This window comes from Nocardioides sp. B-3, assembly GCF_024703895.1.
Classification (GTDB): Bacteria; Actinomycetota; Actinomycetes; order Propionibacteriales; family Nocardioidaceae; genus Nocardioides.
Genome location: NZ_CP087968.1, coordinates 2,140,502 through 2,248,091 on the forward strand (window position 1 = coordinate 2,140,502; position 107,590 = coordinate 2,248,091).

Annotated in this window: 119 protein-coding genes, 4 tRNA genes and 26 pseudogenes (1 of these 149 only partly in view); 83 read left to right on the forward strand and 66 right to left on the reverse strand. The window is 70.6% G+C overall.

All coding sequences use genetic code 11. The features are described from left to right. Positions 1 to 338, forward strand: a pseudogene (locus tag LP418_RS33470) (NPCBM/NEW2 domain-containing protein); it begins 998 nt to the left of the window's first position. Next, positions 335 to 730, forward strand: a complete 396-nt coding sequence (locus LP418_RS14145; RefSeq protein WP_257956757.1) for a lipase family protein — start codon at positions 335 to 337, stop codon at positions 728 to 730. The pseudogene LP418_RS33470 and the gene LP418_RS14145 overlap by 4 nt, the downstream one beginning before the upstream one ends. 185 nt (positions 731 to 915) lie before the next feature. Here LP418_RS14145 and LP418_RS14150 read toward each other — a convergent pair. From LP418_RS14150 to LP418_RS14160, 3 genes and pseudogenes are all read right to left on the reverse strand, one after another. Then, positions 916 to 1,313 (reverse strand): annotated as a pseudogene (locus LP418_RS14150) (DoxX family protein). A gap of 4 nt (positions 1,314 to 1,317) precedes the next feature. After that, positions 1,318 to 2,724 carry an FAD-binding oxidoreductase gene (locus LP418_RS14155; RefSeq protein WP_257956759.1) on the reverse strand — a complete coding sequence of 469 codons (1,407 nt, stop codon included), beginning with the start codon at positions 2,722 to 2,724 and terminating at the stop codon, positions 1,318 to 1,320. 19 nt (positions 2,725 to 2,743) lie between these two features. Then, a complete protein-coding gene (locus LP418_RS14160) occupies positions 2,744 to 3,655 on the reverse strand; it encodes an AEC family transporter (protein WP_257956760.1) in 912 nt (303 codons plus the stop codon). 23 nt (positions 3,656 to 3,678) lie between these two features. Between LP418_RS14160 and LP418_RS14165 the strand changes: the two genes are divergently transcribed. From LP418_RS14165 to LP418_RS14180, 6 genes and pseudogenes are all read left to right on the forward strand, one after another. Then, complete coding sequence (locus tag LP418_RS14165) at positions 3,679 to 4,014, forward strand: hypothetical protein (protein ID WP_257956761.1); 336 nt, start codon at positions 3,679 to 3,681, stop codon at positions 4,012 to 4,014. Continuing rightward, a pseudogene (locus LP418_RS33475) lies at positions 4,011 to 4,088 on the forward strand (hypothetical protein); the annotation flags it as partial. The gene LP418_RS14165 and the pseudogene LP418_RS33475, both read left to right, overlap by 4 nt. A gap of 73 nt (positions 4,089 to 4,161) precedes the next feature. Next, positions 4,162 to 4,599: pseudogene (locus tag LP418_RS14170) on the forward strand (NAD(P)-dependent oxidoreductase); the annotation flags it as partial. Between the two features lie 234 nt (positions 4,600 to 4,833). Next, positions 4,834 to 5,316, forward strand: a pseudogene (locus LP418_RS29890) (enolase C-terminal domain-like protein); the annotation flags it as partial. 124 nt (positions 5,317 to 5,440) lie between these two features. After that, positions 5,441 to 5,797 (forward strand): enolase C-terminal domain-like protein, encoded by a 357-nt coding sequence (locus LP418_RS29895; protein WP_272496345.1) that lies wholly within the window; start codon positions 5,441 to 5,443, stop codon positions 5,795 to 5,797. Between the two features lie 32 nt (positions 5,798 to 5,829). After that, positions 5,830 to 6,480: pseudogene (locus LP418_RS14180) on the forward strand (FadR/GntR family transcriptional regulator); the annotation flags it as partial. A 4-nt stretch (positions 6,481 to 6,484) separates the two neighbouring features. Here LP418_RS14180 and LP418_RS14185 read toward each other — a convergent pair. After that, on the reverse strand, positions 6,485 to 7,225 hold the full coding sequence (locus LP418_RS14185; RefSeq protein ID WP_257956763.1) for a PaaX family transcriptional regulator C-terminal domain-containing protein: 741 nt from the start codon (positions 7,223 to 7,225) through the stop codon (positions 6,485 to 6,487). Between the two features lie 91 nt (positions 7,226 to 7,316). Here LP418_RS14185 and LP418_RS14190 point away from each other — a divergent pair, with 91 nt between their 5' ends. Then, positions 7,317 to 8,375: an SDR family oxidoreductase gene (locus LP418_RS14190; RefSeq protein WP_257956764.1), complete on the forward strand. Its 1,059-nt coding sequence runs from the start codon at positions 7,317 to 7,319 to the stop codon at positions 8,373 to 8,375. Continuing rightward, a complete protein-coding gene (locus LP418_RS14195; RefSeq protein ID WP_257956765.1) occupies positions 8,327 to 8,890 on the forward strand; it encodes an enoyl-CoA hydratase/isomerase family protein in 564 nt (187 codons plus the stop codon). Before LP418_RS14190 ends, LP418_RS14195 begins: the two co-directional genes overlap by 49 nt. Positions 8,891 to 8,905: 15 nt before the next feature. Here the strand turns inward: LP418_RS14195 and LP418_RS14200 are convergent, their stop codons facing one another. The 6 genes and pseudogenes from LP418_RS14200 to LP418_RS14225 form a co-directional block, all read right to left on the reverse strand. Then, entirely contained in the window at positions 8,906 to 9,766 is an 861-nt protein-coding gene (locus tag LP418_RS14200) for an enolase C-terminal domain-like protein (protein ID WP_257956766.1), read from the reverse strand. 12 nt (positions 9,767 to 9,778) lie between these two features. Beyond that, positions 9,779 to 11,644, reverse strand: a complete 1,866-nt coding sequence (locus tag LP418_RS33480) for a tripartite tricarboxylate transporter permease (RefSeq protein ID WP_257956767.1) — start codon at positions 11,642 to 11,644, stop codon at positions 9,779 to 9,781. After that, positions 11,538 to 11,897 (reverse strand): annotated as a pseudogene (locus tag LP418_RS14210) (tripartite tricarboxylate transporter permease); the annotation flags it as partial. The gene LP418_RS33480 and the pseudogene LP418_RS14210, both read right to left, overlap by 107 nt. Then, complete coding sequence (locus LP418_RS14215) at positions 11,807 to 12,091, reverse strand: tripartite tricarboxylate transporter permease (RefSeq protein WP_257956768.1); 285 nt, start codon at positions 12,089 to 12,091, stop codon at positions 11,807 to 11,809. The pseudogene LP418_RS14210 and the gene LP418_RS14215, both read right to left, overlap by 91 nt. An 18-nt stretch (positions 12,092 to 12,109) precedes the next feature. Beyond that, on the reverse strand, positions 12,110 to 12,664 hold the full coding sequence (locus tag LP418_RS14220; protein ID WP_257956769.1) for a tripartite tricarboxylate transporter TctB family protein: 555 nt from the start codon (positions 12,662 to 12,664) through the stop codon (positions 12,110 to 12,112). Positions 12,665 to 12,693: 29 nt separating this feature from the next. Continuing rightward, on the reverse strand, positions 12,694 to 13,281 hold the full coding sequence (locus tag LP418_RS14225; RefSeq protein ID WP_257956770.1) for a tripartite tricarboxylate transporter substrate-binding protein: 588 nt from the start codon (positions 13,279 to 13,281) through the stop codon (positions 12,694 to 12,696). 508 nt (positions 13,282 to 13,789) lie between these two features. Here LP418_RS14225 and LP418_RS14235 point away from each other — a divergent pair. Both LP418_RS14235 and LP418_RS14240 read left to right on the forward strand, forming a co-directional pair. Further along, positions 13,790 to 13,918: pseudogene (locus LP418_RS14235) on the forward strand (LysR family transcriptional regulator); the annotation flags it as partial. A 310-nt stretch (positions 13,919 to 14,228) separates the two neighbouring features. Beyond that, on the forward strand, positions 14,229 to 14,699 hold the full coding sequence (locus LP418_RS14240) for a LysR substrate-binding domain-containing protein (RefSeq protein WP_257957045.1): 471 nt from the start codon (positions 14,229 to 14,231) through the stop codon (positions 14,697 to 14,699). On the opposite strand, the gene LP418_RS33485 is transcribed toward LP418_RS14240, so the two are convergent. Then, positions 14,627 to 16,282, reverse strand: a complete 1,656-nt coding sequence (locus LP418_RS33485; protein ID WP_442940200.1) for a CDP-glycerol glycerophosphotransferase family protein — start codon at positions 16,280 to 16,282, stop codon at positions 14,627 to 14,629. The genes LP418_RS14240 and LP418_RS33485 overlap by 73 nt on opposite strands. Before the next feature lie 44 nt (positions 16,283 to 16,326). Then, on the reverse strand, positions 16,327 to 17,148 hold the full coding sequence (locus LP418_RS14255) for an NAD-dependent epimerase/dehydratase family protein (RefSeq protein ID WP_257956771.1): 822 nt from the start codon (positions 17,146 to 17,148) through the stop codon (positions 16,327 to 16,329). A gap of 72 nt (positions 17,149 to 17,220) precedes the next feature. On the opposite strand from LP418_RS14255, the gene LP418_RS14260 reads away from it, so the two are divergent. After that, the gene (locus LP418_RS14260) at positions 17,221 to 18,621 is read left to right on the forward strand and encodes an NAD(P)-binding protein (protein ID WP_257956772.1); all 1,401 of its coding nucleotides are present in this window, start codon (positions 17,221 to 17,223) and stop codon (positions 18,619 to 18,621) included. Here LP418_RS14260 and LP418_RS14265 read toward each other — a convergent pair. Both LP418_RS14265 and LP418_RS33490 read right to left on the reverse strand, forming a co-directional pair. Beyond that, positions 18,597 to 18,827 carry a hypothetical protein gene (locus LP418_RS14265; RefSeq protein ID WP_257956773.1) on the reverse strand — a complete coding sequence of 77 codons (231 nt, stop codon included), beginning with the start codon at positions 18,825 to 18,827 and terminating at the stop codon, positions 18,597 to 18,599. The genes LP418_RS14260 and LP418_RS14265 overlap by 25 nt on opposite strands. A 40-nt stretch (positions 18,828 to 18,867) precedes the next feature. Next, positions 18,868 to 19,206: pseudogene (locus LP418_RS33490) on the reverse strand (NYN domain-containing protein); the annotation flags it as partial. 208 nt (positions 19,207 to 19,414) lie between these two features. Here LP418_RS33490 and LP418_RS14270 point away from each other — a divergent pair. Continuing rightward, positions 19,415 to 19,720: a DUF1905 domain-containing protein gene (locus tag LP418_RS14270; protein ID WP_257956774.1), complete on the forward strand. Its 306-nt coding sequence runs from the start codon at positions 19,415 to 19,417 to the stop codon at positions 19,718 to 19,720. Here LP418_RS14270 and LP418_RS14275 read toward each other — a convergent pair. Then, positions 19,717 to 20,412, reverse strand: a complete 696-nt coding sequence (locus tag LP418_RS14275) for an NYN domain-containing protein (RefSeq protein WP_257956775.1) — start codon at positions 20,410 to 20,412, stop codon at positions 19,717 to 19,719. The two genes, LP418_RS14270 and LP418_RS14275, sit on opposite strands and share 4 nt — an antisense overlap. A gap of 152 nt (positions 20,413 to 20,564) precedes the next feature. Further along, positions 20,565 to 20,822 carry a hypothetical protein gene (locus LP418_RS33495; protein WP_442940202.1) on the reverse strand — a complete coding sequence of 86 codons (258 nt, stop codon included), beginning with the start codon at positions 20,820 to 20,822 and terminating at the stop codon, positions 20,565 to 20,567. Here LP418_RS33495 and LP418_RS33500 point away from each other — a divergent pair. Further along, positions 20,794 to 21,894, forward strand: coding sequence for a hypothetical protein (locus LP418_RS33500; protein ID WP_442940204.1), 1,101 nt, complete (start codon positions 20,794 to 20,796; stop codon positions 21,892 to 21,894). The two genes, LP418_RS33495 and LP418_RS33500, sit on opposite strands and share 29 nt — an antisense overlap. A 96-nt stretch (positions 21,895 to 21,990) precedes the next feature. Here the strand turns inward: LP418_RS33500 and LP418_RS14285 are convergent, their stop codons facing one another. After that, positions 21,991 to 22,749: a hypothetical protein gene (locus LP418_RS14285; protein ID WP_257956777.1), complete on the reverse strand. Its 759-nt coding sequence runs from the start codon at positions 22,747 to 22,749 to the stop codon at positions 21,991 to 21,993. Between the two features lie 16 nt (positions 22,750 to 22,765). Here LP418_RS14285 and LP418_RS14290 point away from each other — a divergent pair, with 16 nt between their 5' ends. The 3 genes from LP418_RS14290 (at position 22,766) to LP418_RS14300 (ending at position 25,312) form a co-directional block, all read left to right on the forward strand. Next, positions 22,766 to 22,996, forward strand: a complete 231-nt coding sequence (locus tag LP418_RS14290; protein WP_257956778.1) for a hypothetical protein — start codon at positions 22,766 to 22,768, stop codon at positions 22,994 to 22,996. Between the two features lie 152 nt (positions 22,997 to 23,148). Then, positions 23,149 to 23,757 carry an alpha/beta hydrolase gene (locus LP418_RS14295; RefSeq protein ID WP_257957047.1) on the forward strand — a complete coding sequence of 203 codons (609 nt, stop codon included), beginning with the start codon at positions 23,149 to 23,151 and terminating at the stop codon, positions 23,755 to 23,757. Between the two features lie 196 nt (positions 23,758 to 23,953). Next, complete coding sequence (locus tag LP418_RS14300) at positions 23,954 to 25,312, forward strand: hypothetical protein (protein ID WP_257956779.1); 1,359 nt, start codon at positions 23,954 to 23,956, stop codon at positions 25,310 to 25,312. A 164-nt stretch (positions 25,313 to 25,476) separates the two neighbouring features. Here LP418_RS14300 and LP418_RS14305 read toward each other — a convergent pair whose 3' ends face one another. After that, the gene (locus LP418_RS14305; protein WP_257956780.1) at positions 25,477 to 26,928 is read right to left on the reverse strand and encodes an FAD-binding oxidoreductase; all 1,452 of its coding nucleotides are present in this window, start codon (positions 26,926 to 26,928) and stop codon (positions 25,477 to 25,479) included. A gap of 103 nt (positions 26,929 to 27,031) precedes the next feature. On the opposite strand from LP418_RS14305, the gene kdgD reads away from it, so the two are divergent. Next, the gene (gene kdgD / locus LP418_RS14310) at positions 27,032 to 27,946 is read left to right on the forward strand and encodes a 5-dehydro-4-deoxyglucarate dehydratase (RefSeq protein ID WP_257956781.1); all 915 of its coding nucleotides are present in this window, start codon (positions 27,032 to 27,034) and stop codon (positions 27,944 to 27,946) included. 9 nt (positions 27,947 to 27,955) lie between these two features. Here kdgD and LP418_RS14315 read toward each other — a convergent pair whose 3' ends face one another. Further along, a complete protein-coding gene (locus LP418_RS14315; protein WP_257956782.1) occupies positions 27,956 to 28,414 on the reverse strand; it encodes a hypothetical protein in 459 nt (152 codons plus the stop codon). A gap of 50 nt (positions 28,415 to 28,464) precedes the next feature. Here LP418_RS14315 and LP418_RS14320 point away from each other — a divergent pair. From LP418_RS14320 to LP418_RS14350, 7 genes and pseudogenes are all read left to right on the forward strand, one after another. Continuing rightward, positions 28,465 to 29,784, forward strand: a pseudogene (locus tag LP418_RS14320) (aldehyde dehydrogenase family protein); the annotation flags it as partial. Between the two features lie 337 nt (positions 29,785 to 30,121). Beyond that, positions 30,122 to 30,334: pseudogene (gene gudD, locus LP418_RS14325) on the forward strand (glucarate dehydratase); the annotation flags it as partial. A 100-nt stretch (positions 30,335 to 30,434) separates the two neighbouring features. Continuing rightward, positions 30,435 to 30,698 carry an enolase C-terminal domain-like protein gene (locus tag LP418_RS14330; RefSeq protein WP_257956783.1) on the forward strand — a complete coding sequence of 88 codons (264 nt, stop codon included), beginning with the start codon at positions 30,435 to 30,437 and terminating at the stop codon, positions 30,696 to 30,698. A 253-nt stretch (positions 30,699 to 30,951) separates the two neighbouring features. Next, positions 30,952 to 31,422 carry a hypothetical protein gene (locus tag LP418_RS14335; protein WP_257956784.1) on the forward strand — a complete coding sequence of 157 codons (471 nt, stop codon included), beginning with the start codon at positions 30,952 to 30,954 and terminating at the stop codon, positions 31,420 to 31,422. A gap of 24 nt (positions 31,423 to 31,446) precedes the next feature. Then, positions 31,447 to 32,403 carry a hypothetical protein gene (locus LP418_RS14340; RefSeq protein WP_257956785.1) on the forward strand — a complete coding sequence of 319 codons (957 nt, stop codon included), beginning with the start codon at positions 31,447 to 31,449 and terminating at the stop codon, positions 32,401 to 32,403. Between the two features lie 52 nt (positions 32,404 to 32,455). Next, entirely contained in the window at positions 32,456 to 32,761 is a 306-nt protein-coding gene (locus LP418_RS14345; protein ID WP_257956786.1) for a hypothetical protein, read from the forward strand. Then, positions 32,719 to 33,138: a hypothetical protein gene (locus LP418_RS14350; protein WP_257956787.1), complete on the forward strand. Its 420-nt coding sequence runs from the start codon at positions 32,719 to 32,721 to the stop codon at positions 33,136 to 33,138. Before LP418_RS14345 ends, LP418_RS14350 begins: the two co-directional genes overlap by 43 nt. On the opposite strand, the gene LP418_RS14355 is transcribed toward LP418_RS14350, so the two are convergent. Then, a complete protein-coding gene (locus LP418_RS14355) occupies positions 33,139 to 34,128 on the reverse strand; it encodes an aminotransferase class I/II-fold pyridoxal phosphate-dependent enzyme (RefSeq protein WP_257956788.1) in 990 nt (329 codons plus the stop codon). On the opposite strand from LP418_RS14355, the gene LP418_RS14360 reads away from it, so the two are divergent. Next, entirely contained in the window at positions 34,116 to 34,304 is a 189-nt protein-coding gene (locus tag LP418_RS14360) for a hypothetical protein (protein WP_257956789.1), read from the forward strand. The genes LP418_RS14355 and LP418_RS14360 overlap by 13 nt on opposite strands. A 40-nt stretch (positions 34,305 to 34,344) precedes the next feature. On the opposite strand, the gene LP418_RS14365 is transcribed toward LP418_RS14360, so the two are convergent. Then, positions 34,345 to 35,442, reverse strand: a complete 1,098-nt coding sequence (locus LP418_RS14365) for an FAD-binding oxidoreductase (RefSeq protein ID WP_336275994.1) — start codon at positions 35,440 to 35,442, stop codon at positions 34,345 to 34,347. A gap of 468 nt (positions 35,443 to 35,910) precedes the next feature. On the opposite strand from LP418_RS14365, the gene pyrE reads away from it, so the two are divergent. After that, entirely contained in the window at positions 35,911 to 36,363 is a 453-nt protein-coding gene (pyrE, locus tag LP418_RS14370) for an orotate phosphoribosyltransferase (RefSeq protein WP_257956790.1), read from the forward strand. Positions 36,364 to 36,390: 27 nt separating this feature from the next. On the opposite strand, the gene LP418_RS14375 is transcribed toward pyrE, so the two are convergent. Further along, on the reverse strand, positions 36,391 to 36,564 hold the full coding sequence (locus LP418_RS14375) for a hypothetical protein (protein ID WP_257957334.1): 174 nt from the start codon (positions 36,562 to 36,564) through the stop codon (positions 36,391 to 36,393). Positions 36,565 to 36,646: 82 nt separating this feature from the next. Beyond that, positions 36,647 to 37,045, reverse strand: a pseudogene (locus LP418_RS14380) (DedA family protein); the annotation flags it as partial. Positions 37,046 to 37,172: 127 nt separating this feature from the next. On the opposite strand from LP418_RS14380, the gene LP418_RS14385 reads away from it, so the two are divergent. Continuing rightward, on the forward strand, positions 37,173 to 37,811 hold the full coding sequence (locus tag LP418_RS14385; protein WP_257957049.1) for a TrmH family RNA methyltransferase: 639 nt from the start codon (positions 37,173 to 37,175) through the stop codon (positions 37,809 to 37,811). Between the two features lie 7 nt (positions 37,812 to 37,818). On the opposite strand, the gene LP418_RS14390 is transcribed toward LP418_RS14385, so the two are convergent. The 4 genes from LP418_RS14390 to LP418_RS14405 all read right to left on the reverse strand — a co-directional run bounded on the left by LP418_RS14390 (position 37,819) and on the right by LP418_RS14405 (position 39,014). Then, complete coding sequence (locus LP418_RS14390; RefSeq protein ID WP_257956791.1) at positions 37,819 to 38,196, reverse strand: hypothetical protein; 378 nt, start codon at positions 38,194 to 38,196, stop codon at positions 37,819 to 37,821. Positions 38,197 to 38,306: 110 nt separating this feature from the next. Further along, positions 38,307 to 38,447: a sigma factor-like helix-turn-helix DNA-binding protein gene (locus tag LP418_RS14395; protein WP_257957050.1), complete on the reverse strand. Its 141-nt coding sequence runs from the start codon at positions 38,445 to 38,447 to the stop codon at positions 38,307 to 38,309. Beyond that, a complete protein-coding gene (locus LP418_RS14400; protein ID WP_257956792.1) occupies positions 38,444 to 38,794 on the reverse strand; it encodes a sigma-70 region 4 domain-containing protein in 351 nt (116 codons plus the stop codon). The genes LP418_RS14395 and LP418_RS14400 overlap by 4 nt, the downstream gene beginning before the upstream one ends. Beyond that, positions 38,766 to 39,014 carry a hypothetical protein gene (locus LP418_RS14405; RefSeq protein ID WP_257956793.1) on the reverse strand — a complete coding sequence of 83 codons (249 nt, stop codon included), beginning with the start codon at positions 39,012 to 39,014 and terminating at the stop codon, positions 38,766 to 38,768. Before LP418_RS14405 ends, LP418_RS14400 begins: the two co-directional genes overlap by 29 nt. 200 nt (positions 39,015 to 39,214) lie before the next feature. On the opposite strand from LP418_RS14405, the pseudogene fbaA reads away from it, so the two are divergent. Both fbaA and LP418_RS14415 read left to right on the forward strand, forming a co-directional pair. Beyond that, a pseudogene (fbaA, locus tag LP418_RS14410) lies at positions 39,215 to 40,251 on the forward strand (class II fructose-bisphosphate aldolase). Positions 40,252 to 40,586: 335 nt separating this feature from the next. Then, a complete protein-coding gene (locus LP418_RS14415; protein ID WP_257956794.1) occupies positions 40,587 to 41,033 on the forward strand; it encodes a choice-of-anchor L domain-containing protein in 447 nt (148 codons plus the stop codon). Between the two features lie 66 nt (positions 41,034 to 41,099). On the opposite strand, the gene LP418_RS14420 is transcribed toward LP418_RS14415, so the two are convergent. From LP418_RS14420 to LP418_RS14485, 15 genes and pseudogenes are all read right to left on the reverse strand, one after another. Continuing rightward, on the reverse strand, positions 41,100 to 41,744 hold the full coding sequence (locus tag LP418_RS14420; RefSeq protein ID WP_257956795.1) for a hypothetical protein: 645 nt from the start codon (positions 41,742 to 41,744) through the stop codon (positions 41,100 to 41,102). A 196-nt stretch (positions 41,745 to 41,940) separates the two neighbouring features. Beyond that, complete coding sequence (locus tag LP418_RS14425) at positions 41,941 to 42,960, reverse strand: pre-peptidase C-terminal domain-containing protein (protein WP_257956796.1); 1,020 nt, start codon at positions 42,958 to 42,960, stop codon at positions 41,941 to 41,943. Next, positions 42,917 to 43,279 carry a M14 family zinc carboxypeptidase gene (locus tag LP418_RS33505; protein ID WP_442940205.1) on the reverse strand — a complete coding sequence of 121 codons (363 nt, stop codon included), beginning with the start codon at positions 43,277 to 43,279 and terminating at the stop codon, positions 42,917 to 42,919. Before LP418_RS33505 ends, LP418_RS14425 begins: the two co-directional genes overlap by 44 nt. A 32-nt stretch (positions 43,280 to 43,311) precedes the next feature. After that, positions 43,312 to 43,956, reverse strand: a pseudogene (locus LP418_RS14430) (M14 family zinc carboxypeptidase); the annotation flags it as partial. 200 nt (positions 43,957 to 44,156) lie between these two features. Then, positions 44,157 to 44,627, reverse strand: a complete 471-nt coding sequence (locus tag LP418_RS14435; RefSeq protein WP_257956798.1) for a hypothetical protein — start codon at positions 44,625 to 44,627, stop codon at positions 44,157 to 44,159. Further along, a complete protein-coding gene (locus LP418_RS14440; protein WP_257956799.1) occupies positions 44,621 to 45,163 on the reverse strand; it encodes a hypothetical protein in 543 nt (180 codons plus the stop codon). The genes LP418_RS14435 and LP418_RS14440 overlap by 7 nt, the downstream gene beginning before the upstream one ends. After that, positions 45,160 to 45,867 (reverse strand): sodium:solute symporter family transporter, encoded by a 708-nt coding sequence (locus tag LP418_RS14445; RefSeq protein WP_257956800.1) that lies wholly within the window; start codon positions 45,865 to 45,867, stop codon positions 45,160 to 45,162. Before LP418_RS14445 ends, LP418_RS14440 begins: the two co-directional genes overlap by 4 nt. 17 nt (positions 45,868 to 45,884) lie before the next feature. Then, a complete protein-coding gene (locus tag LP418_RS14450; protein WP_257956801.1) occupies positions 45,885 to 46,091 on the reverse strand; it encodes a DUF3311 domain-containing protein in 207 nt (68 codons plus the stop codon). A gap of 124 nt (positions 46,092 to 46,215) precedes the next feature. Continuing rightward, complete coding sequence (locus LP418_RS14455) at positions 46,216 to 46,659, reverse strand: DUF3151 domain-containing protein (protein WP_257956802.1); 444 nt, start codon at positions 46,657 to 46,659, stop codon at positions 46,216 to 46,218. Further along, the gene (locus LP418_RS14460) at positions 46,656 to 46,973 is read right to left on the reverse strand and encodes a hypothetical protein (RefSeq protein WP_257956803.1); all 318 of its coding nucleotides are present in this window, start codon (positions 46,971 to 46,973) and stop codon (positions 46,656 to 46,658) included. The genes LP418_RS14455 and LP418_RS14460 overlap by 4 nt, the downstream gene beginning before the upstream one ends. 73 nt (positions 46,974 to 47,046) lie before the next feature. Beyond that, positions 47,047 to 48,027: a hypothetical protein gene (locus LP418_RS14465; RefSeq protein WP_257956804.1), complete on the reverse strand. Its 981-nt coding sequence runs from the start codon at positions 48,025 to 48,027 to the stop codon at positions 47,047 to 47,049. 76 nt (positions 48,028 to 48,103) lie between these two features. Continuing rightward, complete coding sequence (locus LP418_RS14470) at positions 48,104 to 48,430, reverse strand: hypothetical protein (protein ID WP_257956805.1); 327 nt, start codon at positions 48,428 to 48,430, stop codon at positions 48,104 to 48,106. Beyond that, on the reverse strand, positions 48,427 to 48,573 hold the full coding sequence (locus tag LP418_RS14475; RefSeq protein WP_257956806.1) for a hypothetical protein: 147 nt from the start codon (positions 48,571 to 48,573) through the stop codon (positions 48,427 to 48,429). Before LP418_RS14475 ends, LP418_RS14470 begins: the two co-directional genes overlap by 4 nt. Positions 48,574 to 48,640: 67 nt before the next feature. Further along, on the reverse strand, positions 48,641 to 49,861 hold the full coding sequence (locus LP418_RS14480) for a hypothetical protein (protein ID WP_336275995.1): 1,221 nt from the start codon (positions 49,859 to 49,861) through the stop codon (positions 48,641 to 48,643). Then, a pseudogene (locus LP418_RS14485) lies at positions 49,780 to 50,130 on the reverse strand (hypothetical protein); the annotation flags it as partial. The gene LP418_RS14480 and the pseudogene LP418_RS14485, both read right to left, overlap by 82 nt. Before the next feature lie 245 nt (positions 50,131 to 50,375). Between LP418_RS14485 and LP418_RS14490 the strand changes: the two are divergent. After that, a complete protein-coding gene (locus tag LP418_RS14490; RefSeq protein ID WP_257956808.1) occupies positions 50,376 to 51,116 on the forward strand; it encodes a hypothetical protein in 741 nt (246 codons plus the stop codon). 19 nt (positions 51,117 to 51,135) lie between these two features. Next, on the forward strand, positions 51,136 to 51,369 hold the full coding sequence (locus LP418_RS14495) for a hypothetical protein (protein ID WP_257956809.1): 234 nt from the start codon (positions 51,136 to 51,138) through the stop codon (positions 51,367 to 51,369). On the opposite strand, the gene LP418_RS14500 is transcribed toward LP418_RS14495, so the two are convergent. Beyond that, positions 51,366 to 52,388 (reverse strand): diacylglycerol/lipid kinase family protein, encoded by a 1,023-nt coding sequence (locus LP418_RS14500; protein ID WP_257956810.1) that lies wholly within the window; start codon positions 52,386 to 52,388, stop codon positions 51,366 to 51,368. The genes LP418_RS14495 and LP418_RS14500 overlap by 4 nt on opposite strands. A 67-nt stretch (positions 52,389 to 52,455) precedes the next feature. On the opposite strand from LP418_RS14500, the pseudogene LP418_RS14505 reads away from it, so the two are divergent. The 4 genes and pseudogenes from LP418_RS14505 (at position 52,456) to LP418_RS14520 (ending at position 56,805) form a co-directional block, all read left to right on the forward strand. Continuing rightward, a pseudogene (locus tag LP418_RS14505) lies at positions 52,456 to 53,741 on the forward strand (adenylosuccinate synthase). 43 nt (positions 53,742 to 53,784) lie between these two features. After that, positions 53,785 to 55,116 carry a phosphoribosylamine--glycine ligase gene (gene purD / locus LP418_RS14510; protein WP_257956811.1) on the forward strand — a complete coding sequence of 444 codons (1,332 nt, stop codon included), beginning with the start codon at positions 53,785 to 53,787 and terminating at the stop codon, positions 55,114 to 55,116. Further along, positions 55,113 to 56,531, forward strand: coding sequence for an adenylosuccinate lyase (purB, locus tag LP418_RS14515; RefSeq protein WP_257956812.1), 1,419 nt, complete (start codon positions 55,113 to 55,115; stop codon positions 56,529 to 56,531). Before purD ends, purB begins: the two co-directional genes overlap by 4 nt. A 4-nt stretch (positions 56,532 to 56,535) precedes the next feature. Further along, on the forward strand, positions 56,536 to 56,805 hold the full coding sequence (locus LP418_RS14520) for an acylphosphatase (protein ID WP_257956813.1): 270 nt from the start codon (positions 56,536 to 56,538) through the stop codon (positions 56,803 to 56,805). A 1-nt stretch (position 56,806) separates the two neighbouring features. On the opposite strand, the gene LP418_RS14525 is transcribed toward LP418_RS14520, so the two are convergent. Next, entirely contained in the window at positions 56,807 to 57,418 is a 612-nt protein-coding gene (locus LP418_RS14525) for an acetate uptake transporter (protein WP_257956814.1), read from the reverse strand. A gap of 271 nt (positions 57,419 to 57,689) precedes the next feature. On the opposite strand from LP418_RS14525, the gene LP418_RS14530 reads away from it, so the two are divergent. The 6 genes and pseudogenes from LP418_RS14530 (at position 57,690) to LP418_RS14555 (ending at position 61,267) form a co-directional block, all read left to right on the forward strand. Then, positions 57,690 to 58,286 carry an RNA polymerase sigma factor gene (locus LP418_RS14530; RefSeq protein WP_336275996.1) on the forward strand — a complete coding sequence of 199 codons (597 nt, stop codon included), beginning with the start codon at positions 57,690 to 57,692 and terminating at the stop codon, positions 58,284 to 58,286. Beyond that, positions 58,283 to 59,335 (forward strand): hypothetical protein, encoded by a 1,053-nt coding sequence (locus LP418_RS14535; RefSeq protein WP_257956816.1) that lies wholly within the window; start codon positions 58,283 to 58,285, stop codon positions 59,333 to 59,335. Before LP418_RS14530 ends, LP418_RS14535 begins: the two co-directional genes overlap by 4 nt. Before the next feature lie 99 nt (positions 59,336 to 59,434). After that, a pseudogene (locus tag LP418_RS14540) lies at positions 59,435 to 59,539 on the forward strand (antibiotic biosynthesis monooxygenase); the annotation flags it as partial. 35 nt (positions 59,540 to 59,574) lie between these two features. Continuing rightward, complete coding sequence (locus LP418_RS14545; RefSeq protein ID WP_257957335.1) at positions 59,575 to 59,958, forward strand: hypothetical protein; 384 nt, start codon at positions 59,575 to 59,577, stop codon at positions 59,956 to 59,958. Between the two features lie 10 nt (positions 59,959 to 59,968). Beyond that, positions 59,969 to 60,821, forward strand: a pseudogene (locus tag LP418_RS14550) (phosphoribosylaminoimidazolesuccinocarboxamide synthase); the annotation flags it as partial. An 8-nt stretch (positions 60,822 to 60,829) separates the two neighbouring features. Then, positions 60,830 to 61,267: an SRPBCC family protein gene (locus tag LP418_RS14555; protein ID WP_257957051.1), complete on the forward strand. Its 438-nt coding sequence runs from the start codon at positions 60,830 to 60,832 to the stop codon at positions 61,265 to 61,267. Between the two features lie 141 nt (positions 61,268 to 61,408). Here LP418_RS14555 and LP418_RS14560 read toward each other — a convergent pair whose 3' ends face one another. The 3 genes from LP418_RS14560 to LP418_RS14570 form a co-directional block, all read right to left on the reverse strand. Next, complete coding sequence (locus LP418_RS14560) at positions 61,409 to 61,831, reverse strand: hypothetical protein (RefSeq protein WP_257956817.1); 423 nt, start codon at positions 61,829 to 61,831, stop codon at positions 61,409 to 61,411. 68 nt (positions 61,832 to 61,899) lie between these two features. Further along, positions 61,900 to 62,451 (reverse strand): hypothetical protein, encoded by a 552-nt coding sequence (locus LP418_RS14565; RefSeq protein ID WP_257956818.1) that lies wholly within the window; start codon positions 62,449 to 62,451, stop codon positions 61,900 to 61,902. Positions 62,452 to 62,463: 12 nt separating this feature from the next. Then, positions 62,464 to 62,955, reverse strand: coding sequence for a hypothetical protein (locus LP418_RS14570; protein ID WP_257956819.1), 492 nt, complete (start codon positions 62,953 to 62,955; stop codon positions 62,464 to 62,466). A gap of 226 nt (positions 62,956 to 63,181) precedes the next feature. On the opposite strand from LP418_RS14570, the gene LP418_RS14575 reads away from it, so the two are divergent. The 6 genes and pseudogenes from LP418_RS14575 to LP418_RS33515 all read left to right on the forward strand — a co-directional run. Beyond that, a complete protein-coding gene (locus LP418_RS14575; protein ID WP_257956820.1) occupies positions 63,182 to 63,808 on the forward strand; it encodes a TetR/AcrR family transcriptional regulator in 627 nt (208 codons plus the stop codon). A gap of 10 nt (positions 63,809 to 63,818) precedes the next feature. Beyond that, positions 63,819 to 64,136 (forward strand): annotated as a pseudogene (locus tag LP418_RS14580) (AMP-binding protein); the annotation flags it as partial. A gap of 37 nt (positions 64,137 to 64,173) precedes the next feature. Next, the gene (locus tag LP418_RS33510) at positions 64,174 to 65,340 is read left to right on the forward strand and encodes an AMP-binding protein (protein WP_442940206.1); all 1,167 of its coding nucleotides are present in this window, start codon (positions 64,174 to 64,176) and stop codon (positions 65,338 to 65,340) included. Positions 65,341 to 65,631: 291 nt separating this feature from the next. After that, positions 65,632 to 65,874 carry a phosphoribosylformylglycinamidine synthase subunit PurS gene (purS, locus tag LP418_RS14595; protein ID WP_257956822.1) on the forward strand — a complete coding sequence of 81 codons (243 nt, stop codon included), beginning with the start codon at positions 65,632 to 65,634 and terminating at the stop codon, positions 65,872 to 65,874. After that, a pseudogene (gene purQ / locus LP418_RS14600) lies at positions 65,871 to 66,538 on the forward strand (phosphoribosylformylglycinamidine synthase subunit PurQ). Before purS ends, purQ begins: the two are co-directional and overlap by 4 nt. 77 nt (positions 66,539 to 66,615) lie before the next feature. Continuing rightward, positions 66,616 to 66,699 (forward strand): annotated as a pseudogene (locus tag LP418_RS33515) (DUF3817 domain-containing protein); the annotation flags it as partial. Positions 66,700 to 66,992: 293 nt separating this feature from the next. Here the strand turns inward: LP418_RS33515 and LP418_RS33520 are convergent. Both LP418_RS33520 and LP418_RS14610 read right to left on the reverse strand, forming a co-directional pair. Continuing rightward, positions 66,993 to 67,082 (reverse strand): hypothetical protein, encoded by a 90-nt coding sequence (locus LP418_RS33520; RefSeq protein WP_442940271.1) that lies wholly within the window; start codon positions 67,080 to 67,082, stop codon positions 66,993 to 66,995. 189 nt (positions 67,083 to 67,271) lie between these two features. Next, positions 67,272 to 68,393, reverse strand: a complete 1,122-nt coding sequence (locus LP418_RS14610; RefSeq protein ID WP_257956823.1) for a glycoside hydrolase domain-containing protein — start codon at positions 68,391 to 68,393, stop codon at positions 67,272 to 67,274. Between the two features lie 151 nt (positions 68,394 to 68,544). Between LP418_RS14610 and purL the strand changes: the two are divergent. Then, positions 68,545 to 70,826: pseudogene (gene purL, locus LP418_RS14615) on the forward strand (phosphoribosylformylglycinamidine synthase subunit PurL). 185 nt (positions 70,827 to 71,011) lie between these two features. Here the strand turns inward: purL and LP418_RS14620 are convergent. Together LP418_RS14620 and LP418_RS14625 are read right to left on the reverse strand one after the other, a co-directional pair. After that, positions 71,012 to 71,134 (reverse strand): hypothetical protein, encoded by a 123-nt coding sequence (locus LP418_RS14620; protein ID WP_257956824.1) that lies wholly within the window; start codon positions 71,132 to 71,134, stop codon positions 71,012 to 71,014. Beyond that, entirely contained in the window at positions 71,097 to 72,455 is a 1,359-nt protein-coding gene (locus LP418_RS14625; RefSeq protein WP_257956825.1) for a M28 family peptidase, read from the reverse strand. Before LP418_RS14625 ends, LP418_RS14620 begins: the two co-directional genes overlap by 38 nt. Before the next feature lie 352 nt (positions 72,456 to 72,807). Between LP418_RS14625 and LP418_RS14630 the strand changes: the two genes are divergently transcribed. Continuing rightward, positions 72,808 to 73,533 (forward strand): alpha/beta hydrolase family protein, encoded by a 726-nt coding sequence (locus LP418_RS14630; RefSeq protein ID WP_257956826.1) that lies wholly within the window; start codon positions 72,808 to 72,810, stop codon positions 73,531 to 73,533. Here the strand turns inward: LP418_RS14630 and LP418_RS14635 are convergent. Then, positions 73,514 to 74,221: a hypothetical protein gene (locus LP418_RS14635; protein ID WP_257956827.1), complete on the reverse strand. Its 708-nt coding sequence runs from the start codon at positions 74,219 to 74,221 to the stop codon at positions 73,514 to 73,516. The two genes, LP418_RS14630 and LP418_RS14635, sit on opposite strands and share 20 nt — an antisense overlap. Before the next feature lie 42 nt (positions 74,222 to 74,263). Here LP418_RS14635 and LP418_RS14640 point away from each other — a divergent pair, with 42 nt between their 5' ends. The 11 genes and pseudogenes from LP418_RS14640 to LP418_RS14690 all read left to right on the forward strand — a co-directional run bounded on the left by LP418_RS14640 (position 74,264) and on the right by LP418_RS14690 (position 84,399). Then, positions 74,264 to 74,623 (forward strand): sterol carrier family protein, encoded by a 360-nt coding sequence (locus LP418_RS14640; RefSeq protein WP_257956828.1) that lies wholly within the window; start codon positions 74,264 to 74,266, stop codon positions 74,621 to 74,623. Position 74,624: 1 nt separating this feature from the next. After that, positions 74,625 to 76,823, forward strand: a complete 2,199-nt coding sequence (locus LP418_RS14645; RefSeq protein ID WP_257956829.1) for a M20/M25/M40 family metallo-hydrolase — start codon at positions 74,625 to 74,627, stop codon at positions 76,821 to 76,823. Positions 76,824 to 76,839: 16 nt separating this feature from the next. Further along, a complete protein-coding gene (locus LP418_RS14650) occupies positions 76,840 to 77,196 on the forward strand; it encodes a hypothetical protein (RefSeq protein ID WP_257956830.1) in 357 nt (118 codons plus the stop codon). A gap of 71 nt (positions 77,197 to 77,267) precedes the next feature. Further along, entirely contained in the window at positions 77,268 to 78,410 is a 1,143-nt protein-coding gene (locus LP418_RS14655; RefSeq protein WP_257956831.1) for a PucR family transcriptional regulator, read from the forward strand. Positions 78,411 to 78,573: 163 nt separating this feature from the next. After that, on the forward strand, positions 78,574 to 79,302 hold the full coding sequence (locus LP418_RS14660; RefSeq protein WP_257956832.1) for a molybdopterin cofactor-binding domain-containing protein: 729 nt from the start codon (positions 78,574 to 78,576) through the stop codon (positions 79,300 to 79,302). Between the two features lie 16 nt (positions 79,303 to 79,318). Further along, complete coding sequence (locus LP418_RS14665) at positions 79,319 to 80,023, forward strand: molybdopterin cofactor-binding domain-containing protein (protein WP_257956833.1); 705 nt, start codon at positions 79,319 to 79,321, stop codon at positions 80,021 to 80,023. 119 nt (positions 80,024 to 80,142) lie between these two features. Further along, on the forward strand, positions 80,143 to 80,919 hold the full coding sequence (locus tag LP418_RS14670) for a molybdopterin cofactor-binding domain-containing protein (RefSeq protein ID WP_257956834.1): 777 nt from the start codon (positions 80,143 to 80,145) through the stop codon (positions 80,917 to 80,919). Further along, positions 80,912 to 81,406 (forward strand): (2Fe-2S)-binding protein, encoded by a 495-nt coding sequence (locus LP418_RS14675; protein ID WP_257956835.1) that lies wholly within the window; start codon positions 80,912 to 80,914, stop codon positions 81,404 to 81,406. Before LP418_RS14670 ends, LP418_RS14675 begins: the two co-directional genes overlap by 8 nt. Positions 81,407 to 81,522: 116 nt before the next feature. Next, positions 81,523 to 82,993 (forward strand): annotated as a pseudogene (purF, locus tag LP418_RS14680) (amidophosphoribosyltransferase). Between the two features lie 16 nt (positions 82,994 to 83,009). After that, positions 83,010 to 84,068 (forward strand): annotated as a pseudogene (purM, locus tag LP418_RS14685) (phosphoribosylformylglycinamidine cyclo-ligase). A gap of 145 nt (positions 84,069 to 84,213) precedes the next feature. Then, a complete protein-coding gene (locus LP418_RS14690) occupies positions 84,214 to 84,399 on the forward strand; it encodes a DUF3073 domain-containing protein (protein ID WP_257956836.1) in 186 nt (61 codons plus the stop codon). Positions 84,400 to 84,469: 70 nt separating this feature from the next. On the opposite strand, the gene LP418_RS14695 is transcribed toward LP418_RS14690, so the two are convergent. The 4 genes from LP418_RS14695 to LP418_RS14710 form a co-directional block, all read right to left on the reverse strand. Continuing rightward, a complete protein-coding gene (locus LP418_RS14695; RefSeq protein WP_336275998.1) occupies positions 84,470 to 84,910 on the reverse strand; it encodes a hypothetical protein in 441 nt (146 codons plus the stop codon). Next, the gene (locus LP418_RS30935; RefSeq protein WP_336275999.1) at positions 84,801 to 85,544 is read right to left on the reverse strand and encodes a Glu/Leu/Phe/Val dehydrogenase dimerization domain-containing protein; all 744 of its coding nucleotides are present in this window, start codon (positions 85,542 to 85,544) and stop codon (positions 84,801 to 84,803) included. Before LP418_RS30935 ends, LP418_RS14695 begins: the two co-directional genes overlap by 110 nt. Before the next feature lie 93 nt (positions 85,545 to 85,637). After that, a complete protein-coding gene (locus LP418_RS14705) occupies positions 85,638 to 86,060 on the reverse strand; it encodes a hypothetical protein (protein ID WP_257956838.1) in 423 nt (140 codons plus the stop codon). A 191-nt stretch (positions 86,061 to 86,251) separates the two neighbouring features. Continuing rightward, positions 86,252 to 86,956, reverse strand: a complete 705-nt coding sequence (locus LP418_RS14710) for a hypothetical protein (protein ID WP_257956839.1) — start codon at positions 86,954 to 86,956, stop codon at positions 86,252 to 86,254. A gap of 345 nt (positions 86,957 to 87,301) precedes the next feature. Here LP418_RS14710 and pstC point away from each other — a divergent pair, with 345 nt between their 5' ends. The 14 genes and pseudogenes from pstC to LP418_RS14780 all read left to right on the forward strand — a co-directional run bounded on the left by pstC (position 87,302) and on the right by LP418_RS14780 (position 97,796). Beyond that, positions 87,302 to 88,144 (forward strand): phosphate ABC transporter permease subunit PstC, encoded by an 843-nt coding sequence (gene pstC / locus LP418_RS14715; protein WP_257956840.1) that lies wholly within the window; start codon positions 87,302 to 87,304, stop codon positions 88,142 to 88,144. 165 nt (positions 88,145 to 88,309) lie between these two features. Further along, complete coding sequence (locus LP418_RS14720) at positions 88,310 to 89,107, forward strand: PstA family ABC transporter permease (RefSeq protein ID WP_257956841.1); 798 nt, start codon at positions 88,310 to 88,312, stop codon at positions 89,105 to 89,107. Then, positions 89,077 to 89,328, forward strand: coding sequence for a hypothetical protein (locus LP418_RS14725; RefSeq protein WP_257956842.1), 252 nt, complete (start codon positions 89,077 to 89,079; stop codon positions 89,326 to 89,328). Before LP418_RS14720 ends, LP418_RS14725 begins: the two co-directional genes overlap by 31 nt. 33 nt (positions 89,329 to 89,361) lie before the next feature. Then, positions 89,362 to 90,294 carry a substrate-binding domain-containing protein gene (locus LP418_RS14730; RefSeq protein ID WP_257956843.1) on the forward strand — a complete coding sequence of 311 codons (933 nt, stop codon included), beginning with the start codon at positions 89,362 to 89,364 and terminating at the stop codon, positions 90,292 to 90,294. Further along, positions 90,240 to 90,542, forward strand: a complete 303-nt coding sequence (locus LP418_RS14735) for a hypothetical protein (RefSeq protein WP_257956844.1) — start codon at positions 90,240 to 90,242, stop codon at positions 90,540 to 90,542. The genes LP418_RS14730 and LP418_RS14735 overlap by 55 nt, the downstream gene beginning before the upstream one ends. Next, complete coding sequence (locus tag LP418_RS14740) at positions 90,490 to 91,008, forward strand: hypothetical protein (RefSeq protein WP_257956845.1); 519 nt, start codon at positions 90,490 to 90,492, stop codon at positions 91,006 to 91,008. The genes LP418_RS14735 and LP418_RS14740 overlap by 53 nt, the downstream gene beginning before the upstream one ends. Positions 91,009 to 91,669: 661 nt before the next feature. Next, on the forward strand, positions 91,670 to 93,319 hold the full coding sequence (locus LP418_RS14745; RefSeq protein ID WP_257956846.1) for a hypothetical protein: 1,650 nt from the start codon (positions 91,670 to 91,672) through the stop codon (positions 93,317 to 93,319). Positions 93,320 to 93,329: 10 nt separating this feature from the next. Next, positions 93,330 to 93,605, forward strand: coding sequence for a hypothetical protein (locus tag LP418_RS14750; RefSeq protein ID WP_257956847.1), 276 nt, complete (start codon positions 93,330 to 93,332; stop codon positions 93,603 to 93,605). Then, complete coding sequence (locus LP418_RS14755; protein WP_257956848.1) at positions 93,602 to 93,793, forward strand: hypothetical protein; 192 nt, start codon at positions 93,602 to 93,604, stop codon at positions 93,791 to 93,793. Before LP418_RS14750 ends, LP418_RS14755 begins: the two co-directional genes overlap by 4 nt. Next, a complete protein-coding gene (locus tag LP418_RS14760) occupies positions 93,759 to 94,091 on the forward strand; it encodes a hypothetical protein (RefSeq protein ID WP_257956849.1) in 333 nt (110 codons plus the stop codon). The genes LP418_RS14755 and LP418_RS14760 overlap by 35 nt, the downstream gene beginning before the upstream one ends. A 498-nt stretch (positions 94,092 to 94,589) precedes the next feature. Further along, positions 94,590 to 95,099, forward strand: coding sequence for a hypothetical protein (locus LP418_RS14765; protein ID WP_257956850.1), 510 nt, complete (start codon positions 94,590 to 94,592; stop codon positions 95,097 to 95,099). Further along, positions 95,026 to 96,156 (forward strand): Ig-like domain repeat protein, encoded by a 1,131-nt coding sequence (locus LP418_RS14770; RefSeq protein ID WP_257956851.1) that lies wholly within the window; start codon positions 95,026 to 95,028, stop codon positions 96,154 to 96,156. The genes LP418_RS14765 and LP418_RS14770 overlap by 74 nt, the downstream gene beginning before the upstream one ends. Before the next feature lie 191 nt (positions 96,157 to 96,347). Beyond that, positions 96,348 to 97,047: pseudogene (locus tag LP418_RS14775) on the forward strand (phosphate ABC transporter ATP-binding protein). Then, positions 97,044 to 97,796, forward strand: coding sequence for a lytic transglycosylase domain-containing protein (locus LP418_RS14780; RefSeq protein ID WP_257956852.1), 753 nt, complete (start codon positions 97,044 to 97,046; stop codon positions 97,794 to 97,796). The pseudogene LP418_RS14775 and the gene LP418_RS14780 overlap by 4 nt, the downstream one beginning before the upstream one ends. A gap of 53 nt (positions 97,797 to 97,849) precedes the next feature. Here the strand turns inward: LP418_RS14780 and LP418_RS14785 are convergent, their stop codons facing one another. The 6 genes from LP418_RS14785 to LP418_RS14810 form a co-directional block, all read right to left on the reverse strand. Beyond that, a complete protein-coding gene (locus LP418_RS14785) occupies positions 97,850 to 99,076 on the reverse strand; it encodes a hypothetical protein (RefSeq protein WP_257956853.1) in 1,227 nt (408 codons plus the stop codon). A 163-nt stretch (positions 99,077 to 99,239) separates the two neighbouring features. Beyond that, positions 99,240 to 99,313 (reverse strand) — tRNA-Phe (locus LP418_RS14790). A gap of 69 nt (positions 99,314 to 99,382) precedes the next feature. Further along, positions 99,383 to 99,721: a sensor histidine kinase gene (locus LP418_RS14795; protein ID WP_336276000.1), complete on the reverse strand. Its 339-nt coding sequence runs from the start codon at positions 99,719 to 99,721 to the stop codon at positions 99,383 to 99,385. Next, positions 99,610 to 100,368, reverse strand: coding sequence for a sensor histidine kinase (locus LP418_RS14800; protein WP_257956855.1), 759 nt, complete (start codon positions 100,366 to 100,368; stop codon positions 99,610 to 99,612). Before LP418_RS14800 ends, LP418_RS14795 begins: the two co-directional genes overlap by 112 nt. Positions 100,369 to 100,715: 347 nt before the next feature. Next, the gene (locus LP418_RS14805) at positions 100,716 to 101,882 is read right to left on the reverse strand and encodes a cytochrome P450 (RefSeq protein WP_257956856.1); all 1,167 of its coding nucleotides are present in this window, start codon (positions 101,880 to 101,882) and stop codon (positions 100,716 to 100,718) included. A gap of 158 nt (positions 101,883 to 102,040) precedes the next feature. Then, positions 102,041 to 102,442 (reverse strand): response regulator, encoded by a 402-nt coding sequence (locus LP418_RS14810; RefSeq protein ID WP_257952643.1) that lies wholly within the window; start codon positions 102,440 to 102,442, stop codon positions 102,041 to 102,043. Positions 102,443 to 102,580: 138 nt separating this feature from the next. Between LP418_RS14810 and LP418_RS14815 the strand changes: the two genes are divergently transcribed. The 3 genes from LP418_RS14815 (at position 102,581) to LP418_RS14825 (ending at position 103,246) form a co-directional block, all read left to right on the forward strand. Next, positions 102,581 to 102,653: transfer RNA gene (locus LP418_RS14815), tRNA-Glu, on the forward strand. Between the two features lie 94 nt (positions 102,654 to 102,747). Next, positions 102,748 to 102,824 (forward strand) — tRNA-Asp (locus tag LP418_RS14820). Between the two features lie 68 nt (positions 102,825 to 102,892). Next, positions 102,893 to 103,246 carry a metallopeptidase family protein gene (locus tag LP418_RS14825; protein ID WP_257952644.1) on the forward strand — a complete coding sequence of 118 codons (354 nt, stop codon included), beginning with the start codon at positions 102,893 to 102,895 and terminating at the stop codon, positions 103,244 to 103,246. 2 nt (positions 103,247 to 103,248) lie between these two features. Here the strand turns inward: LP418_RS14825 and LP418_RS14830 are convergent, their stop codons facing one another. From LP418_RS14830 to LP418_RS14835, 3 genes and pseudogenes are all read right to left on the reverse strand, one after another. Further along, entirely contained in the window at positions 103,249 to 103,566 is a 318-nt protein-coding gene (locus LP418_RS14830; protein ID WP_257952645.1) for a fluoride efflux transporter FluC, read from the reverse strand. A 142-nt stretch (positions 103,567 to 103,708) separates the two neighbouring features. Beyond that, positions 103,709 to 103,975, reverse strand: a pseudogene (locus LP418_RS33525) (CrcB family protein); the annotation flags it as partial. Next, the gene (locus tag LP418_RS14835; protein ID WP_257952646.1) at positions 103,972 to 104,463 is read right to left on the reverse strand and encodes a hypothetical protein; all 492 of its coding nucleotides are present in this window, start codon (positions 104,461 to 104,463) and stop codon (positions 103,972 to 103,974) included. The gene LP418_RS14835 and the pseudogene LP418_RS33525, both read right to left, overlap by 4 nt. Positions 104,464 to 104,473: 10 nt before the next feature. On the opposite strand from LP418_RS14835, the gene LP418_RS14840 reads away from it, so the two are divergent. The 3 genes from LP418_RS14840 (at position 104,474) to LP418_RS14850 (ending at position 106,621) form a co-directional block, all read left to right on the forward strand. Further along, positions 104,474 to 104,881, forward strand: a complete 408-nt coding sequence (locus LP418_RS14840) for a hypothetical protein (RefSeq protein ID WP_257952647.1) — start codon at positions 104,474 to 104,476, stop codon at positions 104,879 to 104,881. Positions 104,882 to 105,146: 265 nt separating this feature from the next. Next, complete coding sequence (locus tag LP418_RS14845) at positions 105,147 to 105,392, forward strand: FAD-dependent oxidoreductase (protein WP_257952648.1); 246 nt, start codon at positions 105,147 to 105,149, stop codon at positions 105,390 to 105,392. A gap of 293 nt (positions 105,393 to 105,685) precedes the next feature. Then, positions 105,686 to 106,621 carry an NAD(P)/FAD-dependent oxidoreductase gene (locus LP418_RS14850; protein ID WP_257952649.1) on the forward strand — a complete coding sequence of 312 codons (936 nt, stop codon included), beginning with the start codon at positions 105,686 to 105,688 and terminating at the stop codon, positions 106,619 to 106,621. Here LP418_RS14850 and LP418_RS14855 read toward each other — a convergent pair. Continuing rightward, the gene (locus LP418_RS14855) at positions 106,578 to 107,273 is read right to left on the reverse strand and encodes a PaaI family thioesterase (RefSeq protein ID WP_257952650.1); all 696 of its coding nucleotides are present in this window, start codon (positions 107,271 to 107,273) and stop codon (positions 106,578 to 106,580) included. The genes LP418_RS14850 and LP418_RS14855 overlap by 44 nt on opposite strands. 59 nt (positions 107,274 to 107,332) lie before the next feature. Here LP418_RS14855 and LP418_RS14860 point away from each other — a divergent pair. Further along, positions 107,333 to 107,406, forward strand: a tRNA-Lys gene (locus LP418_RS14860). The last annotated feature ends 184 nt before the right edge of the window (positions 107,407 to 107,590 follow it).

Below are 107,590 nucleotides of genomic sequence, written 5' to 3' on the forward strand. Positions count from 1 at the left end.
GTCGCGAGGTCCGGGGTCGTGCGGTCCTCGACTCGGTCCGGGCAGCCCTCGCCGTACCCAACACCGGGCTCACGACCTCGACGCCGATCGCCATCACGGGCTACTCGCAAGGTGGCGGCGCCGCGGCCTCGGCCGCCGAGATCGCCTCGTCGTACGCACCCGAGCTGACGATCGCCGGTGTCGCCACCGGCGGCGTGCCCGGAGACCTGCTGGCCACCGCCGACAAGCTCGACGGAACCCTGACGGTCGGCTTCATGGGTTACGCCGTGGCCGGCGTGGGCGAGGGCTCCTACGGCATCGACATCAACTCGTTCCTCAACGCCAAGGGCCGCGCGTGATCGCGGAACTGAAGGAGGAGTGCGTGATCGAGACCGTGCTGACGCACGGCTTCATCCAGTCGTCCACCCTCACCCTCGACGGGCGCTCGGTGCCGACGATGCTGCGCGACCCGGAGTGGAACCAGATGATCAGCGACCAGCTCATCGGCAACGGCCGCAAACCCTCGGTCCCGACGCTGGTCTTCCACTCGGGCACCGACGACGTCGTCCCGTACGGCGCGGGGCTGGGCACCGCCCAGCGCTGGTGTGCGCAGGGGGCCAACGTCACCTTCCGCACGGGCTTCCTGCTCGGCCACATCGGAGGGGCGTTCGAGTACTACCCGAACGCGCTGAAGTTCCTCGAGGACCGGCTCGCCGGCGTGCCAGTGACGTCGAACTGCTCGACGATCTGAGTCAGGTCGACGGTGGTGTGAAAGTTCGGTGACACGTGTGGGAGTCCCCGGAAATCCGGGGACTTCTGCACGTGTCAGGTGTTGCAACACCCCCGAGAGCTACCGAACAGTCAGGGGTCTCCGGCGCGACGGACCCCCTGACTGTTCAGGTAGCGCCGCGGGAGGGCGGCGCAGGGACAGGTCGGTCAGTCGCGCGGCGTACGGCGCAGCCAACCCCCGCCGAAGAGCGCCCACAGCACCGGGACGGGCTGGAAGAACAACCGGACCAGTCGCGCTCGGTCGGTGTCCGGGCCGAAGGCGTCCGTGCCCTCGACGTACTGCGCGATGTTGCCGGGGAAGATGGCGACGAAGAAGGCGGCGAGCAGGGCGCCGACGAGTCGCTGCTTCCTCGGCAGCGCAACGAACGCGGCGCCGAGCCCGATCTCGACGGCGCCCGAGGCGAGCACGGTGAAGTCGTCGGGCAGCGGGAACCAGTCGGGCACTGGGCCCGGAACTCGTCGCGCGCTGTGGTCAGGTGCAGCACGCCGGCGCCGACCATCGCGGAGCCGAGCAGGACACGGGCGAGGTGCTGGGCAACCTTCATCGGATCACTGTAGGGGCAGGACCTTGCCCGGGTTCATCAGTCCGGCGGGGTCGAGGGCGGCCTTGACCGCGCGCATCAGGTCGACCTCGACCTCGCTCTTGTACGCCGATGCGGCGGCCGCCTTCCCGGAGCCGAGACCGTGCTCAGCGCTGATCGAGCCGCCGAGTGCGGCAGTGGCGTCGTGGACGATCCGGGACAACGACTCGGTGCGCGCGACGAAGTCGTCGCCCGGAAGTGAGACCGGACGACTCAGGTTGTAGTGCAGGTTTCCGTCGCCGACGTGGCCGTAGATGATCGGCCGGATCCCCGGCAGGGCAGCCTCGAGCACCGGGGCGAGCTGGTCCACCGGGGAGGACAGTGACGTGATCGGCACCGACACGTCGTGCTTGATCGTCGGCCCGAGCGACTCCTGCGCCTCGGACACGCGTTCGCGCAACGCCCACAGTCCGGTGCGCTGTGCCGGCGAGCCGGCGACCGCGGCGTCGAGCACGAGGCCCAGCTCGATCGCCGCGCCGAGGGCCCGCTCGAGGTCGACGTCGACGGAGGAGCCCGCCGGGCCGGCAAGCTCGATCAGCCCGAACCACGACGCGTCGGACGAGAGCGGGTCCTGCAGTCCGGCGTCCACCACCAGCTCCAGCGCCGGTCGCGAGACCAGCTCCCGGGTGGTGAGCCGCTCTGCGGCGTACTCACGCAGCAACGGCAGCAGCGAGGCGGCCGCGGCGACCGAGGGGAGCGCGACCCACGCCGTCGCGCGGGCCGGGGTGGCCGGGTGCAGCGTGAGGACGGCCGCGGTGACGACGCCGAGCGTGCCCTCCGCGCCGATGAAGAGCTGCGTCAGGTCGTAGCCGGTGTTGTCCTTGCGCAGGGACCGCAGCCCGTCCCACACGCGCCCGTCCGGCAGCACGACCTCGAGGCCGAGCACCTGCGCGCGCATCATCCCGTAGCGCAGCACCGCCGTGCCGCCGGCGTTGGTCGCGATGTTGCCGCCCACCGTGCAGCTGCCCTCGGACCCCAGTGACAGAGGGAAGAGCCGGTCGACGGAGGCCGCGGCGGCCTGCACGTCCGCCAGCACGACGCCTGCCTCGACGGTGATGGTCCCGCCGGGTGCGTCGACGGCACGGATCCGTCGCAGCCGGCCGAGCGACAGCACGATCTGCGAACCGTCACCCGACGGGATCGCCCCGCCGCACATGCCGGTGTTGCCGCCCTGCGGCACGATCGCGACGCCGGCGTCGTGCGCGAGCCGCACGACCGCCGAGACCTCGGCGGTCGACGACGGACGCACCACCGCGAGCGGCGTCCCGCGGTAGGCGCCACGCCAGTCCGCGGCGTACGCCTCAACGTCGGCTGCCTCCGTCAGGACATGTTCGGAGCCGATCGCGTCGCGCAGGTCTGTCAGCAGGTCGGGCACAGGTCTCTCCTTGGAGCGGTCAGCCGAGCAGGACGGCGATGAGCAGCGCGACGGGCAGCGAGCAGAGCGTCGTCACGAGGATGGTCTCGCGGGCAACATCTTCCCCGGTCCGGTAGCGCGTGGCGTGCAGGAAGATGTTCTGCGCCGTCGGGAGTGCGGCCATGATGACGACACCGAGCAGCGCGTGCCCCTGCAGACCGAGGTCGCTGCCGACGAGCCGGGCGACCAACGGCATCACGACCATCTTGAGCACGGTCGCCACCAGCACCTCCCCGTTGTGCCCGGCCCTCCCGGGCCACGGGGACAGGCGCAGGGCCGCGCCGTAGGACAGCAGCATCGCCGGGATGGCGAGTCCGGCGAGCAGCCGGACCGGGGAGTCGACGACGCGCGGCAGCTCCCAGCCGGTGACGGCCAGCGTCACTCCGACCACCGACGCGACGGTCAGCGGGTTGGTGACCAGACGCCGCAGCGTCGACCACGCGCCGACCCCGCGACCGGTGAGCCGGTCGAGCAGCATCAGGGAGACCGGTTGGACGACCATCATCTGCACGAGCAGGGTCGGCACTGCCACGGTCGTGTCACCGACGACGAAGGCGGCGACGGCGATGCCGAGGTTGCCGGCGTTGGCGTAGGAGGCCGACAGCGCCCCGATCAGCGCGGAGCCGGCGTCCTGCCTCCACCTCCGGCGGACCAGTGCGGCGTACGACGCGAAGGCGACGACCGGGGCCGTCGCGGACGCACCGAAGTTGGCGACCGCGCCGCTGATCTCGACCTCGCTGATCACCACCACCATCAGTGCCGGCGATGCGACGAAGAACGCGATCTCGCCGAGGGTCCGCTGCGAGCGGGCGTCCAGCACGCCGACGTGGGCGAGGGCCGCGCCGCAGGCGATGACGACCGGGATCGTGGTGAAACCGATCAGCAGGTCCATCGGAACCCCTGCATGATGGCGGCATGAGCCAGCCCCGCGTCGTCCGCGTCAGCCCTCTGATGCCCTTCCTCGAGGAAGCCCCGGAGCGTGAGCACGCCGCCCCGTCGCTCGCCGACCTCGGGGACGACACCGGCGGGCTCGAGGTGGCGGTGGTCGGCTACGGCCACGGAGTGACGGGCGAGATCATGGACCGGCTGCCGGACCTGAGGGCGGTCGTGAACTTCGGCGTCGGCTACGACGCCAACGACGTCGACGAGGCCACGCGTCGCGGCATCCGCATCGCCAACACACCGGACGTGCTGACCGATGCGGTCGCGGATCTCGCCGTCGCGCTGGTGCTCGACGTGCTGCGCCAGTGAGTGCCTCCGACCGGTTCGTACGGCGAGGGGAGTGGGCCGCCGGCAAGCGCTTCCCGCTGACCCGCGAGGTGCGCGGATCGGTCGTCGGCATCCTCGGGCTGGGGCGGATCGGTTCGGCCGTCGCCGAACGACTCGAGCCCCTTCGGGGCGCAGATCGCCTATCACTCGAGGAGCCCGAAGGACGTGCCGTGGGCCTACCACGACTCGCCCGTCGCGCTCGCCGAGGCGAGCGACGTGCTCGTCGTGCTGACACCCGGTGGTGCGGACACCGGGCACCTCGTCGATGCGGTGGTGCTCGATGCGCTCGGTCCGGAGGGATACCTCGTCAACGTCGCCCGGGGCTCGGTGGTGGACGAGGACGCGCTGGTCGCGGCCCTCGAGGGCGGGCGCATCGCCGGCGCCGGGCTCGACGTCTTCGCCGACGAACCGAACGTGCCGGCTGCCCTGCTCGGCCGGGACGACGTCGTGCTCCTCCCGCACGTCGGCAGCGCGACGGTCCAGACGCGCGAGGCGATGGCGACGCTGGTGCTCGACAACGTCGCCTCCTTCCTCGCCAAGGGTGAGCTGCTCACGCCGGTCAACTGACATCCTCTGGACGATTCGCAACTTGTCGGATAAGTTCTCAACACATCATACAAGTTGGTTCGACCCCGAAGGAACCCCATGTCCGACAAGATCCACGGCCTCACCCTCTCCCACGTCGTGCTACCGATCGCCAACCCGGTCAGCGACGCCAAGGTGCTCACCGGCAAGCAGAAGCCGCTCACCGAGACCGTGCTGCTCTTCGTCGAGATCACCACCGAGCAGGGCCTGACGGGCATGGGCTTCTCCTACTCCAAGCGCGCGGGTGGCAAGGCGCAGTTCGCGCACCTCAAGGAGATCGCCGAGGTCGCGATCGGGCAGGACCCGAGCGACATCGCCAAGATCTACGAGTCGCTGATGTGGGCCGGCGCCTCGGTCGGCCGTTCCGGCGTCGCGACGCAGGCGGTGGCCGCGCTCGACGTCGCGCTCTGGGACCTCAAGGCTCGTCGGGCGGATCTCCCGCTCGCCAAGCTGCTCGGCTCGCACCGCGACTCGTGCCGGGTCTACAACACCTCCGGTGGCTTCCTCCGGGCCTCGCTCGAGGAGATGAAGGAGAAGGCGTCCGCCTCCCTCGAAGCGGGCATCGCGGGCATCAAGATCAAGGTCGGACAGCCCGACTGGCGACTCGACCTGTCGCGGGTCGCGGCCATGCGGGAGCACCTCGGGGACGCGCCCTTCATGGTCGACGCCAACCAGCAGTGGGACCGCGCCCGCGCCCGCCGGATGTGCCGCGAGCTCGAGCAGCACGACTCGGTCTGGATCGAGGAGCCCCTCGACGCTCGGGGACGCGGTCGGCCATGCCGACCTGTCGCGCGAGTTCGACACCCCGATCGCGACCGGCGAGATGCTGACGTCGGTGCCCGAGCACATGGCGTTGATCGACGCGGGCTACCGCGGCATCGTCCAGCCCGACGCCCCGCGCATCGGCGGCATCACGCCCTTCCTGAAGTTCGCGACGATCGCCGCCCACCACGGCCTCGCGCTGGCGCCGCACTATGCGATGGAGATCCACCTGCACCTCGCCGCGGCCTACCCGACCGAGCCGTGGGTCGAGCACTTCGAGTGGCTCGCGCCGCTCTTCGACGAGCAGATCGAGATCCGCGACGGCCGCATCTTCGTGCCGCAGCGCCCCGGCCTCGGTTTCACGCTGTCCGACCAGATGCGTGCGCACACCGAGGACACGGTCACCTTCAAGGCATGATCCACCCCGTGAAGACCCGCTCGCAGCACGTCGTCGCCGGCCTCAAGGACAAGATCCTCAGCGGCGACCTCGCCCCCGGCGCCAAGCTGCCGTCCGAGGCCGAGCTCGTCGAGGAGTACGCCGTCTCCCGCACCGTCGCACGCGAGGCGGTGACGCGGCTCCGTGCCGAGGGCCCGGTGGAGACGTTCCGGGGCCGCGGGTCGTTCGTCCTCGCCGTACCGGAACCGTCGTCCTTCACCACGGGGACGTCGGCCATCCGCAACCAGCACGACGTGCTCGCGATGGTCGACTTCCGGATCGGGGTCGAGAGCGAGGCGGCGGCCCCGGCGGCGGCCCGGATCGTGCCCGCGTCGGCGGCCGGGATCACCGCCGCCCACGAGTCGTTCACGGCCGCCGGGCACGAGGGAGCGGTCGAGGCCGACTTCGCGTTCCACCGGGCGATCGCCGCGGCCTCGGACAACCGGTTCTACCTCGACCTGCTCGACTCGCTCGGCCCGATGATGATCATGCTGCCGAGGACCCGGCTCGCCTCGACGTACTCCATGAGCGACGCGTCGCACGTCGAGCGGGTGCAGCGCGAGCACGACAACATCGCGGCCGCGGTCCCGGCCGGCGACGTCGAGACCGCACGGGCCGCGATGCGGGTGCACTCGGGGAACACCCGTCGCCGCCTCGCCGGCTGACGGGTCAGGTGTTGGCCCGCCGGGTCTCGGTCAGCCGGGTGCGGTAGTCGAGATGCGCCCGGCGCAGCTCCGCTCCCGGCCAGTCCCGCGGCAGGAGCTCGTCGGGCAGGGCGGGGTCCTCGAGCAGGTGGCGGACCGACGTCGCGCAGGCGGTGAAGCGGAGGACGGGGTCGTCGGTGTCGGTCGCGGCCAGCAGGGCGCGCGCCCGCTCCGCCCAGCCGGAGAGGTCCCACAGTCGCGCGGCCAGCTCCGCCGGGTCGCCCGCGGGCTGCATGGTGAGCCGCTCGCACAGGTCTGCGAGGTCGTCGGGCCACGCGAGGTCGAGGTTGGCAGGCCTGACCCAGACGCCCTCGCGCAGCTCGGCCAGTCGCAGCTCCTGCAGCATCGACCGCAGTCGCGCCCGGTCTGCGGCCGACCGCCCGGTGGCCGTGACCACGACCATGTCCCAGGCGCCGTCCCACTCCTTCGTACGCACGTGGATGGCCGCCTCCTGCAGCCGTTGGCGGTGGAGCAGGCGGGGTGAGAGGCGGTAGCCGCCGTCGTCCGTGCGCACGAGGTCCTCGGCGGCGAGCATGCGGGACAGGGCGACCCGGACCGTCGGCTCGGCGAAGCCGACCAGCCGCGCGCCGGCGACGAGCTCACGGGCGGACAGGGCCGGCTCCTCGGCCCCCAGCAACAGGCCCGGGAGGGCCGAGCGGGCGGACACGGGACGCACGAGGCTGGTGTCGGCGGCGGTCGATGGCATCACCCGGAATCTAACACTCGCGCCACGACCGCAGCGGTCCTGTGTCTTACGTCATTGTCACGTTCGTGCCGGATATGTAATGTCACCGAGCATGTCACCGTCGACCTCTTCGTCCAGCCCCGCCAGCGCGACGCGCCTCGCCGGGCGCACCATGATCATGTCGGGCGGGAGCCGTGGGATCGGCCCGGCCATCGGCATCGCCGCCGCCCGCGAGGGCGCCAACGTCGTGCTGCTGGCCAAGACCGACAAGCCCGATCCCCGCCTCCCCGGCACCATCCACACCGCTGCGGCCGAGATCGAGGCCGCCGGCGGCCGAGCGCTGGCCGTGGTCGGCGACGTGCGCGAGGAGGAGTCGGTCGAGCGCGCGGTGGCCCGGGCGGTGGAGCGCTTCGGCGGCATCGACATCGTCGTCAACAACGCGTCGGCGCTCGCCCCGGACAGCAGCGAGGACTTGCCGGTGAAGCGCTTCGACCTGATGACGCAGATCCAGCTGCGCGGCACCTTCCTGCTCTCCACCAAGGCGCTGCCGCACCTGCGGCAGTCCGACAACGCACACATCCTGTCGCTGTCGCCGCCGCTCAACCTCTCGCCGCAGTGGCTGGGGGCGCACCCCGCCTACACCCCGGCGAAGTACGGCATGAGCCTGCTGACGCTGGGCTGGTCGGCGGAGTATGCCGACAGGGGCGTCGCCGCCAACTGCCTGTGGCCGCAGACCTACATCGCCACGGCCGCCGTGCAGAACCTGCTCGGCGGAGAGGCCACGCTGGAGCAGTCACGGACCCCCGAGATCGTCGCCGACGCGGCGATCGAGATCGTGACCCGCCCGGCGCGCGAGTGCACGGGCAACACCTTCCTCGACGTGGACGTGCTCCGCGAGGGGGCATCACGGACCTGTCGCCGTACGGCGGGACCGGCGAGCTCCACTACGACATCTTCGTCGACCCCGCATGACCAGCCTGCTGCGAGAGCGCCGGGACGACGGCGTCGAGCTGCTGCGGATCAACCGTCCGGACAAGCGCAACGCGCTCGACACCGCGACCCTGCGCCTCCTCAACGCCGCGCTGGTCGAGGCTCGCCGAGGACGCGAGCCTGCGCGCGGTCGTGCTCTCGACCACGTCGACCACCGCCTTCTGCGCAGGCGCCGACGTGACGGAGCCGCTGGACGCAGCCGGCGGGGTGGTCCGGATGGAGGCCTTCGCCGACCTCTACCGCTTGCTGGACGAGCTCCCGGTGCCGACGATCGCGGTGTGCGTCGGCAACTGTGTCGGCGCGGGCGCCGAGATCGTCGCCGGCTGCGACCTGCGCGTAGCCGGCGACAACCTCAAGCTGGCGTGGGCGGGCAGTCGCCTCGGCGTGCCGGTCGGACCCGCGCGCCTGACCCAGCTCGTCGGCCTCTCGCGGGCGAAGGAGCTGATCTACACGGGCCGGGTGGTCGAAGCTGCCGAGGCTGCCGCGATCGGGCTGGTCCAGCACACGGCACTCGCGGACGACGCGGAGGCGACGGCGCTGACCCTCGCGGGCGCGGTCGCTGGTCAGTCGCCCTCGGGGATCCGCACCCTCAAGGGGATGTTCCGCGACCTCGAGGACACCGCGGCTCGCATCGGCTACGAGAACGAGCGGCTGCTGGACTTCCAGCGCAACGGCGCCGGACTGCCCCGGGGCTGATATGCCCGCGCTCGGCTACCAGCGGGCGGTGTTCGGCGTGAAGTCCGGCTCGATGGTGCGCATGTAGACGGTGTCCTCGCGTCGCCGTACGCCGCACTCGAGGTATTGCTCGTGCAGCAGCCCGAGCTGGTCGCGGTCGAGCTCGACGCCGAGGCCGGGAGTGGTGGGTACGGCGATGGCGCCGTCGACGAAGTCCGGGACGCCCGGCTTGATCAGGTCCCGGGTCTTCCACGGGTAGTGCGTGTCGCAGGCGTAGGTCAGCGTGGGGGTCGCGGCGGCCGGGTGCGTCATCGCCGCGAGGGAGACGCCGAGGTGCGAGTTGCTGTGCATCGACAAGCCGAGGCCCCACGTCTCCGCGATCCCGGCGAGCAGCTGCGACCGGCGCAGGCCGCCCCAGAGGTGGTGGTCGGAGAGCACGATCTGGACCGCGTCGGACGCGATCGCGGGCGGCAGGTGCCCCATCGCGATCACGCACATGTTGGTGGCAAGCGGGACGTCGGTCCCGGCGCTCACGACCGCCATGCCCTCGATGCCCGGCGTCGGGTCCTCGAGGTATTCGACGACACCCTCCAGACGTGAAGCGACCTTGAGGGATGTCGACGGAGTCCACGCCCCGTTGGGATCCGGGCGCAACGGCAGCGTGGGGAACGCATCGCGCAGGGCCTCGATCGCGTCGCACTCCCGGTCGGGTGGAAGGACTCCGCCCTTGAGCTTGAGTGACCCGAAGCCCCAGCCGTCGACCATTCGGTGCGCCTGCGCGACCAGCTGCGCGGGGTCGAGCGCCTCGCCCCACTCGTCGTCGGGCTGGCCGGGGGTGGCCGGCCCACTTGTAGAAGAGGTAGCCGCTGAACGGCACGCTCGAACGCACACGACCACCGAGCACCTCACTCACGGGCCGACCGGTCTCATGTCCCCGGAGGTCGATGCACGCGACCTCGAACGGCGAGTAGACGGTCTCGACCGCGGAGTCCACGTCGAGCATGCCGCCGAAGCTGGCCCCGGCCCCGCCGGTCTCCCGCCCGAGCACGTCGACCACGACCCGACGCAGGCCGGCGAGGTCGAACGGGTCGATCCCGGGGATCGCCGTGGCGACGGCGAGCAGCCGGGCCGGTGCGCCTCATCGGCGTACGTCTCTCCCAACCCGAGCAGGCCGGAGTCGGTGTGGACCTCGACGATCGCGCGCAGCGCCCACGGCTGGTGGACGCCGACGACGTTGAGCAGTGGCGGGTCGGCGAACGCGACCGGCGTGACGACGACCCGCGAGATGCGAGAGCTCATCGAGCGGGCTTGACGGCCGGGATCGGCACGTCGAGCTCGAGCAGCAGGCGCTGGGCGTCGCTGCCCATCATCAGCTTGCCGACGGGGGAGCGGCGGCGCATGCCGATCACGACGAGGCGGGCGCCGGTCTCCTCGACCGGGGGCGTCGAACGCCTCCACGAGGTCGGCGCCGTGCTCGGTCTGGTCGACCCGCGCGGTGACGCCGGCGTCGGCGGCCGCGGAGAGCAGGACGGCCGGTTCGACGAGGTTGGCGTCGATCGTGCTGCCCCGACGCGGGCTGTTCAGGATGACGGCGTCGTCGCCGCGGGCGGCGGCCTCGGCCAGCCCGGCCGCGAGCGCGGCCTCGCCGAGGGGGGTGGGCACGTAGCCGATGAGGACGGTCATCGCACGCCTGCTTCCCCGGTCGATCTTGTCGGTGGGCTCGGGGTCTGGGGTACGGCGCCGCAACGCCGCCCTGAGGATCGGTGTCACGATCACCAGCGCGATGAAGGCCGGGATCGTCCCCGAGATCGGGCGGGTGGCGAAGCCCGTCGGGTCGCCGTCGAAGATCAGCATCGAGCGGCGGAAGCTCGACTCGAGCAGCGAGCCCGGGACGAACGCCAGCACCAGCGGACCGGGCTCGAAGCCGGTCTTCTTCATCAGGTAGCCGAGGATGCCGAAGCCGATCATCACGAAGATGTCGAAGACGGAGTTGTTGATCGTGTAGACGCCGAGGATCGTGATCAGGGCCGTGATCGGCGCCGGGATCGCGGGTCGCACGCGCAGGATCTTCACGAAGACCCCGACCAGCGGGATGCTCAGCGCCAGCAGGATCAGGTTGCCGATGTACATCGAGTTGATGACGCCCCAGAACAGGTCGGGGCGCTCGTCGATGAGCTGCGGGCCGGGTGTGACGCCGACGACGAGCAGCGCCGCGAAGAGCATCGCCATCGAGGCGTTGGCCGGGATGCCGATCGTCAGCAGCGGGATGAAGGACGAGGTCGCGGCCGCGTTGTTGGCCGACTCGGGACCCGCGACGCCCTCGATCGCACCGCGCCCGAAGCGGGAGGGGTCCTTGGCGACACGCTTCTCCGCGGCGTAGGCCGCCGGGCTGGCCATCACCGCGCCGCCACCCGGCAGCACGCCGAGGAAGAAGCCGATGATCGAGCCGCGGCCGATCGCGGGGGCGGCCTGTCGGAGGTCCGTGCGCGAGGGCCAGATGTTGGCGATCGCGGCGGGCAGGTGCGGCTTCCCGTGGCGCTCCTCCGGGTTGTAGAGGATCTCGCCGACGCCGAAGAGGCCCATGGCCACGACGACGAAGTCGATGCCGCCCCCGGAGCTGGAGGGTGTCGAAGGTGAAGCGGTTGGCGCTGGTGAAGCTGTCGGCGCCGACGGTGGCCAGCAGCAGGCCGACCGATGCGGCGACCAGCGCCTTGATGGTGTTGCCGTTGCCGATGGTGGCGACGAGCAGGACACCGAGCAGGGCGAGCGCGGCATATTCCGGCGGTCCGAAGTCCAGTGCATAGCCGGCCACGATCGGGCCGAGCAGCGTCAGGCCGATGATCGACACCGTGGCGCCGACGAAGGAGCCGATCGCGGCGATGCCGAGGGCGGTGCCGGCCTTGCCCTGCTTGGCCAGCGCGAAGCCGTCGAACACCGTCACCACCGAGCTTGCCTCGCCGGGGATGCGCAGCAGGACCGACGTGATGGTGCCGCCGTACTGCGCGCCGTAGTAGATCCCGGCCAGCATGATGATGGCCGCGACTCGGTGCCGTCCGCCGCGGCGCCGTGCGCGATGGGCAGCAGGATCGCCATCGTGGCGGTGGGGCCGAGGCCGGGCAGGACACCGATCAGCATGCCGATGAGCACGCCGGCCGGGCAGTAGATCAGGTTGGTCGGTTGCGTCACGACGCCGAAGCCGTCGAGGAAGGCGTTCCAGTCCATGGGGGTCTCCTCTCGGGCCTAGAAGGCGAGCAGGTGGGGAAGCGGGATCTTCAGGGCGTAGAGGAACAGCAGGTAGAAGCCGGCCGTCGTGCAGAGCGAGATGACGATGGTGCTGCGCCACGTCTCGCCGCCGAGGAAGCGGAGCCAGACGATGCCGAGCAGGACCGCGGGGATCTCGAAGCCGATGGTGGGGAGCAGGAGGCCGAGGCCGACGAAGGTCGCGGCGCCGATCAGCACGAGGTAGCTCGCCCCGGTGAACTTCTCCGCGTCGTCGAGCGTGCGCCCGACGACGAGCAGCACCACCGCGAGCACGGCGATCACGATCGAGACCGCGAAGGGCCACAGCCCCGGGCCGGGCCGCCGCAGCGACCCGAGCCCGTAGCCGTAGGAGAGGACGGCAGCCCCGACGCCGAGCGCGAGGACCAGCACGGCCGAGATGATCTGGTACGGCGGACCGCCGGCCGGCGGCCGCTCGTCGGCCGGGTCCCGGGCGACCTCGGCCCGGAGCTCGGCCGGGATGTCCGGCTGCTCCGACGGCGTCTGGTGCTCGGGCCTCTCGGTCACTGTGGTCATCTCGTCTCGTCGGGTCGGGGTCGCCACGATCAGCTGGCGTCGCCGAGGTCGATGCCGTACTCGGCCACCGGGGCGGCGTAGCGCTCAGTGTCCGCCTCCAGCTGCGCCACGACCTCCTCGCCGGGGATCTCCATCGGCGTGAGGTTGTTGTTGGTGTTGAAGGTCTTGTAGGCCTCGGTCTCGAAGGTTGCCTGCATGGCCTCGGAGATCGCGTCCTTGACGTCCTGCGGGGTGCCCTTGGGGACGGTCATGAAGCGGTACTGCGAGACCTCGACGTCGAGGCCCTGCTCCTTGGCGGTGGGGACGTCGGGGAGGAAGGCGACGCGCTCGGGGCCGAAGACGCTGAGCGGGACGATCTTGCCGGACTCGATGTTCTCGATCGCCTCGCCGACCTGCAGGCAGGCGGTGTCGACTCGGTCACCGAGGAGGGCCGTGAGGGCGGGGGCGCCGCCGTCGAAGGGGATCGCCTCGGCGGGAGTCTCGTTGACATTGAAGGTCAGGGCGCAGGCGAGCTGGGCGCCGGTGCCGACACCGGTGGTGCCGTAGGTGATCTTGCCGTCGGCGTTCGCGAAGTCGTCGACGCTGGTGAAGCCCGATCCCTTGCTGGCGACGAGCACGTAGTCGTCGCGGGGAGACGCCCCGGACGACGTCGAAGTCGTCGATGCTGGTGACCTCGTCCGCGCCGACGGCGAGCGGCGTGATCGCGAACAGCGACGCGTTCTGGACCGAGATGACGGAACCGTCGGCCGTCGCCTTTTCGACCTCGGCGGCGGAGAGCGCGCCGTTCGCGCCCTCGCGGTTGATCACCGAGAACGTGCCGCCGAGCTCGTCGGAGAGTCCACGAGCAACCTCGCGGCTGATCAGGTCGGAGGAGCCGCCGGCGGAGGCGCCGACCGGCATCTCGACCGCGCCCGACGGGTATTCGCCGGAGTCGCTACCGCCGCCGGCGGTGTTCGAGACACCGCCACAGGCAGTGAGGGCGAGGGCCGCGGAGGCCGTGACGGCGGCGAGGCTGACGTTCTTGCGCATGGAAGGCTCCTTGAACGGGGGTGTGATCACCGACACTAGGTTTCGCCCACGATGCTCGTCCAAGCCCGATGTGGCATGGCTTGATACTTTGCACGTATGGCGATCACCCCGGATCAGGTGCGGTGCTTCATCGCCGTCGCGGAGGAGCTGCACTTCGGCCGGGCAGCCGAACGGTTGTCGATGACCCAGCCGCCATTGTCCCGGCAGATCCAGAAGCTGGAGAAGACGGTCGGTGCCCAGCTGCTCGAGCGCGACAACCGGCGGGTGGCGCTGACCGGCGCGGGCGCGGCCTTCCTCGACGAGGCCTACCGCCTGCTCAACCTCGTCGAGGGCGCGGGCGACCCGGCTCGCCGCGTCGACGCCGGCGCGGCCGGCGTGGTGCGGCTCGGGTTCACGGCCGTGTCCGCCATCTCGATCCTCGGGCCGCTGCTGCGTCGGCTGACCGCCGCGCTGCCCGACGTCGAGGTGCTGCTCTCCGAACGCGTCACCCCTGGCCCGGGTCGACGGCATCCGCCGCGGCGAGCTCGACATCGGGCTGGCCCGGCCGCCGTTCGACACCGAGCTGCTCTCCTCCAAGGTCGTCCTGCGCGAGCCGCTGATGGCGGTCGTGCCCACGGATCACCCGCTGGCTTCGTCGGATCGCGCCCTCACGCCCCAGGACTTCGAGGGCCAGCCGGTCATCGGCTACGACCCGCAGCAGTCGCGCTACTTCCACGAGCTCTCCGTGCGGTTCCTCGCCAACGCCCACCCGCGCATCGAGCAGCGCGTCCACCGTGTCCTCACCGCGATGCTGCTCGTCGCCGCCGACCGCGGGCTGGCGCTGGCGCCCGCGTCTGCTTCCTCGCTCGCCGTCCCCGGTGTCGTCTTCAAGACGCTCGTCCACGGTGGCGGCGACACCGCCCTCGACGCCGACCCCGAGCGGCCGGTCGAGCTCTATGCCGTGTGGTCGCGCGAGTCGGTCTCCCCGGTCGTACGCCGAGTGCTGGACGTGATGCTGACCGTCTGACCTTCGGGCAGGATCAAGGCCATGGCCCTCACGATCCAGTCCCTGATCATCGACTGCCACGACCCGTCGACGCTGGCGTCCTTCTGGGAAGCGGCGCTCGGCTGGCGCCGTACGTTTGAAAAGGCCGACGAGGTCGTGCTCGAACCGCCCGAGCACTCGCTCCAGGACGGCGTCGCGCCCGATCTGCTCTTCGGGCTCTCGCCCGACGGCAAGGTCGGCAAGAACCGGCTGCACCTCGACCTGCGCCCGGACGTCCGGGCCGTCGAGGTGGAGCGCCTGCTCGGCCCGGGCGCGAGCCTCGCCGACGTCGGCCGGGGCGATGACGTCACGTGGGTGGTGATGACGGACCCCGAGGGCAACGAGTTCTGCGTGCTGCGGCCCTTCAACGAGGACGAGCTGGCGCAGCTCGAAGCGATCCGAGCTGCCCGTCGGCAGTAGCCGGTCAGGCCGTGATGGCGTCGCCGTGTCGCTTCGCGTGCAGCAGCCGGTCGCGCAGGCGCACCAGCTCGCCGACCGCCTCGAGGAACCGGGTCGTGCTGTCGCCGACCCGGGAGGTCGTCGAAGTAGAAGTGCCGCATCGCGAGCCGGTCGAGGTGGTGCTCGTCGTGGTCGAGGCGTGCCTCGACGAGGGTGCTCAGGTCGGCGACGTTGGACTCGTCGATCACGTCGGCACAGTGGCTGACCGGCACCTCGTCGCGGAAGCGTGCCGCGTCCCGGTGGCGGTCGGTGATCAGGATCGGCTTGTCGGTGCAGAGGTAGAGCCAGTCGAGGCCCACCGACGACACGTCGGTCACCATCGCGTCGCAGTCGGGCATGACGGCGAGGATGTTGCCGGTCAGCACGGTCGTGTGGCCGGCGTCGGGCTCGCGCGCGGCCGCGTCGGCGACCAGCGACAGGATCTCGAGGTGCCCGGCCCGGATCGCGGGCGCGAGGCTCGTGGTCACCTTCGGGTGCGGCTTGTAGACGATGCGCACGTCGGGGACGGCCGGGATGCGGCGTACGACCTCAGGCCCGATGGTGTCGACCGACGTGTAGTCGTTGTAGTCGGCGTCGCCCTCCCGTGTCGGGGCATAGAGGACCGTACGGCGACTGGTCGGCGCGATCAGCGGAGCCGGGCGCAGGTCGAGCTGCGGGCGGCCGATGCGGACCAGCCGGCTGGTGTCGAACTCGAGGAGGCCGTCGAGGTGGCGCTGCACGGCGGCCTCGCCGGCGACGAAGACGCGGTCGTAGGCCTTGGCGTTGTTGCTCGCCATCGACTGCTTGTCGCTCTCGCCGTGGTTGATGTGCACGTGCAGCTTGGTGCCGTCGACCAGCGAGTTGAAGTTGAGCGAGGAGTTGTTGCAGTAGAGCACGACCTTCGCGTCGAGCTCGGCGTAGAGCTCGCTGAGGTCGGCGAAGCCCTGCGCGAGCATGATCGGCAGCTCCGTGCGCTCGGCCAGCAACGTCGCGACGTCGGGGTCGCGCACGACGATGCCCACCGGGTGGCGCTCGTGCAGGACCTCGAGCACCTCCAGCCACTGGATCAACTGGTAGCTCCGGGAGGGGTCATCTGCGTAGTACGCAAGGACGTGGGCGTCGTTCACACAAGGATTCTAGTGCGCGCGGAGGGGTGCTCCCGACCGTCCGGTCAGCCCACTCCCGCGTAGCCCTCGCGGTAGCTCGGACGGCTCGGCTCCCACCCCGTGCTCCTCAGCCGTGCGTTGGACAACCGCTTGCCGTGGCCCGGGGTCGGATCGGCCCTCGGTGGGGCTTCGGCGGCGAGCCGGCGGGCGATGAAGGCCGCCACGTCGCCGAGCTGCGCGGGCTCGTCGTCGGTGCCGAGGTAGAACTTCTCGGGCGGTTCCGGTCGCGTGAGCAGGTGGACGATCGCCGCTGCCGCGTCCTCGCGGTGGATCCGGTTGGTCCACCGGTGCGGGTCGTCGATCCGCCCCTCGAGCACCCGGTCGAGGAGCCGGGTGCTGCCGCCGCCGTACAGGCCGGAGAGGCGGAGGACGGTGCCGTGGGGGACGCGCCCGAGGAAGAGCTCCTCGGCGGCCAGCAACATCCGACCGGGCCCGTCCTTGGGGTGCGCGGGCGTGGTCTCGTCGCTGAGCCCGGGCAGGTTGGTGCTCGCGTTGACCGCGGTGGAGGAGACGAGGACGGCCCGCTCGGGCACGGATCCCGTGGCCGCGAGGGCGTCGAGGGCGTGGGCCATGCCTTCGACGTACGTCGATCGGTAGGCCTCCTCCGTCCGCGGCCGCGCGGTCAGGGCCACCACGAGGAATCGAGCCCGGAGGTCGGGCAGCGCGGGTGCCTCACGCGTCAGGTCGACGGAGAGCCCTTTGATGGGAGCCGGCACCTTGTCGGCGTTGCGGCGCAGGGCCAGCACGTCGTGGCCGCGCTCGGCGAGCCGGCGGCCGACGGCCGCGCCGAGGTCGCCGCAGCCGACGAGGAGCACATCGGAGGTCACGCCGGAACGGTAGCCGCAGGACTACCCGAATTGAGCGTTTACGTCGTCCGGATCGAGTGTCACCGTTGATCCATGACGCGCATGCTCCGGGCCGACCACCTCGTGGTGGGCGCCGGCGCCATGGGGATGGCGTTCACCGATGCACTGATCGACCACTCCGACGCGCACGTGGTGATGATCGACCGACGCCACGGCGTCGGCGGGCACTGGCTGGAGGCCTACCCCTTCGTCCGGCTGCACCGGGCCTCCGCGTTCTACGGCGTCCCGTCGACGCTCATGGGCGGCGGCAAGCTGCAGGAGACGGGCCCGGAGGCCGGGCTGCAGGAACGCGCGACCCAGTCGGAGATCACGGCCTACTACGCGCGGATGCTCGACCGGATGGTCACCTCGGGGCGGGTCGAGTTCTTCGCGAACTGCGACTACGTCGGTGACCGGACCTTCGTCTCGCGCATCTCCGGCGAGCGGTTCGAGGTCCCCTCGTCCTGTCGGATCGTCAACGCGCACCACCTCGCGCCGAGCATCCCCGCGGAGAAGCCGGCGCCCTTCGGCATCGGCGACGGCGCGCGCGTGCTGCCGGTGAACGACCTCGCGCGCCTCCGGGAGGCGCCCAGCCAGTACGTCGTCACCGGCTCCGGCAAGACCGCCACCGACGCCTGCATCTGGCTGCTGGCGCGCGGCGTCGACCCCGGCGCGATCTGCTGGGTGCGACCGCGCGACCCGTGGATGATGAACCGGGCGAAGGTCCAGCCGGACCCGGCGATCTTCCTGTCCATGGCGGCCGACGTCATGCAGGCCGGCGCGTCGGCCGCCTCCCCGGAGGACTTCTTCCTCCGGCTCGAGGAAGCCGACGTGATGCTGCGCATCGACCGGTCCGTCATGCCGACCATGGCGAAGGCGCCGACGCTCGCGACCCGGGAGCTCGAGCAGCTGCGGACCCTCGAGAACGTCGTACGCCGCGGGCACCTCGAGTCCGTCGAGCGCGGCAAGCTCGTCTTCGCCGACGGTGCGATCGAGATCGCGGACGACGCGCTCGTCGTGCACTGCGCCGCCGACGGGTTGAAGTACCCCGGGCTCGTCCCCGTCTGGCGCCATGAGGACATCACGCTGCAGCCGATCCGGGCCGGCTTCCCCTGCCCGGGGGCGGCGGTGATCGGGTACGTCGAGGCGACCCGCACCGACGACGAGGAGAAGAACAGGCTGGCCGCGCCATCGCCGTACCCCCGACACGATGGCGTCCCGGGGACTGATGAACGTCATCGGCACCCGTTCGGCGATGACCTTCTCGGCCGAGCCGGACATCAAGGAGTGGGCCGACGGGGTCGCGCTCAACCCGTCACGCATCCCGGCGGGGTATGCCGCGACGCCGGCCCTCGACGACGCGCGCTCGCGGCTCGGTATCCACACGAAGCCCGCGCTGGCACGGCTTGCCGAGCTGGCGGCCGGCTGACTCAGGCCCGGTGCTTGCCGCTGTAGACCGGCGCCTGCTCCTCGAGCGAGTGCGACAGGTCCACGAACTCGTGGCAGCGCGCCTTGACGTCGTCGGGCGTCGGCGAGGTGCCGAAGCCGAGCACCGGCACGCCGGCCGCGTTGAGCCGCACGATCAGCGGATGCAGGGAGGCGATGTCGCCGACGATCGCCACCGCGTCGACGGCGGCGCTCGCGTGCGAGGTCGACGGCATCGATGGTGAGGGCGACCAGAGACCGGTGGTCGGCCTCGTCGCCGAACTGGTGGAACGGCTGGACCCCGTGCCGACGCAGCGGCGCGGACCACCAGCCGCGTGCCGCAGGGGACGTCCAGTCGGCATAGGCCCGGCAGACGCTGACCGTCCCGTGCTCGGAGAGCGCGTCGAACAGCGCCGCGGCCGAGTCGGCTGGCGTGGTCCCGGCGTCGATCAGCACGGCCAGTCGAGACGCGGGCAAGCGTTGGGACCGAGGGCGGGACGGTGCCGGTGACGGAGCGTGTGGTTCCCGGCGACGGCGGGGAGTGGCGGTCGAGGCGGCTCGGCGTCGCCGGCTGGCCGGGCCTGCTGCTCGACGGCCTCCGACACCTGAACCCATTGCCTGACGAGCGAGGTGAGCAGCTCATCCGCGATCGGGGTGCTCGACGACTCGTCAGCGCCAGTCATGAGGCCCGATCCACGTGCCGCGCGGGGGTGGGCAATTTGGTCAGACCTTCAACTCGGCTGGCTGGCTGGGAAGCGGAGAATATCAGTGCGTGAGCGCGAGCACAGGGGGCGACGTCGGTGGTCGGTGCGACCATCAGCGCATGAACCAGCACGTCTTCGATGCACAGATCTGGGAGCACGCGCCGGACGAACCCGGGTCGTGGCACTTCCTCACGCTGCCGCTCGAGGTCGCTGAGGACGTGGCCCTCGAGGCCGGGCCGCGCGGCGGTTTCGGCAGCATCCGGGTCGAGGTGACGATCGGGTCGTCGACCCGGCGGACGTCGCTGTTCCCCGACTCGAAGTCCGGCACGTTCGTGCTGCCGGTGAAGAAGCCGGTGCGGCAGGCCAACTCCCTCTCCGCTGGTGACACGTGCGAGGTGAGCCTGTCGGTCGGCGAGCCTGACTAGGCCCGGTGCTTGCCGAGGTCGCAGGCGCTTTCCAGTGTCGTCAGGTCGACGAACTCGTGGCACAGCGCCAGCACGTCGACCGGCGTGGCCGTGGTGCCGAAGGCGAGGACCTTCACCCCGGCTGCGTTGAGGCGCACCACGAGCGGCTGCAGCGAGGTGAGATCGCCGACGAGGGCGATCAGGTCGACGGCGGTGTCGCGCGCCGGGTCCACGGCGTCGATGGTGAGCGCGACGAGCGACCGCTGGTCGTGGTCGTGGTCGAAGTGGTGGTGCGGCTGGATCCCGTGCTGGCGCAGTGGCGCGGACCACCAGTCGCGCGCTCCCGGGGATGCCCAATCGGCGTAGGCGCGGCAGACGCTGACCTGACCGTGGTCGGCGAGCACGGCGAACAGGCCGTCTGCCCGGGCCGAGCTGGTGGTCTCCACGTCGATCAGCACGGCCAGTCGGCGGGTGGACTGGCCGGGCGACGGCGCGGTCGACCGGCGGTGGCGGCGGGGCAGTGCAGGAAGGGGCACAGCAGGCGACGTCACCTCGGGTGGCGTCCACCGCGGCCGTGGGGGTGAGGTGTCGCCAGCGGGTCGTCCCCGCCGGTCGAGTGCTTCCGAGGTCTTCACCCACTGCCGCACGAGCGCGGTCAGCGAGAAGTCCGCGTCGCCGCCGACCGTGCGGTCGTCGTGGCGCTCCGGTGCCATCGTCATCTTCCCTGCCCCATTCCCCGGCGTCGAGAACGTCCAGCGTGTTCCTGTCGGTGCGCGGGTGTGGCAGATCGCCCGGACCTTTACCTTGCTGGCTAGACCAGCGGGGACGGTCAGCCCGTCCCCACCAGCCCGTCCCCGCCAGCCCGTCAGCTCGCGAGCGCGAGCAACCGAGCGGAGAGCCAGCGCTCACCGGGTGAGGGGTCACTGCGATCGATCGGGATGTCCGGCGCTCGCGAGTGGTGGGTGTGTCCGGTCGGTGTGGTCACCCGGATCTCGGTGACGGCGAGTGGGTCGGCCACGGGCTCGTGGTGCCAGCCCGGCGACTCCTTGGCGTAGTTGCAGGCCTCGCACAGCCCCCGGGCGTTGTCGAGGGAGGTGGCCCCGCCCCGGGCCCGGGAGCGCACGTGGTCGCGATGGCGGATCGGGGGCGTTGCAGTAGGGCGAGCGGCAGCGACGATCGCGCACCACGATGAGATCGGCGAGGGCGCTCCGGAAGAAGCTGGAGGCGGACTCCGCCGCGATCAGGGCGCCGGTCCTCGGCATCGCGAAGAGTCGCTGGATCGTCGAGCTCGCGTGCTGGGCGCCGGCGGCGGCGAGGGTCCCGGCGACCGAGGCCGGGACGTAGCCCGCGCCCTGCAGGTAGCCGGGCTCGTTGCCGTCGCCGAGCAGGGTCTCCGCGCTGACCACCAGCTTGACCGCGGTCGGCAGTGGTGCGTCGCCCCGCAACCCGCTGAGCCTGCCGACCGGGGTGTCGGTGACGAGCTGGCCGCGGCTGCGCTCGTCACCCCGGGCGCGGGCCTGCTCGGCCGCGTCGCTGAGCGAGGTCATGATCACGGAGAGATCGCTGGCAGGCAGGTCCGCCGTCAGCCGGCCCATCCCGTCGCCGAGGATGCGGCCGGTGACCCGCCGCCCGGCCCGGGCCTTCTCGTGGCGGGCGTTCCAGCCGTCTTCGTCGCGGCGAAGCACCTCGCGCCGCACGACGTCGCGCAGGTCGGAGTCGCCGAGGCCGTCCAGCTTGTCGCTGATCGCCGCGTCCACGGCCCTCCTCTGACCGGGGCTGAGGTCAGCCGTCTCGCCGGCGATGATCTCGGCCCGACGCTCGTTGAGGTCGCCGCGCTCGAGGGCGGCCAGCGTCTCGGGCAGGTCGCGCAGGAGGGCGCGGGCCGGGTTGAGCTTGCGGCGACCGTCGTGCGGCGACTCGCGACGCGCGAGGCCGATCTCCTTGCCGAGACCCGCATCCGGGTTGGGTCGGCGCCTCGTGGGCTCGAGCAGCCGGCGGGCCTCGGCCCGGGCCCGGCGGTGCTGGTCGAGCTCATGGGTGACGCGCGCCTGCGTGGCACTGATGGCGGACTTGAGTCGCTCGAGGGCAGCGAGCTGCTCGATGCACTCGCGCGGGTCGACGGCCACCGGGCCCGCGATCAGGGCTTCGGTGGCCGCCCGGACAGAGTCGGCAGGAGCAGCGTGGGGGAGCGTTGATGGCTCCGCGGTCGGCGTACGCATCGCTCCCAGACCTCCCTCGAATCGTCGTTGTGACCAGTGCTTCGCACGCTAGAGCAAGCCACCGACATCGGCTCAGGGAAGCGAGTCGTAGGGCACTCGCTCCCACGTCAGGACGTCGTCGGCGCCGGGCCGGTTGACGGTCACCCGGAGGAAGTTGGTGTTGTTGGCCTCGCCGTCCACGGTGACGCGGGTGAGGTTGTCGGCGCTGCCCTGCACGCCGTGGATGCCGAGCCAGCGGGAGCCGGCCGCGAGCGGACGGTCGGTGTTGTAGACGTGACTGTCGCCGTCGAAGAGGTAGACCTCGCCGTCGAAGGTCGACGCCTCGTCGACGAGCGCCTGCACGAGCGGCTTGAACGCGCTGATGTCCCACGTCGCCCGGTAGCCGGGGTCGAACATGTCGGCCTGCTGGAAGAGCGCGACCGCGCGGGCGTTGGTCTGCCGGGCGCGCGCGAACGTCTCCTCGACGAGCTCGATCACGGCGGCCATCCGGGCCGTCTCCTCGGCGAGCTGCTCGGCGGTCGGGGCGGTGAGGCCGATGCCGGTCCGGGGGGCGCGGTCGTTGTTGCTGCCGACGACGTGCAGGGTGGCCATCTCGATGCCGGCGGTGCGCAGGCTCTGGTTCTCGGGGAGGCCGAGGTCGGCCCGGCTGTCGACCTTCAGCGGCTCGCCGAGCGTCTGGCCCGCGGTCTCGTAGAACGCCGCACGCAGGGCGTCGAGCCGCTCCAGCGGGTTGTAGGCGCCGGCCGCGGTGCGGTGGCAGTCGGTCCACTCGTTGTCGCCGGGGGTGTAGAGCAGCGGCATCTGGAACCGATCGAACTGCTCGCGGATCATCGCGCTGTAGGCGTCCGTGCACGGCGACGAGCCGTTCTTGATGTCGCCGACGTGGAAGGCGAGGTCGAGGCCGGCCTCGGTCGTTGATGCGGTCGACCCAGCCCGGGAAGGCGGCGATCTGCGCGGCGCCGTACGGCACGTCGCCGATGACCGCGAAGGAGGTCGTCGTGGGCTTGTCCCGGCCGTCGGCTCCCGAGGCGGGTACGGCGATGGCGACCGATGCCACCAGCGAGACGGCGGCTGCTGAGATGCGAAGAAGAGTCATGCCTCCTTGCTCTCGCACCTCGGTGAAGCGCACCTCCGGGTGTGCGTGAACGCCCGGTGGACAGTGCGTGATGCCGCTAGCGTGAGCGCGTGATCTGGTCCCGAACCGGCGGGCGCTCCGATGGCCCCTTGCTGGTGCTGCTGCACGGGTTGGGTGCAACCGCCGAGGTGTACGGCGACATGCTGGCGCTGCTTCCGTCCGGTTGGCCCGGTGGGTGGTTGGTGGTGGATCTTCCCGGGCACGGTCGGTCGGCGTGGGATGCGCCGTACACGTTCCGTGGGCATGCGGAGGCCGTGTTCCCTTTGCTGCCCTCTGGGCGGGACGTCGTCGTCGTCGGCCACTCGATGGGTGGCGTCGTGGCGCTGGAGCTGGCTACTGATCCGCGAGTGATCGGAGTCGTGGCGTTCGGGGTGAAGGTGAGCTGGCCACCGTCCGACGTGGCTGGTGCCCAGCGTTTGGCTTCTCGTCCGGTGCAGTACTTCGCGACAGGTGGCGAGGCGGTATCGCGGTATCTGCGGCTGGCCGGGCTGTCGGATCTGGTCTCGCCTTCCGATCCGTCCGTTTCGGCCGGTGTCGTCGAAACTGCCGAGGGATGGCGGGTTGCCCAGGGACCCGGCAACGTTCGGGGTCGGGGTGCCGGACATGGCTGGTCTTCTGGCACGCGCGTCCTGCCCGGTCGTGCTGGCGCGTGGCGAACACGATCCGATGGTCAGCGCCGCCGATCTATCGACGCTCGTCCCTGACGCCGTCACGCTGCCCGGGCTCGGGCACAACGCGCACGTCGAAGACCCTGCAGTCGTGCTCGCGCTTGCCAGCCGCTTCGCACCCGCGTGACCTTCGATCCGCGTTTCCCCGCGGGAACGAGCGTTCTCAACTAGCGTCCCTCGGACTGGTCGCGCGACCAGATGGCTTGGCACGACGGCACTGAGGGGGAGAACGATGGCTGAAGAGTCCCGGCACGAAGCACGGCTCATTCCCACTTCTGGGATCAATGGCGCGGAGGAGCAGGAGCGGCGCGCGACGTCCGCCCTGCTCGCGGTGTTGTCGGCGGTCAAGGAATTCGGCCGCGGCTTCGTCAAGCCGTTCGGCGCGCCTGCGGGCACCCTCGAGTGCTTCATCGAGGTGCCGTTCATGCTCGGCGAGCAGCGCCTCTACCCCCGACGGTCTGATCCGCGTGACCCGCGGCTCGAACACTGGACCGCCCTCGTCGAGGTCAAGACCGGTCCCAATCAGCTCATGACCCAGCAGCTTGAGAACTACCTCGACATCGCTCGCGACAATGGCTACGACGCTGTCATCACCATCTCGAACGAGATCCCGGCAGTTGCCGGCCAGCACCCGACCAAGGTCGACAAGCGCAAGCTGAAGAAGGTGGCGCTGCACCACGTGGCCCGGTCGGAAGTGCTCGCCGAAGCCGTGATGCAGAAGGAGTTCCGCGGCGTCGCGGACCCCGATCAGGCATGGATCCTCGGAGAGCTCATCCGCTACCTCGAGCACACCAAGTCCGGCGCACTCGAGTTCGACGACATGGGCGAAGCCCGGGTCGGTGTCCGTGACCAGGTCACCACCGGTACCTTGCGCGCCACCGACAAGGGCATTGCCGAGGTCGTCGCCCGATTCGACGCGCTGTTGAGGTTTGCCAGCCTGCAGTTGGGGCGGCAGCTCGGCACCGAGGTCGTTCCAGTCCTTTCCCGCAAGGAAGCCGCCGACCCGCTCGTGCGCGCCCAAGCGCTGACGCAGTCCCTGTGCACGACCGGCCAGCTGTCCGGTGCGATTCGTATCCCCGACACCGTGGGGCACTTGGTCGTGACTGCTGACCTGCGAGCTGGGCGGGTGACCTGCCACGTCGACGTCGAGTCGCCGCGTGAGGGCCGGCCTACGACTCGGGTGAACTGGCTCGTGCGTCAGCTGAAGAACGCGCCAGACGGAACTCGCGTTGAAGCGTTCGTTGCCCATGCTCGGGGTTCGCAGGCGGCGGAACTCCTCTCGACCGTGCGAGAGAACCCGAGCAGCCTCGTCCTCGATCCGGCCAAGGAGCTGCGAACGTTCCGGCTCGCGGTTTCCGGAAACCCGGGCACGAAGCGTGGCCGGGGCCGCGCATCGTTCATCGACTCGGTGCTCAGCTCTGTCGACGGGTTCTACGTTGACGTGCTGGGCAATCTGCGTGCCCGGGTCCGCCGCGCCCCCGAAGCTGCGCCCTGTGAGCGTGGAGCCGACGGACATCGACATTTCCGTGCCAGCGGCATTGGTATCGACCGACTATTCATCGCAGGACGGCGCCCGGGAGGGCGACAGTGAGTACCGCGCGTCAGACGCGGTGGTGGCTGTCCCGAACGGGCACTCGCCCGCGGCCTTCGATTCGGATCCGGACTGAAGGCCGGCAGGACGAGGGCTGCAACGTCGTCAGTAGCGACCCACCGTCGCCCGGTGTCGCCCTTGCCGAACACCGCTACTGTGCCGGTTCAGGCAGGCACCGTGGGGCGGATGTTCTGGTTGCCGGCGAAGATGTTGCCGGGGTCGTACTCGGACTTGATCTGTCCCAGCCGTTCGTACTTCTGTTCACCGAAGGCGGCCTTGATGCGCTCGTCGCCCTCATTGCCGATGAAGTTGAGATAGACGCCGCCCGTCGTGAAGGGGGCGTTCGCCTTGCGGTAGTCGCGCACCCAAGCGATGTTGGCGGCATCGTCGGCCGGGTCTTCCCACGTGGCGAAGGGATGACTGACCCAGCGTGCCGCGCGTTGGCTCATGGGTGTGGCGTCAGCGTCGACTCGCGCGAGCGCACCGCCCCACGGCAGCAGCAGGTGCTGGGTCATCGGCGAGGCACGCCGTGCGCCGGCGTCGAGGAACACATCGAGCGCGTCGTCGGGGAAGGCGTCGTGGTAGTCGGCGCTCCAGTACTGCCGGAATCCCGGTGGGTCGTCGATCATCGACTGCAGCTGCGCATACGGCATCGGGCCGACCAGGTCGACCTCGGGCGACAGATCGCGCATGACACGAACCACGTCCGCACCGGTCGATTCGTCGCCGTTCCAGCAGACCGCGATCGCGATCAGCGGTTGGCCGTGCAGGTGCTGCGGGATGAACTCCTCCGGTGGACCGCTGAGCATCACGAGGGCGGTGCCGAGCTCGTCCGGAGCGGCATCGGCCCAGTCGCGGAAGGCCCGGGACACGCCGGGGCCATCGGCAGCGGGCCATGCCATCAGCCCACCGAGGATCATCGGACCGACAGGGTGCAGCTGGAACTCCATCGCTGTCACAACGCCGAAGTTGCCGCCCCCTCCCTTGCTGGCCCAGAGCAGGTCCCGGTGTTGGGTGTCGTCGGCGCGGATCTCGCGACCGTCCGCGCTCACCAGCTCGACGGCCACGAGGTTGTCGCAGCTGAGTCCGTGCTGACGTTCCAGCCAACCCGAGCCACCGCCGAGGGTCAGTCCGGCGACGCCGGTCGTGGAGACCCTGCCGCCAGTGGTGGCCGGGCCGAACTCCCGGGCTGCCGCGTCGAACTCGGCCCACGTGCACCCGCCGCCCACTCTGGCCCGTCGGGTTGCGGCGTCGATGTCGATCGCCTTCATGGGACGGACGTCGATGACCAGCCCGTCGTCGTTGCTGGACAGGCCAGCTACTGAGTGACCGCCGGAGCGCACTGCCACCGGGAGACTGTCCCGGACGGCGCGCTCCAGTGCCTCCCTGACGTCGGTGGGGCTCTCGCACTCCGCGATGATCCGCGGCCTCGTGTTGATCATTGCGTTGAACAGCCTGCGCCGTTCGTCGTACTCGGCCTCCGCAGGGCCGATCCACGTCGTCATGCCCGTGCCTCCTGATCTCCCCGCCGACCCCACGATCCTGCACGCCGAAGACTGCGACATTTGCGCGGCCGGGTTATGCCGCAGATGGGGTAAGAGGCATCGGCCTGCCATGCATGCTCCGCAAGCATCACCAGATACAAAAACGGGCTTGGACAGGCATCGTGCCCCGCTCCTAGCGTGGTGAGCACCGCCCACCACGAACCTAGGACGCCTTGTGACCGAGTACAGCCCGACCGATCTGGCCACCCAGCTGAAGAGCGGTCTGCTCTCGTTCCCGGTGACACACTTCAAGAGCGACCTCGAGTTCGACGAGGGGGAGTACCGCAAGCACCTCGCGTGGCTGGCGGAGTACCCCGTCGCCGGGCTCTTCGCCGCGGGCGGCACGGGCGAGGGGTTCAGCCTCACGCTCGAGGAGACGGACCGGGTCGTCAGGTCCGCCGTGGACGAGGTCGCCGGCGCCGTACCCGTCCTTGCCCCAGCGACCGGCTCCACGCGCAACGCCATCGCCCGAGCCAAGGCAGCTGAGGCCGCCGGCGCGGACGGTCTCCTGCTGATGCCGCCCTACCTGACCGAGGCCAGCCAACAGGGACTCGTCGAGCACGTCACCCGGGTCTGCCGGGCCACCAACCTCGGCGTGGTCGTCTACAGCCGCGCCAACGCCGTGCTCCTCGACGAAGCGGTCGCCACGCTCGCCGATCGCAACCCGACGTTCGTCGGCTTCAAGGACGGCGTCGGCAGCATCGAGCAGATGACCCGCACCTATGCCCGCGTCGGCGACCGGCTGATGTACGTCGGTGGCCTGCCCACCGCGGAGACCTTCGCGCTGCCGCTGCTGCAGCTCGGCGTCAGCACCTACTCGTCCGCGATCTTCAACTTCGTGCCGCAGTTCGCGATCGACTTCTACGACGCCGTCCGAGCGCAGGACCGCGTCGAGGTCTACCGTCGACTCAACGAGTTCGTGCTGCCATACCTCGACATCCGCGACCGCACCCGGGGCTATGCCGTCTCCATCGTCAAGGCCGGCCTCAGCGCTGTCGGCCGACCCGGCGGCCCGGTCCGCCCGCCGCTGACCGACCTGCTCGAGGGCGAGGTTGCCGAGCTTCGCGACCTGATCGGGAGGATTGCATGACCAGCACGCTCACCATCGACGTCGAAGCCGCCACCACCGCTGCGGCGGAAGCGTTCGCGGCGTACCGCGCCACCACTCCCCAGCAGCGCGGCGCCTTCCTCGACGCGATCGCGGGCCGAGATCGAGGCCGACAAGGACGCGATCATCGAGGCCGCGGTGCAGGAGAGCCACCTCCCCGTCGGACGCATCACCGGCGAGGTCGGTCGCACGACCGGTCAGCTGCGCATGTTCGCCGATGTCGTACGGCGAGGTGACCACCTCGGCGTCCGTATCGACCCGGCCGTGCCGGACCGAGAGCCGCTGCCGCGCGCCGACATCCGCCAGCGGATGATCCCGCTCGGCCCGGTCGCGGTCTTCGGCGCCAGCAACTTCCCGCTCGCCTTCTCCACCGCGGGCGGCGACACCGCCCTCCGCGCTCGCCGCCGGCTGCCCGGTCGTCGTGAAGGGCCACCCGGCGCACCCGCGCACGGGTCAGCTCGTCGCCGACGCGATCAACCGCGCCGTCGAGAAGCGCGGGCTTGCCGCACGGCTCGTTCTCCTTCCTGCTGGGCGAGGGCTTCGAGCTCGGCCGGGCCCTCGTCCGCGACCCACGGATCAAGGCCGTCGGGTTCACCGGCTCCCGTGCCGGCGGGTTCGCGCTCGTCGAAGCGGCGTCGAAGCGCGAGGAGCCGATCCCGGTGTACGCCGAGATGTCCTCGATCAACCCGGTGGTCGTGCTCCCAGGCTTCCTGCAGGAGCAGGACACCGCCACGTTCGCGCAGGCCTACGTCGGCTCGCTCACCCTCGGATCGGGGCAGTTCTGCACCAACCCCGGACTGCTCTTCCTCCCCACCGGCGCGGAGGGCGACGCCTTCGTGCAGGCCACCGCCGACGCTGTCACCGGACTCATCGGCCAGCCGATGCTGACGGCAGGCATCGCCGAAGCGTTCGAGACCGGCACCGGAAGGCTGAAGGCAGCAGAAGGTGTCCACACGGTGGGTGAGGGAAGCGCAGACGGTCAGCACGCCCCCGCCCCGCTCGTGAGCCTGAGTGAAGGGATCGACGGCGTCACCGACGAGGTCTTCGGCGCGTCCGGAGTGATCGTCCGCTACGACACCGTTGAAGACCCGGCGACGAGCATCGAAGGGCTCGAGGGCCAGCTCACCACGACGGTCCACTACGCGCCCGCCGACAAGGAAGCCGCCCAGCGACTCCTGCCGATCCTCGAGCTCAAGGTCGGCCGGGTCCTCTTCAACGGCTGGCCGACCGGCGTCGAGGTGGGCCACGCCATGGTCCACGGCGGCCCGTTCCCTGCCACGTCGAACAGCAGGACCACCAGCGTCGGCAGCCTCGCGATCGAGCGCTTCCAGCGACCTGTCGCCTACCGGGACGTCCCCGCGGACCTCCTTCCAGAGGCCGTCCGCGACGACAACCCCCCGGGGCCTGACCCGGAGAGTCGACGGAGTGCTCGAACGATGACCGCCACGATCAAGAGCGTCGAGGTCGTCCCCGTCGCAGGGCACGACTCGATGCTGCTCAACCTCAGCGGCGCGCACGCTCCCTTCTTCACCCGCAACATCGCGATCGTCACCGACTCCGACGGCCGCGAGGGCGTCGGTGAGGTGCCGGGTGGCGAGGCGATCAAGGGCACCATCGAGGACGCCGCGGCCCTTCTGACAGGCCAGCCGGTCGCGAAGTACAAGAGCCTGCTCAGGGAGGTCGCCACCGGGTTCAAGGACCGGGACAAGGGCGGCCGCGGCCTCCAGACCTTCGACCTGCGCACGACCATCCACGCGGTGACCGCGCTGGAGTCGGCGCTGCTCGACCTGTCCGGCCGGGCACTCGGCGTACCCGTCGCGGAGCTCCTCGGCGACGGCCAGCAGCGGACGAGCGTGCCGATGCTCGGCTACCTCTTCTACGTCGGCGACCCCGACCGGACCGACCTGCCCTACCTCCGCGAGGCGAACGGCCGGGACGACTGGTCCACGGCACGGCGTGAGGAGGCGATGACCCCCGAGGCCGTCGTCAGGCTGGCCGAGGCCGCCCAGCAGCGCTACGGCTTCAGCGACTTCAAGCTCAAGGGCGGTGTGCTGCCCGGCGAGGAGGAGGTCGCCGCGGTGACCGCGCTCCACGAGCGCTTCCCCCGACGCGCGGATCACCCTCGACCCCAACGGCGGCTGGCTGCTCGACGAGGCGGTGCGGCTGCTCAAGGGCAAGGACGACGTGCTCGCCTATGCCGAGGACCCGTGCGGTGCCGAGGGCGGCTTCTCCGGGCGCGAGGTGATGGCCGAGTTCAAGCGGCGCACCGGCTTGCGCACCGCCACCAACATGGTCGCCACCGACTGGCGACAGCTGGCCGACGCCGTCCGCACCAACGCCGTCGACATCCCGCTCGCCGACCCGCACTTCTGGACCATGGCCGGCTCGGTGCGCGTCGCCCAGCTCTGTCACGACTTCGGCCTGACACCGGGGCTCGCACTCCAACAACCACTTCGACGTGTCGCTCGCGATGTTCACCCACGTCGGTGCCGCGGCACCCGGCGAGATCACCGCGCTCGACACCCACTGGATCTGGCAGGACGGGCAGGGCCTGACGAAGGACCCGCTCCAGATCATCGACGGCGCCATCGCCGTACCCACCAAACCCGGGCTGGGCGTCGAGCTCGACCGCGACCGGTTGGCCGAGGCCAACGCGCTCTACCTCGAGCACGGTCTCGGCGCCCGACGACGACGCCGCGGCGATGCAGTTCCCGGTGCCCGACTGGTCATTTGATCCGAAAAGACCCTGTCTGGTGCGGTGACACGTACTCTCGAAGCTCCCCCGCGAACGGATCGTCGTCCCTTGTCTTGTCTCGACCTGCACCGACCGAGCCCGGTCGCCGTCATCAAGCGCGTCTCGCTCAGCCTGCTCATCGCCGTGGTCATCCCGGCCGTCGTGTTCTACGGCGTCTTCGTGCTGGCCGGCGTGTGGCCCACGATCGTCGCTGCGCTCCTCTGGTCGTACAGGCGCCATCGCCCGGCGCGCAGTGACCCGTCGGCGTACCTCCGGCCTCCTGATCCCGGCGGCCATCCTGCTGACTGGCCGCACGGCGCTGTCCTTCGCCGCGGACAGCACGTGGCTCTACTTCCTGCAGCCGGTCATCAGTGACGGCGCGGTCGCGGTGCTGTTCCTGCTGTCGCTCGCCAGCGCCCGGCCGATGGTGGCGCGACTGGCCGGCGACTTCTACCCGATGGACCACGAGCTGGCCGCGCGGCCGCGGGTCCGGCGCCTCTTCTTCCACCTCACGGTGATGTGGGCGGTGCTCGGGCTCGCCAAGGCCAGCATCACCCTGTGGATGCTGCAGTCGCAGTCGCTCGAGACCTTCATCCTCGTCAAGAGCGTCTCGATGCTGGCGATCAACGTGCTGGCCGCCTTCGCCACCATCGGTCTGGCGGGACTGGTGGCGCGCAAGGAAGGCCTGATGGGGTCGGCCGGGCTGGTCCCCGTCGTCGCCTAACCACCTCGATGGTGGAATGAGCAGGTGAGCAAGACGACCGCGGCCCGTCCGCGCCAGACCACCATGGCCGGCGTGATGGTGATGCTGGCCGCCGTCTTCGTGGTGCTCGCCGCCTTCGACCGGGTCGCTCGACTGCGGTCGCTCGAGACCCGGGAATCGCTCGAGCGGGTCATCGACGACCTGCCGGGCGGCTTCAGCCCGTCGGTCGAGTCGGTCATCCGGGTCTCCCACGTCGTCGCGATCGTGGCCGCGCTGTGCGCCGTCGCTGCTGTCGCGCTCGGCTGGCAGGTGCTGCAGGGCAGCCGACAGGCGCGCACGATCCTGTCCGTCCTCGCGGTGCCGATCTTCGTGACCGGGCTCGTCGCCGGTGGCTTCATGTCGTCGATCGTCACGGTCGCGACCCTGATGCTGTGGCTCTCGCCGTCGCGCGAGTGGTTCGCCGGCAAGCCGATCCCGGAGCCGGTGAAGAAGGAGTCGGTGACGACGGACCCGGTGGCGAAGGAGCAGCCCGCCATCGGCTGGCCCCAGCCTGTCGCCGGCCCCACACCGACCAAGCGCCCCGACCCGCTGACGGTCGCGATGGTGCTCACGATCGTGGTGGCGGGATTCATCCCGGTGTCGAGCCCGGTCACCCTCGTCGTCCTCATCACCCAGCCCGACCTGATGCTCGACGAGCTGCGCCGGACCAACCCCGAGCTCGAGGAGCAGGGCGCCTCTGACCGCCTCCTGCTGGGGGCCTCCTACGTCTCCGTCGGCCTGATGGTGGCCGTGTCGGGACTCGCGGTCGTCCTCGCCGTACTCATGGCGAAGCGCCGGGCCCGGGCGGCGCGCCTGCTGCTCATCTGCTCCGCTGCCTGTGCGCTCTTCTGCATCATCGCCGCCATCGCCTCACCCATCGCCCTGATCCCGGCCGCGGCCGCGATCGCCACCGTCAACTGCTTGCGGCGTCCCGAGGTCCGGGCCCGGCTCGACGCGCGCTGACGCGTAGCCGTACTCACGCGCAACGCCCGGCAGCCCTTCTAGGTTGGCGAGCATGCGCTTCCTCCGGTTCCTGTTCATCGCCTTCGCCTCCCTCGTTGCGCTCGTCGTCGCGATCTACCCGGTCGTCAACGTCGTCGGCGTGCTCGCCGCGCATGCCGAGCGCGACGCCCTCAGCGACCAGATCACGCAACGCCTCGATGAGGAGCTCACCGCGTCGCAGCAGCGCCCGACGCGGTCGCCGAGCGAGCAGGTGTCGAGCCGGCCCACAGCTGGGCAGCCCAGCACTGCGCGTTCGCGACCACCGAGAGCGGCTGGATGGTGCAGGACTACCGCGAGGTCTGCTCCCCGGAGTCGGTGAACGCCCGGCAGGTCGACACCGCGACCGAGGCGGTCGCGATGGTCGGTGAGCAGCTGCCCGCCGATGCGGACCCGATCGTGAGCGGGCCGTGCCACACCTACACGGTCGCGGGTGATTCTGTACGGCGACGACCTGACCGTCCTCTACATCGAGCCGAGCGACCGGGGCGACCGCTGGTGCGAACCCACCGACCGCTACGACCAGCGTCGGCCGGTCGTCGGCGAGGTGCCCGAGCTCGACGACACCCGGGGCTGGCTCGTCGTGGTGGACACGAAACGCCCGGTCGACGAGACCATCGGCTGCGCCCACTGGAGCGTGCTGTTCTGCGACAACCCGTTCGGGCGACGAGCTCGCCCGGGGGCGAGCCGCCGGCCTGATCAGCGGGACAGGTCCACGGAGGCCAGCAGCGCGACTCCCGCGGAGATGAGGTCGGGCTCCTTGCAGAATGCCCAGCGCACGAGGTGCCGGCCCGCGTCCCGGTCGTCGTAGAACGCCCGGTTGGGGATCGCGACGACGCCCGCTCGCTCGGGCAGCGCGAGGCAGAACTCTCGACCGTCCGACCACCCCGGGTGGCTGATGTCGGTGGTCGCGAAGTAGGTCCCCTCGGGCACTCGCGCGTCGAGGCCCGCGGCGGACAGGCCGGCGACGAGCAGGTCGCGACGGGACTGCAGCGACCGCGCCAGCTCAGCGGGGAAGCCCGGCTCCTCGTCCAGCGCGTGCGCGACAGCGGGCTGCAACGGTGATCCCGACGTGAAGGTCAGCCACTGCTTCGCGGCCAGCACAGCGCTCACGAGCGCGGACGGGCCGGTCGCCCAGCCCACCTTCCAGCCCGTGAACGAGTAGCTCTTGCCCGCGCTCGACAGCGTCAGCGTCCGCTCCCACATCCCCGGCAGCGTCGCGAGCGGGATGTGCTGGTGCCCGTCGAAGACGAGGTGCTCGTAGACCTCGTCGGTGATCACGATCAGGTCGTGCTCGATCGCGAGGACGGCGACGGCCTGCAGCTCCTCGATCGTCAGCACCGTGCCGGTCGGGTTGTGCGGGGAGTTGAGCAGGATCGCGCGTGCGCGCGGCCCGATCGCCCCGTGCAGGGCCTCCACGTCAAGGCGGAACGACGGCGCTCGCAGGGTCACCGGTCGGCGTACGGCGCCGCACATCTCGATCATGGCGAGATAGCTGTCGTAGTAGGGCTCGAGGACGACGACCTCGTCACCGGGATCGATCAGCCCGAGCAGCGCCGCCGCGATGCCCTCGGTGGCGCCGGTGGTGACGACGACCTCGCGATCGGGGTCGAGCTCGATGCCGTAGTGCCGCCGCTGGTGGCGCGCGATCGCCCGGGCGCAGCGCGGGGACGCCGATGCCGGGCGCATACTGGTTGGCGCCGTTCTCGAGCGCCGCCACCGCGGCCGCGATCACCGACGGCGGACCGTCCGCGTCGGGGAAGCCCCCGGCCGAGGTTGATCGCCCTGGTGCGTACGGCGAGCGCGGACATCTCGGAGAAGATCGTCGGCGGGATGCCGTCGAGCCGGCGTGCGAGCCGCGATGAGTTCATGCGCGCGACCCTACGACCTGCGCTGGGACTCCACTCAGGGCACGATGTTCTGGTTGAGCCGGAAGAGGTTGCCGGGGTCGTAGGCACGCTTGACCTCGGTCAGCCGCGGGTAGTTGCCCGCGAAGTTGTCCTCGACCTTGTCGGCGTCGTCCTCGGCCATGAAGCCGAGGTAGCCGCCGCGCTCGCTGTGGGGTGAGATCGCGTCGTAGTAGTCGCGGACCCACTGGCGACGCTCTACGTCGAGGGCGGGGTCCTGCCACGCGGACAGGATCACGGCGGCGTACGTCGCGCTGCGGTAGGCGAACGCCGTGTCGCTCGGACTCAGGTCGTGCGCGGCGCCGTTGATCGGGTAGAGGTGCATCGTCGAGCTCGCGTCGGGAGCGTGCGGTCCGTGGGCCGGGTGAGCCTCGATCGCCTCATCGGTCAGCTCCATGACGTAGGCGCCCTTCCAGTAGCTGCGGATCCCCTTGGGGAACAGTCCGTCGAACGCGCCGTTCAGCTGCGGATAGGGCCAGACATCGCACATCTCGGCCACGCGCGGGGCGAGGTCGCGGAAGGGCTGCATCGCCTTCTCGCCCTCGTCCATCGGCCCGGTCCAGTGCACGATCGCGACGCAGAACGTGTCGCCATGACGGTCCTCCGGGACGAAGGGCAGCGGAGGCGCAACCCGGAAGGCCGGGAACGCGCCGTACTCGCGTGGCGCATCCCGGATCCAGTCGCGGAAGAATCGCAGCAGGTCGCCGGCGTGCTCCAGCTCGTAGAAGAAGAGCCCGACGTAAGCATCCTTGACCGGTCGCACGTTGAACTCGAACGACGTGACGACCCCGAAGTTGCCGCCCCCGCCCCGGATCGCCCAGAAGAGGTCGGGGTTCTCCTCGGCGCTCGCGGTCCGGACCTGTCCGTCCGCCGTCACGACCTCGGCCGAAGCCGGGCAGTCGATCGACAAGCCCTGCCCGCGGGTGAGGTAGCCGATCCCGCCGTTGAGCGTCAGTCCGCCGACACCGGTGGTCGAGACGATGCCTCCCGTGCTGGCGAGTCCGTAGGCGTGGGTCGCGTAGTTGTAGTCGCCCCACGTGGCACCGCCTCCCGCTCGTGCCGTGAGCGCTCGCGGATCGACGTGGACGCCGCGCATGCCCGACAGGTCGATGACCAGTCCGCCGTCGGTGCTGCCGAATCCCGGCGCGCTGTGCCCCCGCCGCGAACCGCCAGCTCGAGGCCGGCGTCTCGGGCGTAGTTGACGCCGGCCACGACGTCGGCCACCTGTTCGGCCCGGAGGATGGCGAGAGGCTTGCGGTCGAACATGCCGTTGTGCACGGCTCGCGCATCGTCGTACGCCGAGTCTTCGACCGTGATGATCTGAGCCCGCACCTGCTCGCGCAGCGCATCGATGGAGGTGCTCATGGTGTGACGCTCCTTTGTGGGACCCGCGACCCCCGACCGATTTTGACGCTACTCCGAGCGGGCGGCCGCGGGATCCCCTGTCTTGGGCACTTCCGTGACGTGCGGGAGGATGCCCCCATGACCACTGACGCCACCCTCGCGGCCGACATCAACGCGCTCTGCCGCCTGACCGGGGGAGTTCACGCTCCGCTCGGGACAGGTGGCCGACACCTACTTCGACAAGTACCTCTTCGAGGCCGACCCCGCGCTGCTCGACCGGGTCGCGACCCAGATGCTCGGCCTGCTGCCGGAGGACACCGACCTGCTCGGCGGACTGGAGATGGGCGGCATCCCCATCGCCACGATGGTCAGCGCCAAGACCGGCACGTCGGCGCTCTTCGTGCGCAAGAAGGCCAAGGACTACGGCACCTGCAAGCTCGCCGAAGGGCCGGCCGTCGAGGGTCGTCGCGTGACGATCATCGAGGACGTGATCACGACCGGCGGCGCCGTACGGGATGCCACGAATGCCCTGCGTGAGGCGGGCGCGATCGTGGAGACCGTCGTGTGCGCGATCGACCGCTCACCGGCTGGGGAGAACCCGCTCGCCGACGTAGGCCTCGAGATCCGGGCCGTGCTGACCCGGGCCGAGCTGGACGCCGCTCAGACGTCCTGACCGGCGATGTCGCGGTCGGGCACGCCGTCACCGTCGTTGTCCAGCGCCTCGGGGGCGTTGGTGCGCTTGTGGCGCCACCACTCCCCGAGCGATCGGGATCAGCGAGAACGCCGGGATGATGATGATCAGCTTGTCGATCTGCTCGCCCGGGCTCGGGAACGCTGAGCCGAGGAAGTAGCCGAGCAGGGTGATCGACAGCACCCAGCCCACCGCGCCGACCGGGGCTCCACAGGATGAAGCGGCCGCGGTCCATGCGGGTCACGCCCGCGACGACGGTGATGTAGGTGCGGACGAACGGCACGAAGCGACCGATCACCAGCGCCTTGTTGCCGTGCTTGTCGAAGAAGGCGGTCGTCTGATCGAAGTACTTGCGCTTGAGGATGCGGCCGTCGCGCTCGTAGAGCGGCGGCCCGATCTTGCGGCCGATCTCGTAGCCCGCGACGTTGCCGCCGATGCCGGCAGCGGTGAACAGCGCGAGCGCCACCACGAGCTCGACCCACTCCGGGCCGGGGAAGACGTCGATGCGCTCGGTCGCGATGAAGAGCCCCATCGCGAAGAGCAGGGTGTCGCCCGGCAGGAACGGGAAGAAGAGGCCGCACTCGACGAAGATGATGGCGAGGCTGAGCCAGAAGAGAGCGCCCCCGAACTCGCGCAGCAGCCAGTTGGGATCCATCCAGTCCATGCCGAGCAGGAGGGGCTGGAGATCCGGGAGCAAGGTCACGCCGGTCAGCCTAACCGGGGAATCCCCATAGGGTTGCGTCGTGGAAGAGTCCCTCGACGGTGAGCAGGAGCGGGCGCCGTACGACCCGATGCCGCACGGCCAGCCCGAGGTCGGGCTCGGGCCGTGGGAGGGCCCGTGGCCCGACGGCGACCACTACGACCCCGACCTGCTGCGCGACGGTGATCGGCGCAACGTCGTCGACCGCTACCGCTACTGGACGCTCGAGGCGATCGTCGCCGACCTCGACACGAAGCGGCACTCCTTCCACGTCGCGATCGAGAACTGGCAGCACGACTTCAACATCGGCACCATCGTGCGTACGGCGAACGCGTTCCCGGCAGCGGAGATCCACATCGTCGGCAACCGCCGCTGGAACCGGCGCGGCGCCATGGTCACCGATCGCTACCAGCACGTGCGCCACCACCCGACCGCCGCCGACCCGGCTGCGTACCTGCACTCGATCGGGGTGCGCCTGCTCGGGATCGACAACCTGCCCGGCAGCGAGCACCTCGAGACGATGACGATCCCGCGCGACGTCTGCTTCCTCTTCGGGCAGGAGGGGCCGGGCCTCTCGGAGGTCGCGCGCGAGGTGTGCGACGGGACCTTCTCGATCGCGCAGTTCGGCTCGACCCGGTCGATCAACGCGTCGTCCGCGGCCGCGATCGCCATGCACGCGTGGATCAGGTCGTACGCCGACGTGTCGGCCGAGGACGCTTGGCGCGGCTGACGCCGGCCTAGTAGAAGTCGGACCTCAGCATCGCCACGGCCCACAAGGCGCCGCCGACGATGGCGAGGACCCCGGTGATGGCGCCGGCCTTGCCGGTGGCCGATGCCGGGTGTGGCCCGATCGAGCAGCGACGAGGCCCAACACGATCGCGACGATGCCCGGGACGATGGCGGGGAAGGCACCCAGTGCCCGGACCAGGGCTGCCGCCGGCGGTGTTCCCCTCGCGGGCGATCTCGAACGCCCACATCTGGAACGAGTTGGACAGGACGCCGCCACCCGGGATCGTGGTCAGGCCGAGCGCGAAGGCGATGACCCCGGTGGTCAGGGCCCGCTCGGGGTCTTCCTCGCGCTGGACGCCGTGCGTCAGTGTCTCGTCGATGCTCATGGTTCCCCCGTGATCTGCCCGGGCTGACCCCGGACGGTGCGGGAAGGCTAGTGCACCCGACAGTGCTGGATCGTCCCCCTCCCGGTGCCGGGGATCCAGCACTGTTCTCGTCAGTGCGTGACGGACTCGCCGAGCGCGACCTGCAGGGCCGCCAGCCCGCGCGAGCTGTGGCTCTTCACCGTGCCCTCGGCCAGCCCGAGCTCGCGAGCGGTCTCGCGCACGTCGAGGCCGCAAGCGCGATCGGTTGTCAGGCCGACTCGGGCAACAGGAAGTTCAGCGCGGAGCGGCCGCGTGCGGCGTGCAGGAGGACGAGCTCCGGGCTGATGCCGATGGCGTCGGCCACCTCGGCGACCGGCAGGTCGAGCCAGTCGTGCAGGACGAGTGCCTTGCGCTGGATCGCGGTCAGGGACTGGAGCCCGTCGAAGAGCAGCGACTCGTCCTCGATCGGGTAGTCGTCGCCGTGGGCGTTGCAGCTGCGCGGCGTCGGGGAGTGGGTGACGACCGCGCGCCCCGGGCAGCGGTGGACGAACGCGTCGGCCGCGGCGGTGCTCGGGTCGCGGTGCCAGCCGTCATAGAGGCGGGTGAAGGTCGCCAGCACGAGCGCCTCGGCCTGCGTCCAGTCGCAGCAGATGGCGTGGGCCAGACGGCGTACGTGCGGGCCACGCTCGGCGACGTAGTCGGAGAACGCCCTGGACGGACGGCAGGGCGTGGCGGTGCCATCGCGCGATGCGGGGGAGCGGGAGGAAGGCCGCCGGCGGCTGGTCGATGCCGTCGAGCGACGAGTCGATCTCGTGCACCCAGTCGATGCTGGTCGTCATGGTGTTCCCCCTTCGCGCCCTTCGGGCGGCGTCCTACCGTTGTTGACGCAGTGGCTCGCCGTTTGGTTGCGAGGAAAATGACACGGGTCTGGACCGGTTCGGGCCCGTGGGCGCGGATTCGCCGACCCGCGGGTAGCCATTAGGGTCGGGTCGACAAGTTGATCGCACTGTTCTTGATCGTATTTTTCGAGGAGCTCTCCATGCCCATCGCCACCCCCGAGGTCTACGCGCAGATGCTGGACGCAGCGCAGGAGAAGTCCTTCGCCTACCCCGCCATCAACGTCTCGTCGTCGCAGACCCTCAACGCGGCCCTGCAGGGCTTCGCCGACGCCGGCTCCGACGGCATCATCCAGTCTCTCGACGGGCGGCGCGGAATACCTCTCCGGCCCCTCGATCAAGAACATGGTCAGCGGTTCGGGTCGCCTTCGCCGCCTACGCCGCCGAGGTCGCGAAGAACTACCCCGTCAACATCGCGCTGCACACCGACCACTGCCCCAAGGACAAGCTCGACGGCTTCGTCCGCCCGCTGATCGCCATCTCGGCCGAGCGCGTGGCCCGCGGCGAGAACCCGCTCTTCCAGTCGCACATGTGGGACGGCTCGGCCGTGCCGCTCGAGGAGAACCTCGAGATCGCGCAGGACCTCCTCGAGAAGTGCGCCGCCGCCAAGATCATCCTCGAGGTCGAGATCGGCGTCGTCGGTGGCGAGGAGGACGGTGTCGTCGCGGAGATCAACGAGCAGCTCTACACGACCCCCGAGGACGCGCTCGCCACGCTGCGCGCGCTCGGCAGCGGCGAGAAGGGGCGCTACATGACCGCGCTGACCTTCGGCAACGTGCACGGCGTCTACAAGCCCGGCAACGTCAAGCTGCGCCCGGAGATCCTGCGCGAGGCGCAGGCCGCGGTCGCCGCCGAGCTCGGGCTGGCCGCCGACGCGCGTCCCTTCGATCTCGTCTTCCACGGCGGCTCCGGCTCGACCGCCGAGGAGATCGGCGCGGCCGTCGACTACGGCGTCATCAAGATGAACGTCGACACCGACACCCAGTACGCCTTCACCCGCCCGGTCGCCTCGCACATGTTCAACAACTACGACGGCGTCCTCAAGGTCGACGGCGAGGTCGGCAACAAGAAGTCCTACGACCCGCGCGCTCGGGGCAAGGCCGCCGAGGCCGGCATGGCCGCCCGGATCGTCGAGGCCTGCCAGAACCTGCGCTCGGCGGGCACCTCGCTCGGCGCCTGACGCCTGCCTGATCCACTCGGCGCGCGCTTCGCCGTACGCCGGAAGACCCCCTGTCTCGGGCATGCGCGACCCCGGCCCCACTCGTAGGTTCGAGTGCGGCCGGGAGTCGCCCGGCCACACCACGGGGAGGTTCACCATGCGTTCAGTCAGTTCACGGCATCGCCGATCACGCGCCGCCGTCGTCGGCGTCGGGGCCGTCGCCCTCAGCCTCGTCTCGGCCTCCGCCAGTGCGGTGGTGGCCGCCGGGGACGATCCATTGGCACTCGCGACCGCGATGCTCGGTACGGCGACCGCGACCGGCGCTTCGCTGGCCGTGGACTACGAGTGCGTGGCCGATGACGGCGCGACCGCCGAGGACGAGGGCGAGTGCCCGACAGGCGTCGGGGCCAGCCCGATGGCCGGCTTCCCCGACCAACGGCTCGACCTTCGCCATCATCACGTCGGGCAACGCCGCGCTCGCCGACGATCCGAATGACGACGGCGGCTCGGGCCTGAGCTGGGGCGTCGACGCCACCCCGATCGGACCCGGTGTCTTCGACCACCAAGTCGTCCGCATCGACCTCGGCGCAGCGACGGGCAACTGCCTCGCCTTCGACTTCAAGTTCCTCTCGGAGGAATACCCCGAATACGTCAACTCCGGCTACAACGACGCGTTCATCGCCCAGCTCAACACTGGTCGGTCACGGCCGACCCGGCCACCCAGTCGATCAACGCACCCGGCAACTTCGCAGCCGGTGTCGGTGACGCCATCTCGGTCGACGGGGTCGGACCGAGCGCGATGACCGCCGAGCAGGCCGCAGGCACGACCTACGACGGGGCGACGCTGCCCCTGATCGCGCGCACGCCGGTCACGCCCGGCGCGACCAGCTCGCTCTACCTGACGATCTTCGACCGGGGGCGACGGGATCCTCGACAGCGCCGCCTTCGTGGACAACCTGCGCTACGAGAACGTCAGCTGCTGCGCAGTGCAAGTCGCTCGCCGTCGACCCGTTCGAGGGGACGACAGGTGTGGTGGCGACGCCCGGCACGGCGGGTGCGTTCTCGCCGGACCCGGCGACGTTCACGGTCCCGCTGACCAGCAACCTGCCGACCGGCCCGATCGACACCAACCTGACGGCGACGGCTGCCTTCCTCAACTGGGGTGACATCGTCCCGCGCGTCAGCGCCCGCATGGCCGCGAAGGCCACCACGGCTCTCGGCTCCGGGACCGCGAAGATCCCGGCCGGTGGCGCCGGCAACCTCGTGCTCACGACGACGCCGGAGGGCGTGGCCGCGGTCAAGGCGGCGAAGGCCGCGCCGGCCGTGCTGCTCGCGCAGGCCAAGGCAGCGATCCAGAAGGCCAAGAAGCTCACCAAGAAGGCGAAGAAGCTGAAGAAGGCGGCCGGGACGGCCCCGCCCCTCAAGGCGGCGAAGCTGCTCAAGAAGGCGAAGAAGCTGCTGAAGAAGGCGAAGAAGCTCAGGAAGAAGGCGGCCGCGCTGACCGCACAGAGCAAGGCCCTGTCCGCGCAACCGCTCGGCACGGTCGTCGTGACCATGACCAACACCAGCAACGGGAAGTCCGAGCTGCTGAGGATCCAGTCCCCCGCTGAGCTGTGTGGGTCGGGCGCTCCCCCATCCCGGGCGCTCGACCCACACGTTGGCCTCAGCGCACGCCCGCCTCCCCGAGAGGAGGCGGGCGCTGCCCATGAGTCAGCGGGTGAAGAGCTGCTGGCACACCCGGAGGTCGACCTTGACCTGCTGGCCGCGGTCGACGACGACCGGCACGGTCTCCAGCACCCGGCCGTTCTGCTCGCAGGTCAGGGTCCAGGCCTCGATCAACGGCGCCGTCTGCTGCTCCGTGGCGTTGTAGAGCGAGGCCACGGCCGTGTAGGTCGGGGTCACGGAGGCGAAGTTGATCACCCGGATGACGTAGGTCCCCGGTGCCGGGGCGTTGATCGTCACCTTCTCCTTCTCGGCCGCGAAGTTGCCCGAGCTGCCGACCGCGGTCAGCGTCCCGTCGGCGTTCTTGCGGTAGACCTCGAGGTCCGGGTCGTCGGGGGTCGGCCAGTCGAGCGTGATCTGCAGGATCTCCCGGTCGGTCTCGGTGACCGTGAAGTCGTGGTCGACCGAGGTCGTGGGCGCCGCGGTGCCGGTGAACGTCTCCGAGCGGGTCGGCTCCTCGGCGAGGACCTTGACCAGCCGGGACTGCACGACCGGGCGGGTCGAGGGGTTGACGTCCCACACGAAGCTCTTGCCGCTGGTGACCATGGTGGCCTCGAGGGAGTCGGTGAAGTCGTTCTCTGGGCTCCGGGTGGGCGTGGAGAACTCCTTGCGCAGGCGCAGGGTCGCACCGGCGGGTGCCTTGCCCGAGATCACTGAGTGGGTGGCCCGGTCGATGGCGCTCTCGAACGCCACGAGGTAGGCCTCGCGGTTGCCCTTGCCGACGAAGGCGCCGGCACCGAGGTATTCGTCGACGACCTTCGCGAACGGCGGGTGGAACTCGTCGGGCCCGATCTCGAACGTGTAGCCGAAGCCGCCGGTCGCGTTGTAGGACCAGTCCTCCGTGGTGCCGGTGGTGTCGTACAGCTCCCAGCCGTGGATGTTGGCGTAGCCGTTCTGCGCGGCCATGTCGGCGCCCAGCTCCTTCAGCGCGTGCTCGTCGGGCGCGTCGCCGACCGGCAGGCCGTCATGTCCGATGGTCGTGGGGTTCACGCCGTTGGGACGCAGCACCGAGGTTGGAGAACGTGTGGTTGGAGATCATCATCGTGACCCGGCGGTTCGAGATCAGGTTGCGCACGTTGCGGGTCTCGGGCTCCGAGAAGGGCCCGGCGCCGCGGTAGGTCGGGTCGGCGAACAGGTCGGACGCACCGGGACCGCCCCAGAACCCGCCGTAGTTGCGGTTGAGGTCGACGCCGATGCCGAAGCCGCCGGGGCTGGTCGCGCTGAAGGCGGCGCAGGTGCCGTCGGGGGTGTCCCTGGTCGTCCACGACGCGACAGTTCTTCCGCTTGTAGGCGTTGCCGGGCGTACCGAGGATGGCGGCCGTGCCACCGCCGTCGAGCTCCGCGCAGGTCGACGGCCCGGCCGTCGGTGTAGGACAGGTGGAAGCCGTCGGGGTTGGCGACCGGCACGACCACCATCCGGCCCTTCTGGGCGAGGCCGGTGATCCGGGGATCGCCGGCCTTGATGCCCTTGACGAGGTCGATGGCGAACTCCATCGCGTGCTCGCCCGAGGGCCACTCGCGCGCGTGGTGCAGGCCGAACATGGCGAAGGTCGGGCGGCCGTCGCGGCGGGCGACGTCGGCGGCGATCTCGACGCCGTAGGTCGCGCGACCGTCCATCGTCGGCTCCGGCAGCGTGATCAGCTTGACGATGTCAGGGTTGTCGCTGGCAAGCGCCTTCAGCTCCGCGTTGTAGTCGGCCGGGCTGCGGTAGGCGTCGCGCCCCGACGGCAGGGCCGTGCGCAGCGTGGCGGCCGCGAAGAGGTCGTCGAGCCGGTTGATCTCGCCCTGACGTCGCACGAGGTCGGGGATGCGTACCTCGAAGGTGAACCCGGCTGCCTGCAGCGCCGAGCGCTCCGGGGCGGAGTGCAGGACGACCTCGACGTAGTCGTGGCCGGCATGCTCGGTGAGGTCGAGCCCCGGGGTCTGGAGCCGGTCCTTGACGGCACGGGTCGGGGTGTCGACCGTGACGAGCTGGGGCGCGAACGTGTCGGTGAGGCCGAGCACGGTTCCCCTGGGCCGCCGTGGGTACGGCGAGGGCTGCCGCGGCGAGCGCGAGCGCTGCCGGGGCTCCGGCCGCCTTCAGGCGACGACGGGACGAACGAACGAGCATGATTCCTCCGAAGGGGGTGTGCTGCGGCGGATCGTCGCCGCTTCCTCATCAACGGCGGGACGTGGCCTGCGTCACGCCCCCCGGTGCCAGCGGCTCAGCGCACGCCCGCGTTCCCGGGGATGTCGTCGGGATCGCCGTACGGCGATGTGTGGGACTGGTGCTCGGTGAGGTCCTTCTGCACGCGCGGGTCGTCGGCGTCGGCGAAGTAGTCGAACGGGATGGTCTCGTCCCTGCCGTTGGAGACCTTCAGGGCGTTGAGGACGGCCGTGAGCACGACGGTCACCAGCAGGTTGAGCGCGAACGCCGTCATGGCGATGTAGCCCATCTTCTCCGGGCCCGGGATCAGGGCCAGCGAGCCGCCGAAGTGCTTGCCGGTGACCGGGTTGATCACCCGGTAGGCCTCGACGGTGCCGTACACGATGCCGACCGCCCAGCCCGCGAGCAGGCCCCAGCGGTGGAACCAGCGGGTGAACAGGCTGAACACGATCGCCGGGAACGTCTGGAGGATCCAGATGCCGCCCAGGAGCTGGAAGTTGATCGCGTTCTGCTTGTCCAGCGTCAGCACGAAGACCCGGGGCGAACGCCTTCACGACCAGCGACATCAGCTTGGAGACCTTCGCCTCCTGAGCGGGGGTGGCGTTCTTGTTGAGCCACTCCTTGTAGATGTTGCGGCTGAAGGTGTTGGCCGCCGCGATCGACATGATCGCCGCCGGCACGAGCGCGCCGATCGCGATCGCGGCCCGAGGCGACGCCGGCGAACCACGCGGGGAACATGTCCTCGAACAGCTGCGGGATGACGAGCTGGGCGTTGGGCTCGCCGTCGAGCCCGATCGGCGTGGTGCCGGCCGCGATGGCCACCCAGCCGAGCAGGGCCAGCAGGCCGAGCACGAAGGAGTAGGCCGGCAGGATCGCGGCGTTGCGACGGATCGTGTTCCTCGAGTTGGAGGACAGGGACGCCGTGATCGAGTGCGGATACATGAACAGCGCGAGCGCCGAGCCGAGCGCGAGGGTGGCGTAGGCCCAGCCGGCTCCGACGCCGGGCATGAAGGAGGACGTGGGCTTGATGCCCGCCTCCACCGCGGCGGCATTGTTCGCCGTCATCTTGTCCCGGGGCGGCACCGAAGATGTTGTCCCAGCCGCCGACCTGACCGGGCAGGTAGATCACCGCGACGATGATCACGAGGTAGATCAGGATGTCCTTCACGAAGGCGATCACCGCGGGTGCACGCAGGCCGCTGGAGTAGGTGAAGGCAGCGAGCAGCGCGAACGCGATGAACAGCGGCAGGTCCTTGGCGATGATGTTGTCGCCGCCGCCGAGGCCGGCCACCTCGAGCACGGCCTCGGATGCCGACCAGCTGCAGGGCGATGTAGGGCATCGTCGCCACGAAGCCGGTGACGGCCACGGCCAACGACAGCGATCGCGCGTCATGGCGGCCCCGGACGAAGTCGGCGGGAGTGACGTAGCCGTGCCGGTGGCTGACCGACCACAACCGCGCCATGAAGATGAAGATGATCGGGTAGAGCACGATCGTGTAGGGCACCGCGAAGAAGCCGGCGACGGCTCCGGTCGCGAACATCGCCGCGGGCACGGCGACAAACGTGTAGGCCGTGTAGAGGTCACCGCCCAGCAGGAACCGGGTGATCCAGGTCCCGAACTTGCGACCGCCCGTGCCCCACTCGTCGAGCGACTCGAGCCCGTCACCACGCTTGAAGCGCGACGCCATGAAGCCCGCCACGGTGACGATGCCGAACAGGACGATGAGGACGCTGAGGGCGACCCCGTTGATGCCGGGGTCCGCTGCCATCGGCAGCACGAGGGCCCTCATCGCTTGCCCCCGTTGTTCTTCCGCGCGGCGAGGGTGAGGCGGTAGGCGCCGTACGTCAAGGCCGAGCAGAGGAAGACCCAGAGGAACTGGTACCAGAAGAAGAACGGGAAGCCGAAGAGCTCCGGCTCCACCTTGGTGTAGGTCGGCACCGCCATCAGCGCGACGATCGGGATGACGAGCAGCACGCCGGCCGCGATCATCATCGCCCTGTTGGTCGGAGGGGGCCCGTCCTCAGGGCGCGGCCGGTCGGTTGGTTCGTTCCCGAGAGTCATTCCGGCACGATAGCGCGCCGGCTGTGACGGGGGTCACCCCCCGCCGGGTCTGTTGTCAGCCCGGGAGCGCGTCGTACGCCGCAGCGCTGGAGTCGCGCAGGAACTCCGAGCACCGCTCCCACTCGGCCGTCTCGCCGATCGCGCGGGCGCTGAGGGCGAGCAGGGCCGGGCAGGTCAGGAAGCCGCGGTTGGGGGCGTGCTCCCACGGGACCGGGCCGTGGCCCTTCCAGCCGTTGCGGCGCAGCATGTCCAGCGAGCGGTGGTAGCCGACGCGCGAGTAGGCGTAGACGGTCACGTCGTCGGCGCCTTCGGCCTTCGCGAGCTCCGAGAACGCGGCCCACGCGGCGGGGGACTCCGGGTGTCGGCGTACGACCGCAGCAGCGGCCTCTCCGCCCGCCAGCTCCGCGGCCGCCGGGTCCTCGGGAAGATGGGTGGGCGGGGGCCTGCGAGAAGATCGACGTGTGACATGGCGCAAGAATGCCATGCCCGAGCTGGTCATTCGCGGGAGCGTGTGAAGCTTTCTGGCGGCCAAGGGGAGGGGCGGGGGTTCTCCGCCCCGGGCGCCGGCTCGGAATTCACCGGGGCCTCCTCGACCTCGTCCCGGAACCGCTCCTCAGAGCGGCGGACGAACTCTCGGAACAGGTCCGCGTTTCCATCGGTCCGGCGCACGAAGCTCTCCCAGTCGGACCTACCGTCCCGGACCTGCCGGGCGAACTCCTGCATGTCTCGCCCCATGTCGCCGCGCGCAGCGATCTCAGTGAGTTCCTTCTTCTCGTCCTCGGTCAGCAGCGGTCGTTGTCGCTCGGCCGTCAATCGCTCCCGTGCCTCGGCCAGATCCGCGTGTAGCCGCGCACGAGCTGTGGCGATCGCCTCGCGACCGTAAGGGTCAGCCATTGCTGGGCGCGGCGGGCAGGTTGACAGGGTTGAGCTCGTCGTAGAGGACCTCGAGGTAGCCGACGATGAGGCTCAGCACGTCGAGGAACATCTGAATCTTGTCCCACGCCTCCTTGACCTTGTGGAAGGCGTCCCACGCCTTCATCGCGAACTTCGCCCGGCCGTAGATCGGGATCCACTGGCTAGCCCGGGCGCTGGCCACCGTGTCGAGCGCGAACAGGATCAGGTCGATGGCGAGCTGGGCCATTTCGACGGCGTCAGCGGCGATGTCCGCCAGATGCTTGGCGACCCGGTCGAAGTCGATCCCTTGCTTGTCGAGGATTTCCTTCCACTCGTCCATCCGAATGATGGTGGCCGAGGCGGCGTCGCCGGTCCACGTCTTCGCGACTATGACGTTGGCGTTGCGGAGATACCGGGAGTAGCTGCTGGTCGCGGACCCGACGGTGTACCACGCGTTCGACTGCTTCGAGACCTCGACGACGTCACCGACCAGCCAGTCGGTCACCTCGCGCCGCACGTCGTAGCCACAGACCGTCTCCGGGGCCCGGGCGAGCTGATCGAACGGGAAGCCGAAGTCGATCTCGGGCAACTCGGACTCGGTTGGCGACGGACTCCCGAAGTCGGTCAGAGGGTTGCCGTAATAGGTGGCAGATCTGCCGTCGTCCGTGATGGTGGCGCGTCCGCCGTGACGCTCGGCCTCCCGGCCGTCGGTGGTGCGAAAGTCCTGCAGTGTGCGGTCAATCGCGACTGCGCTGGCGCCCATCAGGGAGATCTGGTCAGCGAGCAACTGCTTGATCTGCGGGAGTAGTGAGGCGTAGCCGGCGGCGAGCGGGTCGAGCAGTTTGCCGAAGTCCGTTCGGGTGCAGTGGGAATCGGCAAAGCTCGACGTCTTGCGGAGATATCCGGAGACGTCGTCGACGACGTCGGCATAGCCTCTGAGGTCGCCGAGCTCCACTGTTGTCGCGTTGCTCATGTGAAAGTTCCTCAGGTTGGCGTGACCGGGGGTTGCCCCTTTGCGGGCTTCGTCAAACGTGATGGGCTCACGATCCTCACCCCGGGCGGACGACGATGGCCAGCAGGGCGCCGCAGGCAAGCGCAGCCCCGACTATCAGCAGCCACTGGAGGCTGCGGCGCCACGACCTCAGCTGCGAGATCAGCAGCGCGAAGGTCACCGCGACGCCCAACACGATCGTCGCCACGCGCGGTGCGGTCGGTGCGTCCGGACTCAGTGCGGCGACCGTCGCACCGAGGAGGGCGATGATGCCCGCCAGCCGGAGGGCGTAGGAACGAGTGATCGACTCGAACATCCAGCCAGCGAGTCCCGCGTTGGAGGTGTCGTCCGGTATGTCTAGGGGGTGCAGGGGCTTCTTGGTCATGAGTTGTCCGATGCTGGAACGAGAAGGGTCCGCACCGTGTCAGCCCCGAGCGCCACGATCAGCGTGGGCAGGCGCGGACCGCGGTCGGCGTCGACGAGCAGGTTGTAGAGCAGCGTGAAGAAGTCCTTCTGGTCGGCCTTCACCGGTCGGTCGGGGCGTCGTCGAAGCCGAGACCGCGGGCCACCTTGGGTACGCCGTAGACGACCGTCGTCACCGAGTCGAGCTCGAGCTCCGTGGGCAGCCGGTCCAGGAAGATCCGCAGCCACAGCTCCTCGTCCTCGGAGAGCGCCGCGAGCCGGGCGGCGTCCGGGGTGGACCGCACGGTCGTCCGCTCGGACTCCGGCAGCGACGCGGTCCACGCCATCGCCCGCGCCGGGGCGAGGCTCCGTGTCGGCGACGGAGTCGTGCGGGAAGCCGACGTGCTCGACGACCCGGCTGATCAGGTCGGCGGAGCCCGCGGTGACGTCGGCGACCGAGGAGAGCGTCCGGAAGGGGACAGCCACCGACGGCACCGGCAATGGACCGCCGGCAACCGTCGAGGACGCCCGCTCGAAGGCGAGCACCGCGACGTCCCGGCTTCGCGGGGTCGGAGGCCTTCTTGCGCAGGGCGTCCCACTCGTCGTACAGGCGAACGACCTCGGGACCGAAGTCGATCGTGAACGCCTGCTTGGGTGCCCGGCGGGTGTAGAGCCAGCGCACCATCGGCGCCTCGAGGATCGCAAGGGCGTCGGCCGGGGTGGGGACCCCGCCGCTCGACGACGACATCTTCTGCATGCCGGCGATGCCGACGAAGGCATACGTGACGCGCGCGGGCGCCTGCCAGTCGAAGATCGAGGAGACCAGCTCCCGGCCGACGGTGTAGCTCGAGCCGGGGGTCATGTGGTCGAGGCCGGCGGGCTCGAAGTCGACCTTCTCCCACGCCCACCGCATCGGCCAGTCGACCTTCCAGACCAGCTTGCCGCCGTCCTGCGTGGCGACGTTGGTCGAGCCGACGAACCCGCAGACGCGACAGGTGTAGTCGAGGTCGGTGCTCTCGTCGTCGTACGCCGTCACGTCCGTGGTGTCGCGACCGCAAGAACCGCACCACGGCTTGTAGGGGAAGCGCGACAGGTCGCCCGTCCCCTCGAAGTCCTCGTTGGCGACCGAGTCGGCCGGGGACGCCTCTTCTTCCTCCGTCTCCGCGGCCGGCGCGGCCTTGGTGCGGTAGCGACCGAGGACTTCGTCGATCCGGTCACGGTGCTTGATCGCGTGCAGGATCTGCTCGCGGTAGGTGCCGGCCCGGGTACATCTGCGTCTGGTCGATCTCGTCCATCTGGACGCCCAGCTCGGCCAGCGACGCGCAGCGGCGCCTTGAAGTGCTCGGCCCACGACTCGTGGCACTCCCACGGATCGGGTACGGCGCTGAGCGGGCGACCGATGTGATCGGCCCACTCGGCGGGGACCCCGGCGGGCACCTTGCGGAAGCGGTCGTAGTCGTCCCACGAGTGCAGGTGGCGAACGGCGAGCCCGCGGCGGCGGAGCTCCTCGGCCACGAAGTGCGGGGTGAGGAACTCGCGCAGGTTGCCGAGGTGGATCGGGCCGGACGGGCTGGCGCCGGACGCGACCGTGACGAGGTTGCCCTCGCCCGCGTGCCGGATGGCGTCGTCCGCTGCGCGCGTCACCCAGTCGATGGGTTCGCCGGACTGTCCGCCTCGTGCCATGTCTCGTGTGCTCCCGTGCTCGTGGATCGTGAGCGGCAAGGCTATCGGGACATGACGAGGGCACCGGAGCCGTCCCCTGCGGCGACTCCGATGCCCTGCGCGTCAACGGTCCCCGTCCCGAAGGACAGAAACCGGTCCAGTGGCACACCCCCGCGATACACCGGACCCTGACGCGTCATCACATTCTCGGGGTGGCCAGCGCCTGCCACATGGCTCGCGCGTGCCGGTGGCACTAACCTGCCACCATGGCTGTTGACGTGCCGTCCTCCGTGCTGACCTCGCTCGGCCTCACGCGGGACGCCGAACGGCTCTACTACCAAGTGGCGCCGACGTCGGGGAAGACCATCGACGCAGTGGCCCAGCTCCTCCAGTCCAGCCGTGAAGAGCTGCTGACCCGGATGACCCCGCTGCTCGACATCGGCCCGGTCGCGCTCACGGGGGAGAAGGTGGTCGTGCCGCCGATGGCGCTGGTCGTCGCCGACCTCGTCAGGGAGGAGTCCGGCCGCGCATCGACCGTCGCCCGTCGGCTCGACGCGCTCGCCCGGGCCGTGCCGCACCTCGTCGCGGCCGCGACCCGGCCGGCCGAGGCCGACGTCTCCGAGACCCGCCCGATCGAGGGCGAGCTCAGCTCCGGGGGCAACCCGCTCGAGCTGATCGGCCAGATGCTGCGCACCAGTCGCGGCGACATGTTGTGGCTGCGCCCGGACGCATGGGCGATGCCCCGCGGAGTCGGCGGTCAGCCGGGTGCTCGCCGAGGCGATGGCCGGCGGACGCAAGTCACGCGCGATCTATCCGGTCCGTGCCCTCAACGAGGCCCCCGAGGCGCTGCGGACGCGCGCGCCCGGGCGAGCAGATCAGGGTCATCTCGGAGCTGCCGACACGGATGTTCATCCTCGGGGACGCGCACGCCGTGCTCCCCGAACCGCTCGGCTACGCCGACGAGCCGCGGGTCCACATCCGGCAACGCTCGGTGGTCGCGGCCCTGACCCACTGGTTCGAGGCGCTGTGGGCGACGGCGACCCCGGTGCCGGCGTTCGACACCGGCGAGGCGAGGCCCGACCTGCGCCGCTTCCTGCTCGAGCAGCTGGTCGCGGGCGCCCGGGACGAGGTCATCGCCCGCAAGCTGGGGATCAGCCTGCGCACGGTCCGCCGCCGCATCGCCGCACTGATGACCGAGCTCGGCGTCGACACCCCGCTTCCCGGGCCGGCGTCGAGGCCGTCCGCCGCGGCTGGCTCTAGCCGGGCAGAACCATGTCGTACGCCGCAGCCTCGAGCCGCCGGGTCCGCGACCGCTCGGGTCCGTAGATCTCCCCGTCGGCCGAGACGGAGAAGGCCTCGCCGCGCACCGACACCTCGCGGCCGCGCAGGTAGAGCACGTCGTCGCGCTGGTGGTGCTCGCCGCGGGAGAGGTGCAGGGCGTAGCCGACCTTGGCGGTGGGGGCGACGGCCGGGGCCACCATCACGTCGAGCTGGCCGCTCTCCGGATCGGCCTCGGGGGTCAGCTCGGTCCCGCCGCCGACGCTGGTGCCGTTGCCGATCGCCACCATCAGCACGGGCTGGTCGACGTCGACCACGACCCTGCCGTCGAGCTCGATCCGCAGCCGGTGGCTGGGCGGGTTGACCGCCGCCCTCAGCGCACCGATGGGATAGCCGAGCTTGCCGAGGTTGAGCTTGCCCACACCGATGCTGCCCGGGCGCGACTTCCACGTGTGGCCGTGGCGGCTGGCCTCCGCGCCGGCGCCCACGTGCACGTTGTTGACCACGATCTCGCCGGTCTCGTCGACGATCAGGTCGACCGGTCGCGGCTCGCCGTCCAGCACGAGCCGGGCGGCCTCCTCGATGTCGAGCGGGATGCCGGTGCTGCGGGCGAAGTCGTTGCCGGTGCCGAGCGGGAGGAGGGCCAGCGTCTTGCCGGTGAGCTCGTGGCGCTTGTGCAGCGCAGCGACCACGGCGTGCAGGCTGCCGTCACCGCCGGCGACCACGATCCGGCGAGACCCCGCGCGGTGCAGCACCCCGTCGAGCTCGCCCGGGTTGCTGGTCGCGGCCACCTCCACGGAGGCGCTTTCACGCAGGATCGCCAGCGCCCGCTCGAGGGTCTCCCCGGTCCGAGGTGCCGGCGTCGGAGTTGGTGATGACGAGCAGGGGGTCCATCCGGCGGACAGTAGCCGACGGGCCGCGACCGGCCCGTCGCCGTACCGGATCAGGATCGTCGGACCAGTGCGGTCGACCGGCCCGCGTGCGCTAACGTGTGGTCGCAAGAGCTCCGGTGCACTTGTGCCGGAGTTCGTTGCTTTTCCAGTGCCGTCTCACCTCAGGAGGGCTGCAATGCCCGCGATCGTCGTACTCGGTGCCCAATGGGGCGATGAAGGCAAGGGCAAGGCGACCGACCTCCTTGCCACCACGGACACCATCGACTTCGTCGTCCGCACGAGTGGTGGCCACAACGCCGGCCACACGATCGTGGTCAACGGCGAGAAGTTCGCCACCCACCTGCTGCCCAGCGGGATCCTCACGCCCGGCGCCACCAGCGTCATCGCCAACGGCGTCGTGGTCTCGCCGGATGCGCTCTTCCGCGAGCTCGACAGCCTGATCGAGCGTGGCGTCGACGTGGCCGAGCTCAAGGTCAGCGCCAACGCGCACGTCATCGCGAGCTATCACGCGACGATGGACAAGGTGACCGAGCGCTTCCTCGGCAAGAACCAGATCGGCACCACCGGTCGCGGCATCGGGCCGGCCTATGCCGACAAGATCAACCGCGTCGGCGTCCGGATCGCCGACCTCTTCGACGAGAAGATCCTGCGCGAGAAGGTCGAGGCGGCCCTCGACGTGCGCAATCACCTCCTCACGAAGGTCTACAACCGCCGCGCGATCGAGGTCGACGTCGTCGTCGAGGAGCTCCTCTCCTTCGTCGACCGCCTCCGCCCGATGGTCTGCGACACCTCGCTGCTGCTCAACCGCGCCCTCGACGAGGGCAAGACCGTGCTCTTCGAGGGCGCCCAGGCGACCATGCTCGACGTCGACCACGGCACCTACCCGTTCGTGACGTCCTCCAGCCCGATCGCCGGCGGCGTGTGCACCGGCGCAGGCGTCGGCCCCACCCGCATCGACCGGGTGATCGGCGTGATCAAGGCCTACACGACCCGCGTCGGCTCCGGCCCCTTCCCGACCGAGCTCTTCGACCAGGGACGGCATCGAGCTCCAGCGCATCGGCGGCGAGATCGGCGTCTCGACCGGCCGCACGCGTCGCTGTGGTTGGTACGACGCCGTGATCGCTCGCTACTCCGCGCGTCAACGGCCTGACGGAGTTCTTCCTCACCAAGCTCGACGTCCTCGACAGCTGGGAGCGGATCCCGGTCTGCGTGGCCTACGAGATCGACGGCGTGCGCGTCGACGAGATGCCGATGACGCAGACCGAGTTCCACCACGCCAAGCCGATCTACGAGTTCTTCGACGGCTGGCAGGAGGACATCTCCGGCTGCCGTACGTTCGCCGACCTGCCGAAGAACGCGCAGGTCTACGTCCGGGCCCTCGAGGCGATCTCGGGCGCGAAGATCTGGGGCGTCGGCGTCGGTCCGGGGCGCGAGCAGACGCTGGTCGTCCACCCCGACTGACACATCACCGAGTCGGACACGGGCGCCGATAGGATCGACGCCCGTGAAGACTCTCGTGATCGGCACCGGTGGCCGCGAACACGCGCTCGCGCTGGCCCTGTCCCTCGATCCGGGTGTCAGCGAGGTCCACGCGGCCCCCGGCAACCCCGGCATCGCCGCGGTCGCGACCCTGCACGACGTCGACCCGATGGACGGTGCCGCCGTCACCGCCCTCGCCGTCGGGCTCGGCATCGACCTGGTCATCGTCGGCCCCGAGGCCCCGCTCGTCGCCGGGGTGGCCGACCCGCTCCGGGCTGCCGGCATCGCGGTCTACGGCCCGTCGGCCGCCGCCGCTCAGCTCGAGGGTTCCAAGGCGTTCAGCAAGGACGTGATGGCCGCCGCGGGTGTGCCCACGGCCGGCTCCCGCGTCTGCGCCACCCCGGCCGAGGCCGCCGCTGCCCTCGACGAGCTCGGGTCGCCGTACGTCGTGAAGGATGACGCGCTCGCCGCCGGCAAGGGCGTCGTCGTCACCACCGACCGCGACGAGGCGCTGGCGCACGCAGCGTCGTGCGAGCGGGTCGTGATCGAGGAGTTCCTCGATGGTCCCGAGGTCTCGCTCTTCGCGGTCTGCGACGGTCGTACGGCGATCGCGCTGCCGCCCGCACAGGACTTCAAGCGGATCTTCGATGGCGGGCTCGGCGCCAACACCGGCGGCATGGGCTCCTACTCACCGCTCCCGTGGGCACCGCCCGGCCCGGCCGACGACGTGCTCGCGACCGTGGTCCAGCCGACCCTCGACGAGATGAACCGCCGTGGCGCCCCGTTCGTCGGCACGCTCTACGTCGGACTCGCGCTGACCGCGACCGGCCCGCGGGTGATCGAGTTCAACTGCCGCTTCGGCGACCCGGACACCCAGCCGGTGCTCGCGCTGATGACCTCGCCGCTGGGTGAGCTGCTGGCGGCTGCCGCCCGCGGCGACCTGTCGTCAGTGCCCGCTCCGATCTTCGCTGAGGGCGCGTCCGTCACCGTGGTGATGGCGAGCGCCGGCTACCCCGAGTCGTCGTCCAAGGGCGATGTCATCGTCGGCACCGAGACGCTGGCCGAGGAGACCGACGTGGACGTGATCCACGCCGGGACGGCCCGCTCGGACGGGCATCTGGTTTCCGCCGGCGGCCGGGTGCTCGCCGTACGCGCCATCGGCTCCGACATCGCCGACGCCCGCGCGAAGGCCTACGAAGGCATCGCGTCCATCTCGTTCCCCGGCGCCCAGTGGCGCCGCGACATCGCGGCCGAGCCGCTCGGTGTCGTCGAGGGTGCCGCCTTGCTCGAGTCGAGTGATGAAGTGGCTGCATCCACGGTTGGGGATATCACTCGACTCGACCGGGAGATCTCATGACCGTTCCCAACGTCCTCGCGACCCGCTACGCGGCGGCCGACCTCGCCGCCATCTGGAGTCCCGAGCACAAGATCGTGCTCGAGCGCCAGCTCTGGATCGCCGTGCTCAAGGCACAGAAGGACCTCGGCATCGACGTGCCCGACGGCGTGATCGAGGCCTACGAGAAGGTCGTCGACAACGTCGACCTGCGCAGCATCGCCGACCGCGAGCGGATCACCCGGCACGACGTGAAGGCGCGGATCGAGGAGTTCGCCGCGCTCGCCGGGCACGAGCACATCCACAAGGGCATGACGAGCCGCGACCTCACCGAGAACGTCGAGCAGCTGCAGATCAAGCAGTCGCTCGCGCTGCTCCGTGACCGCGCCGTCGCGACGCTGGCCCGCCTCGCGCGGCTCGCGACCGAGCACGAGACCACCGTGATGGCCGGTCGCTCGCACAACGTGGCCGCTCAGGCAACCACCCTCGGCAAGCGGTTCGCGACCATCGCCGACGAGATGCTGATCGGCGTCCAGCGCGTCGAGGAGCTGCTCGCGCGCTACCCGCTGCGCGGCATCAAGGGCCCGATGGGGACCTCGCAGGACATGCTCGACCTGCTCGGAGGTGACGCCACCAAGCTCGCCGACCTCGAGTCCCGGGTCGCCGCACACCTCGGCTTCGACAACGTCCTGACCAGCGTCGGCCGGGTCTACCCGCGCTCGCTCGACTTCGACGTGCTCAGCGCGGTCGTCCAGCTCGTCGCCGGCCCGTCCAACCTCGCGACCACGATCCGGTTGATGGCCGGCATCGAGCTGGTCACCGAGGGCTTCAAGGAGGGCCGGGTCGGCTCGTCCGCGATGCCGCACAAGATGAACACCCGCTCCTGTGAGCGCGTCAACGGCCTCGCCGTCATCACCCGGGGCTACCTCTCGATGGTCGGCGAGCTTGCCGGCGACCAGTGGAACGAGGGCGACGTCTCCTGCTCGGTCGTACGCCGAGTGGCGCTGCCCGACGCGTTCTTCGCCGCCGACGGGCTGTTCCAGACCTTCCTCACCGTCCTCGACGAGTTCGGTGCCTTCCCGGCCGTCATCCAGCGCGAGCTCGACCGCTACCTGCCGTTCCTCGCCACGACCAAGGTGCTGATGTCGGCCGTCCGCAATGGAGTCGGCCGCGAGGTCGCCCACGAGGCGATCAAGGAAGCCGCCGTCGGCGTCGCCCTCGACATGCGCAAGGGCCGGGCCGTCAACGACGTCTTCGACCGGCTGGCCGCCGACTCGCGGCTGGGGCTCACCCGCGACCAGATCGACGCACTCGTCGCCGACCCGATCGAGTTCACCGGCGCTGCCGTGGCGCAGACGCAGGCCGTGGTCGCGCTGGTGGAGGCCGTCGTCGCTCGCCACCCCGACGCTGCGGCGTACGCACCGGGCTCGATCCTCTGACGCCATGAAAGCCGTTCGCGCGACCGTGACCGGACGGGTGCAGGGTGTCTCGTTCCGCTACTACACCGAGGAGCGGGCGCTCGAGCTCGGCGTGACGGGGTGGGTCCGCAACGAGCCCGACGGCTCGGTCGCGCTGCACGCGGAGGGCGACGACCGGGCGGTCGACGCCCTCGTCGAGTGGTGCCGCACCGGCCCCGCCCCGGCGCGGGTCCGCGACGTCGCGGTGCGCGAGGCGACGGAGACCGGTGCGACGATGTTCGAGACGCGCCACTGACTCACGGCACCGGCAGGACGCTGCGCTCCCGGGTGGTGTTGATGATGATCGCCGCCGAGGCATAGAGGGCGACGAGCGCGTCGGCGATGAGTACGTAGCCCGCGAGCTGGCCCGGGCCGGTGCTGGACGTGAAGCTGCCGAGCGCGGCGGCGTAGAACACGACGCACAGCAGCGTGAAGATCACGATGGTCGTGAGGTTGGTGCGCAGGGCCGCGATCAGCATGTACGTCGAGAAGATGGCCCACGCCAACAGGAACATGCCCGTGATGGCGGCCCCGTCCTCGGTCACCATCGGACCGTAGAACTGCACGAGCAGCGCGTAGCTCAGCCAGAACCCGGCGTACGCCGTGAACACCGAGCCGGCGAAGGTCTCGCCACGCGCGAAGTGGATGATGCCGGCGACGATCTCGGTGAGGAAGCCGAGCGCCAGCGCAAGCGACAGCACGGCCGGCGTCGCGGCGGCGTCGATCAGGCCCGACATCACGCTGGCGAGGACCAGCGCGGAGATGCCGAAGCTGGCGAGCCCGAGCGGGAACGGGTCGCCCCAGCCGACGGGAGCGGGCGGGGCGTCGGGCACGGCGACGGGGGTCGGTGAGGTGGCGATCTCGGTCATGGGGGTCCTCCGGGACTGGGCTCGGGCGGCTCGCACCGCCAGTGGAATGGGGGAACCTAACGACGGTCGGAGTCACTGCGGACCCACCGACGGAACGGGCGAGATTCCCCTCCCGGACAGGCTGCGAACGACGCCGCGTGTGCGCGTCGGGCAGGTCAGCCGGCCCGCCAGACCGCCGACGGGCGGGCGTCCGTGCGCGTCGGACAGGATTGACAGAAACTTTTCCGTGGTCCGGTGCAACGATGGAGACGCAGCCGGACATGGGGGAGTCATGGAGCCACGCGAGGAGACGTTCCGCCGGCTCTATGCCGCCCACTTCGACGCCGTCCTCGGCTACGCCCTCCGGCGCACCGATCGGCCCGAGGACGCGGCCGACGTCGTGGCCGAGACGTTCATCGTGGCTCGGCGGCGGATCGGCCACGTGCCCGCCGACGGGTCGCGGCCCCGGCTCTATGCCGTGGCCCGGCGCGTGCTGGCCAACCAGCGTCGCGGTGACCTGCGCCGCCGACGGCTCGGTGAGCGGTTGCGCAGCGACCTCGCGGTCGTCGTGCCGGACGTCAGCGACGACGTCGTCCAGCGCTCGGACGTCAACGACGCGATGGCGCGACTCAGCGCTCGCGACGAGGAGATCCTGCAGCTGCACCTGTGGGAAGGCCTCGAGCCGCGCGAGATCTCCGACGTCCTCGGCCTGTCGCCGGCGATCGTCCGCCCTCGCCTGTCCCGCGCCGGGTCGAGGCTGCGCGCGGTGCTGGGCCACGACTTCGGCCTGCCCGGCAACGATCCGCCCCCCGGCCGGACACATCCCGGGGAAAGCAACCGATCCCGATCCGTGAGGAGGAGCGATGACCAACCCGAAGCTGACCGATGAAGCCGTGGGTCGCCTCCCCGCTCTCCCGCACGCGGGCCGAGCTCCCGGAGGACATCATGGCCACGACTCCCGTCGAGAGCGTTTCCGACCATTCCGTACGCCGACCGCGCCGGCGCGGCACGCTGCTCGCCGTCGGCACGGCGGCCGCCACTGTGGCGGCACTGTTCGCCGTGCCGGCCCTGCTCGGCTCGGGTGACGACCCCGCCGCCGAGGACCCGGGCCGCAGCGCCGAGCAGCAGCTCGCTGCGAAGAACGACTCCTCGACCGCCGCCGAGCAGCCGCCGGCCGCGACCGGCAACAGGATCCTGCTCCCCGGCTGGACGATCAGCTACACCACCGAGAGCGAGACGGAGCGCGAGACCGAGTTCACCCGGGGTGCGCAGTCGGTGTCGGTGCACCAGCGCAACGCCGACGACTACGCGGGCTACCTCGATGACCGCCGCCACATCACCAACCCGCCCACCGACGGTGAGCCGGTCTCCGTCCCGGGCAAGGCAGCCCGGCTGTGGCCCTACTCCGCCGACGACCACGCCGCGCTGGCCGAGGTCGACGGTCCCCGGTACGTCGAGGTGCGCGGCAGCGGCATGGGCAAGACCGCCTTCTCGGGCCTGCTCGAGCAGCTCGCCTACGTCAACGACGAGGAGTACACCGCCGCCCTGCCCGAGACGTTCGTGACCGAGGACCAGCAGTCCGTCGTGCTCGAGATGATGGCCGATATGCCCACTCCTCCGACACAGTACTACCAACGTCCAGACGGTCCCAGCCGCTACCAGCTCGGCGTGAGCGCTGCCGGTTCCGTCGCGTGTGCCCGGCTCGACGAGATTGACCGACGCGACCGCCAAGGAGGCCCCGGGTCGGATCCAGAGGGCGACGGAGGCTCTCTCGACCAGCCGCGACTGGGCGATCCCGGACGAGATGAATGCCGAGGGCGACTACCCCGAGGTGGTGTGGGAGCTCGCCGACCGGGTCCAGCGGAGCGAGGTCCCGGAGGGCTACCGGGCAGCGCTCGGCTGCCCCTGACCGGTGTGTCCGAGATCCCGTCGCCGTGAGTTCGTCGTCGGCGACGGGACCGGCGGACAATGGGGCGCATGTCCGCCCCCGTCACCACCTCCGTCACGCGCCACGTCGACCCGTCGCGGACCAGCGAGATGCTCGCGTGGGTCCGGGCCGGTACGTCGCTGGCTGAGCGCTTCGACGGGTTCCTCGGCAGCGGCTGGGTGCGCCCGTCGGAGGACTCCCCGGAGTGGCACATGCTCTACCGCTTCGCGAACGCCGATGCGCTCGCCGTGTGGGAGGCCAGCCCTGCAGCGCGTGGTGGCTCGAGGCCGCACAGGGCCGGATCGAGGCGACGCGCGTCGAACGCCGTACGGGCATCGAGGGCTGGTTCGACGAGCCGGCCACCGTCGAGTCCCTCAGTGCCGCGGCCCCGTCCGCCCCGCCGCGGTGGAAGCAGATGGTGACGATCTTCCCGGTGTTCTTCCCGCTCAGCTCGGCGGCCAACTACGTCGTGTCGCAGACCATCGCCGACCTCGTCCTGCCGCTGCGGGTGCTGATCTCGGTGCTGGTGATGACCCCGTTGATGACCTATCTCTTCCTGCCGTGGATCACGCGGAAAAATGGCGTGGTGGCTGCACCGTTAGTCTGCTCCCGTGGCCGACTTCAACATCCCTGACGCTCCCGCCATCGCAGGCACCACCCACCTGCACTCCGGCAAGGTCCGCGACCTCTACCGGATCGAGGACGGCGAGCACGCCGGTCGGTTGCTGATGGTCGCGAGCGACCGGTTGTCGGCGTACGACTTCGTCTTCGACGACGGGATCCCCGACAAGGGCGAGATCCTGACGCGGATGTCGCTGTGGTGGTTCGACCAGCTCAAGGGCCTGATCCCCAACCACGTCGTCTCGACCGACGTGCCGGCCGAGGTCGCCGGTCGCGCGGTGATCTGCGAGTCCCTCGAGATGTATCCCGTCGAGTGCGTGGCCCGCGGCTACCTCACCGGCTCCGGCCTGCTCGACTACCGCCGCACGGGCGAGGTCTGCGGCATCGTGCTGCCTGCCGGCCTGCAGGACGGGTCGCGCCTGCCCGAGCCGATCTTCACCCCCGCGACCAAGGCCGCGGTCGGCGACCACGACGAGAACGTCTCCTACGAGGCGGTGGTCGAGACCGTCGGTGACGACGAGGCCGCCGAGCTGCGGATGCTGACCATCGAGGTCTACGAGCACGCCCACGACCTCGCCCGCCAGCGCGGCATCATCCCGGCCGACACCAAGCTCGAGTTCGGTGCCCGCCCCGACGGCACCACCGTGCTCGGCGACGAGGTGCTGACACCCGACTCCAGCCGCTTCTGGCCGGCCGCCGACTGGCAGCCCGGCCGCGCGCAGGCGTCCTACGACAAGCAGATCGTGCGCGACTGGCTGACCTCTGCCGAGTCGGGCTGGGACCGCACCAGCGGCGAGGCCCCGCCGCCGCTACCCACCGAGGTCGTCGAGGCGCACCCGCGCGCGCTACGTCGAGGCCTACGAGCTGCTCACGGGTGAGAAGTTCTGAGCCACCGACGGTTCCGCGCCACGGTCGACTTCGCCGTACGGCGAAGCGTGGCCTTCGACTACCTCGGTGACCCGCGCAACCGGCCGGAGTGGCAGTCCTCCCTGCTCTCCGTGACGCTCGCGGACCGCGACGCCGAACCGCACCTCGGCATGACCTGGCGCGAGACGACCATGGTCGGCGTGCGGCCGCGGCTCGAGATCACCCGCTTCGAGTGGCCGTCGTTCTGGTCCGAGGAGGGTCGCTGGCAGGGCATCGAGGCGAAGCTGGCGCTGGCGTTCGAGGAACGCAGCTCGGGGTGCCGCGTCGTCGCCGAGGGCGAGATCTCGGGTCGTCACGTGTACGCCGCACCCGCGGTCCTCGCCGGCCGGTTGGCCGGCCCCGCGGTCGGCGCCGACCTGCGCAAGGCCGCACGCATCCTCGAGCGGCGCGCCTGAGTCAGGCCCGAGCCCTCCGCATCGGGATGGAGCAGGCGGCACACAGCACCCCGAGCAGGGCCATGACGTGGACGGCGATCCACGCGCCGTGCGGGGTCGTGAGCGGGACCTTTTCCGCGGCGATCGACGCGCAGGCCGGGGTCAGGAGCGCAGCCAGCAGACCGGCAATGGCCGTGCGCCCTCGGGACCCGCGACCTGACAAGGCGTAGCCGCCCGTGAGGCCGATGACGACGACTCCGATGGCGCCGCCGCGAAGCCGTTGGTGATGAGGAGCCGGAAGATCCCGGGATCGAGCAGGGCGGCCGCGAGCAGCACCGGTGATGCCATCAGCCACCGCTGTCGACGGCCGGCGAGGTCCCCGACCAGCCGCAGGTGGGCTGCCCAACCGAGCAGCCCACCGACGGCCGCCCCCGGGAGCAGGAGGAGCGCAAAGGTGCCCAGCCAGTGGAAGCTCGACTCCTCTCCCGCGATCTCGATCATCCAGCCGCGCAGGCTGGCCGCCCGAGCCAGTCCGGCCAGTGCGCCCACCGCGATCGGGCCGCGGGCGCCGGGTTCAGGGCTCATCGCGCCACAGGACCCAGCCGAGCAGCGCGAAGAGCAGGGCCCACGTGCCGAGAGCGAGTCGAGCAGCGTCACCCTCGACGAACAGGGCTGGCATCGTGGGAACGATCAGCCAGGCGCCCCACGACGAGGGGCAGCCACTGCTGCCAGCCGCTCCGGGCGCCGCCGCGGATCGCCGCCACGCCCGCGACGATCATGCCGATGGCGATCATCAGGGTCGCGACGCCGTAGACCGCACCGACGTTGCCTGCGCTGCTCGAGTCGGAGGGCTCGCCGGCCACGCTGATCGCCACGAACTCGTTGACCGTGAGCACCGCCATGCCCGCCATCGCCACGCCACGACCGATACGTCCCCACCTGCTGGGTGGGACGGCACCACACCACCCGAGGGCGAGCAGGCCCGGGAGCATGCCGACGTGGGTGAGCGCGAACATCGTCTGCATGGTCGCGAACTCCCCGCCTGCGCGCAGCGGGTAGGTCCACATGTCCTCGGCGACAACAGGCGTGCGGAGGGCCGGGTAGAGCCCACCGGCCGCGCCGAGGAGGCCTCCGAGGAGGCAGGCCAGTCCGGCCATGCGGGTGCGTGAGGTGGTGCCGTTCGGTGCCAGTGCGGTGGTCGTCATGATCGTTCTCCATCAGTGAGAGTCGGGTGCCACAGGACCCAGCCGAGCAGCGCGAAGAGGAGCACCCAGCCGACCGGGGGCGAGGCGAGCGGCGGTGAAGTCGAGGAAGAGGGCCGGCATGGTCGGCACGAACAACCAGACTCCGAGCACCAGCGGCAACCATCGGCGCCACCCAGTCCACGCGCCGTCACGCGCGGCGGCGATGCCCGCGATGATGAGCCCGACGCCGACCACGATGGTTCCGAGGCCGTAGAGGGCACCCATCGTCCCGGCTGCTGTCGAGTCCACGGTCTGGCGCAGCGGGATGATCGCCAGCACCTCGGTGATCGTGAGTCCGACCATGCCGCTCATCGTGACGACTCGGCCGATCCGGCCGAGCCGTGTGCGGGGGACAGCGCCGCACCACCACAGTGCCATCAGGCCGAGGATCAGGCCGACGTCCTTGACGGCGAAGAAGAGCTGCGTGGTCGCGAACTCTCCGGGCCCTTGCGGATAGCTCCACATCTCCTCGCTGACGACCGGCGTGCGGAGCGCGAGGTAGATCCCGCCGGCTGCGCCGAGGAGACCGGCGACGAGGCACAGCAGTCCTGCCGTGCGGATCCTTTGCGTTGCGTCGACACTGGGGCACTGCGGTGGTGGTCATCTCGATCTCCTTGGGTGTGGACCAGATGACTTGAGTTCTACGCTAGAGTGTCACTCTAGTCAACGCCTTTATTAGGGTTGCCCCCACATGAGCCAGATCAAGAGCTCCCGCCGGGAGAAGGCAGCGGCGACGCGACGCACGATCGTCCGAGCCGCGCATGCGGAGTTCGTGGAGCAGGGCTTCCACGGCGCGACCGTGACGGCGATCGCCAAGCGTGCGGGAGTCGCGCCGCAGACCGTCTACTTCGTCTTCAGCAACAAGTCGGCGCTGATCAGCGCCGCCATCGACACCGCGGTGATGGGGGAGGACGCGCCGACCGAGCCGCAGCTCATGCCGTGGTTCGGAGCGATGCTCGCCGAGCCCGACGCCGCCGAGAGCCTGCGGATCTTCGTGCGCGGCTCCGCCGACATCTTTGCCGGGGCGGCCGGTCTCGCCGAGGTGCTGAGGGCCGCGGCCCTGACGGATGAGGAAGTACGCCGTACGCACCTGTCCCACGAGAGGCTCCGCGAGGAGGGCTTCCGCCGGGTGGTCGACATGCTCGCCGGGAAGGGACCCCTGTGCGACGGGCTGACGCCGAAGGCCGCCACCGACGTCCTCCTCACCGTGCTCGGGGACAGCACCTATCACCTGCTGACCACCGAGCGCGGTTGGTCGCACGAGCAGGTCGTGAACTGGTGGACGGACACCCTCCCGCGCCTGCTCCTCGCTGGGTAGGTTTGCGTACATGCCTTCCCTCGCCTCGCTCCTCGAGAACTCCGCCGCCGCGTATGCCGACCGGGAAGCGGTCGTCCCGGGTGACGTCCGCCTGACCTACGCACAGGTCAACGGCGCGGCCAACCGAGTCGCCAACCTGCTGGTCTCGCGCGGCATCCAGCCGGGGGACAAGGTCGCGATCAGCTGTGCCAACCTGCCCTACTTCCCGATCGTCTACTACGGGATCCTCAAGGCCGGCGCGACCGTCGTCCCGCTCAACATCCTGCTCAAGGGCCGCGAGGTGGCCTACCACCCGGCCGACTCCGAGGCGAAGGCCTACTTCTGCTTCCGGGGCACCCCGGAGCTGCCGATCGGCGCCGAGGGCCATGCCGGCTTCCGAGCAGACGGACGGCTGCGAGCACTTCTTCATGATCACCGTCGACCCGGCCGCCGCGTCGCCGATCGAGGGCGCCGAGACTCTCGGCCGGGGCATGGCCGGCCAGCCGCCGACCTTCGACACGGTGGCGGTCAGCGACGACGACACGGCCGTCATCCTCTACACGTCGGGCACCACCGGTCAGCCCAAGGGCGCCGAGCTGCGCCACCGCAACATGCACTCCAACGCGTTGGCCAGCGACAAGCTCTTCGGCGCCAATGCCGACGACCCCGACACCTTCCTCTGCGTGCTGCCGCTCTTCCACTCCTTCGGCCAGACCGTGATCATGAACGGCGGCTTCGCCTACGGCGGCACGGTCGTCATGCTCCCGCGCTTCGAGGCCGACGCCGCGCTGAAGACGATGGCCAAGGAGAAGGTCACGTTCTTCGCCGGCGTCCCCACGATGTACTGGGGCCTCCTCGGCGCCCTCGACGACTCCGGCGTCGACGTGAAGGAGCTCGCGGCCAACCTCCGCGTCGCGGCGGCCGGCGGCTCGGCCCTCCCGGTGGAGGTCCACAAGGAGTTCGAGCGGCGCTTCGGCGTCACCATCCTCGAGGGCTACGGACTGTCGGAGACCTCCCCCGTGGCCAGCTTCTCGCCGTACGGCGGGGAGGTGCGCGTGGGCTCGATCGGGACCCCGATCCCGGGGGTCGAGATGAAGCTGATCAACCCCGAGCCGGGGGAGTGGGCCGACGCGGACGGCGAGGTCGGCGAGATCGCGATCAAGGGCCCGAACATCATGAAGGGCTACTACAACCGGCCCGACGCGACCGCCGATGCGATCCAGGGACGACTGGTTCCGCTCCGGGGACCTCGGCCGCAAGGACGACGACGGCTACTACTACATCGTCGACCGGTCCAAGGACATGATCATCCGTGGCGGCTTCAACGTGTATCCGCGCGAGATCGAGGAAGTCCTGCTCACGCACCCGGGTGTCAGCCCGGCCGCGGTGATCGGCGTGCCGCACGAGAGCCACGGCGAGGAGATCAAGGCCGTCGTCATCCGCAACAAGGAGGTCGAGCTGACCGAGGACGAGCTCATCGCCCTGGGGCAAGGAGCAGATGGCGGGCTACAAGTACCCCCGCATCGTCGAGTTCGTTGACGAGCTGCCGATGACCGCGACCGGCAAGATCCTCAAGCGCGAGCTCTCGTGAGACCTCTCCTCATGGTCTCGGGCGGCCTGCTCCCCGGTGGTCGGCGGCGTCTGGACCTTCCGGGGGTCTGGGCTACCTCGAGGGCAGCTCCATGACCGGTGTCGACACGTGGGCCATGATCGGCCCGATCGTGGCCGGGCTCGGCGTGGCGCTGGTGATCGTGGCGGCGCGCCGCCGCGAGTGACCGCCGATCCGGGTCGTCGGGGGCGCCGATAGGATCGCCACTGCAAACCCCCGACGCCCGGGAGCGCCCGTGGCCCGTTACGTGGTCGATGTCATGCCCAAGCCCGAGATCCTCGACCCCCGGGGCAAGGCGGTGCTCGGTGCGCTGCCGCGCCTCGGCTTCGCCGGTGTCGTCGAGGTCCGCCGGGGCAAGCGCTTCGAGGTGGAGATCGAGGGCGACGCGACCCCCGAGTCGCTCGCCGAGGTCCAGCAGATGGCCGAGACGCTGTTGTCCAACCCGGTGATCGAGGACTTCGAGGTCCACACCGCATGAAGGTCGGCGTCGTCACCTTCCCCGGCTCGCTCGACGACGTCGACGCGCGTCGCGCCGTCCGCTTCGGCGGCCACGAGGCCGTCGCACTGTGGCACGGCGACCACGACCTCCGGGGCGTCGACGCGGTCGTGCTGCCCGGTGGTTTCTCGTACGGCGACTACCTCCGCTGCGGCGCCATCTCGCGCTTCGCCCCGGTGATGACCGAGGTGATCGAGGCGGCAGGCAAGGGCATGCCGGTGCTCGGGATCTGCAACGGCTTCCAGATCCTCTGCGAGTCGCACCTGCTGCCGGGCGCTGATCCGCAACGACCACCGCAAGTTCAACTGCATCGACCAGCGCCTGCGCATCGAGAACACCTCGACGCCGTGGACCAACGCCTACGCGCCCGGCGCCGAGGTGACGATCGTGCTCAAGAACGGTGAGGGCGGCTATGTCGCCGACGAGGCCACCCTCGACATGCTCGAGGGCGAGGGACGCGTCGTCGCGCGCTACCTCGACGACAACCCCAACGGCTCCCTGCGCGACATCGCCGGCATCACCAACGAGCGCGGCAACGTGGTCGGCCTGATGCCGCACCCCCGAGCACGCCGTCGAGGACCTGTGCGGTCCCGGCACCGACGGGCTGGGGTTCTTCACCTCGCTGGCCGCCGCCGCTTTCGCATGAGCTCCCTGACTCCGCGCAGCCTGTTCCGCACGCTCGCCGTCGCCGAGGCGTTCACCCGGGCCGGCCTGCTGTTCGGCATGTTCCTGAAGTACGTCACCGAGACCACCGAGCTCGGCGTCCGCATCTTCGGCATGGTCCACGGCGTCGTCTTCATCGCCTACTGCACGGTGACCGTGATCGTGGCGATCGACCAGCGCTGGTCGCTGCCGCGCACCTTGCTCGGCCCTGGTCGCCGCGGTGCCGCCGTTCGCCACGCTCCTCTTCGAGGTGTACGCCGACCGCCGCGGCCTGCTCGGGACGGAGTGGCTCTCCCGCGCGGACAGCCCGACGGCCCTGCAACGCGCGGTCTGCTGGCTGCTGCGCCACTACCAGCTTGCGGTCGGCCTGCTCGTGGTGGCCGTCGGCGTGCTCACCGCCGCCGCGCTGGTCGTCGGCCCGCCTGTCTGAAAGTGGGTCAGAAACGACCCTTGGCCAACATCTCCCGTGTCGCCGCATCGGGTGTGCCGCTGGCCGCGGTGCCGACCCGGGTCTGATAGGCAATCAGCGCTGAGCGCGTTGCCTCGTCGAAGACGCCCGTGACCTCGACGCTGGCGCGCCGCGGTCAGTGCTCGCTGCACCCGGGAGACCGCTGGGCCGGTGGCGTTCATGTCCAGCACCGGGCGTTCCCGGCCGGCGAGCAGCGCGACCCAGTGCTTGCGGCGCCGGGTGCGGGTCGGGGCGAAGCCGCGCGACTTCATCCACGCTCCGGCGGCCCTGCGGGTCGCGCGGTCGTAGTCACCGTCCAGCTTGCCGACGTACCGCTTCTTCTCCTTGAGCAGGCACTGCAGCGCGAGGGTGCGGGGCTCGGCTGGCGGCCTTCGGCTTGAGTGTGTAGTAGGCCGGGAAGTCGACCCGGGTGCCGGCGCAGTGCGTCTCGGGCACGCGTGTCGGCATGGGCGGGGGAGGCGGAGGCGGTGCGGCGCCCGAACCGCTGAGCTCGAGGTAGTTGCTGTCGATGTTGATCGTGACCCCGCCCCGGGTCTCTGTTGTGGCCGCCCTTGAACTGCTTCATCCGGCCGCCCGGACGCCAGCCGTCCTCGGCGATGTAGCTCGTCGACGTGTTGGCGACGCCGTCCCAGCGCGGATCCAGATGCGGTCGGGCAGTGCGAAGGCACCGGGCACGGTCAGCCGGGCGTCGTCGAGCATCTTGATGCCGGAGCTCGCGCTGGAGTAGAACCCGGCGACGTAGCCGAGCTCCTTGGTCCGGGTGACCCACGAGCTGACGAAGGCCAGCGCCGACTCGCGGCAGTGGGTGTTGCCCGTGGTCGAAGGCCTCCGGGTCGTACCACAGCGTGCTGCCCGGACCGATGCCCAGCGCCGCGGCGTCAGTGGCGTTCTTGTCGGCCTCGACGACGCCCTGCGCGCGAGCCGCCGCATAGCTGCCGTCCGGCGACGGGCTGATCTTGAAGTCGTCGGCATAGCGCGGGAAGCGCGAGAGGCAGGAGGCCTGGGGGCCGAGGGCGATCGGCAGGAGTCGCCAGCCGCGCGAGACCCGGGTCGCGACCCGGGTGGGCGAGAGATTGGGCTGGGTCCGGCAGGCGCGGGAGTCGCCCGAGATGTAGATGCCGACGGCGCGGAAGGGGGAGTGGGTGATCCACGCATCCATGGCGGACTGGGTCGGCGCCACGCACTGGTCGAAGCCGAGGCCGGTGAAGTCGCCGGGCGTCGAGGCGGCGACCATCGCGGCGCTCACCTTCGCCCCGGCCAGCTCGGCGACCGCGTCCCGCGAGTCGCCGGGGTCCATGATCCGGATCGCGCAGACACCCGGGGTGACGACGAGCAGGGCCGTGCTCAGGACAAGGACGGTTCGACGCATGGTCGTGACTCCGGGGAGCTGGGGAAGGTTGGGTCGCGAATGCGCATCCTACGTCCCACCAGTCACTTTCGTCACAGGTTCGCGCCCATCCGTGCGCCGCCGTGCGGACGCGGCAGCGCGAGTCGTCGCGCGCCTTAGTAGATTGACGCCCGTGTCAGAGACCCAGCAGGCCCCCCGCACGAGCACCCTCGACACCGTGGCCGTCGCCTCCGGTGATCCCGAGCGGGAGCAGCCCCGGGCCGAGCTCGGCCTGAAGGCGGATGAGTACGCCACCATCCGCGAGATCCTCGGGCGCCGCCCCACGAGCAGCGAGCTCGCGATGTACAGCGTCATGTGGTCCGAGCACTGCTCCTACAAGTCGAGCAAGGTGCACCTCAAGCAGTTCGGCGAGGTCCCGCAGGAGACCCCGATCGGCAAGATGCTGGCCGGCATCGGAGAGAACGCCGGCGTCATCGACATCGGCCGGGGGCTATGCGGTCTCGTTCAAGGTCGAGTCGCACAACCACCCGTCCTACGTCGAGCCCTACCGGGGGTGCGGCGACCGGCGTCGGCGGCATCGTCCGCGACATCCCGGCGATGGGCGCTCGCCCCGTCGCAGTCATGGACCCGCTGCGCTTCGGCCCGCTCGACGCTCCCGACACCCACCGCGTGCTGCCCGGGATCGTCGCCGGCGTCGGCGGCTACGGCAACTGCCTCGGCACGGCCAACATCGGTGGCGAGGTCGTCTTCGACGCGACCTACGCCGGCAACCCGCTCGTCAACGCCCCGGGCCTCGGCGTCCTGCGCCATGAGGACCTGCACCTCGCGAAGGCGGCCGGCGAGGGCAACCTCGTCATCCTGTACGGCGCCCGCACCGGCGGCGACGGCATCGGTGGCGTGTCCATCCCGGCGTCCGAGACGTTCGAGTCGACCGGTCCCGCGAAGCGCCCCAGCGTGCAGGTCGGCGACCCCTTCATGGAGAAGCTGCTCATCGAGTGCACGCTCGAGCTCTTCGCCGCCGGCGTCGTCAACGGCATCCGGGACCTCGGTGGCGCGGGCCTGTCGTGCGCCACCTCCGAGCTGGCCTCGGCCGGTGACGGCGGCATGCACTGCGACCCGGAGCGGGTCCCGCTGCGCGACTCGACGCTGGCTCCCGAAGAGATCCTGATGAGCGAGTCGCAGGAACGCATGATGGCGGTCGTCGAGCCGCACCACGTCGAGGAGTTCCTCGCGATCTGCGCCAAGTGGGAGGTCGAGGCAGCCGTGATCGGCGAGGTCACCACCACCGGTCGCCTCGAGATCGACTGGCACGGCGAGCGCATCGTCGACGTGCCTCCCGCCTCCGTCGCGCACGACGGCCCGACCTATCACCGTCCCTTCGCCCGCCCCGCCCGGCAGGACGCCCTGCAGGCCGACGCGGCGGAGGCGCTCCCGCGCCCCACGAGCGGCGACGAGCTCGCGGCGACGCTGAAGACCATGGTCGCCAGCCCCAACCTCTGCGACAAGTCCCGGGTCACCGACCAGTACGACCGCTACGTCCGCGGCAACACGGTCCTGTCCCAGCCCGAGGACGGCGGCATGATCCGCATCGACGACGAGACCAACCTCGGCGTCGCACTGTCCACCGACTGCAACGGACGCTTCGCGAAGCTCGACCCCTACACCGGTGCCCAGCTCGCGTTCGTCGAGTCCTACCGCAACGTGTCCACCGTCGGTGCCACCCCGATGGCGATGAGCGACTGCCTCAACTTCGGCTCCCCGGAGGACCCCGACGTGATGTGGCAGTTCGCCGAGGCCTGCCGCGGCCTCAAGGACGCCTGCCTCGAGCTCGGCATCCCGGTGACCGGCGGCAACGTCAGCCTCTACAACCAGACCGGCGACACGGCGATCCTGCCGACCCCGGTGGTGGCGATCCCGGGCGTCATTGAGGACGTCACGCGGCGTACGCCGAGTGGCTTCCCGGCTGCGGGCGAGCGCGTCTTCGTGCTCGGCGAGACCCGCGAGGAGCTCTCCGGCTCGGAATGGGCGCACGTCATCCACGGACACCTCGGTGGCCTGCCGCCGCAGATCGACCTCGGTGCCGAGCGGGCGCTGTCCACACTGCTCGTCGAGGCTTCGCGCGATTCAGTTGTCACCAGTGCCCATGACCTGTCCGACGGCGGACTGGCTCAGGCCCCGGCGGAGTCCTCCTTCCGCAACGGGGTGGGTGTCTCGGTGGCTCTGCCGGGCGACCCGTTCGTCGCCCTCTTCTCCGAATCCGCTGCTCGGGCCATCGTGACGGTGACCACCGACAACGCCGACGCGCTCGTCGCGCTGGCCGAGAAGCACGGCGTCCCGGTCACGGCGATCGGACAGACCGGCGGCGACACGATCGCCGTCGAGGGGCAGTTCGAGGTCCCCGTCGCCGAGCTCCGCGCCGCCCGGTCCGCGACCCTGCCCGCTGCCCCGGGCTGACGAGGAGATCCGCAGGGTCCTTCCGGCCAGCCCTTCCCGCGCCTCGGTGGGGTAGTTAAGTGAGAGTTTGTCGTCCTCCGACGAAAACACCACAAACTCTCACGTAACTACACCGGCCCCGGTGTCAGCACGAGGAAGGGCCCCCGCCGAGGCGGGGGCCCTTCGCCGTACAGGAGTGACGTGCGTCAGATCGACGGCAGGTCGTGCTCGTCGTCGTGCAGGCCGCCGCCACCGGGCGTGCCGTCACCGTGCGCTCCGCCGACCACCGGCTCACTGAGCGAGCTGAGGGAGTTGGCGTAGGTGAGCACGGCGTGCGCCATCGCGTCGGAGTTGAAGTCGATCGCGTCGGCGTTGACGTTGGCGATCGTGTCGCAGGCAGCGTGGTAGCAGGAGTCGTAGGAGACGCCGGCGACGCCGCCGAACAGCTCGGCCTTGGGACGGGGTCTTGACGCCCTCGGCCCCGGTGAACAGGCCACCCGCGGGAATGCCCTTGGCGATGAACGGGCCGTAGTCGCTACGACCGCTGAACGGGGTCTCGGCCGACGGCAGGTCCTGCGAGCCGAAGTAGTCGTGGAACAGCTTCTCGATCGCCCCGGAGCCCTCAGGACCCTGAGCCGCGCCCGGGCCGACAGGGAATGCCGAGTTGTCGCCGTCGTAGACGAACAGCGCGTAGTTGGGCGAGCCGACCATGTCGAAGTTGAGGTAGAGCGCGGTCTTCTTCAGCATGGACGGCTTGTTGGCCGCGAGGTCGTTGATGTAGTGGTTGGAGCCCAGCAGGCCGAGCTCCTCAGCACCCCACCACGAGAAGCGGATGCGGTTGGGAGTCTTGGTGGTGGCGATCTGCTCGGCGACCTCGAGGAGGGCGGCGGAGCCGGAGCCGTTGTCGTTGATGCCCGGCCCGGCCACCACGCTGTCGAGGTGGGCACCCGCGTGGACCGTGGTCTCCCTCTCGCCGGTCTTGGTGTCGGCGTGGACGTTCCGGGTCTGGCGGATCTCGGACTCGGTGCTGGCGACGATGTGCGCCGTGCCGCCGTCGGCCAGCGAGGACCCGATGGCGTAGCTGGTGCCCAGCGACGGGACCGTCCCGACCGGCGAGCCGAGGGTGCCGCCGAAGGCTGGGGCGCCCGGGTTGGTGTTCATCACGATCACCGCCGAGGCGCCCGCGTCCCGGGCATTGACGACCTTGATCGCGAAGGCGCAGCTGCCACGGCGGACCGGGGCGATGTTGCCGCTCGTGAAGCCAGTGAAGTCAGCCGCCTCGCAGCCGCTGGTGGACGTGCCGCCCGGGTTGAGGTCGACCGCCCGGACGGTGCCGGTGGCGTCGCCCGAGCCGGAGTAGGTCATGAGGGCGAAGTCCGTGCCGTCGACGTAGGACGCGGCCGTCGGCGCGGTCACGTCGAAGGTTGCCGTCTCGAGCTGTCGGTAGAAGGGAAAGTCGAAGGCTCGGACCGTCGGGCTGTAGCCCGCGGCCTTCAGCTTGCTCACGACGTAGTCCTTCGACGCGGCGTAGCCGGGAGTGCCGGAGGCGCGAGTGCCGTCGTTGTCGTCGGCGATGGCCCGGAGCTCGTCCGGGTGCGCCATCACGCCCTCGGGGGTGACGGCGGCGCGCAGCGCGGCCGAGGTGGACACCGGGTCGGGGGTCTCCCCGGTGGCGGCGGTCAGGGGCGACGAGCGCTGCGGTGGCGAGCGCTGCTGTCGAGGCGATGGCCGGGAACGCGGTGCGGGTGGGCCGCGAAGTCCTGCGTGGGGCGTGCAACATGTGGATCCTCTCCGAGGGAAACAACCCGGGTGGTCCCGGGCACGAGGGAAACCTAGGTGTGACACACGCCACTGGCAAGAGGGCGGCTCGATAGGGTCGACGTCGATGCCTGTCGTGACTCGGCGCGCCGCACTGGCGGCCGCCGCACTCCTCCCGATTGCTGCCGCCTGCGCGAGCAGCGGCAGCCCCGACCCGAGCAAGAGATCACCCGGAGGCGACTCGATGCCCACCCGTCTGACCTACGGCCGGGACCCGTCCCAGTGGGTCGACCGCCTCGACCCCGAGGGCCCGAGCCGAGGCACGGTCGTCGTCATCCACGGCGGCTTCTGGCAGGCGAGGTATGCGGCCGACCTCGGCGCGACGCTGGCCGCGGACCCGGCCTCGCGGGGCTGGACGGCGCTGAACGTCGAGTACAGGCGAGTCGGCAACGGTGGCGGGTTCCCGTCGACCTTCGACGACATCCACGCGGCCATCAACCCGGTCGAGGGCGAAGGGCCCGTCGTCACGCTCGGCCACTCCGCCGGCGGTCACCTCGCGGCTCGGGCGGCCGCCCGCCAGCGCTTCGACGAGTGGGCCGGCGGCGTCGAGGTCACCCACGTGGTGTCGCAGGCCGGCGTGCTCGACCTGACGTCGGCGTACGACCAGAATCTTGGCGGGGGAGCGGTGCAGAGCCTGATGGGCGTCGCGCCCGACGACCCCGCCTATGACCTGACCGATCCGGCGCGGCAGGTCCCGCTCGACGTACCGGTGTGGTGCCTGCATGCAAGCGACGACCGGGCGGTGCCGATCAGCCAGTCCGAGGGTTATGTCCGGGCCGCGACCGAGGCCGGAGCCACGGCCGAGCTGATCGAGGTCAGTGGTGGCCACTTCGACCTGATCGACACCGGCACGGACGCGTGGCGCGCGATCGTCGACGTGCTCGACCTGATCAGTCCGGCAGCAGGCTGATCTTCTGCCAGATCTTGCGCGACATCCCGGTGGTCAGGGTCTCGACCGTGCTCACGGTGTCGAGGACGACCGGGTCGCGTGACTCCTCCGCGCACAGCGCGGCAACCTTGCCGATGAGGCTGAGCAGCTCTGAGCAGTAGTCGAGGTAGTGCTCCATGCCGGCCCGGTCGAGGTCGAGGTCAGCAGACGCGGGCGTCGGCGTGAAGTCGGCGCGCAGCCGCTCGGGATCCTTCGTCAGCTGGTGCATGTCGACGATGTGCGCCAGCGAGCGCAGCCGGTGCAGCAGACCGAGCAGCTGTCCGCGCTCGACCCGGTTGGGCAGGGCGTGCAGGAAGAAGACGGCGATCGCGGCAAAGACCGGGTCGTTGATCGCGCTCTCGATCAACGGCAGCCAGTCGACCGAGCTGTCCACGAGCTCGGCGTCCTGCATGGCCGGGGCGAAGGCGACGATCGACGCGAGTACGACGACGGCGATCCCCATCCGGGACGCCCACCTGATCCAGTGCAACCGAGCACGAGCGCCCGCGGCACCGACGGACACGTCATGCGCCAGTGTCGTCAGCTCGCCCGCGACCCGGGCCAGCCCCCGCGTGGGGAAGCGCGCCTCGATCCGCGCGCTGAGCCGTGCGACCGTCGCCTGCACCGCCGATGACGACAGGCGCTCCAGCGACGGCGATTCCCCGGTCATGCGGGTCAGCGTAGGGGCGGAGGCGCGGACTAGGGTGCAGCCGTGCCCGTCCGACTCCGCCCCGCCGACCCGGATGCGGTCGCGCAGGCGTTGGAGCAGCGGACGGCAGCCGACGACAGGCTGCTGACCAAGCACTTCTCGGCCGTGCTCGCCGAACGAGCACCGGGCAGCTCCGTCGAGGTCCGCGTTCCGCCGTACGCCGCAGCGCAGGTCATCCCCGGCGTGCGACACACCCGGGGCACACCGCCCGCGGTGATCGAGACCGATGCCGCGACCCGGATCGCGCTGGCCACCGGCGACCTCGAGTGGGAGACGGCGATCGGCAGCGGCCGGATCATCGCCAGTGGCGAGCGCACCGACCTGACGGCGTACCTCCCCCTGACAGACACGAAGAAGGACTGACATGCTCCGCTCCCTCGGTTTCCGCACCGACCTGCGCCTGCTCGAGATGACGGGCAGCCGGGTCGAGGACCGCGGAACGCACCTCGTGATCCGCACGCCGGCCAACCCGACCTACTTCTGGGGCAACTTCCTGCTGCTCAGGCAGCTGCCCGTGCCCGGTGGTGAGCGCGAGGTGATCGGGGCGTTCCACACGGAGTTCCCCGAGGCCGAGCACGTGAGCATCGGGGTCGACAGCGTCGACGACCTGACCGAGCAGCTGCAGGCCTTCGTCGACGCCGGCATGGAGGCCGACGTCGGCACCGTCCTGACCGCCGGATCCCTCATGGAGCCGCGGCCCGTCGCCGATGGCGTCGTGATCCGGGCGCTGGAGAGCGACGACGACTGGGAGCAGCGGGCGCAGCTGGCCAACGTCCTCTACCCGAGGACCGAGGACGGGTTGGCGCTGACGTTCGCCCGGCGCAAGAACGATGCGGAGCGGGCGCTGGTCGCCAACGGCGTCGGCCAGCGGTTCGGTGCGTTCGTCGACGACGAGCTCGTCACCACGGCCGCCGTCTTCGTGACGCACGCCGGCGTCGCGCGCTACCAGACCGTCGAGACCCACCCCGAGCACCGCCGGCAGGGGCTGGCCGCGGCGGTGGTGCACGCTGCCGGCGCGCACGCGCTTGCGGTGTACAAGCTCGAGAAGCTGGTGATCGCGGCCGACGCCGACGGCGACGCGATCCGCATCTACCGCGGCCTCGGATTCAAGGACGTCGAGCGGCACAACACCACGGAGCGTCGCCCCTCCTCCCCGGGCGTGACGCGCGGGACCGTCCAGTTGCGAGAGTGGCTGGATGGTCCGGACAGTCGGTGTCGAGGAGGAGCTGCTGCTGGTCGAGCCAGAGAGCGGTCGGCTGCTCTCCGTCGCCGACAGCGTGCTGCGCGACACGCAGTCGACCGAGCGGGCAACCCATCGAGCTCGGCCCGGAGCCCGACGGCCGGCCCGTCCTTCGCCCCGACCCGGACGAGGGCGCCACCTTCGGGCAACGGTTCGTGGTCGAGCCCCAGCGCCGTGACCATCGCGGTCACCGTGTCCGCCTCGTCGCCGCCCACCCGGGGGTCGGCATGGAGGTCGCGGCGCAGGGCGACGCAGGCCGCCCGCTGCTCGGCGAGCAGGCCGAAAAGTCCGACGACGCGGTCCGGGGTCCAGCCCCGGCTCATGCTCGGCAGCCTAGCCATGGCTAGGGTGCGTGACATGACGATCGACATCCGCGCCAAGCTCGCCGAGGTCCTCCCCGGCCTTCGTTCCGACCTCGAGGACTCGGTCCGCATCGAGTCCGTCAGCGCCGACCCGGCTCGCGCCGGTGAGGTCGAGCGCAGCGCCGAGCTGACCGAGTCACTGTTCAAGGCCGAGGCCTTCGAGACCGAGATCGTGCGCGCCTTCGACGGCGCCCCGCCGGCGGTCATCGCCAAGAAGGCCGGACCCGAGGGCGCGCCCACCGTGCTGCTCTACGCCCACCATGACGTGCAGCCCGAGAACGACCACGCCGACTGGGACTCGCCGCCCCGGGAGCCCACCGAGCGTGGCGACCGCCTCTACGGCCGCGGTGCCGCCGACGACAAGGCCGGCATCGCCGCCCACCTCGGCGCCGTCCGGATCTTCGGCGACGAGCTGCCCGTCAACCTCGTCATGTTCATCGAGGGCGAGGAGGAGGTCGGCTCCGACACCCCGGTCGAGCTGCTCAACACCTACAAGGACCGCCTCGCGGCCGACGTCATCGTGATCGCCGACTCCGGCAACTGGGACATCGGCGAGCCCGCGCTCACCACCAGCCTGCGCGGCCCGGTCCGGATGGACGTCGAGGTCCGCACGCTCACCCACGCCGTCCACTCCGGCATGTGGGGCGGCCTCGTGCCCGACTCGATCATGACGCTCAGCCGGCTCATCGCCAGCCTGCACGACGACGCCGGCAACCTGCTGATCGAGGGCCTGTTCAGCGGACCCGCGGCCGACGTCGACTACCCTGAGGCCCGCCTCCGTGCGGAGTCCGGTGCCGCCGAGGGCATCGAGTGGATCGGCACCGGCTCGGCCGTCGAGCGCCTGTGGACCCAGCCCGCGCTGAGCATCACCGGCTTCGACGCCCCCAAGGTCGACGGCGCCTCCAACACCCCGGGTCCCCGCCGCCCGCTGCCGCATCAGCCTGCGCGTCGCCCCCGGTGACACCACCGAGAACGCCGTGAAGTGCCTCCGGGCGCACCTCGAGAAGCACGTCCCCCGGGGCGCGACCCTCACCACCGTCGTCGTCGACACCGGCGAGGCCACCCAGATCGACGCGACCGGTCCGGCGTACGACGCAGCGCGGGCCGCCTTCGCCGAGGCGTGGGACGGCACTGAGCCGGTCGACATGGGCGTGGGCGGCTCCATCCCGTTCATCGCCGAGTTCCTCGAGGCGTTCCCGCAGGCGAGCGTGCTCGTCACCGGTGTCGAGGACCCCGACACGCGCGCCCACGGCGCCAACGAGGGCCTTCACCTCGCCGAGTTCGAGAAGGTCGTCCCGGCCGAGGCCTTCCTGCTCCGCAACCCGGGCGGCTGATGGCCATGACGGTGGGCTGACGAGTGCCGCACGCGTTCCCGGACCACCACCGGCGCACGAGGGTGCCCGAGGTGACCGAGCAGCTCGTCCGCACCATCGTCTCCGAGCACCCGGGCTACGAGGGGACCACGGTCCCGATCGAGGACCTGCGGCGCTCGTGCCACGACAACATTGTCAGCGCCCTCGAGCTTCTCGCGATCGCCGTCGGTGATGACAAGCCGCCGCCGCCCGAGAGCGTCCTCTACGACGCCGCGCGCGAGACGGGGCACCGTCGGGCCGACCGGGGGCTGCCGCTGGACGAGCTGCTGCGCTCCTACCGGATGGGCGGCCGGCTCATCTGGGAGGACCTCCTCGGAGAGGCGCTGGCCGACGACCGGCTCGACGCCGACGCCCTGCGCATCATCGGCACCCGCCTGTGGCAGGTGATCGACGAGACGTCGGCGCAGGTCGCCCGGGCCTACCACGCGACAGAGCTGCGGATCGTCCGCGCCGACGAGCAACGCCGTGCCTCCCTGTGGGAGGGCCTGCTGTTCGGGCGCGGGGGCGAACCCGCGTTCGCTCTCGAGGCCTCGCGGATCCTCGACCTCCGGATCGACGGACCGCTGGCCATCGCCGCGGTGGACCACCCGGACCCGGGTGGCGCTGTGGTCGACGACTCGGCCGAACGCTTGCGAGCAGGCGGCATCACCTCCACCCGGCAGCGTCGCGCCGACTGCCACGTGGGGTTCATCCAGCTCGCCAACCCTGACCTTGGCCCCACGCTCGACGTCCTGCGTGCCACTGCCGGCATCGCGGTCGGTGTCTCGTCGGTGGTGCGGGGCATCGGGCGCATCGACGTCGCGTTCCGCGAGGCGCTCACGACCCTGCGCACCATCGAGCCCGACGTCCCGGCCGTCGTGTCCTACGACGAACGGCTGCCCGACGCCCTGCTGCTCGGCTCGCCCCGGGTCGCCCAGCGCCTCGTCAGCGTGTGGCTCGGCGCCGTGCTCGCCCTTCCCGTCGGCGAGCACACCGCACTGCTGGAGACCCCGGAGACTCGGGTCGCGTGCGGCGGCTCCGCGACGCGTACGGCGGAGCGCCTGCCCTGCCACCGCAACACGGTGCTCAACCGGGTCCGCCGGGTGGCCGAGCTGACAGGGCTGCCCCCGGGCGAGGACCCGCCGCCCATGGAGCTCGCGCTCGCCCTGCGAGCGTGGCGTCTGACCCACACCTGAGCGCCCGTTGGGCGGACTGCACAACCTGCGGGGTCGAATGTGAGGCGATCGGCGCATGGCGCCAGCCTGTGACGGGTGACACAGTAGGCGGGTCGGGGGAGGCAAGTCACCCATCGGGACCTCGTCGCACGGGTCCGCGGTGGTCCGCGAAAGGACACCCCCCATGCCCGATCACTCCCCTCGGCTCGTCCCTCTCGACCACGCCGTGCCCCGGCGACGCTTCCTCGGCTACGTCATCGGCGGTGCGACGCTGGTCGCGGCCGCGGACCTCGGCCTGCTCAGCGAGCGGGCCGCTGCGGTCATCCCGACGACGCCCCAGCCGGCCGAGCTCTACGACCTCAACGACGCATTGACCGACGCCGCGCGGCCGACGGCCAACCTGATCACCGTCCAGATCAACGAGGACGGCACGGCCTCCTTCGCGTTGCCACGCGCCGAGGTGGGTCAGGGCATCACGACCTCGAGCGCGATGCTCATCGCCGAGGAGCTCGACCTGCCGCTCGACAAGGTGGTCGTCACCCTCGCGCCTGCGCGGCCCGAGCTGCTCTTCAACCAGCTCACGGGCGGCTCCAACACCACGATTGCCACCTACACACCGATCCGGGTCGCGGCCGCGGTCGCGAAGGCCGCACTCCTCGAGGCCGCCGCGATCGTGCTCGGCGACACCGTGGCCAGCCCGGTCGCGAAGGGTGGGGTCATCTCGGCGCCCGACGGCTCGTCGGTGACCTATGGCGAGCTCGCCGTCCGTGCCGCCAGCAGCACCACCAGAGCGGTCGAGGTCGAGCTCAAGTCGGCCGCGGAGTTCACCGTCATCGGCACCCCGCAGAACCGTGTCGACGCGCTCGCCGCCGTCACCGGCACCAAGGACTTCACCACCGACCTCCCGGGTTGACAACGCGCTGCCGACGATGGTCTGCCGGGCGCCCACGCTGAACGGAACGGCGACCGGGATCCGCAACGAGGCGGCCGTCAAGGCCATGCCGGGCGTGACCCACGTGGCCCTGCTCGACTTCGGCGTCGCCGTACGCGCCCGCACGTTCGGCCAGTGCATCGACGCGGTCAGGGCGTTGGACGTCGTGTGGGCTCCCGGGCCGGTGGCCGGGGAGAGCGACGCGACGATCCCGGGCAAGGTGCGCGCCGCCCAGCTCCCCATGCCGGCGCTGCCGACCAACCCGCTGATCCAGACGGTCACCGGCGACTTCGTCTTCTACTTCCGCAGCAACTCCCCGATGGACACCAACAGCGCCATCGCCGACGTCCGGGCCGACTCCGCCACTGTCTGGGCCGGGCTCAAGTCGCCGATCGTCGCCCAGCAGCGCATCGCCGAGGCGCTCGGCATGGCCGAGGGCCGGGTCAAGGTCAACGTCGTCACCGCCGGTGGCTCGTTCCGGCCGCCGGCTGTTCTTCGACGGGGCGCTCGAGGCGGCCCGCATCTCGCAGGCGATGGGCCAGCCGGTCAAGCTCATGTGGCACCGCGCCGACGACGCCCGCGCCGGTCGCGCCCACCCGCTCGGCACCTGCCGGGTGCAGGCGACCTGTCTCGGTGGCGAGGTGCTGACCTTCAACCAGTCGCTGACCTGCGTGGAGACCGACTACCGCCACGGCCTCGGTGAGCTGCTCACCGCGCGCGGCTCCGACCTCCCCGGCGGCCTCGGCAACCGGGGCTTCGCGCAGACGATCTTCGCCCTGACCCGGGGAGATCCCCTACAACTTCGGGGAGGTCACCCAGACCGTGCTCGAGGTCGACGAGCGCTTCAACACCGGCTCCATGCGCAACATCTACTCACCCGACGTCCGGGTGGCCGCCGAGCTGGTCGTCGACCAGCTCGCCGCGCGCATGAAGATGGATCCGCTGGCCTTCCGGCTCAAGTTCGAGCGCAACGCCCGGCTGCGCGCGGTGCTGCAGAAGGTCGCTGCTGCCGGCGAGTGGGGTCGGGCGATGGCACCCGGTACGGCGCAGGGCATCGCCATCCACAAGGAGTACAAGGGCGTCTCGGCGTGCGTGGTCGAGATCGACACCCGGCCCGCGACCGTGAACCGCTCGATCCCCAACGCCGTGACCGGACCACGGGTGACCCGCGTGACCTACGCGATCGATGCCGGCCGCGTGGTCAACCCGCGTGGCCTCGAGGCCCAGATGCAGGGTGGCATCAACGACGGCATCGCGCTCGCGCTGACCTCGAGCCTGCACCTGCGCGACGGCCACTTCCTTGAGGCGAGCTGGGACAACTACTTCTACACCCGCCAGTGGAACACCCCGCCGCGCGTCGACGTGATCGTGATGCCGTCCGACTCCGAGCAGCCCGGTGGCGCGGGGGAGGCGGGCGTCGCGGCGACCTTCGCGGCCGTGGCCTGTGCCTACGCCCGAGCCACCGGCACGATGCCGACCTCCTTCCCCGATCAACCACGACACCCTGTCCTTCGAGCCGAAGCCGTTCATCCCCCCGATCCCGCAATCGCCGACCAACGGCCTCCAGCTCGCCCGGTGAGGAGACCCACCCATGCCTGAACAGACCTTCATCCTCAACGGCGAGTCCGTGACCGTCGACGTCGAGGACGACGTGCGCCTGCTCTGGGTGCTGCGCGACGTCCCGGGCGTCACCGGACCCAAGTACGGCTGCAGCATCAACGTGTGCAAGGCCTGCACCTCGCACATCAACGGTCGTGCCTTCAACCCGTGCGCCGTGCCGGTGGGCGACCTCCAGCCCGGCGACAAGGTGACCACGATCGAGGGCCTCCCCGAGGAGGTCCCGGCAGTCAAGCGCGGCCAGAACGGTCTGCACCCCATGCAGGAGGCGTGGTTGGCCCGCGACGTCCCGCAGTGCGGCTATTGCCAGCCCGGCCAGATCATGGCGGCCGTCGCGCTCGTCAACAAGACCAAGCGCGAGGGCAGGACGATCACCGACGCCGACCTCGACACGATCCGCAACATCTGCCGCTGCGGCACCTACACGCGCATCCGGGCGGCGATCCGTGACGGCGCGACGAAGATGTGACGCCGTCGAGGGCGACCAGTCCACGCCGACCGGTCGATTCGGGGTCACGGCCAGCCCGGCCGTAGACTGCAGCCCGTGCCCTACGCCCCCCGCACCGCAAGGGCGGCGACGGCCGTTTGACCGCGGCCATCGACCCCCACGACCGGGGCCCGCAGGACGCCTGCGGCGTCTTCGGTGTGTGGGCGCCCGGTGAAGACGTCGCCAAGCTGAGCTACTTCGGCCTCTACGCGCTGCAGCACCGCGGCCGGGAGTCGGCCGGCATCGCGGTCAGCAACGGCCGCCAGATCCCGGTCTACAAGGACATGGGCCCGGTCTCGCAGGTGTTCGACGAGTCGACGCTGGAGTCGCTGAAGGGCCACCGGCCGTCGGCCACGCCCGCTACTCCACCACCGGTGCCAGCACTGGCACAACGCCCAGCCGACCTTCCACCCCACGGCGACGGGGTCCATCGCGCTCGCGCACAACGGCAACCTGATCAACACCGCCGACCTCGCCGAGATGATCAAGGACGACGACCACCTCGACATCCGGATGCCTCCGGCGAGCACCAACGACACCTCGGTCGTCACGCAGCTGCTGGCCCACCACCCCGGCCAGACCGTCGAGGAGCGCGCCGTCGACCTGCTGCCCAAGATCCGGGGTGCCTACTCCTTCGTCTGGATGGACGAGCACACCTTGTACGCCGCACGCGACCCGCAAGGGATCCGACCGCTCGTCCCGGGCCGGCTCGAGCGGGGCTGGGTCGTCGCCTCGGAGACGGCCGCACTCGACATCGTCGGCGCGTCCTTCATCCGGGAGATCGAGCCGGGTGAGCTGATCGCGATCGACGAGGACGGCCTGCGCACGCAGCGGTTCGCCGAGGCGGCCCCGAAGCACTGCCTGTTCGAGTTCGTCTACCTCGCGCGCCCCGACACCATGATGACCGGCAAGCGCGTCCACAGCGTGCGGGTCGAGATCGGCCGCCGCCCGGCCAAGGCGTTCCCCGCCGACGCCGACCTCGTCATCCCCACCCCCGAGTCGGGCACCCCGTCCGCCATCGGCTACGCCGAGGCCTCGGGCATCCCGTACGGCGTGGGGCTGGTCAAGAACTCCTACGTCGGTCGCACCTTCATCCAACCGAGCGAGACCATCCGCCAGCTCGGCATCCGACTCAAGCTCAACCCGCTGCGCGACGTGATCGAGGGCAAGCGTCTCGTTGTCGTCGACGACTCGATCGTGCGTGGCAACACCCAGCGTGCCCTGGTCCGCATGCTGCGCGAAGCGGGCGCCCTCGAGGTGCACGTCCGCATCGCGTCCCCGCCGGTGAAGTGGCCGTGCTTCTACGGCATCGACTTCGCCACGCGCGCGGAGCTGGTCGCCAACGGCCTGACGAACGACGAGATCTGCCGGTCCATCGATGCCGACTCCCCGGGCTACATCGATCTCGACGACCTGATCGAGGCGACCGCGGTCGCCAAGGATGATCTGTGCCGCGCGTGCTTCGACGGCGTCTACCCGATCGAGCTGCCGGACGCCGACCGCCCGGGCAAGCACCTCCTCGAGATGCCGGCCAACGCGACGGCGCTGTCAGTCCTCAACAACCCCTGACCCCGGAGAAGACGACGTGACCCAGCCCGAAGGCGCCTACGCGGCCGCCGGTGTCTCCATCGAGGCGGCCGACCGAGCCATCGACCTGATGAAGGGCTGGGTCGAGAAGGCGCGTCGCCCCGAGATGATCGGCGGGCTCGGCGGCTTCGCCGGCCTCTTCGACGCGAGTGCGCTCACGAAGTACGCCCACCCGCTGCTCGCGACCTCCACCGACGGCGTCGGCACCAAGGTGGCGATCGCGCAGCAGATGGACGTCCACGACACCATCGGCTTCGACCTCGTCGGCATGGTCGTCGACGACCTCGTCGTCTGCGGCGCCGAGCCGCTCTTCATGACCGACTACATCGCCACCGGCCGGGGTCGTGCCCGAGCGGATCGCGGCGATCGTCAAGGGCATTGCCGAGGCGTGCGTGGTCGCCGGGTGTGCGCTCATCGGCGGCGAGACCGCCGAGCACCCCGGACTCCTCGACCCCGACGAGTACGACGTCGCGGGGGCCGCCACCGGCGTCGTGGAGGCCGACAACCTGCTCGGCCCCGGCCGCGTCCGCGCAGGCGACGTGGTGCTCGCCATGGGCTCCAGCGGGCTGCACTCCAACGGCTACTCCCCGGTCCGCCACGTGCTGCTGAACACGGCCGGCTGGGCGCTGGACAAGGACGTCGACGTCCTCGGTCGCACCCCCGGGCGAGGAGCTCCTCGAGCCGACCCGCATCTATGCCAAGGCCTGCACGGACCTCGCGGCCGCCGGCGGCGTGCACGCGATGTCCCACGTGACCGGCGGCGGCCCGGCGGCCAATCTCGAGCGGGTCATGCCGGTCGAGCTCGGCGCGACCCCCGGACCGCGGCTCCCGGGCCCTCCCGCCGGTGTTCTCACTGGTCGCGGAGGTCGGCGGCGTCTCCCGCGCCGACACGGAGGCCACGCTCAACTGTGGCGTCGGGATGGTGGCCATGCTGGATGCCGATTCCGTCGACTCGGCGGTCGAGCTGCTGGCCGGGCACGGCATCCCCGCGTGGGTCGCGGGCGAGGTCAGCGAGGGCGGCGAGGGCCGCGTCACGCTCACCGGCGACCACCGCTGACCGGATTCACGGCCTTTCTCGGCGTTTCACACGCCCCGGCGTGCGGGAACACCCGGGGAGCAGGTAGCGTTGTACCCACGAGAAATTCTTATGGACAGCCCGGGTGCCTTCGTTGCCCCGGCCGATTTGCGAGGGGGCTGACCCTATGGGGCGCGGCCGAGCTAAAGCCAAGCAGACGAAGGTCGCACGCGACCTGAAGTACCGCACTCACGAGACGGACTTCGGTGCGCTCGCCAGCGAGCTGCACGGCGACAGTGGCAAGCAGGATGACCGGGTCGATCCTGAAGTCCTCGAGAAGTGGTCCGACGTCATCGAGCCGTCACGCGACTGACGTCGCACACCGACGCGTGAGCGTCAACCGGACGGCGCGAGTCGTCGCACCATCCGGTTGACGCCTGCCGTCAGGGCAGCCACACCCCGCGCAAGCGACCCACGTCGCGCATGCGGCGCTCGGCGAGCCGATCGGCGGCGATCGCCGGCGGCACGCCATCGGTGCGGGCCAGCTCGAACACCGAGCGCGTGGTCTCGAAGATGCCGCTCGCGCGCTGTTCGGCGCGCTCGAACGAGAAGCCCTCGAGCTCGTCGGCGACCCGGATCAGGCCGCCGGAGTTCACGCAGTAGTCGGGGGCGTAGAGGATGCCGCGGTCCTCGAGCTGCTTCTCGACGCCCGGGTGGGCGAGCTGGTTGTTGGCCGCACCACAGACGATCTTCGCGCTGAGCACGTCGACGACCTCATCGGTCAGGGCACCGCCGAGTGCGCAGGGGGCGTAGACGTCGAGCGCTGACGCGACGAGCGCGTCGGTGTCGGCGACCGCCTGCACCTGCGGGAACTCGTCGCGCACGGCGTCGATCGAGGGCTGGTGCACGTCGGTGACGACGACGGTGGCGCCGTCCTCGACCGGGTGGCGCACGAGGTGGCGACCGACCTTGCCGACGCCGGCGACACCGACGGTGCGACCCGCCAGCGTCGGGGGAGCCCCAGACCTGCTCGGCGGCCGCGCGCATGCCCCGGAACACGCCGTACGCCGTCAGCACCGAGCTGTCCCCGGCGCCGCCGTGCGCCACGGTGCGGCCGGTGACGTAGGAGCACTCGCGCGCGATGTCGTCCATGTCCAAGGAGTTCGTGCCCACGTCGCACGCCGTGTAGTAGCGACCGTTCAGCGACTGGACGAAGCGGCCGTACGCGCGCAGCAGTCCCTCGGTCTTGAGCGTGGCCGGGTCGCCGATGATGACCGCCTTGCCGCCACCGAGGTCGAGGCCGGCGAGCGCGGCCTTGTAGGACATGCCGCGCGAGAGGTTGAGGACGTCCTCGATCGCGGCGTCGGTGGACGCATAGGGGTAGAAGCGGGTGCCGCCGAGAGCGGGTCCCAGTGCGGTGGAGTGGATGGCGATGATCGCCCGGAGGCCGGTCGCCTCGTCGTTGGCGAAGACCACCTGCTCGTGTTCGTGGCCGAGCTCGAAGACGTCTACAGACATGGGTGCTTGTCCTTGTGTGTGAAGGTGCGGCCGCGGGGTGTGCGACCTCATTTCGGTGACCACTGGGGTGTAGTGGTCGCCGTCACACCAAGGTTAGACGCGCGAGACCTCTCGTTGCACCACGAGGTCGCCGTGCGTGCCGTAGCCGACCAGCGGGCCGGTCGCGGGCCGCCCGTTGAAGGTGATCATCAGCCAGCCCGTCTCGGTCTCCACCAGCGTCGGCCACGGCAGGTTCGTCGGGTACGCCGCGGCCAGCTCGCCGACCTCGGTCATTGCCGGGTCGAAGATCGGGTAGCGGGCGGACTGCCCGCGCCGGCCGTCCCGCCCGTCGCTGGCCAGCACCCGCCACTCCTCGCCGACCCGCAGGATCGTGGTGCCCTCGGTGGCCAGCCGATCGACGGCGGCGCCGCGCAGGGACAGGCGATCCGGGGACGGCCCTGCTGCCGGGGCCGGATGGAACTTGAAGAACTTGCGTGCGCTCGCGAAGCCGACCAGCCATTCGGTGCCGGTGTGCACCGGGTGCGGGGTCCCAGACCCCGACGGACGTGAGGCCGTCGGTGGGCAGCGGCAGCTCGGTCGTGTCCAGCACGTGCTCGCCGACCAGCACGTCGGTCGTGGTGCGCGCGAGCGTCACGCGGACGGATCGCTGCGGATCGGCCCGTCGGAAGTCGCCCCACGTGCTCGTCGCGACCAGCCACTCGTCGCCGTCACGGACGAGGTGGGTCGCGTGGTCGCCGTACACGCCCTGTTGGTCGGGGCGCCGGAAGAACAGGTCGCTGCGGTGCTCGAGGGCCGGGGGAGCCGGGATCGAGCGACCAGACCGAGGTGTGGGCGGTGTCGAAGAAACCGGGTCCGGCCGACGTCGCGCTGAAGAGCAGCTGCCCGGACGAGCGGACAGGAGTGCCGTCGCGCGAGGTGACGAGCCGGATGTCGCGCAGTCCGAGCTGGCCGAAGGCGCCCGCTGTCGCCGCCGACGAGCACTCGACCCGCAGGGCGGCAAGCAGTGCCGCGTCGTGGACGTCCACGAGGTCGGTGACGTCGAGCCGGGCGCGCGCCACCCACGTGCCGTCCTCCTCGAGGAGCAGGGTCACGTGCGAGCCGGTCAGGGTCAGCGCGAGCTGCGACGGCCTCACCGCGCAGCGGCCGTGGCGCCGGCTCCGGTGGCTGGTCGTGGTGTCGCCCTGCGTGACCCGCAGCTCGGCCTGCGGCCCGTCGAGATGACCGGCGAGGCGGTGCTCGCCGAGGTGGAAGGCCAGCGACGCGGGCGAGTCGTCCGCGAGGCGCATCACCACTACGGCGTACGGCGCGGGCATCGGCAGTGCATGGACGCCCCGCTCGACGGGGCGGCCGGAGCCCGGCCGGACCAGCGACACCGGTCGCAGCCGGCGCACGATCTCGAAACGCGGGAGCACCCGCAGAGTCTGGCAGTTTGTTCGGCCATCACGGCCGAACCGTTCGTCCCCCGTTCACCGCCGTCCGCCTCGCCGTTCCGTTCGGCTCCTGACACTGACGCCGTCTCCGGACCGGATCGGGCCGCGCGGAGCTAGTCAGCCACCGTCAGCAACTTGAAGAGATCCCCTTGACCACCCTGCCTGCCACGGAGACGTCGTATGCCGACGCCCCCGAGGTCGCTCCACGCAAGCTCGCCCGCAAGGCGACCGGCGTCGACCGCGTCTTCGAGCTGAGCGCTTCCGCCATCGGCGCCACGGTGCTGATCATCACCGGCGGCATCGGCGCCTTCCCCGGCCCGGCAGTCGGTGCCGACGCTGGAGCGCTACGGCTGGAGCTTCTTCACCGAGTCCGCCCGGCAGCCGGAGGCCGACGTCCTCGGCATCGGCGCGGTCCTCGTGGGCACGGTCTCGGTCGCCGCCGTGGCCATGGTGATCGCCTTCCCGCTCGCGCTCCTGACCGCGCTCTTCATCAGTGAATACGCGCCGGCCGGCATCAGGGCGACGCTGATCTCGCTGGTCGACCTGATGGCCGCCGTGCCCTCGATCATCTACGGCATGTGGGGCTACTTCCTCGTGATGCCCCACGCCGCGGCGTTCGCGCTGTGGCTGCAGCAGAACTTCGGCTGGCTGCCGTTCTTCCGGATCGACGCCGATCCCGACGCGGCCGTCTGGGACGTCTCCCGCTATGTCGGCAGCGCGTTCTGCGCCGGCATCGCGGTCGCGATGATGGTGCTGCCGATGTCGTGCGCGGTCATGCGGCAGGTCTTCTCGCAGACGCCGCCCGGGGAGAAGGAGGCCGCGCTCGCGCTCGGCTCCACCCGCTGGGGCATGGTCCGCACGGTCGTCATCCCCTTCGGTCGCGGCGGCATCATCGGCGGCACCATGCTCGGTCTCGGCCGGGCGCTCGGCGAGACCATCGCCGTACTCCTCATCATCTCGCCAGACTTCGTGATCAAGCCGCGGATCCTCGAGGTCGGCACCAACACCGTGAGCGCCCTGATCGCCGGTCGCTTCGGTGACGCCAGCGCGGCCCAGCTCAGCGCGCTGCTCACCGCCGGCTTCGTGCTGTTCGTGATCACCCTGATCGTCAACACGCTGGCCGCGGTCATCGTCAACCGCAGTCGCTCCGGCGCCGGGACGGACGCCTGATGACCGCGACCACCGAGCGCACCGTCGCCGTGCACACCCTCCTCCCGGCCATCGATGACGACGCCCCGCCGCAGCACCCGCGGCCCGGTCTCGGCAAGCCGACCTCGGAGGAGTCCTTCACGCTGATCGGCACTCGGGTCGCGGCACTGGCGATGGCCCGGGCTGGTGACGCAGCGGCTTCTCCCGCTGGGCGGCTGGGCGTGGCTCATCGTCTCCCGGTTCGCGCTCGGCATCCTCTTCACGATCGTCACGACGACCATGACCGGGCGCCGCGTGGACGTCGTGGACCGCGTCGCCGGCGCCGTGATCACGTCCGGTGCGCTGGTCGTCGGGGCCGCGCTGGTCAGCACCATCGGCTTCGTGGTCTTCCGCGGCTGGGAGCCCCTGCTCCACCTCAACTTCTTCCTCGACGACATGTCCGGCGTCGGGCCGCGCGACGAGTTCGACCGGGGCGGCATCGCGCACGCCATCGTCGGCTCCGCGATCGAGCTCGGCATCGCCATCGCCGTCACGCTCCCGCTAGGGATCGGTACGGCGGTCTTCATGACCGAGGTGGGCGGCAAGTTCGCAGGCGTGGTGCGCACGATCGTGGAGGCGATGACCGCGCTGCCCTCGATCGTGGCCGGCCTGTTCGTCTACACGGTGCTGATCGTGGCCGTCGGGTTCCCGAGGTCCGGATTCGCGGCGGCGATGGCACTCGCCGTGATGATGCTGCCGATCATCGCCCGCGCCGCCGACGTCGTCCTGCGCGTCGTCCCCGGCGGCCTGCGCGAGGCCAGCCCGGCGCTCGGGGCCAGCCGCTGGCGCACCGTGTGGCACGTGGTCCTCCCGACCGCGCGGCCCGGCCCTCGGCCACCGCCGTCATCCTCGGCGTCGCGCGCGGTGTCGGCGAGACGTCACCGGTCCTGCTCACCAGCGGCGTCGCGACCTTCATGGTCACCAACCCGACCGACGGCGTCATGAACTCGCTGCCGCTCTACATCTTCAAGGGCGCCCGCAGTCCCGAGCCGATGGACATCGAGCGCGCCTTCGCGGCCGCGACGGTGCTGCTCGTCCTCGTGCTCGTCCTCTTCATCGTCGCCCGCCTCGTGGCGCGCACCCGCACCACGGCACCGCGTCGGAGCCTGCTCCGCCGCCTCCGCGGCCTCATCCAGCGTTCAGCTCAACCCCGGAGGACCACATGAACCGCCGCCTGAGCCAGCTCCCCGGCCCTGCTGATGCTCGCCCTCCTGCCCGGGCTGCTCACCGGCGCCGACGCCTTCGCCGACGACGACCTTCCCTCGCCGGCCCAGCGTGCGGCGTACGCACAGATCGAGGGCTCGGGCTCGACCTGGTCCGAGGTGATCGTCCAGCAGTGGATCTCCGACGTCGACGCGCTCGGCATGAAGGTCACCTACAACGGTGGTGGCTCCAGCCGGGGCCGCAAGAACTTCGCGCAGAACGTCACCGACTTCGGCATTTCAGAGATCCCCTACCCGGGCGTCGACGAGTTCGGCAACGCCGACAACAGCAACGGCCGTGAGTTCGCCTACCTGCCGATCGTCGCGGGCGGTACGGCGTTCACCTACCAGCTCAAGATCGGCAACGAGCTCGTCCGCAACCTGCGGCTGTCCGGCGAGACGCTGACCAGGATCTTCACCGGCCAGATCACCGACTGGAGCGACCCGGCGATCGCGAAGGACAACAACGGGCGCGCCTTCCCCAAGCTCGCGATCACGCCGGTCGTGCGCTCCGACGGCTCGGGCACGACGGCGCAGTTCACGACCCGGATGGACAGCGAGTACCCGTCGATCTGGCAGCCCTACTTCGGCCGGGCCGGCCTGACGTCCTACTACCCGCGCAAGGGCCGGATGATCGCCCAGTCCGGCTCCGACCGGGTCATGAACACGATCTCCGGGTTCTCCGGCAACGGCCACATCGGCTACGTCAGAGTACGCCTACCCGATCAACAAGGACTACCCGGTCGTCAAGGTGCTCAACAAGGGCGGGTTCTACGTCGAGCCGACGCAGTACAACGTGGCGGTCGCGCTGACGAAGGCGCAGATCAACCGGGACAAGAGCTCCCCGCTCTACCTCACCCCGGGAGCTCGAGGGCGTGTACGGCGCCACCGACCCGCGCGCCTACCCGCTGTCGTCCTACAGCTACATGATCATCCCGACCGGCGCGACGGACCAGCGGATGTCGACCGCGAAGCGCCAGACCCCGGCCGACTTCATGTACTACTCGCTGTGCGAGGGCCAGTCCAAGGCCGGGCCCTACGGCTACTCCCCGCTGCCGCTCAACCTCGTCCAAAGCCGGCTTCCAGCAGCTCGCGCAGCTCAAGACTGCCGACCCCGCCGTCGACATGACCAACCGCGACGTCACCAAGTGCAACAACCCGACGTTCGTCGCGGGTGACCTCAAGCGCAACAAGCTCGCCGAGGTCGCTCCGCAGCCCGCCGCCTGCGACAAGCAGGGCGAGGGGCCGTGCGGCACGGAGACCGGCACGGGCGAGCCCTCCACGGACGACGCGAACGCGCCGACGACGGGGTCGACCGAGCCGGCAGGTGGCAAGAAGGGCGACAAGGTCGCGGCAACGCCGGAGGGCGCTCCCGATCCGGGGGGTACGCCGACCGAGACCGCCGTCGATCCGGTCACCGGCGAGGCCGTCAACCCGCCCGCGGGCGCGACCGTCGAGGGCATCACCGACACGACCAGCGCCGGCAACGAGCCGCTCTACGCCACCCCGACCGAGCTGTCCGCCGAGCGACCGATGGACTCGAAGGCGTTCGGCTGGCTCGCGGTGCTCGAGCTGCTGGCGCTGATCCCGGTGCCGGGCATCCTGATCAGTCGTCGCGCGGCCCGCAACGGGGCTGCCCGATGAGGCTGGTCCGGGTCACGGCGGCCGCCGCCCTCGTCGCCGGCCTTGCCACGGCCGGGGCCACGAGCGCGGCCACCACGGCGCAGGGTGCGCTTGCCCCTGCGGACGACGACAAGGCGGCGTACACGCGGACGTTGCACCTGACCCGCTCGATCATCGCCGGTGGGCAGCCGATCGAGGTCTCCACGCGCGACGTCACCGTCACCGTCGACCGCACCACCGAGCTGCGGGGACGCGAGCGCGTCAACATCTCTCGGACGGGCGCGCACCCGACGGGTGGCCGCGCCGCGAGCCCCTTCGGCGAGCTGGGCATGCTCCGGGGAGTATCCCGTCGTCATCCTGCAGTGCCGCGGGACCGACGACTCGACCCTGCCGCTCGAGCAGCAGCTCTCCCCGGAGACCTGCTGGACCTCGACCCGCGGCCAGCGCAGCCAGGTCGTCAACGAGAGCGAAGCCGTCTGGCGCCACGACGCCTTCGGAAACGACTTCGACAAGGCGCAGAAGTCCGGCGTGGCTCTCGTGCCCCCGGAGTGCAACGACGTGCCCGACTACTCCACCCACATCACGCCGTTCCGCGCCGCCAACGGCCTCGTCCACACGGGCTGTACGGCGGAGACGATGCCCCCCGGAGGCCGCGGTGGGTGCTGCCTTCCCGCCGGCCGAGATGGCGGCCTTCACCGACCTCGCCGGCAACGGTGCCGTGCAGTTCGAGGTGCGCTCCGACGTCGAGAACGAGTCGTTGGGCTGCAACATCGACGTGGCCTGCTCGATCGTGGTGATCCCGATCGAGGGCATCAGCTGCGTCGACGAGGACCCGGTCTGCTCACGGGGCGGCCAGTTCGAGCCCGGCTCTAGCAACTTCGCCGGACAGGGCGTGGACGCCACGGTGTCGCCGGCCCTGTGGTGGGCGCCGTCCAACTGGCGCAACCGCTTCTCCGTGCCGATCACGTTCGGCCTCTCGCCTGACGCCTGCAACGTGCTGGACTCGCGGCCCCCGACCGGCTTCTACGGCTCCGAGCTGCTGGCGCAGGCTGCCCTCCAGTGGTCGCCGGCCTACTGCCCGGACAAGAAGCGCTTCAAGTTCCAGCACAACAAGATGTCCGACGGGGCCGCCTTCAGCCTGATGGAGGGCGGTGGCGGTGCGGCCGCCCTCGTCTCGAGCAAGCACGCGTCCCGCGGCACCGACCCGGTCGTCTACGCCCCGACCGCTGTCACCGGCTTCTCCATCGGCTACGTCATCGACCGTCCCGACAACGCCGGCGAGTTCACCAACCTCAAGCTGACGCCGCGACTGATCGCCAAGCTGCTCACCCAGTCCTACCTCGGCAGCGAGCGGGGGCGCGGTCATCCCGGCATGTCCGCCAACCCGGTGTCGCTCAACCTCGACCCCGACTTCCAGCGGCTGAACCCGGGACTCGACACCACCGCCCGCGAGGCCGCGGCGACGCTGCTCTCGCTGTCGGAGTCGAGCGACTCGGTCGAGACCCTGACGGCCTACATCGCGAACGACGAGGACGCCATGGCGTTCATCAACGGCAAGGCCGACCCGTGGGGCATGCGGATCAACCCGTCGTACAAGAAGATCAGGCTGCCGCGTGACGAATGGCCGCTGCTCGATGACTACGTGCCGCCGACCAACGACGAGTGCTACGCACAGAACCCGTCGCCGTACTTCACCCAGCTCGCGGCCCCGATCACGTCGATGCGCAAGATCGCCGAGGCGGTCCTCGACGCCCGGCCCAACGTGCAGACCAAGTGCGAGCGCTCGACGATCACCGACCCGTGGAAGATCGGTCGCGTCGACCGCCGGGGTGTCGGCAGCAGGTTCATGCTCGGGCTCGTCAGCATCGGTGACGCACGCCGGTTGGGCCTGCGCGAGGCAACACTGCTCACCAAGGGCAACAACTTCGTCGGCCCGACCGACAACGGACTGGCCGGGGCCGTCGCGATCGCCGAGCCCAGCAAGCGCGGCGACGAGCCGTTCACGCTCGAGATGGCCGACGTGATCAAGGCCGGCGACGCCTACCCCGGCACGATGATCGTCTACACCGCGACCCGGTCCGCCAACCTCCCCAAGGAGGACGCGAAGAAGGTCGCGGAGTTCATCGAGATCTCCACCACCGAGGGTCAGCGGGCCGGCTACGGCAACGGCGAGCTCCCGCCCGGCTACCTCGCGTTGTCCAGGGACCGGCCCGACCGCGCGACTGTTCAAGCAAGCGCAGGACGTCGCCGAGACCATCGCCGACCAGAGTGGGAAGGTCGACGACGGGACCACCGATGGCACCGGCGACGGCACCGACACCGGCACCGGTGACGAGCCCGGCATGCCCACCGGTCCCGGCAGCGTCACGAACGTCGCGCCGCCCGAGGCCGAGGCCGTCCCCACACTCGCCCCGGAGGCCACCGGCAAGCCGAACAAGGGCAAGCCCGCCAAGCCCACCAAGACGCCCAAGCCCGAGCCCGTGGCGATGCCCGACACGGAGCCCGTCTCCTCGGCGCTCGCCGGTCAGCTGATCCCGGTGCTGCTCGGCATCGCCGTGCTGGGCGCCCCGGCGGCCAGCCTGCTGCGCCTCGGGTTGAGTCGACGGAGGCCGTCATGACGGCCGTCGCAGAACGCCCCGTCAGCAAGCCGGGCAAGCAGGGCGCTCCGGCCGCCCCCGTCGGACCGCCGACGCCGACGCGCCGGGCCCTCGACGTCGTCTCCACCACGGCCACGATGCTCGCGCTCGTCGCCACCTCGGGCGGCGGTGCAGATGCTCTTCCTCGGTGGCTTGTCCCAGCAGCGTGAGCAGTCCGCGCTCTACGACCAGTTCCGCGGCGAGCTCGCGGCGGCCACGGCCCCGATGGGCCCGGTCACGCCGCTCGGCGACCCCGTCGCGCTGCTCTCGATCCCGCACCTCGGGCTCGAGCAGGTCGTCATCGAGGGCACTGCCTCCAGTGACCTCCTCGACGGCCCCGGACATCTGCGCAGCACGGTGCTCCCCGGCCGGTCGGCACCGCGGTGGTGCTGGGTCGCGCCAAGACGTACGGCGCCCCGTTCGCCACCATCGCCGACCTGCGTGCCCGCGACACGATCCGCGTGGTGACGGCCCGGGGTGCGAAGCAGTTCTCCGTCATCGGCGTACGGCGTGCCGGTGACCCGCTTCCCCAGCCGCGTCCCGAGGGCGCCGCTCGTCTCGTCCTGGTCAGTGCCGAGGGGTCGGGCCGGTTCGCCGACCTCACCCCCGGCGAGGCCGTCTACGTCGACGCCCGGGCCAAGAAGGGCTTCGCCGCACCGGCCGGTCTCCCGACCGCCGTCCCCGATCCGGAGCAGCCGATGGGCACCGAGCAGGGAGCGCTCCCGCTCCCGGCCCTGTGCCCGGGCCTGCTCCCCGGCGACGATCCTCGGGGTCGTCGCCGCCCGGCAGCGCTGGTCTGCCGCCACGGTCTGGGTGGTCACGACTCCGGTCGTCATCGCCCCCGGCTCGGCAGACGACCGACGTCGTCATGCGCTTGCTGCCCAACCTGTTGTAAACGCCCCACCCATCGGTACGACCAAACGCAAAGGATGCATTTCGATGTCTATTCGCAGGGTCTTCGCAGGCGTGGCCACCACGTCCGTCGTCGCCGCCTCCATGGCACTCATCGCTCCGGCTCACGCCGACCCGGCCACCACCCCGGTCGCCGGTGACATCGTCGGTGTCGGCTCCGACACGTCGATGTACGCGCTGACCTATCTGGCCAACGGCAACGCCGGCGTCGCCGGCTACAACGCGGGGAAGGGCCCCGGCTCGCAGCTGGTCTCCTTCGACGCCAAGACGGTCGACGCCGCCGGCACCCAGACCAACTCGGCCACCGTCGTCCTCCGTGCCGGCACGGCCGCGGTGACGCGCCCCAACGGCTCCGGCGACGGCAAGAAGGCGCTCTACGGCGCGTCCAACAACGTCGAGGTCAACTACGCGCGTTCGTCCTCCGCCCTGAGCGCCACCGAGTCCGACGCCGGCCTCGTCGCGTTCCCCGTTCGCCAAGGACACCACGGCCATGGCGGTCGCCCAGACCACCAACGCCCCCACCGGCCTGACCGAGGCCCAGATCGTCGGCATCTACAAGGGTGAGATCACCAACTGGAGTGCCGTCGGCGGTGCCGACGGTGCCATCAAGCCGCTGATTCCCCGGGCCGGCTCGGGCACCCGCAGCTTCTTCGAGGGTGAGCTCAAGCGGATGAACGGCGGCACCGGCGTCGTCCCGGCCCCGTCCGTGGTTCCGGTCCGGGAGCACGACGACTCGGCGATCAAGGCTGACCCCAACGCAGTCGCCCCGTTCTCGGTGGGTCGCGCGGGCCTGCTCGGCACGCTCCGCATCGAGACCGGCTTCTCGGCCGCTCGCGCGCTCTACAACGTCGTGCGCCAGCCCGACGTCTCTTCCACGTGGGCCCGGGGCATCTTCGGTCCGACCGGCTTCATCTGCTCCCCGGCCGCATCGTCGCTGATCCTCGACGCCGGCTTCGAGCAGCTCCTGTCGCAGGGCAACGGCGGCAAGTGCGGCGTGAGCACCACGACCGCCACCCCCGTCAGCGACCTGCTGACCGCGAAGGTCAACACCACCACCACTGTTGCAGGCACCTCGGCCACGGTGGGCGCGCTCGCCCTGACCGCCACCGTTGCCGGTGGTGGCCAGCTGAAGCCGCAGGGCACCGTGGCCTTCGCCGTCGACGGCGCTGCCAAGGGCAACGCCATCGTCACCGGCGGCAAGGCGACGCTCAACCTGACCGGCCTCGCCGCCGGTGAGCACACCGTTGTTGCGACCTTCACGCCCACGGGTGCTGCCTTCAACGGCTCGGCGTCGGCCGCGACCAAGGTGAACGTCACGGCCTCCGCGCCCGTGATGGCCAAGGCCACCACCAAGCTGGTCGAGAAGTTCAAGGCGTCCTACCCCAAGGCCGCGTCCTACAAGGGCAAGGTCCTCGTCAAGGAGACCTCGACCTTCGCTCCCACCGGCAAGATCGTTGTCAAGCGCGGCAAGAAGACCGTCGGCAAGGGCACGATCAAGTCCGGCAAGGTGGTCCTGACCTTGAAGAAGCTGAAGAAGGGCAAGAACAAGCTGACCACGACCTACGCGGGTGACAGCAAGTTCACCGGCTCCAAGCTCAAGTTCAAGATCGTCATCAAGTGAGACCAGCGGGTCCGGGGGTTGCTGACGCCGCCCGGGCCCGCTCCCACGCTCATCCAGCAGAGCTCCATCCAGCAGAAGAGACCACCATGAGCACGACCACGACCCTCCCCGCTGATCTTGCCCAGCTCGAGGCGCGCGACATCACCGCCCGGTTCGGCCAGCGCAAGGTGCTGGACCGGGTTTCCCTGACCATGCCCGCCGGCGAGATCACGGCTCTCATCGGGCCGTCGGGCTGCGGCAAGTCCACGTTCCTGCGCATCCTCAACCGGATGCACGAGCTGGTCCCCTCGGCCGCCCTCGCCGGTGAGGTCCGGCTCGACGGCGTCGACATCTACGACCCGCAGCGCAAGCTCACCGATGCCCGGCGCAGCATCGGCATGGTTTTCCAGAAGCCCAACCCGTTCCCGGCGATGTCGATCCCGCGAGAACGTCGTCGCGGGCCTGAAGCTGACCGGCACCAAGGTCTCGAAGTCCGAGAAGGACGCGCTCATCGAGCACTGCCTGATCCGCGGCGGGCTCTGGAACGAGGTCAAGGACCGGCTCGACGCCCCCGGCGGCGGTCTGTCCGGCGGACAGCAGCAGCGCCTGTGCATCGCGCGCTCGCTGGCCATCAAGCCGCGCGTGCTGCTGATGGACGAGCCGTGCTCCGCCCCGGACCCCACCTCCACCCGAGTTATCGAGGAAACGATGAAGGAGCTGGCCACAGAGGTCACCATTGTCATCGTGACCCACAACATGCAGCAGGCGGCGCGTGTCTCCGACACGTGCGCCTTCTTCCTCGCCGCACACGGCACCCCCGGGGTCATCGTCGAGCACGGCGACACCCGAGCGATGTTCAGCAACCCCCGGGACGAGCGCACCCACGACTACGTCAACGGTCGTTTCGGGTGAGGCTCACCCACCTCGTCGGGGTCGGCGGGGGAGTGACGCTGCTGTGCGCCACCGCCTTCGCGGCCCAGCAGACCGGCCAGCGCGACCGGGTGCTGACCGGCTACAGGACGGCCCCGGGTCTGCGTGCCCCGGCGCCTGCTCCAGCACCCGCTCCGGCGGTCGAGGAGGTCGCGCAGCGACCGTCACGAGACCCCGACGCCTCCGTCGACCCGCGCTGGGCGCGCCGCACCGCCGACGCCGCAGGCATCCCGCTGCCCGCCATGACGGCCTACGCCCGCGCCAGCGTCCTCGCCCCGCGCGAGTGCCGGATCGGCTGGACGACGCTCGCCGGCATCGGCTGGGTGGAGTCGCAGCACGGCACCATCGGCGACCGACTGCTCGGGGAGGACGGTCACTCCTCCGAGCCGATCCTCGGCCCCGCGCTCGACGGAGGCCTGTACGCCGCCGTGCCGGCCACCCGCGACTCGGTCCGCTGGCACGGCGACCGTCAGTGGGACCACGCCATCGGCCCGATGCAGTTCATCCCGTCGACGTGGCGCACGTGGCAGGTCGACGGCGACGGCGACGGACTGGCCGACCCCAACGACATCGACGACGCGTCTCTCGCCGCGGCCAACTACCTGTGTCAGTCGGGAGACCTGACGACCGCGGGGAACTGGTCGCGCGCGGTTCTCGGCTACAACCACTCGAGCGACTACGTGCTGAACGTCTACACCGCGGCCGACGCCTACGCCGCCCGCACCGGCTGACGCCCGGTCCCCGTCGGGGGACCGGACGCCAGCCGGCGTGCTTCATCCGTGCGTCAGTTCAGTGCCATGCGCGGCTCGCCGTTGACCAGCCCGGTCCCCGAGATCCCGCAGGTGCCGGAGCGAGGCGCTCCGCCGTTCCACGCCCGGCGGACGCAGGAGCGCGTCGCCAGCTGCGCCCAGTAGTTCGGGTGCAGGCTCTCCCGGATGTAGTAGGGGTTGCTCGAGTCACAGCAGGTCGAGGCCGTACGGATCTGGTTGACCCACTCGGTCTGGTCGACGGCGCCCGGGGTCGTCCAGTTGGCCAGCCCCTTCTCCTCGTAGAGGCCCACACCGTTCTCGCACAGGCGACGACCGTTGAAGGCCGAGGCGAGGTTGAGGGTGCGCACGCCGGCGACCCCGGAGTCGGCTGCGGCGCCCGCGACGGCGCCGTTGATCAGGCTGAGCGCGGTGCCGTTGGCCCAGTCCGCGTCGCGGTTCCAGAAGCCGCACCCGCCGGTGCTCATCCGGGTGTAGCCACTCTCGGCGTAGCGGAAGCCCGAGCCGTTCGGCAAGGGGGAAGGGTAGTTCTGCACGAGCAGGTTCCGGGATCCGTCGGCATAGCCCGCGTTGCGCATGGCCGTGCGGACGTTCTGGAACGCAGCAGCGATCGCGGCGCGCTTCGCGGCGACGTTGGCAGCCGTGAAGTTGCTGGTCACCGAGGAGTCGTCGCTGCAGTAGTTCTTGGCCCACCACGGTGAGGTCGCCCAGTTGGTGACGCAGGTCTGCACGATGGAGGCGAAGTTGAAGTCGTTGCCGCCGATGGAGACGGTCACCATCTTCACGTTGTGGGTCGCCGCGAAGTTCTGCAGCATCAACGCCTGCCCCTGCTGGGCGCCGTTGTTGTAGAAGTCGAGCCCGGGCTTGAAGTTGCCGTCGGAGTCGCTGAAGGTCGCGACGCGAGATCCGGAGCACGCGAAGATCATCCCGCTGACCCCGCCACCGATGTAGGCCTCGGCCGACTTGCTGCGGTGACAGCGGTTGATGGTCTCGCCGGTGTTGGTGGCGTTGTCGAAGTAGGCAGTGCCGCCGAGGGCGTCGGCGCGTGAGGACGAGGCGTTGGAGCTGCCGGCCCAGCGGCCGGCCTCGCCGCTGATGTAGGAGTCGCCGATGGTCACGACCCACGGTGTGCCGACGCCGGGTCCGTCGGCGTGCGCGGGTGCGGCGGTGCTGGTGATGGCCGGGGTGGAGGCGAGGAGCGCCGGGACGCTGAGGACGAGGGCGCGTGGACGTGCAGGATTCATCGGAGTCCGTTTCGAGAAGGGCGGATTGGATGCGCCGTCCCCACAAACCGGCTCTGCGGAACCTAGTGGCGTGGATCACACCGTGTCCATGGCCGCGAAGCCGTTGCCCCAGAATCACCGAAGCGCCCGATCGGGACGCGATCGGGCGCTTCGGACTTGCGTGTGGCCGGGGGCGGGGTCGAACCGCCGACCTACCGATTTTCAGTCGGTCGCTCGTACCAACTGAGCTACCCGGCCAAGCGGGGGAATGTTACATGAGCGCGGCGGGCCTCGCGGAATCGGCCGAACAGGTGGTTCAGCCGCTGGCTAGGGGTGGTGCCCGTCATCGTCGACGGGGAGCTCGACCCAGAAGGCGGACCCGCTGCCGGGAGTGGATTCGGCGCCGATCGTGCCGCCATCGCGCTCCGCGACGGTGCGAGACAGCGACAGGCCCAGACCGGTGCCCTTGACATCGGGCGGCGCGAAGCGGACGAAGGGCTCGAAGACATGGGCGAGCTGCTCGGAGGTCAGCCCGGGACCCGTGTCGCGCACGATCACCCGCGCGCGGGGTTCGCCGGACTCGCCCTCGAGCGGCTCGGTGGAGACGACGACCGTTCCCCCGGACGAGTTGTGGACGACGGCGTTGCCCACCGGGTTGGCCAGCACCTGACGCAGGCTCGACGGGTGGGCCCAGACCTTCCAGCCGGGGAGACGGCGTTGGAGAGTTGAACCCCCGCCGTCTCCGCTGCTGCCCGGTGCCAGTGCAGCACGTCGGCGACCGCGGCCCCGACGTCCACGGCTTCGCGCAGGTCGGTGCTGCCGACGGCTCGACCGGCGCTGAGCAGGTCCTCGACGACGGCCATCAGCTGCTCGCAGGCCCGCAGGATGACGCCGCCGTCGCGCACGACCGCGCCGGCCAGCGCGTCTCCACCGGCCTCGGCTGCCTCGTCCACCAGCATCTCCGTGTAGCCCACGATGGCGGTCAGCGGCGTACGCAGCTCGTGCCCGATCGAGGCGAAGAAGTGCTGCTGGGCCTCCCTGCTCTTCGCGCCCACCTCAACGGCCTCGGCCAGCGACCGGCGCGCTTGCTCGAGTGCGATGCGTGACGCAAGCGCAGAGCTGATGAGGCGGAAGTCCGCGACGTTCTCCGCTGGCCACGGACCGCTGGCGACACTACCCACGGCGAGGCTGCCGAACATGACACCACCGGACACCCGGGCTGGGACGATGAGGCTGCTGATCCCGCATCCGGCAATTTCTCGTCGGTCCTGCTCTGCTTCCTCGGGGAGCAGGTCGATGTCGACGACGACCAACGTGGCTTCCCGCGGGGGGCGACACCCGGGGCAAGGACAGTGCTGCTTCGGGGCCGGAACCCGCCGCGGGAACGATGGAGCAAGTGGCCCCGGGTCGCAGCCACTCGGTCACCCGGGCCCGCTGACCGAGGTGGGTCCATCCGGTCGCGTCCTCAGGAGTGAATGTGGTCAGCGCGATCGTGACCACATCCACGCGCCGCATGGTCAAGAGGTGCTGGGCGGTCTTCGACAGGGCCTCGTTCAGCGGGGCCGCGACATCGAGGATGACCGCGACCAACCCTGCAGCGGTAGCCGATACAGGGGTGTCAAGTGGCACGTCCTGCAAGGCCGGAGAGCCAGTCATGACTTCATTGTGTCGGAGGCGTGACCGTGATGCGCGCGGGGCTGGGCAGGATGCCCCGGCTCTGGTCGATGGACACGGGTGCGGATAGCGCGAGGCGCTGGTCCCCGGACCACGTCGCGAGGTCGCGCAGCATCGTCAGCCCGAGGGCCCGACCGGGACAGGCATGCGCGCCCGCTCCGAAGGGGAGCCGGGCGCCGGGGCGGACGTCGTCGCGGCGCCAGCGCTCCGGGCAGAACTCCTCGAGCCCGACCGGCTGGTCCGGCGACAGAGCGGCGAGTCGGCCGAGCAGGAGCGGACTCACCGGGACGACGGCGCCGGCGGGGAGGGCCGCGTCGCCCAACGAGACGGCGGCCGTGGTCACCCGCGCGGTGACCCGGGTCGGAGGGGCCATGCGCAGCGACTCCCACGCGGCGTGGTCCGGATCGACTCCCCGGTCAGGATGGGTGGCCGGGAACACCAGCAGCCACGCACCCCGCCGCGATCGGCACTGGATCCCGGCGGCGAGCAGGTTGCCGATGACCGGCGGCGTGTCGTCCGTGTCGCGCGCCGCGAGAAGGTCGGCGAGGGACTCCTCGAGCGCGGCCCGTGCGCGCCGTTCACCGCGGCGGGCACGGCTCCACGGACGCGGGCTGTGGCGGCTCGAGATGACCGGTGCCAACGCATCGATCCGGGCGAGGACCCGGTCGGCGATCAGGTCGCGGGCCTTCCCGTCGAGATCGAGGACGGCCGAACACGTCGCACGCGCCACGGGTCTGCGCAGCAGGTCCATGGCCTCGACCTCGCTGCCGGTGGCCGAGATCGCCGCACTCTGGAGCGCGCGGTGCCACTCGACCCGGAAGACCTCACGTCCTCGCGCCACCTGTGCCGGCGACAGCGGTGCATACACGAGATGACCGGTGCGGCTCTCGCCCGTGCTCGCCGACATGTCCGTGCCACGGCTCACGGTGCTCGGGAAGTCGAAACCGGCAGCGTCCGTCAGCACCCGCCTTGCCGTCGCGAGGTCGGTCGCGAGCCATGGTCCGTGCGGGCCGAGGGGCGTCAGGCCCGTGCCGCGGGGCGCGCGAAGCACAGCGCCGAGGCGACCGGTGGTCGCCTCGGCGCTGTCGATGCGGACGGGACACTGCCCGCCGCGGTGGCTATCGGTCAGCGACCGGGGCCGCTCGGACGCCACGAGTAGATCGAATGGATCTGGTCGGAGACGCGCCCGGCCCGGCGGGCGTTCTTGAACTTGGCGATCATGGAGCTCCCTCTCTCGGTGTGCGATGTCCGGGGGGTGACACCGCATCGAACCGAGATCTCTCCCGGCTCTGCCCCAAGGGTAAGCGACAGTCAGGGTGTTGGGGGCGTGCTTCCCGAAGCTGTCTCGTCGATGAGATCCCTCAGTTGCTGGGTGCGAAGCGGCTTGTGCAGCACGGAGGACACTCCGAGCTCCCGGAGCACGCCCCGGCGCTCGCCGGCCCGGGCAGTGATCACGACGACGCGCAGGCCGGCCGCCTGCTCCGGGTGCCCGTTGAGCCAGCGGACCACGTCCTCGCCGCCCATCCGTGGCATCGAGAGGTCGAGGAGCATGACGTCGTACGCCGCCTTCTGGATCGCCTCCACGGCCTCGACCCCGTCGGCGGCCTCGTCGGCGAGATGCCCCAGACGCACGACCATGCGTGCCATCAGGTCGCGGATGTCCTCGGTGTCGTCGACGACGAGGAAGCGCAGGGGGTTCGCCCGGGTGGTCACGATCATCGAGGCTATCGGCGGAGGCCGGTGAGTTGTGGGAGGGACCGTCAACGACCTCTGTTTTGGGCGGCTCCGAGGCGTGGCCCTATGCTGTACGACGCCTCAGGGACCCGGTGACAACCAGGCCTCGACAGGCAGGCCCCCATCGTCTAGCGGCCTAGGACGTCGCCCTTTCACGGCGGTAGCACGGGTTCGAATCCCGTTGGGGGTGCTGCTCATCGCAGTGCCACCCCTCGATTGTGAGGGGCGGCCGAGGATGGGTTAGAGTTCCACCGCTTCACCTCGTGTGAGGCGGATCTACACTTGGCCCTGTAGCGCAGTTGGTTAGCGCGCCGCCCTGTCACGGCGGAGGTCGCGAGTTCGAGTCTCGTCAGGGTCGCCATCAGAAACGCCCCGGGATCACTGATCCGGGGCGTTCCTGGCATTTCTGTCTGCTCCTACTCTGGCGACATGCCACTCGAGATCGACCACGATGCCTTCGACCAACTGGTCGAGGAGGCGCTGGACGCGTTGCCGGCCGAGATCGCGGCGCGCGTGCACAACGTCGTGGTCCTCGTCGAGGAGGAGCCGCCGCCGGAGGATCCCGACCTGCTGGGCATCTACGACGGGGTGGCGCTGACCGAGCGGGCCGCCAACCACGCGGGTGACCTGCCCGACCGGATCCTGCTGTTTCGCGCCAACCTGCTCGAGCTGTGCGAGACCCCGGAGGAGCTGGCTGACGAGGTGCGGATCACCGTGGTGCACGAGATCGCGCACCACTTCGGCATCGACGACGCGCGGCTCGGCGAGCTCGGCTACGCCTGACCTCAGAGACGGGTGCCGAGCGCGAAGCCCGGGGCGCAGGCCACCAGTGCGAGGGCGACCGTCGTAGCGGCGTACACGGCTCCCGACCGAGGACCTCGTTCGACGGACTGGACGGCGAAGGACGAGAAGGAGGTCAGGCCGCCGCAGAACCCCGTCGCGAGCAGAGCCCACGCCCGGCCCCCGAGAGCGAGGGCGGCGAAGCATCCGATGAGCAGGGACCCGAGCCCGTTGACCGCCATCGTCCCCGCAGGCCAGCGCCCGTCCGGGGTGTGCGCCAACGCGTGGCGCAGCGGGGCGCCCGCGGCCGCCCCCAAGGCCACCGGGGAGCGCGGTCATGTCAGCGCGTCCTCGGGCTCGGGACGGTGGGCGAGCCAGCGTCCGACGCTCGCCGCGGCCAGTGCCGCCGCGAGCGTGCACACGATGTAGGTCCCGGCCGGAGCCGGTTTGTCCGTCCTCGACCGGGCCGCGCGCCCGGTCGGCGTACGTCGAGACCGTCGTGAACCCGCCCAGCAACCCCGGCCCCAGCATCAGCGTCAGTCGGTGGTCATGCCCCACGGCGAGGGGGAGCAGCCCGAGGGCGAGGCAGCCGGCGACGTTGATGGCGAACGTCGTCCACGGGAACCCGGAGCCGTCCGGGGTGAGCTGCCCGAGGCCCCAGCGCAGGACGGCCCCCACGGCCCCGCCGACGGCGACCACGGCAAGGTCGCCGGCCCGGAGGGGCTGCGTCACGAAACCTGCTGGGTGCCGAGGGATCGGGCCGAGTCGGACTGCCGGAAGCAGATCGGCGCCTCGCCGTCGATCTGGCGGATGTACTCGGTGAGGTACCAGACGTGGAAGGCGCGCTGCTCCGGCGTGCGCTGGATCGAGAGCAGCCGCTCCGCCTTGCAGAACGCATCGGCCGGGTCGAACATCTCGAGCATGGTCGTCAGGATGGGCGCCGCCTCCGGCTCCACGGTGACGTTGAGGTCGATCGTGGCAGCGCCGGCACGACGTGCCCGTTTGACCGCGAAGTGCACGTCGCGCGGAAGCTGGCGGTCGTAGCTGGAGAACATCGCCGACAGGTTGGCGGCCAGCGGATAGGCATCCCGGTGGGCGACGGCCAGCAGCCGGAGCTCGCGGCGCAGGTCGGCGTACTGACGGCCCGGGGGCCGTGGCCGGGGGCACGTCCAACCCCGGGAGGCGTACGGCGACGGCCCGGTCGCTGCGGGCCTCGACATCGGGCTCGGCGTGGCTGTCGAAGACGGGTGCGGCAGCCTCGTGGTCACCGACGCCGGAGGCGGGCTCGAACCACACGACCTTGCCGTCGGGCTCCATCGACGCACCCCGGGCGACGGCGGACATCGCGACCATCGACAGGCCACGACCGAAGGTGGCCGGGAAGTCGTCGGCGTCGACCGCGCTGGCGGCGGGCACCGGCGCCGCCGGCGAACCGTCCAGCACCTCGATGCGGGGATGGGTCGCGGTGCCGCGCACGCGCACGGAGATCGGTGCCATGCCGTGCAGGATCGCGTTGGCCACCAGCTCCGCGGTGCCGAGCTCGGCACACTCGACCGGGTCGTCACGGCCGAGCTCGCGGCAAATGCGCGCGACCCATCGCCTCGCGTCGGCGGCCGCACGCGGGGTTTGCGACAGTGACAACGGATCGTGGCTCAGTGACAAGGTGATCTTTCGGGTGGACCTGATGTGGACAGTCCAGCGGGTTCCGGCTACCCACGTGGGACAAAGTCAAACGTGTCGCCAACTTTTTTCTTTTCCACCGCCCACAGTGTGACCAACCAGACCTGTGCCCGAGTTCGCGTCCACCGCCCCGGAAGCGGGAGACTGGACGCGACGGCCCCGGTCAGCCGCACGGAGGCCCTGCAGCACCACTTCGCGTCGGAGCGGCTTCGAGAGGATTGACATGTCGAGCGTCCAGGCACCCACTCGCCACAAGGTGGTCGTGATCGGTTCCGGCTTCGGTGGCCTCTTCGGCACCAAGGCGCTGCGTCGTGCGCCCGTCGAGGTGACGATGCTCGCGAAGACGACGCACCACCTCTTCCAGCCGCTGCTCTACCGGGTCGCGACCGGCATCCTCAGCGAGGGCGAGATCGCGCCGCCCACCCGTGAGGTCCTCAGCGGCCGGGACAACGCGCGTGCTGCTCGGTGAGGTCACCGACGTCGACCTCGCGGCACGCACGGTGACCAGCCACGTGCTGGGCCGCGAGACGGTGACGCCCTACGACTCGCTGATCGTCGCGGCCGGTGCCACCCAGTCCTACTTCGGCAACGACCACTTCGCCGAGCACGCCCCCGGCATGAAGAGCATCGACGACGCCCCTGGAGCTCCGGGGCCGCATCTTCGGCGCCTTCGAGATGGCCGAGCTCGGCGCCAACCGTGGCGACAACGTCGATCACCTGCTGACGTTCGTGGTCGTCGGTGCCGGACCGACGGGTGTGGAGATGGCCGGCCAGATCGCCGAGCTCGCCCACCGCACGCTGAAGCGCGACTTCCGCGCCATCAACACCCGCACCGCCCGGGTGATCCTGCTCGACGCGGCGCCGCAGGTGCTGCCGCCCTTCGGCCAGAAGCTCGGAACGAAGGCCAAGGGTGAGCTCGAGAAGCTCGGTGTCGAGGTCATCCTCGGCGCGATGGTGACCGAGGTCGACGAGCGCGGCATCGAGATGAAGTTCAAGGACGGGCGCGTCGAGCGCATCAACACGGTCACCAAGATCTGGGCCGCCGGTGTCCGGGCCAGCTCGCTCGGCAAGACCCTCGCCGAGCAGACGGGCGCCCCGCTCGACCGGGCCGGCCGGATCGGCGTCAACCCCGACCTCACGCTCCCGGGTCATCCCGAGGTCTTCGTCGTCGGCGACATGATCGCCCTCGACAACCTCCCGGGTGTCGCGCAGGTCGCGATCCGGGGGCGCCAAGTATGCCGCCAAGGAGATCCGCGGCAGGCTCGACGACAAGGCGCCCCGGGAGCCGTTCAAGTACTTCGACAAGGGCTCGATGGCCATCATCAGCCGCTTCAACGCGGTGGCGATGGTCGGCAAGCTCCGGCTCACGGGCCTGATCGCCCGGCTCATGTGGCTGGCCGTGCACCTCGTCTACATCACCGGCTTCAAGAACCGCGTCACCGCGGTCTTGCACTGGTTCATCTCGTTCCCGGGCCGTGGCCGCTCCGAGCGCACCACGACCGAGCAGCAGATCTTCGCGCGGGCTGCGCTGGCGCGACTGCGTCGGGGGCCACAGACCTCGTGTCGGCGCCCGGTGCCTACGACGCTGCGCGCGAGGTGATGGAGACGAGTCGCCGCCGGGAGCTCGAGCTGCTGGCCGCCGAGGAGGCTCGCCTCACCGACAGCGGTGCGCGCGGGGTCCCGTCCGAGCAGCGCTGAGCGCTACTCGAACTTCGTCGGCGCGGCCCTGGTCGCGGCGCGCCCACCCGGGCAGGATGAAGACCCCTTCAGCCTCGACGCAGACGCCTTCGTCGTCGGCGATGTGCCCGACGGCGTAGGTCTTGATGCCGTCGACCCGATCGACGTGCGCCTCACCGCGCAGGGCACCCAGCGGCGTCGCGCGCCGGTAGCGCACCGTCAGCGTCCCCGTCATGCCCGGCTTGCCGGCCGCCGCGGCCGCCTCGCCGAGCAGCTGGTCGAGGATCAGGGCGGAGACGCCTCCGTGGACGAGACCGGGCGGTCCTTCGTACGCCGCCGACAGCTCGAACTCCGCCGACACCCCGTCCTCGTCGCTGACGACGGTCAGTGGCGGCGCGATGGGGTTGCGGACACCGACCACCGCGTTGCCCCACGCGCGGGTCACGCCGCTGCGGGAGTAGCGAACGCCGTACGGCTCGGCGTCGACGTCCTTGCCCAGCAGGGTGAGTGCGGCCTCGAGGTGCTCATGGGCCGTGGCCGCGTCCTCGGGGGAAGCACGTGAGCGGATGCTGAGGTCGGCCAGTCGTCGGGTCGCGTCGGCGATCGGTGCGTAGGTCGCCCGCTCGCCCTCGATCTCCTCGGGCGTCGCGTCGTCCACCCGGTAGCTACTCATGCCGGCAGCCTACGGACACCTCGCCGGCACGGTGATGGCGCTCGATAGGCTGCGCTCGAGGGCCCTTAGCTCAGTTGGTAGAGCGTCGGACTTTTAATCCGCTGGTCGTCGGTTCCGAGCCCGACAGGGCCTACCTGAACGCACGAACTCCCCGGCCGCGTGCCTGCGGAGGTCACGTGGGCGTAGCCCGCACGGAACCCAGAGTTCACCTCAGTGCCTCGATTGGGTGCGCTCTGGAGGTTTCCATTGGGGCCGAAGTTGATAGTGTGTGTCATGCAACAGGTGCAAGTTCCAAATGGTAGACGCCAGCGGAGTTT

Excerpts from the sequence above, each read along its gene's own strand:
- LP418_RS14755 (WP_257956848.1), top strand. The coding sequence starts at position 93,602 with ATGACGGCCGTCGCAGAACGCCCCGTCAGCAAGCCGGGCAAGCAGGGC.
- LP418_RS14745 (WP_257956846.1), top strand. The coding sequence starts at position 91,670 with ATGGCGGCCTTCACCGACCTCGCCGGCAACGGTGCCGTGCAGTTCGAG.
- LP418_RS29895 (WP_272496345.1), top strand. The coding sequence starts at position 5,441 with ATGCTGACGTCGGTGCCCGAGCACATGGCGTTGATCGACGCGGGCTAC.
- LP418_RS14575 (WP_257956820.1), top strand. The coding sequence starts at position 63,182 with ATGAGCCAGATCAAGAGCTCCCGCCGGGAGAAGGCAGCGGCGACGCGA.
- LP418_RS14390 (WP_257956791.1), bottom strand. The coding sequence starts at position 38,196 with ATGAGCATCGACGAGACACTGACGCACGGCGTCCAGCGCGAGGAAGAC.
- LP418_RS14570 (WP_257956819.1), bottom strand. The coding sequence starts at position 62,955 with ATGTGGAGCTATCCGCAAGGGCCCGGAGAGTTCGCGACCACGCAGCTC.
- LP418_RS14855 (WP_257952650.1), bottom strand. The coding sequence starts at position 107,273 with ATGAGTAGCTACCGGGTGGACGACGCGACGCCCGAGGAGATCGAGGGC.
- LP418_RS14835 (WP_257952646.1), bottom strand. The coding sequence starts at position 104,463 with ATGTCGAGGCCCGCAGCGACCGGGCCGTCGCCGTACGCCTCCCGGGGT.
- LP418_RS14285 (WP_257956777.1), bottom strand. The coding sequence starts at position 22,749 with ATGATCCGCGAGCAGTTCGATCGGTTCCAGATGCCGCTGCTCTACACC.
- LP418_RS14610 (WP_257956823.1), bottom strand. The coding sequence starts at position 68,393 with ATGCGTCGAACCGTCCTTGTCCTGAGCACGGCCCTGCTCGTCGTCACC.
- LP418_RS14415 (WP_257956794.1), top strand. The coding sequence starts at position 40,587 with ATGACGGCGCGACCGCCGAGGACGAGGGCGAGTGCCCGACAGGCGTCG.
- LP418_RS14520 (WP_257956813.1), top strand. The coding sequence starts at position 56,536 with ATGAAAGCCGTTCGCGCGACCGTGACCGGACGGGTGCAGGGTGTCTCG.
- LP418_RS14760 (WP_257956849.1), top strand. The coding sequence starts at position 93,759 with ATGCTCTTCCTCGGTGGCTTGTCCCAGCAGCGTGAGCAGTCCGCGCTC.
- LP418_RS14785 (WP_257956853.1), bottom strand. The coding sequence starts at position 99,076 with ATGAATCCTGCACGTCCACGCGCCCTCGTCCTCAGCGTCCCGGCGCTC.
- LP418_RS14690 (WP_257956836.1), top strand. The coding sequence starts at position 84,214 with ATGGGGCGCGGCCGAGCTAAAGCCAAGCAGACGAAGGTCGCACGCGAC.
- LP418_RS14530 (WP_336275996.1), top strand. The coding sequence starts at position 57,690 with ATGGAGCCACGCGAGGAGACGTTCCGCCGGCTCTATGCCGCCCACTTC.
- LP418_RS14330 (WP_257956783.1), top strand. The coding sequence starts at position 30,435 with ATGTTCACCCACGTCGGTGCCGCGGCACCCGGCGAGATCACCGCGCTC.
- LP418_RS14730 (WP_257956843.1), top strand. The coding sequence starts at position 89,362 with ATGCTCGCCCTCCTGCCCGGGCTGCTCACCGGCGCCGACGCCTTCGCC.
- LP418_RS14750 (WP_257956847.1), top strand. The coding sequence starts at position 93,330 with ATGCCCACCGGTCCCGGCAGCGTCACGAACGTCGCGCCGCCCGAGGCC.
- LP418_RS14645 (WP_257956829.1), top strand. The coding sequence starts at position 74,625 with ATGCTCCGCTCCCTCGGTTTCCGCACCGACCTGCGCCTGCTCGAGATG.
- LP418_RS14565 (WP_257956818.1), bottom strand. The coding sequence starts at position 62,451 with ATGACGACCACCGCACTGGCACCGAACGGCACCACCTCACGCACCCGC.
- LP418_RS14825 (WP_257952644.1), top strand. The coding sequence starts at position 102,893 with ATGCCACTCGAGATCGACCACGATGCCTTCGACCAACTGGTCGAGGAG.
- LP418_RS14270 (WP_257956774.1), top strand. The coding sequence starts at position 19,415 with ATGAACCAGCACGTCTTCGATGCACAGATCTGGGAGCACGCGCCGGAC.
- LP418_RS14440 (WP_257956799.1), bottom strand. The coding sequence starts at position 45,163 with ATGACGGCGAACAATGCCGCCGCGGTGGAGGCGGGCATCAAGCCCACG.
- LP418_RS14535 (WP_257956816.1), top strand. The coding sequence starts at position 58,283 with ATGAAGCCGTGGGTCGCCTCCCCGCTCTCCCGCACGCGGGCCGAGCTC.
- LP418_RS14675 (WP_257956835.1), top strand. The coding sequence starts at position 80,912 with ATGCCTGAACAGACCTTCATCCTCAACGGCGAGTCCGTGACCGTCGAC.
- LP418_RS14345 (WP_257956786.1), top strand. The coding sequence starts at position 32,456 with ATGCGCTTCCTCCGGTTCCTGTTCATCGCCTTCGCCTCCCTCGTTGCG.
- LP418_RS14725 (WP_257956842.1), top strand. The coding sequence starts at position 89,077 with ATGGTCACCAACCCGACCGACGGCGTCATGAACTCGCTGCCGCTCTAC.
- LP418_RS14740 (WP_257956845.1), top strand. The coding sequence starts at position 90,490 with ATGACCAACCGCGACGTCACCAAGTGCAACAACCCGACGTTCGTCGCG.
- LP418_RS14190 (WP_257956764.1), top strand. The coding sequence starts at position 7,317 with ATGTCACCGTCGACCTCTTCGTCCAGCCCCGCCAGCGCGACGCGCCTC.
- LP418_RS14630 (WP_257956826.1), top strand. The coding sequence starts at position 72,808 with ATGCCCACCCGTCTGACCTACGGCCGGGACCCGTCCCAGTGGGTCGAC.
- LP418_RS14660 (WP_257956832.1), top strand. The coding sequence starts at position 78,574 with ATGCCCGATCACTCCCCTCGGCTCGTCCCTCTCGACCACGCCGTGCCC.
- LP418_RS14455 (WP_257956802.1), bottom strand. The coding sequence starts at position 46,659 with ATGACCAGCTCGGGCATGGCATTCTTGCGCCATGTCACACGTCGATCT.
- LP418_RS14385 (WP_257957049.1), top strand. The coding sequence starts at position 37,173 with ATGCCGCACGGCCAGCCCGAGGTCGGGCTCGGGCCGTGGGAGGGCCCG.
- LP418_RS33480 (WP_257956767.1), bottom strand. The coding sequence starts at position 11,644 with ATGCCGCGCTCGCCCTGCTCGGTGTCCTGCTCGTCGCCACCATCGGCA.
- LP418_RS14305 (WP_257956780.1), bottom strand. The coding sequence starts at position 26,928 with ATGGCAGGCCGATGCCTCTTACCCCATCTGCGGCATAACCCGGCCGCG.
- LP418_RS14350 (WP_257956787.1), top strand. The coding sequence starts at position 32,719 with ATGGTGCAGGACTACCGCGAGGTCTGCTCCCCGGAGTCGGTGAACGCC.
- LP418_RS14450 (WP_257956801.1), bottom strand. The coding sequence starts at position 46,091 with ATGATGATCGCGGCCGGCGTGCTGCTCGTCATCCCGATCGTCGCGCTG.
- purB (WP_257956812.1), top strand. The coding sequence starts at position 55,113 with ATGACCGTTCCCAACGTCCTCGCGACCCGCTACGCGGCGGCCGACCTC.
- LP418_RS14275 (WP_257956775.1), bottom strand. The coding sequence starts at position 20,412 with ATGGCACCGGAGCGCCACGACGACCGCACGGTCGGCGGCGACGCGGAC.
- LP418_RS14215 (WP_257956768.1), bottom strand. The coding sequence starts at position 12,091 with ATGGACTGGAACGCCTTCCTCGACGGCTTCGGCGTCGTGACGCAACCG.
- LP418_RS14635 (WP_257956827.1), bottom strand. The coding sequence starts at position 74,221 with ATGACCGGGGAATCGCCGTCGCTGGAGCGCCTGTCGTCATCGGCGGTG.
- LP418_RS14770 (WP_257956851.1), top strand. The coding sequence starts at position 95,026 with ATGGCGGTCGCCCAGACCACCAACGCCCCCACCGGCCTGACCGAGGCC.
- LP418_RS14365 (WP_336275994.1), bottom strand. The coding sequence starts at position 35,442 with ATGCGCGGCGTCCACGTCGATCCGCGAGCGCTCACGGCACGAGCGGGA.
- LP418_RS14260 (WP_257956772.1), top strand. The coding sequence starts at position 17,221 with ATGACGCGCATGCTCCGGGCCGACCACCTCGTGGTGGGCGCCGGCGCC.
- LP418_RS14665 (WP_257956833.1), top strand. The coding sequence starts at position 79,319 with ATGGTCTGCCGGGCGCCCACGCTGAACGGAACGGCGACCGGGATCCGC.
- LP418_RS14220 (WP_257956769.1), bottom strand. The coding sequence starts at position 12,664 with ATGACCACAGTGACCGAGAGGCCCGAGCACCAGACGCCGTCGGAGCAG.
- LP418_RS30935 (WP_336275999.1), bottom strand. The coding sequence starts at position 85,544 with ATGTCTGTAGACGTCTTCGAGCTCGGCCACGAACACGAGCAGGTGGTC.
- LP418_RS14465 (WP_257956804.1), bottom strand. The coding sequence starts at position 48,027 with ATGAGCAACGCGACAACAGTGGAGCTCGGCGACCTCAGAGGCTATGCC.
- LP418_RS33510 (WP_442940206.1), top strand. The coding sequence starts at position 64,174 with ATGCCGGCTTCCGAGCAGACGGACGGCTGCGAGCACTTCTTCATGATC.
- LP418_RS14265 (WP_257956773.1), bottom strand. The coding sequence starts at position 18,827 with ATGCCGTCGACCTCGCACGCGAGCGCCGCCGTCGACGCGGTGGCGATC.
- LP418_RS14355 (WP_257956788.1), bottom strand. The coding sequence starts at position 34,128 with ATGCGCCCGGCATCGGCGTCCCCGCGCTGCGCCCGGGCGATCGCGCGC.
- LP418_RS14300 (WP_257956779.1), top strand. The coding sequence starts at position 23,954 with ATGGCTGAAGAGTCCCGGCACGAAGCACGGCTCATTCCCACTTCTGGG.
- LP418_RS14850 (WP_257952649.1), top strand. The coding sequence starts at position 105,686 with ATGGCCGGCCAGATCGCCGAGCTCGCCCACCGCACGCTGAAGCGCGAC.
- LP418_RS14360 (WP_257956789.1), top strand. The coding sequence starts at position 34,116 with ATGCCGGGCGCATACTGGTTGGCGCCGTTCTCGAGCGCCGCCACCGCG.
- LP418_RS14560 (WP_257956817.1), bottom strand. The coding sequence starts at position 61,831 with ATGAGCCCTGAACCCGGCGCCCGCGGCCCGATCGCGGTGGGCGCACTG.
- LP418_RS14525 (WP_257956814.1), bottom strand. The coding sequence starts at position 57,418 with ATGACCGAGATCGCCACCTCACCGACCCCCGTCGCCGTGCCCGACGCC.
- LP418_RS14445 (WP_257956800.1), bottom strand. The coding sequence starts at position 45,867 with ATGGCAGCGGACCCCGGCATCAACGGGGTCGCCCTCAGCGTCCTCATC.
- LP418_RS14160 (WP_257956760.1), bottom strand. The coding sequence starts at position 3,655 with ATGGACCTGCTGATCGGTTTCACCACGATCCCGGTCGTCATCGCCTGC.
- LP418_RS14490 (WP_257956808.1), top strand. The coding sequence starts at position 50,376 with ATGGCTGTTGACGTGCCGTCCTCCGTGCTGACCTCGCTCGGCCTCACG.
- LP418_RS14185 (WP_257956763.1), bottom strand. The coding sequence starts at position 7,225 with ATGCCATCGACCGCCGCCGACACCAGCCTCGTGCGTCCCGTGTCCGCC.
- LP418_RS14470 (WP_257956805.1), bottom strand. The coding sequence starts at position 48,430 with ATGACCAAGAAGCCCCTGCACCCCCTAGACATACCGGACGACACCTCC.
- LP418_RS14165 (WP_257956761.1), top strand. The coding sequence starts at position 3,679 with ATGAGCCAGCCCCGCGTCGTCCGCGTCAGCCCTCTGATGCCCTTCCTC.
- LP418_RS14405 (WP_257956793.1), bottom strand. The coding sequence starts at position 39,014 with ATGACGACCAGCATCGACTGGGTGCACGAGATCGACTCGTCGCTCGAC.
- LP418_RS14845 (WP_257952648.1), top strand. The coding sequence starts at position 105,147 with ATGTCGAGCGTCCAGGCACCCACTCGCCACAAGGTGGTCGTGATCGGT.